Source organism: Spirillospora sp. NPDC048819 (assembly GCF_040650055.1).
Taxonomy (GTDB): domain Bacteria; phylum Actinomycetota; class Actinomycetes; order Streptosporangiales; family Streptosporangiaceae; genus Spirillospora.
In genome coordinates this window covers 1-113,331 of sequence record NZ_JBEZGN010000028.1, presented here as the reverse complement: position 1 = coordinate 113,331, position 113,331 = coordinate 1, and the positions used below count along the sequence as shown (strand labels likewise).

The following is a 113,331-nucleotide window of genomic DNA, read 5'->3' as shown; positions in this document are numbered from 1 at the left end:
TTGATCTGCGCCCTCGTGGACGGCCCGCAGCGTCCCGCCCGCCTGCGCCGCGCGTTCCCGGCACCACGCTGGGAGTGCTGACCGAGATGCCGCGGCAGGAGCAGGAGGTGCGCGCCTTCATCTGACGGCACCCTGTTCGTTGAGGAAGTCCCGCAGTGCGGCCTCGCGGCGGGCGGTGTCGGAGATGTGGTACTTGATCAGGCGTACGCCTACATTCCGCCTGGAGTAGGGCCTCGGGATGAGCGGCCGGAACACGCGGCATGACGACCACTTCGGTGCGGTGCGGAAACATCCGCCCGCGAGCCGGAAATCCCGGCGGCCGGTCCCGTCCAGACGCCACTCGACGATCTCGTGGACGTTGCCGCAGCAGTCCTGGACGCCGTGCGGCGACTTCCCGCCCTCCCGCCAGCCGACGGGCTCGACCTCATGCCTGCCCCGCAGTTCGTCGTAGCCGAGATTCGCCCGTTCGGGGGTGGGCGGGGACTGGCCCCAGGGATGGTCGGTGTCCTCGCAGCCGGCGAGGGCCAGCCATTCGGGGGCGGTGGGGATCGCCCACAGTTCCTCGGAGTCGGGATCGTCGCGCATGCAGGCCCCGATCAGCCGGCTCAGGCAGTTGACCAGGTCGGTGCCCGTGCCCTTCTCGGGAGGCTTGGGAAGATCGATGACGTAGGGGTGGTCGACGTTGTCCGGGACCTCGTCCGCCAGCAGGACGGCGACCTCGCCGATCGTCAGGGGGAAGAGCATCGCCTTGAACTCGTAGGGGCACAGGCGGCCGCTCGGAATGGGCGTGATGGCCGGGGCGAAGGAGGCCGGCCGCCGGGGGCCGATGCGGCGCGACGCCAGGCCCTGGGCCTTCTTGACTCGCAGGCGCAGCTCCCAGGGCGCCTCCTTCGGGAGGTCGGCCTCGTAGTTCCGGAGCGCCCTGTGGATGCCCGTCCACAGCTCCGGGTCGTCCGGGACGACCTCCAGCAGCCAGACCATGAACTGGTAGAACCAGTTGGCCCGGCCGCCCGCCCACGCCGTGATGTCGGCCACCATCTGCTCGATCGGCCATGCGGGGTCGTCGGCGCCGCCGGTCAGGAACCTCTCGAAGAGCACCTTCCAGGTCAGCCGCAGCTGCGCCACGTGTTCCGGCTTGTTCCTGCGCCTGAGGATCTCGCCGCTCTCCTTGACGAGCCACCGCCGGTGGCCGGCGGTCCCGCGGTGCAGCGTCATGTCCGCGGCCAGCACCGCCCAGAATTCGGAGGCCGACCCGACCGGCACATGGATGGCGCGGAAGCAGGTGACCACCTCGGCGGTCACGCCGCTGGAGCGCAGCGCCCCGAGTGCCGAGGGCAGGGCCGCCAGGTCGTTCGTGCTCACCGCCGGCCCTTCGCCGCGGAGGATCTCCTCGGGGGACGATGTGTGCGGCTGGTCGAACTCGGCCACCCATCGCGCCAGCTCGACGCACACGTCCGGCCGGGTGCCGGTGTCGGTCTGGGGCCGGATTTTTTCAGTGGTCGCGATGCGTTCCCATGCCTGCGTCCAGGGGGCCAGGCGGGAGGCGGGGGCCCCGCAGGCCTGGACGAAGGCCGACAGCAGCGCCTTGCGGGGGAAGCGGCTGCCCTTGAGCATGTCGCTCACCGAGGACTTCGTCAGCCGCACCGGATCCCCGCGCTTGACCGAGTCCGTGTCGAGCGTGCGCAGCGACGGGCTGTCCGCCCGCGTGTGCAACTCGCGCAGCAGCGCGGCCAGTTCCGCCCGGGTGGCGACCGCTGCGAGTTTCTCCTCCAGGTCGTGCGTGTGCGGAACGTCGTCCACGCCTCACCCTTCTCCGAGTGTCCAACGCTGTCCGAGACTGTACGACGCGAGGACGCCCGTGGCCGCCGACCGTCCCGGACGGCCGAGCGCCTGTCCGGTTCCGGCACCTGGGTGGACGGGCCGGGCATCGCATCGTCCGGACCCCTGCTGGACACCTGGCCTGCGGATGTTCCCTGGATTCACGCCGAGACGGATCGGCGCGGGACCCGGCCGCCCCCGGGCCGGGAAAGGAGAACGCAGATCATGGACGACGGCGGGAAGAAGGACGTCATCGAGGGCAGGCGGGCCGACGGCCGGCATGCCGCCCGCTACTGGCGGGTCCGCACCGCGCTGGAGGTCGCCAAGTTCATCGCCTGGGCGGTGTTCTTCATCTTGTGGCCGCCCGGCGGACCCGGCTTGGACATCGCCGCCTGGCTCATGTAACCCGATGCCGGCCCGGGGCCCCGGTTCAGGGGTCCCGGGCTTCGCCTCGGCCGCCCGGCCCCGCGGCGCTGCTCATGGTGGGTCGACAAGTCGGTTCTCCCACGCCCACGTGACGATTCCGACCCGGTTGCGCACCCCCAGTTTGGTCTGGATGCCCGACAGGTGGCCTTTGACTGTGCTGAGCGAGATGAACAGCTCTGCGGCGATCTCCTGGTTGGTGCGGCCACGCGCCAGGGCCTGGACGACCTGGAGTTCGCGGTCCGTCAGGGGCGGGGGCTGCGCGGCGCCGGGCGGTGCCGAGGCGGCCGTCAGATGCCGCAGCAGCCGGACGGTGACCGACGGCGAGACCAGTGCCTCGCCGTTGTGGGCGGCGCGGACCGCCTCGACGAGCAGGGCGGGTCCGGCGTCCTTGAGGACGAACCCCACCGCGCCGCCGCGCAGCGCCCCGTACACGTACTCGTCGAGGTCGAAGGTGGTGACGACGACGATCCGCATCGGGTCGGGTACCCGGGGGCCGGCGAGCGCGCGGGTCACCTCGATGCCGTCGAGCCGGGGCATCCTGATGTCCACCAGGCATACGTCCGGGCGCAGCCGGCGGGCCATGGCGACCGCCTCGGCCCCGTCGGCGGCCTCCCCGACGACGCTGATGTCCGGCTGGTCCTCCAGGATCAGCCGCAGTCCGCGGCGGATCATCGCCTGGTCGTCGGCGAGCAGGACCGAGATGGTCATCGGGGCTCCCTGGTGGGGACGGGCAGGGCCGCCCGCACGGACCAGCCGGCGCCGGGCCGCGGCCCGGCGCGCAGCGAGCCGCCGAGCGTCTCGACGCGTTCGCGCATGCCGATCAGACCGTATCCGCCGCGATGCGGGTGGCGGGACGGGGCCGCCGGGGCGTCGTCGGTCACCTCGACGGTGACGCCCTCCGCGGTCCGCTCGACGGTGACCATGACGGACCGGGCCCTGGGCGCGTGCCGCGACACGTTCGTCAGCGCCTCCTGGACGACGCGGTACACCGTGGTGGTCACCTCCGGCGGCCACCCGGAGTCCCCGTCCGGCATGCTGAGCCGCACCTCCGGGCCCTGCCGGCGGAATCGCTCCACGAGCGCGCCGAGCCGCTCGGGTCCGGGGGACGCCGGTGCCGCGTCGCCGGCGTCGCGGAGCAGCCCGACGACGCGCCGCATCGCCGCCAGGGCGTCGGTGCCGGCGGCCTCCATCTCGCTGAGGTATTCGCCGACGTGCTCCGGGTTCCGCCTCGCGACCACCTGCGCGCCCTGTGCCTGGACCACCATGCCCGTGATGTGGTGCGCCACGACGTCGTGCAGTTCCCGGGCGAGTGCCAGCCGCTCGTCCCGCCGCACCCGCTCGGCGGCCGCGGACGACCGGGCGTCCAGCAGCCGCAGCGACAGCCCGGCCCCGACCCCGGCCAGCCAGACCAGGGCGTCCAGCGCCGTCACCGCCGCGAGACCCGCGGACGGCGGCCCGGCGGCGAGCTGACCGGCGATGATCACGGCCGGCACGGCGCCCGCGATGGCGCCGGCGCGTACCGGGGTGAGGGCCCGGAGCGCGGAGCCGGTCAGCACCGCCAGGCCCAGGGTCATGGCCGGGCTGGGTTCGGCGGGAAGGCCGGGACCGGCCAGGCGGGTGACCACGATGGCCGACACCGCGAGGCCGAGGCCCGCGACCGCCGGCCGGAGCGGCCGGCGCAGCCCCAGCAGCGCCGGCAGGCACACCGCCGCCGCGCAGACGCTGCCCGGCACCCAGTACCAGGCGCCCCAGCTCCGCGCGATGGCGGTGGACTGCACGGCGATGGCCGTGAGGAACACGGCGCCGAGCCCGGCCGCGGAGACGCCCCGGACCCATCCCCCCGGAACGGTCATGCCGGACAGGTTATCGATGCGCCGTCCGGCGGCCGGGGGGCGGACGGACGCGGATGTCGGCCGGGACGGGAATCAGTGAGCACGGTTGCCTCAGGCTCGCCTGACGCGCCGTAGCGCGATGGCGGTGAGGAGTGCGCCGGCCACCAGGTAGAGGCCCGTCTCGGCGAGTTGGAACGGCCAGTAGCGGCTGCTGGGGTGGTATTCGATGTCGACGTGCAGGTCGAGTTCGGACAGGCAGACCGCGGCGTCCCCGAACGTGCGGCCCGCGCCGGTCGTCGGCGGGGTGTTGAGGCAGTCGTTGAACGTCCTCTCGCCGACCGTCCGCCCGTCCGCGGTGCGCAGCGGGCTGGTCTCGCTGACCCACGCGTCGGGTGCGCCGGGCACCCGCAGGCCGCCGATGACGGGGGTGCCGGTGATGCTGCCGAGGTTCCTGGCCTGGTTGATGGTCTGCACGGTCATCGGCAGCGTCGCCTTCTCCGGCGGCATGAGGTGCGGCCGCACCAGGTTCGGAACGGTGAACTGGACGACGAGGAAGACGACGCCCGTAATGGCCATCGCCGGAAGCGTCCGGCGCACGAACAGGCCGACGGCGGTGCCGAGCGTGAAGGCGAGGAAGCCGTGGCCGATCGGGACGATGTCGCGGGCACCGAACTCCAGCGTCCCGAACCGGTCGGAGGCGACCAGGTCGTAAGGGGAGGCCGCCCAGGTGAGCAGCAGGGCGGCCAGGCCCGGCAGGATCATCGCCGCCAGGCCGACGAACGCCATCCTCCCGATCAGCCAGCGGCCTCGGGTCACGCTCTGGTTCCACACCAGCCGGTGGGTGCCGAGTTCCAGTTCCCGCGCGATCAGCGGCGCCCCCCAGAACACGCCGATGATGACGGGGATCAGCCCGAGCCCGGCGGCCAGGAACAGCAGCGTGTTCTTGTAGGTGCTCTGGAACTGGCTCCCGGCCTGCGCGCAGCTTGCGGGGTCGGCGCACCGGGACCGGTAGGCGTCATAGGCGTCCCGGATGTCCATGCCCAGGTACAGCAGGTATCCGGCGATCAGGGCGAGCCCGATCGCGCCGGCCAGCGACTGGAGCCGGAACTGCCGCCAGTTCAACCAGATCATCGCCCTCCCTCCCCGGCCGCGGCGGCGGCTTGGGCGGCGGACGGGTTCGCCCGCGACATGTGACCGAGCACCAGCTCTTCGAGCGTGACGGGCCCGTCCCGGAACGGGATCTCCGACGGCGGGAGGTCGGCGCGCACCAGCGCGCTGCTGTGCCGGGTGCCGTGTTCCACGCGGACGACCTCGACGCCGGCGGGCAGCCGGCCGAGCTCGCCGCGGGGCGCGACCAGCCGGTGATGGCCGGCCAGCAGGTCGCGGACTTCGCCGGCGACCTGGACCCGCGAGCCGCACAGGACGATGAGGTGGTCGCAGACCTGCTCGATGTCCCCGAGCAGGTGCGATGACAGCACGGCTCCGGCTCCGAGCTCCGCGACGAACTCCATCAGGTTCACCAGGAAGGCCTGGCGCGCCAGCGGGTCCAGCGCGGCGGCGGGCTCGTCGAGGATCAGCAGTTCGGGGCGCTTGGCGGCGGCGACCGTCAGCGCCAGCTGCGCGCGCTGACCGCCCGACAGCCGTCCCGCCTTCTGGTCCGGGTTCAGCCCAAGCTGCGCGATGCGCCGCTCGGCCAGGCCCCGGTCCCAGGACGGGTTCAACCGCGCGCCCAGACGCAGATGGTCGGCCACGCTAAACGACGGGTACACCGGGGTGTTCTGCGCCACGAACCCGACCCTGGCCAGGTGCGCGGCGTCCGCCGCCGGCCGGGACCCCAGGACGCGCAGGGAGCCGGACGTGGGTTGCAGCAGCCCGCAGGCCAGATTCAGCAGCGTCGACTTGCCGGCCCCGTTCGGACCCACCAGCCCCACGACGCGACCGGCCGGAACGCGGAGATCGACTCCGCTCAACGCCTCCCGGCGGCCGTACCTTTTCGTCAATCCCTCGGCGTGCAGCACCGGGATCGGATTCTCATGCGACATGACGGCATCGTCGGTAACGGCGCCACCCCGGGTCACCGGCCCAAAGCACGGTTCGCGCCGGCGGCGACCGTACTTTCGGCTGGTTCGACGCCACAGCCTCCCCTCCGGGGACGTGGGGGAGAGGGCGGCCGTGCCGTCAGATGCCCAGGACGGCCTTCGCGGTCAGGAAGTAGATGATCAGGCCGGTGGCGTCCACGAAGGTGGTGACCATCGGGGCGGAGACGACCGCCGGGTCGATCCGCAGCCGTTTGGCCAGCAGCGGCATGGTGCCGCCGATGGTGGCCGCCCACCCGCAGATGAGCACCAGGGTGATGCCGACCACCGCCGCGACGTCCCCGCCGACGAACAGCGTCCCCACCACGAGGCCGAACAAGGCCAGCAGCGAGCCCAGGACGAGACCGACCCGGAGCTCGCGCCAGACCACCTTCAGCAGATCGGACCCGCGGACCTCGCCGACCGCCAGCGCGCGCACGCAGGCGGTGGCGGCCTGGGCGCCAGCGTTTCCGCCCGCCCCGATGAGCATGGGGATGAACAGCGCCAGCGTGGCGACCTGCTCCAGGGTGGCCTCGAACGCCCGGGTCACGCCGACCGTGAGCGTCGCCGCGATCAGCAGGAGGCTCAGCCAGAGCGCCCGGTACCGGGCCAGCTGCCAGACCGAGGCGGCCATGTAGTGACCCGTCCACGGGGCGGTGCCGGCCTGCCGGGCGAAGTCCTCGGTGTCGGCGGCCTCGATCACCTCGACCGCGTCGTCGAAGGTCAGCAGCCCGACCAGCCGGCCGTCGCCGTCGACGACCGGCAGGTTCATGTCGTTGGTCTCGGTCATCAGCCGGGCGGCGTCCTCGGCCGGGTCGGTCGCGTACGCGGTGGCCGGCTCGGTGACCACCAGGTCCGCGACCATCATGTCCGGCGGGTTGAGGACGAGTTCGCGCAGCTCCACGATGCCGGTCAGGCGCCGCCCGGCGTCGACCACCGGCAGCGTGTACACCGTCTCGGCGTTCGCGCCCTCCTCCCGCACGGTCCGCAGCGCCTGCTCGACGGTCAGCTCCTGCGGCAGCGCCACCACCTCGGGAGTCATGTAGCGGCCGGCCGAACCCTCCGGGTACTCCAGCAGCGCGGAGGTCACCCGCCGCTCGTGGGGGCTCAACCCCGCCAGGACCCGCTCGGCGACCCCGGCCGGCGTCTCCCGCAGCATCCGGACGCGGTCGTCCGGGTCCATGCCCTCGACCAGGTCCAGGAAGAAGCGGTCATGCAACCCCGCCAGGATCTGCTGCTGGTCGACCGGCTCCAGTTCCCCGAACACCGCCGGCGCCCGGTCCTCGTCCAGCAGCCGGAACGCGACCCCGGCGCCGACGTCGCCCATCCGTGCGAGCTCATCGGCGATCACATGCGGCTGCCTCGTCTCCAGCCACACCCGGGCATCGTCCAGCCGCTGATCCGCGACGATTTCCCGCAGCGACTCGGCGGGCCCGGCGGCGGGCTCGTGGCGCGGGTACGACTGGGGCATGACAGGTCCTCAACGGCGGTGAAGGTCGAACATCATCGGGCACCGGTACGCGCGCACGCCGGTGCACACCGAAGGATGCGATCGCCGCATTCCTTGGCGGCCGTCGTCAACCGTATCCGGAACCGGCAGAGTCATTTCAGCAGGGTGAAGCATGATCAAGGCTGCTGGGGCCGGGGGCTTAGGCGCACCCTTGCGCCCTTGACCCATCAAATGAACGGTCTTTTAATTCCATCATGGGACGCATCGCGGGCGTCACCGCGGCGGAGACCCGGGAGCGGCTGCTGCGCGCCGCCGCCGACGGGTTCGCGCAGCACGGGTACGACGGGACGCGCGTCGCCGACATCGCGCGGGCCGCCGGGGTGAGCAACGGCGCGCTCTACGCGCATTTCGACTCGAAGGCGGAGCTGCTGGTGGCGGCTCTGCGCGCGCACGGGCGGCGGCTTCTCGACGAACTGTTCGCCGCCGAGCCGGACCGTCCGGTCACCGAGCTGCTGCTCACCGCCGGACGGTGGCTTCCCCGGCGCCGCGACGTCCGCGAATACCTGATCGTGGAGGCGCTCGTCGCGGCCCGCCGCGACGAGGACGTCGCCCGGCCGATGCGCGACTATGTGGGCGAACGCGGCGACCGGCTCGCCGGGCTGGTGCGCATCGCGCAGGCCGGGAACGAGTTCGACGCCGCCGTTTCACCGAACGCGCTCGCCCATCTGTGCCTCCTGCTGGGGGTGGGCAGCGCGCTCGTCACGCCGGACCTGCACGCGGTCGGGGACGAGGAGTGGTCCGCGCTCCTGGCCCGCATCGCGGCCGCGCTTGCGCCGCCCGGCTCCACGGCACAGACGGGAGGAACCCAGTGAAAGTGCAGATAGACCCCGACCGCTGCCAGGGACACGGCCGTTGCTACGACCTTGCGCCCGGCCTGTTCGGCGACGACGAAGAGGGCTACGGGACGGTCCTCGGTGACGGGACCGTGACACCGGACCAGGAACCGGACGCCCGCCGCGCGGTCGCGAACTGCCCCGAGCGGGCGATTTACATCCTCGAGGAGAAATGACCTCAAGGAGACATGACCTCAAGGAGACATGACATGGCCCGCTCCTCCGGACATGCCGCCGACGACCGCTTCGACAAGGGCTTCGAAGAGATGCGCGAGAGCCGTCCCCTCGGCGTCCGCAACGAGATCATCACCGGCCCCGTCGCGGACTGGACGACCGACTTCTCCCACCTCGAACCTGAGTGGGCGGCCGACCCGTACCCGATCCAGGACGACCTGCGGCGGCGCTGCCCGTTCGCGCGCACCGAGCGGTTCGGCGGCGGCTGGCTGCCCACACGGCACGAGGACGTCGCGGCGATCGCCTACGACACCGAGCACTTCTCGTCGCGGTCGATCATCATGAGCAACTTCCGGCCGCCGCGGGAGATCGCGCCGGTGGGCGGCGTGCCGCCGATCTCGTCCGACCCGCCGTTCCACCGCGACGCCCGCGGGCTGCTGCTTCCGGCGTTCACCAAGACCGCCGTCGGGAGGCTGGAGCCGGCGACCAGGGCGTTCTGCCACGCGCTCATCGACTCCTTCGAAGGCCGCGACGTCGTCGACGCCGCGCACGACTACGCCCAGCACATCCCGGTCCGGGTCATCGCGGACATGCTCGGTTTCCCGCAGGAGGACGGGCCGCGGTTCCGCCGGTTCGTCGAGAACGCGCTCGAAGGCGTCAACCTGCCGCCCGAGGAGCGCATCGAGCGGATGGAGCAGCTGTTCGACTATCTGCACGCCCAGATCCGCGACCATGTCGCCAACCCGCGCGACGACCTCACCACGTACCTGATCGACGCCGAGATCTACGGCCGCAGGCTCGAACCCTCCCATGTCGCCGGGACGATGGCCCTGCTGCTCATCGCCGGCATCGACACGACGTGGAGCGCGATCGGCGCCTCGCTGTGGCACCTGGCGAAGACGCCGTCCGACCGCGAGCGCCTCGTCGCCGACCCCGGCCTGCTGCCGGCCGCGATGGAGGAGTTCCTCCGCGCCTATGCGCCGGTCACGATGGCGCGGCTGGTCAAACAGGACATGAACTGGCGCGGCGTGGACATGAAGGCCGACGACTGGGTGCTGCTGTCGTTCCCGGCGGCCAACCGCGACCCGGCGCAGTTCGACCGGGCGGACGAGGTGGTGATCGACCGCGACGTCAACCGGCACTCCGCGTTCGGCCTCGGCATCCACCGGTGCGTCGGCTCCCACCTGGCCCGGATGGAACTCCGCGTCGCCCTGGAAGTGTGGCTCGAACGGATCCCGGCCTTCACCCTGGACGACCCGTCCGCCGTGACGTGGTCCGCGGGGCAGGTCCGCGGCCCCCGCACCCTCCCCGTCCGCCGCACCTGACCGGGCTCCGTGATCGTCAGCTGAGCGGGACTACATGGGGGGCGATGCTGGAGAGCTTTTCGCAGGTCTCCTCGTACTCGCGGTCCGGGGTCGAGGCGCTGACTATGCCGGCGCCTGCGCGGAGCCACGCGCGGCCGTCCTCGCTGTAGAGGGCGCGCAGGACGAGGGCCGAGTCGAGGGCGCCGTCGTGGGAGACGGCGACGACGGCGCCCGAGTAGAGGCCGCGGCGTTCCTCCAGGCGGGTGATGGCCTCGATCGCCTCGGGCTTCGGGATGCCGGACGCGGTGACGCCGGGGAACAGGGCGTCCAGGGCGTCCCATGAGGTGCGCCCGGGGGCGAGGACGCCGCTGACGCTGGAGCCGAGGTGCTGGACGCTGCCCCGCTCCTTCACGGTCATGAAGCCGGTGACCTGGACGGTTCCAGGGTCGCAGACGCGGTACAGCTCGTCCTGTGAGGTGCGGACGGAGACGGCGTGCTCGTAGATCTCCTTGGGGTCGGTCTCCAGGTCGCGGCGGGTGAGCGCGTCGGTGTCGGCGCCGAGCCCGAAGGCGCGGGTGCCGGCGAGCGGCTGTGTCATGACGCGGCCGTCGGCGTCGACGCTCGCGAGGACTTCGGGGCTGAACCCGGTGGCCTGGAAGCCGCCCAGGTCGAGAAGGAACGAGCGCGCCGGGGTGTTCGCGCGTCGGCCCCGGACGTAGGTCGACACGACGTCGACGGGGTGAGAGATGTCCAGCCGCCGGGACACGATGACCTTCTGGTAGCGGCCCGCGTTGATCTCGGCCACGGCCTCGGCGACCTGTGCGCGGTAGCGGTCGCCGTCGACTCGGACGCCGACCGGGGACGGCGCGCCGGCGGACGGTGCGCCGGCGTCGGTGAGCAGCTTGGCGACCTGTTCCGTCTCACCCGTGTCGACGCCGGTGACGGTGGCGCGGCCGTCCTCGATCCGGACTTCGGTGCGGGGGACGATCAGGTGCGCGAGTCGCCCGGCGGGACGGGGCGCGGCGAACTCGAACGCGATCCAGCCGTACGCGGTCCAGGTGGGGAGCGGTGCTTCGGCGAACGTGCCGTGGAGCGCGTCGGCGGGACGTCCCGTCCAGGTGCGGGTGGCGGGGGGCCGGCCTGGCCAGTGGGCGCGGACGGTCTCGGCGTCCAGGACGACCTCGCCGAGTGTGCCGCCCGCGAACGTCCACGACCCGGGTCTCTCGTATACGACGTAGTCGTCGAACAGCCCGGATCCGGCCAGTCGGGACATGAGCGCGAGGGGGTCCGAGGTGTACTCGACCACCAGCTCGGTGAGTGTCGCATCAGTGCTCAGAGCAGACGACAAGGCAGCCAACTCCCTTTCGCGGGCCGGAACGTCCCAACTTAGGTAAGGCTAACCTTGTGTGATTTTCATAGGCAAGGCTAACCTAACCGGCGGTGGCGAAGCCGACAACGAAGTAGCCGACAACGAACGAAGAAGCCGACAACGAAAGAGTTGAGCGTGCAGGAGCAGACGACGACGGCACGGCGGCGCGAACTGATGCGGCGGATGATGGCCGAGGCGGGGCTCGGACCGGACACCGCCGGGCTCACCCCACGAGGATCCGGCGGACCGGCCCCCCTGTCGTACGCGCAGCAGAGCATGTGGCTGCATCACCGCACGTTCCCCGACAGCCCCGCCTACAACGTCTGCCTGCTCGTCCGCATGTCCGGGCAGCTCGACACGGGCGCGCTCCGCGACGCGCTGCGGGGGCTGATCAGGCGGCACGCCGTCCTCCGGACGACCTACGCGGACCGGGAGGACGGCGGTGCCGCGCAGGTCGTCGGCGACGACGATGCGCTGGACCTGCCGCCGGTCGAGTGCTCGGACGCCGGCGCGCGGGCGGCGGAACTGGCGGCGATGCCGTTCGACCTGCGGAACGAGCGGCCCATCCGGCTCGAACTGCTCCGCCTCGGCCGGGACGAAGACGAGGCCGGGGACGAGGCCGAGCACGCGCTCGTTCTCGTGGTGCATCACATCGCGTGGGACGGCATGACGTGGGGCTCGCTGTCGCGCGACCTGTCGGCGCTCTACCGCGCGGCCCTGACGGGGGAGCCGCACGGGCTGCCCGAACTGGACGTCCAGTACGCCGATTACGCCGAGTGGGAGCAGCGGCGGCCGCTCGCCGAGGACGACCTCGCGTACTGGTGTTCGCGTCTCGATCCGCCGCCCGCGCCCCTCGACCTGCCCGCCGACCGTCCGCGCGGCGCCGTGGTCTCCGAGCGGGGCGGACGCCGCGCCCGGCTCTTCGACGACGCCGTGACGGAGGGGATGAAGAAGCTCGCCGCCGAGGAGAACGTCACCCCGTTCACGGTGATGCTCGCCGCGTACGCCGTCCTCCTGCACCGCTACACCGGCGCCTGCGACGTGGCGATCGGGTCGGCGGTGATGAACCGGGAGCACGCCGAGATCGAGCGGCTCATCGGCAACTTCGGCAACACGATCGTGATGCGGACGGACCTGTCGGGCGCGCCGACGTTCCGGGAGGCCCTGCGCCGCACCGGCCGGACGTGCGCCGAGGGTTTCGCGCATCAGTCCCTGCCCTATGACCGCATCGTCCAGGAGTTGCGGCCGGCCCGGGGGAGGGGACGTTCCGCGTTCTTCGACACGATGCTGCTGTTCCTCGCCCAGGAGATCGGCGAGCTGGACCTGCCCGGTGTCGCGTCGAGCTGGACGCACGTCCACAACGGCACCACGCACTTCGACCTGTCGCTGGAGGCGTTCGTCAGGCCGCAGGGCATGACGGTCGAGGCGACGTTCCGCCGCGAGCTGTTCGACGACGAGCGCATCGACGCGCTGCTCGGCCACCTGGAAACGCTCCTGGAGGACGCGCTCGCCGACCCTGACCGCCCGATCGGCGCGCTGGAGGTCATGGACGCCGGCGAGCGTGCCCTGATCGAGGACGCGAACGCCACCGCCCATCCCGTTCCGGATGCGAACGTCGTCGCGCTGTTCGAGGGGCAGGCGGCGCGCACGCCGGACGCCCCCGCGATCGAGAGCGGGGAGGAGAGCCTCACCTACGGCGAACTGCACGCGCGGTCGTCGGCGCTCGCGGCGGAGCTCCGCGCGCGGGGCGCCGGGCCGGAGAGCGTCGTCGCGCTCGCCCTGCCGCGCACGCCCGACCTGGCGGTGGCCCTGCTCGGCGTCCTGAAGTCGGGCGCCGCGTACCTGCCGCTCGACCTGGACCATCCCGCCGACCGGCTCGCCTACATGCTGGACGATGCCGGGCCCCTCTGCGCGATCGTCACCAACGAGACCGCGAGCCTGCTGCCCGAGACGACAAGCCTCTTTGTTCTCGGTGGCGAGATTGTTCTCGGTGGCGAGGCCGAGGGCGCGCCAGCGGCGCCGTCCGCCGAACCGCGCCGGGACGACCTCGCCTACGTCATCTACACCTCCGGCTCGACCGGGCGTCCCAAGGGCGTGGCCGTCCCGCACGGCGCGCTGACGAACTTCCTGCTCACCACACGCTCCCAGCTGAACCTCGGGGCGGGCGACCGGCTCGTCGCGGTGACGACGATCGCGTTCGACATCGCCGCCCTGGAGCTGTTCGCCCCGCTGATCAGCGGCGCGACGGTCGTGCTCGCCGGCCGGCGGGCCGTGCGCGACCCGGCCGCGCTCGCCGTCCTGCTGGAGGACGCCACCGTCGTGCAGGGCACCCCGTCGCTGCTCGGGACGCTCGACCCGGCCGCGCTGAAGGGGCTGCGGGTGCTGGTCGGCGGTGAGGCCCTGCCCGCGGCGCTCGCCGAGACGCTGGAGGCGTCGGCGTCGCTCGCGACCAACATGTACGGGCCGACGGAGGCGACGATCTGGGCGACGTCCGCGGACCTGCCCGCGTCCGGGATCGGCGGCCCGTTCTGGAACACCCGGGCCCATGTCCTGGACGCGTCGCTGCGTCCCGTCCCGCCCGGTGTGCCCGGCGAGCTGTACCTGGCGGGCGCGCAGCTCGCCCGCGGCTACGTCGGCCGCCCCGACCTGACGGCGGAGCGGTTCGTCGCCGACCCGTACGGCCCGCCCGGCTCCCGCATGTACCGGACGGGCGACCTGGCCCGGCGCGGCCGGGACGGGACCATCGAGTACCTCGGCCGCACCGACGACCAGGTGAAGATCCGCGGGTTCCGGATCGAGCCCGCCGAGGCGCAGGCCGTCCTCGCCGCGCGGCCGGGCGTCGCGCAGGCCGCCGTCGTGGTGCGCGAGGACCGTCCCGGCGAGCCCCGCCTCGTCGGCTACTACGTACCCGAAGGCGACCTGGACGAGGCCGCTCTGCGGGACGCGCTCGCCGACGCGCTTCCCGAGTACATGGTGCCGTCCGCCCTCATCGCGCTGGACGCGCTGCCCCGGACGGTCAACGGCAAGCTCGACCGTGCCGCGCTCCCCGCCCCCGAGGCCCTGCGGTCGTCAAGGGGGCTCTCGGGGCGGGCGCCGCGCGACGCCCGGGAGGCGGCGCTCTGCGCGATCTTCTCGGAGCTGCTCGGGGTCGAGGGGATCGGCATCGACGACGACTTCTTCGCCCTCGGCGGCCACTCGCTGCTCGCCACCCGCGTCGCGGCCAAGGCCCGCGCCGTCCTCGGCGGGTCGCTGTCCATCGCGGACGTGTTCGAGGCGCCGACCGTCGCCGCGCTCGCGCCGAGGCTGGTCGCCGCCGGCGGGGTCCGCGTCCGCGACGTCGAACGGCCCGAGACGGTCCCCGCGTCGGCCGCGCAGCGGGGGCTGTGGCTGGAGGAGCGTCTGCGCGGCCCCTCCGCCTCGTACGCCCTGCCGCTCGGTCTGCGCCTCCGCGGCCCCGTGGACGAGACCGCGCTGGACGCCGCGTTCGCCGATGTCGTCGCCCGCCACGAGGCGCTGCGCACGCTGCTCGTCGAAGGACCGGACGGCCTGCCCGTCCAGCGGATCCTCGAACCGGACGTCCCCGTTCGCCTCGCGGTCGTCGACGCGCGGTCCGAGACGCCGCGGCGGCGCGCGGCCATCGAGCGGGACGCCGCCGCGCACGTCTTCGACATCGGCCGGGACCTGCCGGTCCGCGGCACCCTCGTCCGGACGGGCGACGCGGAATGGTCGCTGGTCCTGCTGCTGCACCACGCCGCCGCCGACGAATGGTCGTTCACGCCGCTGCTCGCCGATCTCGCACGCGCCTACGAGGCCCGGCGGGACGGCCGCGAACCCGGCTGGGAGCCGCTGCCCGTCCAGTACGCCGACTACGCGGCCTGGCAGCGGGAGGCGGCGCCCGACACGTCCGCCCAGCTCGACCACTGGGCGGAGACCCTCGCCGGGCTGCCGGAGGAGACCGTCCTCCCCTTCGACCGGCCGCGTCCGGCGGAGGCGGGCCACCGGGGCGGCCTCGTCCCGTTCCGGCTCCCGGCCGCCGGGGCGCGGCGGCTGGCGCGCGACACCGGCACCAGCGTGTTCATGGTCCTGCACGCCGCCGTCGCGGCGCTGCTCCAGCGGTCCGGCGCGGGCGACGACGTGGCGCTCGGGTCGCCGATCGCGGGACGCTCCGACGAGGACCTCGCCGACCTGGTCGGCGTCTTCGTCAATCCGCTCGTCCTGCGCACCGACCTGTCCGGCGACCCGGCGTTCGCCGAACTGCTCGACCGGGTGCGCGCGGCCGACCTCGCCGCGTTCTCCCACGCCGACGTCCCGTTCGAGCGGGTGGTGGACCGGCTGGCCCCCGAACGCTCCCTGGCCCGCAGCCCGCTGTTCCAGGTGATGATCGTCCACCAGCGGCTGGACGACGTGCGCCTCGCGCTGCCGGGCGTGCGCGCCGAGCCGTTCCTGCCGGAGACCGGCGGCGTGAAGTTCGACCTCGACCTGTACTTCGCCGAAGGGGACGAGGAGGTCGAGGGCTTCGCCGCGTTCGCCGCCGACCTGTTCGACGCCGAGACCGTGCGGCGGCTCCTGGACGGCCTGGACGAGCTGCTCGCGCAGGTCACCGCCGACCCGGAGCGGAGGCTGTCGACGCTCGGACCCGCCGTCGAGCATCCCGGCACCGCCCGCGACTTCCCCGTGCGGACGGTCGCCGCCCTCGTCGAGGAGCAGGTCGCGCGCACACCCGACAAGACGGCCGTGGTGTTCGGCGGCACCGAGCTGACCTACGCCGAACTCGACCGCCGCGCCGAGGCGCTCGCCGACCGGCTCGCCGCCGCCGGCGCCGGTCCCGAGCAGGTCGTCGCGATCGCGCTGCCGCGCTCGGACGAGTTCGCCGTGGCGCTGCTCGCCGTGCTGAAGACGGGCGCGGCCTACCTGCCGGTCGACCTGGCGTATCCGCCCGCCCGCGTCGAGATGATGCTGGACGCCGTCCGGCCGCTGCTGGTCCTCGGCCGGGACGAGCCGCCGCCGGCCGCGCCGCGCCGCGCACGGCCCGATATCCGGCCCGGCCATCCGTCCTACGTCATCTTCACGTCCGGCTCCACCGGGACGCCCAAGGCCGTCGCCGGCACGCAGCGGGCCCTCGCCAACCGGCTCGCCTGGGGCGCGGACCTCGCCGAGCCCGGCGTCCGCGTCGCCAAGAGCTCGCCCGCGTTCATCGACGGCACCACCGAGCTGCTCGGCGGCCTCGTCGCGGGCGACACCGTCGTCATCGCCGACGACGCGACCGCCGCCGACGCCGTCGCGCTGGCCGCCTTCATCGAACGGCACGGCGCCGGGCTCGTCACACTCGTCCCGAGCCTGCTGTCGGCGCTGGTGGACAACGGCCTGCCCGCGTCGGTCACGACCTGGGTCAGCAGCGGCGAGGCGCTTCCCGCCGCGCTGGCCGCGCGGGTCCCGGCCCGGCTGGTCAACCTGTACGGGTGCTCGGAGGCCGCCGGTGACAGCCTGATCGCCCTGCCCGGGGAGGAGGGGGCCGGGGGACTGGTCCCCATCGCGAACACCCGCGCGCACGTTCTGGACTCCGCGCTGCGCGAGGTCCCCGTCGGCGAGTTGTACCTCGCGGGCGACGGGCTGGCCCGCGGCTACCTCGGCGACCCCGCCCGCACCGCCGAGCGGTTCGTCGCGAACCCGTTCGGCCCGCCCGGCTCCCGCCTCTACCGCACCGGCGACCGGGTGCGGCGCCGCCCGGACGGCGGACTCGACTTCCTCGGCCGCGCCGACGCGCAGATCAAGATCCGCGGGTTCCGGATCGAGCCCGGCGAGGTCGAGGCGGTGCTCGCCGCCCAGCCCGGCGTCCGGTCCGCCGCCGTCGCCGCGCACGGGTCCCGGCTCGTCGGGTACGTCGTGGGCGACGTCGACGCGGAGGTGCTCGACGACCGGCTCCGCGGCCTGCTGCCCGGCTACCTCGTCCCGGCCGAGCTGGTCGTCCTCGACGAGCTTCCGCTCAACCCGAACGGCAAGGTCGACCGGCGCGCGCTGCCCGAGCCGGGGCGGCCCCCCGCCGGGCGGGCGCCCGCGACCGAACCGGAACGCGTCCTCGCGCGCCTCGCCGCGACCGTCCTCGGCCGCGGCGACGTCGGCGCCGACGACGACTTCTTCCGCACCGGCGGGGACAGCATCGGCGCGGCGCTCCTCGTCGCCCGCGCCCGCCGCGCCGGCCTGTCGTTCACCGTCCGGGACGTCTTCCGGCTGCGGACGGTCGAGGCCCTCGCCGCGGCGGCCGCTCCCGCCCCGGCCCCCGGGCGCGCCGCCCCGGAGACCGCCGCACCCGGCGAACTGCCGCTGTCGCCGCTCCAGGAGGGCCTGCTCTTCCACCTGATGCTGGCCGGTGAGGGCCGCGACATCTACGTCCAGCAGGCCGTGGTGACGCTGTCCGGGCCGGTCGCCCCGCGCCGGATGGCGGACGCGGCGCGCGCCGTCCTGGAGAAGTTCCCCAACCTCCGGGCCGGGTTCCGGACGGACGGCGACCGCGCGGTGCAGTTCGTCCCGGACCACTTCGAGGTCCCGTGGACGCACGCCGAGATCGCCCCGGAGGACCTGGACGCGTTCGTCGACGCCCAGCGCGCCGAGCCGTTCGCCCCGGCCGAGCCGCCGCTGATCCGGTTCGCCCTCGCGAGCCTCGGCGCGGACGACCACCGGCTGATCCTGACCTCCGAGCTGATCCTGCTGGACGGCTGGTCGGGCGGCCTCCTCGTCACCTCGCTGCTCGGCGCCTACACCGACGCCGCCGCCGAGGCCGCCCGTCCCGTCCCGCCGTTCCGCGCGTTCCTCGACTGGGTGACCGGACGCGACAAGGCCGCCGCCGTGGAGGCGTGGCGCCGCGCGCTCGACGGCTTCGACGAACCCGCCCTGGTCCGCCCGGGACTGGTCGGCCGGCCCGCCGACCTCACGGCGGCGGGGGAGGTGCACCGCGCGCTGCCGCCGGGACTCGCGGAACGGCTCGACGCCGCCGCCCGCGACTCGGGCGTCACGCCCGGCACGCTCTTCGAGACCGCGTGGGGACTGGTCCTGATGGGCCTGACCGGACGCGACGACGTCGTCTTCGGCGCCTCGGTGTCCGGCCGCCACCCGGACGTGGACGGCGTCGAATCCATGGTCGGCCTGCTGTTCAACACGATCCCCGTCCGGGTGCGGGCCCGCCCGGCGGACGCGCTCGCGGACGTCCTCGACCGCGTCCAGGCCGCCCGGTCGGAGCTGTTCGACCACGCGTTCGTCGCGCTCGCCGACGTCCAGCGCGCCACCGGCCTCGGCACGCTCTTCGACACGCTGTTCGTCTTCCAGAACTTCCCGGGCATGCCCACCGACCGCGGGTTCGGCCCGGACGGCGACCTCCGCGTCCTCGGACGGGAGGTCCGCGACGCCACCCACTACCCGATCACCATGGTGGTCGAGCCGGGCGCGGCGCTGCGCGTCATGTACCGGGGCGACGCGTTCGCCGAGGCGGACGCCGAACGCGTCGCCGACCGGTACGTGCAGGTGCTCCAGGCGCTCGCGGAGTCGCCCGGGACGCCGTGGCACCGCCTGGACCTGCTCGTCCCCGAGGAGCACGACCGGCTGCGCCGCGAATGGGACGAGGCGCGGCGTCCCGTCCCGGAACTGACGGTCGCCGAACTGCTCGCGGAACGCGCGGCGCGGCAGCCGGACGACCCGGCCCTCGTGTCCCTGCCCGGCGTCCGCCTCACCTACGGAGAGCTGAACGCCGAGGTCAACCGGCTCGCCCGGCTCCTGCTCGCACATGGCGCCGGCCCCGAACGCGTCGTCGCGCTCGCGCTGCCGCGGTCCGCGCAGACGGTCGTCGCGCTGTTCGCCGTCCTGCGCACGGGCGCCGCCTACCTGCCGCTCGAACTCGACTACCCGGCCGACCGGCTCGACTACATGCTCCGGGACGCCGCCCCGGCCTGCCTCGTCTCGCACCGCGACATCGCCGCCGGCCTCGCCCACTCCGGCACGACGCTCGCGCTGGACGACCCGGAGACCGCGCGGGCACTCGCCGCCCTGCCGGGCACCGACCCGGCCCCGGACGAGCTCCCCGGCTTCGCGCCCGGCACGCCCGGCCGCCTCGACCACCCCGCGTACGTCATCTACACGTCGGGCTCCACGGGACGTCCCAAGGGAGTGGTGACGCCCTACCGCGGCCTCACGAACATGCAGTTCAACCACCGCGCCAACATCTTCGACCCGGTGGTGGAGTCCGCGGGACGCCGGCTGCGGATCGCGCACACCGTGTCGTTCTCCTTCGACATGTCGTGGGAGGAACTGCTCTGGCTCGTCGAAGGCCACGAGGTGCACGTCTGCGACGAGGACCTGCGTCGCGACGCCGAGGCGCTCACCGCCTACCTCCGGCGGCACCGCATCGACGTCATCAACGTGACGCCGACGTACGCGCAGCAGCTCCTGGACGAGGGCCTCCTGGACGGCGAGCACCGGCCGCCGCTCGTCCTGCTCGGCGGCGAGGCCGTCCCGGCGTCGGTGTGGGAACGGCTCGCGCAGGCCGACGGCGTCCTCGGCTACAACCTGTACGGCCCGACCGAGTACACCATCAACACGCTCGGCGGCGGCACCGAGGACAGCGCCACCCCGACCGTCGGCAAGCCGATCTGGAACACCCGCGGGTACGTCCTCGACGGGCGGCTGCGTCCCGTGCCGCCCGGTGCGCCCGGCGAGCTATATATCGCGGGCGCCGGCCTGGCCCGCGGGTACCTCGGCCGCGCCGACCTGACCGCGGAGCGCTTCGTCGCCGACCCGTCCGGCCCGCCCGGGTCGCGCATGTACCGGACCGGCGACCTCGTGCGGGTCCGCGCCGACGGCAACATCGACTTCCTCGGCCGCACCGACGACCAGGTCAAGATCCGCGGCTACCGCGTCGAACTGGAGGAGATCGAGACCGCGCTCGCCGCCGAACCCGGCGTCGGGCAGGCCGCGGTCGTCGCCGCCGACACCGCGGTCGCCGGGGTGAAGCGCCTCATCGGCTACATCGTCCCGGACGGGACGCGGGAGGGCGCCGCCGACGAGCAGCTCGCCGAATGGCGGCAGATCTACGACGCCGAGTACACCGAGGTCGGCACCGTCGTCCACCGGGAGGAGTTCGCCGGGTGGGACAGCAGCTACGACGGCGCCCCGATCCCGCTGGACGACATGCGCGAATGGCGTGAGACGACCGTCGAGCGCATCCGCGCCCTGCGGCCCCGCCGCGTCCTGGAGATCGGCGTGGGCGCGGGCCTCATCCTCACCCGTCTCGCGCCCGAGAGCGAGGAGTACTGGGGCACCGACTTCTCCGAGCCCGTCATCGCGAAGCTCCACCGAGATCTCGGCGAAGCCGCCGGCGGTTCCGAGGGGGCGTCCGCCCGGGGATGGCTCGACCTCGGTCCGGACTCGCCGGTTCGGCTGAGCCACCGTCCCGCCCACGACACCGACGGCCTGCCCGAGGGGCACTTCGACACGATCGTCGTGAACTCCGTGGCGCAGTACTTCCCGGGCCCCGGCTACCTCCAGGACGTCATCGGCAAGGCGATGAGGCTGCTCGCACCGGGCGGGGCGCTGTTCCTCGGCGACGTCCGCGACCTGCGGACCGTCCGCTGCCTGCACACGGCGATCCAGCTCGGACGCGGCGGCGGCGACCTGGACGCGGTCGAGCGGGCCGTCCGGATGGAGAAGGAACTGCTGCTCGACCCCGCGTTCTTCACCGCCTTGGACGGTCCCGCACGCGTCGACGTGCTCACCAAGCGCGGCGTCCACCACAACGAGCTGACCCGGCACCGCTACGACGTCGTCCTCTGGAAGTCCGTGCCGCCGGCACCGGAGACACCGGTCGTCGACTGGACCACCCTCGACGACCTGGAGGCGAGGCCGGCGGGTCCGCTGCGGGTGCGCGGCGTCCCCGACCCGCGCCTGTCCGGCGAGGTCGCCGCGCTGCGAACCCTGCGGGACGGCGGCTCCCCGGACGAGGCCCGTGAGGCGCTGGCCGCGTCACCGGAGGGAATCGAGCCGGAGACGCTGTGCGCGCGGCATCCGGACGCGGTCCTCACGCCGTCCGACCGGATCGGGTGCTACGACGCCGTGTTCGGCGGGGGAGCGGCCGCCCCGCCGGCCGAGCCCGGACGTGCGCCCGCGTCCTACGCCAACGACCCGGTCGCCGCACGCGACCACGGCGTCCTCTCCGGGCGGGTCCGCGAGGCGCTGAAGGGGCGGCTGCCCGGCTACATGGTGCCGAGCGTGATCATGACCCTGGACGCGCTGCCGCTGACGGTGAACGGCAAGCTCGACCGCCGCGCCCTCCCCGACCCGGGGCGGGACGGGCCGCGCCGGGAGCGCCGCGGCCGCGCACCCCGCACCCCCGTCGAACGGCTGCTGTGCACGCTGTTCGCCGAGGTCCTGGACGCCCCCGGCGCCGGCGTCGACGACGACTTCTTCGACCTCGGCGGCCACTCGCTGCTGGCGACCCGGCTCATCGGCCGGGCCCGCAAGGTGCTCGGCGCCGAACTGGCGATCCGCGACCTGTTCGAGGCGCCGACCGTCGCGGAGCTGGCCGGACGCGTCCACCGCGACGCCGGCGCGGACGCCGCGGCACGGCCCGTCCTGGAACCGGGGGAGCGGCCCGGCCGCATCCCGCTGTCGTCGGCCCAGCGCCGCCTGTGGATGCTCGACCAGCTCCTCCGCGAGGACGACGGGCCGCGCCACGCCTACCACCTGCCGCTCGCCGTCCGGCTCCGCGGCGACCTCGACCTCGCGGCCCTCGAAGCCGCGATCGCCGACGTCACCGCCCGGCACGAGAGCCTGCGGACGATTTTCGCCGAGCACGACGGCGTCCCCTACCAGCGGATCCTCGGCCCGGAGGAGGCGCGTCCCGTCCTGGAGGTGGCGGCGTGCGCGCCCGAGGACGTCATCGCCAGGCCGTTCGACCTCGGCAAGGAGATCCCGCTGCGCGTCGCGGTGTTCCCCGAGGGGGAGCGCGAGCATCTGCTCCTCGCCGTGTTCCACCACATCGCGTTCGACGAGTGGTCGTTCGGGCCGTTCGCCCGCGACGTCGCCGAGGCGTACACGGCGCGGCTGGACGGGGCGCCGCCCGCGTGGGAGCCGCCTCCCGTCCAGTACGCCGACCACACGCTGTGGCAGCGGGAGCTGCTCGGCGACCCGCTCGACCCCGGCAGCGTCCACGCCCGGCAACTCGACCACTGGGTGCGCGCGCTGGCGGGCGTCCCGGAGGAGATCCCGCTGCCGGTGGACCGGCCGCGCCCCGGCACCGCCGGGCAGCGCGGCGGGACCCTGGCCGCCGGCCTGCCGCCCGGCCTGACGCGGCGGCTGCGCGGCGTCGCGCGGGACGCCGGCGCCAGCATGTTCATGGTCTGCCAGGCCGCCGTCGCCGCCCTCCTGCACCGCATGGGGGCCGGGGACGACATCCCCCTCGGCAGCCCCGTCGCCGGACGCACCGAGGAGGCCGCGCGGGACCTCGTCGGCTTCTTCGTCAACACGCTCGTCCTGCGCGCGGACGTGTCCGGCGACCCCGCGTTCACCGAGCTGCTCGCCCGCGTCCGGGAGGCCGACCTCGCCGGCCTCGCCAACCAGGACCTGCCGTTCGAGGCCGTCGTCGAGGCGCTGCGCCCCCGCCGCGTACCCGGCCGCAACCCGCTGTTCCAGGTGATGGTCGGGTACGAGAACCAGGGCGTCGGCGACGTCCGGTTCCCCGGGCTGGAGCAGCGGGAGGCGCTGTTCGGGCCGGGCGCGGCGAAGTTCGACCTCGACTTCATCTTCCGGGAGGGGACGGACGCCCGCGACGGGACGGACACGCTCGGGCTGATCGTCGACTACTCCGCCGACCTGTTCGACCGGGACACGATCGAGGCCATGGCGGACGGCCTGATCGCTCTGCTGGAGGCGGTCGCGGCCGATCCGGGCATCAGGGTCGGCGCGCTTCCCTCCGTCCTGACCGCCCGTGCGGTGACGGCCGAGACCGTGGCCGCTGACACGGCCGCGACCGACGCGGGGCTCGGCGGCGAACTGGAGGCGGTCCTGTGCCGGATCTTCGCCGAGGAGCTCGGCGTCCCCGAGGCCGGCCCGGACGACGACTTCTTCGATCTCGGCGGCCATTCGCTGCTGGCCATGAGACTCGTCCGGCGGATCAGGAGGGAGCCCGGATGCGCATCCCTGAAGATCGCGACCCTGATGGAGGCGCCTACCGTGGCGGGACTTCTCTCCCGGTTGCAGTGAGGCGGCTCATACCCGCGCACCCATTGCATGGTTAGGTGAGGCTAACCTAAGATCTCCGTCGAAAACCCCCTGCAATCCTGGCTCCCCCGAGAAATGTGGAAGGACACCGGTCCTCTATGCGCACCATGATGCGGCGCGTCGCCGTCACAGCGGCGCTCGTCCTGAGCCTGGGCATGGTCGCCGCCTGCGGCGACGACGAACCATCGGGCGGCACGTCCGGCGGCGGCGAGTCCGCCGGGGCGTTCCCCGTCACGATCACCCACAAGCTCGGCACCGCCACGATCGAGTCCCAGCCGAAGCGGATCGTCGCGCTCGGCGAGGTCGACCAGGACGCGCTGCTCGCGCTCGGCGTCACACCCGTCGGCATGGCCGAGCTGACCGGCGTCCAGGCCGACGGCCTCGCCCCGTGGACCGCGCCCAAGATCACCGGCGAGAAGCCCAAGCTGCTCAAGGCCGGCGAGGCCGGGTTCAACCTGGAGGAGATCGCCGCGCTGCGCCCCGACCTCATCCTCGCCGCCGGCGACTTCTACATCGACAAGGAGTACGAGAAGCTCTCCAAGCTCGCCCCGACCGTCGCGTACCAGACCGGCCCCGCAGAGGACGCCTGGCAGCAGATCACCGTGCAGGTCGCCGCCGCCATCGGCCGCCCCGAGGACGGAAAGGCCCTGGTCGGCAAGGTGGACACCCAGATCGCCCAGGTGAAGGAGAAGCACCCCGAGCTGAAGGGCAGGACGTTCGCGTTCACCAGCGTCTTCCCGAACGGGAACATCGGCGTGATGAAGTCCGGGGAGGACACCAGCGTCAAGCTGCTCAGCCAGTTCGGCATGGTGCTGCCCGAGTCGCTGAAGAAGCTCCCGGGTGAGGGCTTCGCCGCCGAGCTCAGCATGGAGAAGATCTCGGTGCTGGACGTGGACGTGCTGATGAGCCACTACAACGACGACCCGGCCACCCAGAAGAAGATCGAGGACAACAAGCTGTTCACCGGCCTCGCCGTCGTCGAGCGCGGCTCCTACGTGCCGCTCGACCTGAAGGCGTTCTGGCCGCTGCGCACCCCCACCCCGCTGGCGGTCCCCTACGTCATCGAGCAGGTCGTCCCGAAGATCGCCGAGGCCGCGGCCAAGGCCAAGTCCGCCTGATGCCGGAGGTGCGCGTGCAGACCCCCGTCCATGACGTGGTGGGCATCGGGTTCGGCCCGTCCAACCTCGCCCTCGCCGTCGCGCTCGACGAGCTCGCGCTCGACGAGGAGGACGGCGCGGGGCGCGGACCGGGCGTGGACGCGGTGTTCTTCGAGAAGCAGCCGGAGTTCGGCTGGCACCGGGGCATGCTGATCGACGGCGCCACCATGCAGGTCCACTTCCTCAAGGACCTGGTGACGCTGCGCAACCCCGCCAGCCCGTACTCGTTCCTGTCCTACCTGCACGCGAGGGGACGGCTGGTCGACTTCGTCAACCACAAGACGATGTTCCCCACCCGGATCGAGTTCCACGACTACCTCGAATGGACCGCCGCCGCGTTCGCCGACCGCGTCCGCTACCGGTCCGAGGTGGTCGCGCTGCGGCCGCACGACGACGAGACCCTCGAAGTCGTCGTGCGCCGCGACGACGAACTGGAGACCCACCTCACCCGCAACGTGGTCGTCGGCGCCGGGCTCGAACCCGTCCTGCCCGAGGGCGTCCGGCCGGGCGAGCGGATCTGGCACACCGAGGACCTGCTCACCCGGCTGGGCGAGCGGCCCGGCTGGACCCCGGAGCGGCTCGTGGTGGTGGGCGCCGGGCAGAGCGCCGCCGAGGCCGTCGAATACCTGCACCGCACCTTCACCGAGACCGAGATCTGCGCGGTCTTCGCCCGGTACGGGTACTCGCCCGCCGACGACAGCGCGTTCGCCAACCGCATCTTCGACCCGGAGGCCGTCGACCACTACTACGCGGCCCCCGGCGACGTGAAGCGGATGCTGTTCGAGTACTCGCGCAACACCAACTACTCGGTGGTGGACCTCGACCTCATCGACGAGCTGTACCGGCGCGCCTACGCCGAGAAGGTCACGGGCGCCGAACGGCTCCGCATCCTCAACGTCTCCCGCGTCCTGGACGTCCGGGAAGACGCGGGAGGGCTGCGGGTGCGGGTCGGGTTCCTCCCCTCCGGCGAGGCCGCGGACCTGGACGCCGACGCCCTCGTCTACGCGACCGGCTACCGCGAACGCGACCCGTTCGACCTGCTCGGCGAGGCGGGCGCGCACTGCCTCGCCGAGCCGGACGGGCACCCGGTGATGGAGCGCGACTACCGCATCGCCACCGAGCCCGGCCCGGAGTGGTCGGTGTACCTGCAGGGCGCCACCGAGCACAGCCACGGCATCGCGTCGTCGCTGCTGTCCATGACCGCCGTGCGCACCGGGGACATCGTCCGCTCCATCGCCCGCCGCTCCGCCCGCGTCGCACCCGGCGTCCTGCAGAAAGGGGCATGATGACCAACCCGTTCGACGACGCCGACGGGACGTTCCTGGTCCTCGTCAACGACGAGGGCCAGCACTCCCTGTGGCCCGCGTTCGCCGACGTCCCGCCGGGCTGGACCACGGCGTTCGGCCCGGCGCCCCGGCCCGACTGCCTCGGCCACATCACCGCGAACTGGACCGACCTGCGTCCCCGGAGCCTGACCGCCTGACGCCCGGCGGGCGGCGCGCCCCCGCGCCGCCCGTCACGTCTCCTTCGGCAGCGAAGGGCGCGCGGTGAAGAACTCCGCTATCAGGTCGCTGGCGTAGGCGGGCCATTCGTGCCCGCCCTGCTGCTCGGTGCAGAGCGCGACGAGGAGCGGTCCGGGGCCGGTGCCGACGCAGCCGTCCGGTCCGCCGGGCACCGGCCACGACAGCGCTGGCAGCTTGTTCACCCACCTCCAGTACTCCATGGTGACCTGGACGGAGAAGAACGGGAACTCCACGCCCGCGTCCATGTTCCCGCCCCCGTGGTAGGGGACGGACGGATCCCACGTGCCGTGGAACGCCAGGACCGACGTGGGGTGGTCGGGCGTGCAGCCGATGGCGAGGGCGCCCGACACCACGGCGATCCCGGCGACCCGCGCCGAACGCTCGCACGCGTACCGGTAGGCCATGCCGCCGCCGTTGGAGAAGCCGGTCATGAAGATCCGGCGCGGATCGGCGACGCCCTGCTCCACCAGGGTGTCGATCAGCTTGTCGAGGAACGCGACGTCGTCGACGCCCGCCCAGCGGGCGAACCAGCAGCACGCCCCCGCGTTCCACGTGCCGAGGAGGCCCTCGGGGTAGGCGACGACATAGCCGGCCTCGTCGGCGACCTCGTCGAGCCCGCTCTGCTGCCGGACGTACTCGGGGTCGTTCAGGCCGCCGTGCAGCGCCACGATGAGCGGCAGCGGCCGGCCGGGCTTGCGCCCGGGCGGGACGTGCAGGAGGTAGGGACGATCCCAGTCGCCCATGGTGATGGTGTGCTCGGACGTTCCTGGGGCGGCGTTTTCTGGGGCGGGGTCGGACGCCCCGGCGGGCAGGGGGTGGGCGATGAGCGTCGCGAGGAGGGTCACGACGACCATCGCCGCCCGCGCGGCGATCTTCATAGCGAAGATCCAACGCCGGGAGCCGCCTCTTGGCAATACGTCCGGGTGCGAAAAGATCGGCGCCTTTTGGTGTCCGGACGCACACTGGATCGACGCTCTGCGGACCTTGTCCGGGTCCGCCCGCACCCGTGCTCGTGCTCGCGTCGCTGTGCTCGTGTCGCCGGCTCGTGTCGCCGCGCTCCGGGGTGCGGCGGAGGCACTGGTCCCGGAAACCGGTGTCGGCGCATATGCCCTGGTGGACCATGTATACCCATTGGTAACTCTGAGGTGTGTGACACATCACGGCGCGTAGGCGCTGTGCATGGTGAGAGCCGGATCGCGGCGGCGCCGGCGGGCCGTGTGCAGGAGGGGGGCCCGCACGTCAGCCGGTCGCGCCGGCGACTGCCGGCGAGCTGGTCGGTCCCGCGGCGCCGGGGCGGACGCCGCGGGACCGTCCCGCTCGCCGGCCGGAACGACTCCCACCTCGAAACGGTTGATCACCGGCATTGCATACCAACTGGTCGGTATGTTGTCATCGTCCCGTTCACGGAACAGTCGTTGCACGGAACAGTCGTTGCACGGAACAGTCGTTGCACGGAACAGTCGTTGCACGGAACAGTCGTTGCACGGAGGTCATGACCGCATGCGGACGTTCAGCGGAGTCGACGAGTACGAGAAGGCCGTCGGAAGCCACCTCGGCCACAGCGAGTGGCACACGATCACGCAGGAGCAGGTCGACCTGTTCGCCGACGCGACCGGCGACCACCAGTGGATCCACGTCGACCCGGAGCGCGCGGCCCGCGGCCCGTTCGGCGGGACGATCGCGCACGGCTACCTGACCCTGTCGCTGCTGCCCATGCTCGCCGCGGAGATCTACCGCGTCGAGGGCCTGAAGATGGGCGTGAACTACGGCGCCAACAAGGTCCGTTTCCCGGCGCCGGTGCCGGTGGGCTCGCGGGTCCGCGCCGGGGCCGAACTGCTGTCGCTGGAACGCGGGCCCTCGGGCGCGCGGGCCACGGTGCGGGTGACGATCGAACGCGAGGGCGGCGACAAGCCGGTCTGCGTGGCCGAGACGCTTTCCGTCCTGGTCGGCTGACCGGCGGCCGGAGATACGGAGAATTGCCATGATCCCCAGCACGATGCAGGACTTCCCGCTCTCGGTCGCCGCGATCCTGCGGCACGGCGCACGCGTGTACGGCCGCAGCGAATGCGTCACCTGGACGGGCGGCGGGACGCCGAGGCGGGCCACGTTCGCCCAGGTCGCCGAGAACGCCGAGCGCCTCGCGTCCGCCCTGGCCAGGCTCGGCGTCCGCCGCGGCGACCGGGTGGCGACCTTCTGCTGGAACAACCAGGAGCACCTGGAGGCGTACTTCGCGGTGCCGGCCATGGGCGCGGTGCTGCACACGCTGAACATCCGGCTGTTCCCCGAGCAGCTCGCGCACATCATCAACCACGCCGACGACCAGGTCGTCATCGTCGACGACTCCCTCGTCCCGCTGCTGGCCAGGGTCGTGCACGAGCTGCCCGCCGTGGAGGCGTTCGTGGTCGTCGGCGACGGCGACGCGGCACCGCTGCGCGACAACGGCAACGGCGCCCCCGTGCTGCGCTACCACGAGCTGCTCGCCGCGGAGGAGCCCGGCTACGACTGGCCCGAGGTGGACGAGCGGTCCGCCGCGTCGATGTGCTACACCAGCGGCACCACGGGCGACCCCAAGGGCGTCGTGTACTCCCACCGCTCGACGTTCCTGCACGCGATGGCCGTGCAGTCGGCGTCGCTGATCGGCATCACCGAGGCGGACCGGGTGCTGACCATCGTCCCCATGTTCCACGTCAACGCCTGGGGCCTGCCGTACGGGGCGTTCCTGTCCGGCGCGACCCTGCACATGCCCGGCCCGTTCATGCAGCCCGAGCACCTCACGGCGTTCATCGCCGAAGAGCGCAGCACGCTGTCGTCCGCCGTCCCCACCATCTGGAACGCGATCCTCGCCTACGGGGAGCGGCACGAGCTCGACCTCTCCTCCCTCCGCGCGGGCACCTCGGGCGGCGCCGCCGCTCCGCGCGTCCTGCTGGAGCGGTTCGAGGAGCGCTACGGGCTGCGCATCGTCCAGGGATGGGGGATGACGGAGACCAGCCCGCTCGGCGGCATGGCGTTCCCGCCGCCGGGCGTCGAGCCCGGCACCGCCGAGGACCTGGACTGGCGGCTGAAGTCAGGCCGCGTCGCCGCCGGCGTCGAGATGCGCATCGTAGACGAGTCGGGCGCGGAACTCCCGTGGGACGGCCGGGCCGTCGGCGAGATCGAGGTCCGCGGCCCGTGGATCACCGGCGCCTACCACCGCGACGCCGCACCGGAGAAGTTCGACGGCGGCTGGCTGCGCACCGGCGACATCGGCACCATCGACGACCGCGGCTTCTTCCAGATCACCGACCGCGCGAAGGACGTCATCAAGTCGGGCGGCGAATGGATCTCCTCCGTCGAGCTGGAGAACCACCTCATGGCGCACCCGGCGGTGGCGGAGGCCGCCGTCATCGGCATCCCCGACGCCCGGTGGGACGAGCGCCCGCTGGCCTGCGTCGTCCTCCGCCCGGACGCCACCGCCACCGCGGCCGGCCTGGCGTCCTTCCTCGCCGGCAAGGTGGCGCGCTGGCAGGTCCCCGAGTACTGGACGTTCCTGGACGAGATCCCGAAGACCACCGTCGGCAAGTTCGACAAGAAGCCCCTGCGCGCCCGCCACCGGGACGCCGCCATGGAGATCGAGCACGTGGAGAGGGCGGCTTCGGCCGGCTAGTCCTTCAGGCCGTTCAGGAAGAGGTCGACGTAGTGCTCGCTGATGGCGGCCGGCTCGAGGCGGCCGCCGGGGCGGTACCAGGTGCCGATCTGGTGGACGGTGCCGAAGAAGAAGTGGACGGCGATGTCGGCGGGGGTGCGGTCGCGGAACGTGCCCTCGCGCTGCCCCTCCTCGACCAGGCCGCGGAAGCGCTCGTGGTAGCGGCGGCGTTCGGCGCGGACGGCCTCGCGGCGGTCGCGGGGGAGCAGGTGGGTGGAGCGGAAGAAGACGGTGAAGTCGTCCAGGTAGCGGAACGAGGTGTCGAGGACGTCGACGGCGGCGGCCCGGAGCCGTTCCTCCGCGGTGCCGGGGCCGTCGGCGATCTGCTCCAGGCGTGACATCTGCAGGCCGATGAGCCGGTGGTAGATCTCGTAGAGAAGATCGTCCTTGGAGCCGAAGTAGTGGTACATGGCGCCCTTGGTGACGCCGGCGGCGCCGACGATCTCCTGGACCGAGGTGTTCTCGAAGCCCTTGTCGGCGAACATGCGCGTCGCGACGGCCAGCAGGCGGTCGGGGAGGGAGAGGGTGCCGGCGGCCCTGCCCGCGGGCGCCTGCGTCATCGCTCCACCTCCGTCCGGTTTCGGCCGGAGTGTCCCGCCGCCCCGGCGCGGCGCCGTCAGCCTACCGGGCGGGGCGGCGGGCCGCCGAAGCCGCGCCCCCGGGGCGCGCCGCCGTCAGGCGCGGACGATCTCGGGGCCCTCGGCGGCGAGGTCTGCGGCGAGGTCGGTGTCCAGGCCGGTGTCGGTGATCAGCACGTCGATGTCGGACAGGCCGCCGAACCGCACCAGGTGATCGTGCCCGATCTTGGTGCGGTCGGTGAGCAGCACCCGCCGCCGCGAGGAGGCGATCATCGCCCGCTTCACCGCGGCCTCGGCCTGGTCGGAGGTGGTCAGCCCGCGCTCGACCGAGCAGCCGTTGGTCGCCATGAACGCCACGTCCACCCACAGGTCGGCCAGCGGGCGCAGTACCCAGTCGTCCACGGTGGCCAGCGTCCGGCCGCGCACCCGCCCGCCCAGGATGATCACGGTCAGGTTGGGGCGGGTGGCCAGCACCGAGGCGTGCGGCGGCGAGTTCACGATCACGGTCAGCTCGCGGTCGGTGGGCAGCAGCTGGACGAACCGGGCGGTCGTCGTCCCGGCGTCCACGATGATCGACCCGTCGGCGGGCAGCTCCTCCAGGGCCGCCTTGGCGATGCGCTGCTTCTCCTCGGTCATCACCGCGTCCCGCGCCGCCAGCTCGGGCTCGAAGCCGAGCCGCTCGACCGGCATGGCGCCGCCGTGGACGCGGCGGATCGTCCCGGCCCGTTCGAGGACGGTCAGGTCGCGGCGGATCGTCTCGGTGGTGACCGAGAACTCCTCGGCCAGCGCGACCACGTCCACCCGGCCCTTCGAGCGCGCCAGCGAGAGGATCGCCTGCTGTCGTTCTTCGGCGTACATGACCGTCGTCCCACCCGTCCCGCGTCCGTTGCCGTTCACCCGCCATTGTGATGCGTCCGGGCGAGGCCGCGCGCCTCCACCGGGCCGGCGCCGGGGCCGCGCGGTGCGGAGGCGCGCGGCTCAGACATGACCGGGTTCCTCGGCGTCCAGGTCGGCGGCGAGAAGTTCGGCCAGCTCGTCCAGCGCGGCGTCCGCCCCGTCGCCGTCGGCGGACAGGATCACCTCCGTCCCCTGGGCCGCGCCGAGCGACAGCACGCCGAGGATGCTGCTCGCCGGGACCGCCGCGCGGCCGCCGACCCGGATGGACACCGGGACGGGCTGCCGCGCGGCCATGTGCACGAAGATCTTCGCGGGGCGGGCGTGCAGCCCCTGCGCCGAGCCGATGACGACGGTGCGTTCGGGCACGGCTGCCTCCTTCGGGTCAGGGTTCGATCGTGACCTTGATCGCGGCGCCCCGGGTGACGAGGTCGAGGGCGGCGTGCAGGTCGTCCAGGGGAAGGCGGTGGGTGATGAGGTCCTCGACGGGCACCCGCCCGGAGCCGATCAGCTCCAGCGCGCGGGCGTTGTGGGCGGGGCTCGACCCGTTCGCGCCGACCAGGGACAGCTCCCGGTAGTGGACGCGGTTGGCGTCGACGGAGATGACGGGGTCGTCCTTGGGCAGCCCGCCGAACAGGCTGACCCGGCCGCCGGGCGCGACGAGCCGCTGCGCCTGCTCCTGCGCGGCGCCCGACGCGGCCGCGGTGATCGCGACGTCGGCGCCGCGGCCGCCGGTGCGTTCCAGGACCTCGCCGGCGACATCGGTGGCGCTCGCGTCGATCGCGGCGTCCGGCTTCACGATCGCCGCCGCCCGGCCGAGCCGCTCGGCGTTGACCTCCACGAGGAACACGCGGGCGGCGCCGCGTGCGCGGGCGACCCGCACGTGCAGGCAGCCGACCGGCCCGGAGCCGAACACCACGACGTCGTCGCCCTCGCCGACGCCCGCCAGCTCCTGGCCGTTCAGGACGCAGGCGAGCGGCTCGGCCACCGACGCCTCGGCGAACGAGACGCCGTCCGGGATCCGGTTCACCCCCTCCACGGCCAGCACCTTCGCCGGGACGATCATGTACTCGGCGAACGCGCCGTCGTAGTGGTATCCCATCGACTCCTGCGCGGTGCAGACCGTCATCCGGCCGCGGCGGCACTCCGGGCACGTCCCGTCCGGGATCGCGGCGATGACCTGGACGCGGTCGCCCGCCGCCCAGCCCCGGACGCCGGCGCCGGCCTCGGTGACCTCGCCGGCGATCTCGTGTCCCATCACCCGCGGCGGGACGATGTGGTGGTGCCCGAACCGGGAGATCTTGACGTCGGTGCCGCACGTCGAGCAGTTGCGGACGCGGATCTTCAGCTCGCCGGGGCCGGGCGCCGGCTCCGGCGCGTCCTCCAGGCGGATGTCGCCGGGTGCGTAGAAACGGGCGACCTTCATACGGAGTGTCCCTGTCCTGTCTGGAGCGGACCCGCCTGGAGCGGATCCGGCGGCTGCCGTTCTTCGGGCTGCGGGTCGAGGAGTGCGAGTATCCGGTCCGGGTCGGCGGCCTCGCGCAGCTCGCGGGCCTTGCCGGGGTCCATGAGCACCTGCGCCAATTCGGCGAGGATCTCCATGTGGCCGTCGCCGCGCGCCGCGATGGCGATGCAGACGGTGACGGGATTCCCGTTCCAGTCCGTCCCCTCGGGAAATCGGACGAAGGCGAGCGCGTCCCGGTGGATGAGGTCGCGGCCCTCGGACGTGCCGTGCGGGATGGCCACCCCTTCGCCCAGGTAGGTGGAGATCGACCGCTCCCGCTCCAGCATCGCGTCGATGTAGCCGGGTTCGACGGCGCCGACGTCCACCAGCACCTGCCCGCAGGCCCGGACGGCGTCGTCGCGGCCGCCGGCGCGGGCGTCCAGCCGGATCGCCTCGGGGGCGAGCAGGCCGGCGGCCCGGTCAGGCACCGACCTCACCGCCGTCCTTGATCGCCTTGACCAGCCGGTCGACGGCGGGGTCGCCGATGTAGACCTCGAAGGTGACGACGGGGGCGTCGCCGGCGCCGCGCCGGGCGCGGTCGGCGAGCCCGGTGTGGGTGACGACCACGTCGGCGTCGGCGGGGATGGAGTCGACGGGCGTGTGCTCGACCGTCACGTCGCTCTTCTTCAGCGCCCTGCGGAGCTGCCCGGCGAGCATGACGCTGCTGCCCATGCCGGCGTCGCAGGCGATGACGAGCTTGCGGATGTCCTTGCCGTTCATCGTGGATGTGCCTTTCGGACGGGGTTCGGCCAGGTGGTCTCGTGTGCGGTCAGTGGGCGCTGGTCTCCTTGGCGGTGCCGTCGGCGGTGTCCTCGCCGTCCGCGCCCGCCTTCTCTTCCGCGCCGGCCTTCTCTTCCGTGGCGTCGCCGTCCTCGGCGGCCGGCTCGGCGAGCCTGCCGAAGCCGAGCAGGGCGGCGCCGACCCCGAAGGAGACGGCGGCGGAGGCGAGCATGCCGGTGTAGACGCCGATCCAGTTGCCCACGCCGCGCGGCGTCTGGGCGAGGTAGGCGAAGATGCTGCCCGGCGACGGGGTGGCGACCAGGCCGGTGCCGGAGGCCATGAAGATCGCGACGCCGGTCATGCCGCCCGCGATCGCGGCGAGGATCATCCGCGGCTTCATCAGGATGTAGGGGAAGTAGATCTCGTGGATGCCGCCGAAGAAGTGGATGATCGCGGCGGCCGGAACGGTCGGGCGCAGCCGCCTCGGCCCGAAGAACCAGTAGGCGAGCAGGACGCCGAGCCCGGGCCCGGGGTTGGACTCCAGCATGAACAGCACGGACTTGCCGGTCTCGGCGGCCTGCTGCACGCCGAGGGGGCCGAGCACGCCGTGGTTGATGGCGTTGTTGAGGAAGAGCACCTTCGCGGGCTCGATGAGCAGGGACGTGAGCGGCAGGACGTCGTGGTCGACCAGCCGGCCGACGCCGTCCCCGGCCCATTCGGTGAAGGTGTTCATGACCGGGCCGATTCCGCGGTTGCCCGCGACCGCCATGGCGCCGCCGATGATCCCGGCGGAGAAGTTGTCCACGAGCATCTCGAACCCGGTCCGGACGCGCTCCTGGACGAGGTCGTCGAACAGCTTCAGCAGGTACGCGGTGAGCGGTCCGATGATCATCGCGCCGAGGAACATCGGCACGTCGGAGCCGACGATGATGCCGACGGTGGCGACCGCGCCGACGACCGCGCCGCGCTGGCCGTGCACCATCCGGCCGCCGGTGTAGCCGATCAGCAGCGGCAGCAGGAACTTGATCATCGGGTCGACCAGCTCGGCCAGGTCCTCGTTGGGCAGCCAGCCGGTGGGGATGAACAGCGCGGTGATCAGGCCCCAGGCGATGAACGCGCCGATGTTCGGCATGACCATCCCGGCCAGCTTGCCGCCGAACCGCTGGACCTGCGCTCGGAGCCCAGTGCCCGTGGGCTGTGGGGTGTAGTCGGTGGCCATCTCGGGCCTCCTGTCGATCGGGGGTGGGTGCTAACAGGGGGTGGTGGTGACCGCGGGCTTGGGTGAGTGGGGCCAGGTGAAGAAGGGCTAGGTGAAGAAGGGCTAGGTGACGAGGGGGCGGGTGAGGTCCGGCCGGGGATGGATGCGGACGATGTCGCGCCGGACGTCGGCGGCGCCCGGCATCCGGCTGGCGGGCAGCCGGACGGCCGCGGCGCCCCAGGCGAGCGCCTCGGTGAGGGCGCCGGGGCCGCGGGCGCCCGCGGCGAGGAACCCGGCGAGCAGGGCGTCGCCGGCGCCGACCGTGCTGCGGGGCCGGGCGACGGGCGCCTCGCCGGTGAGGACGCCGTCGTCGTCGACGAGCACCGCCCCCTCGGCGCCGAGGCTGACCAGGACCGTGCGGGCCCCGCGCGCCCGCAGCTCCCCGGCGGCCTCGACGACGTCGGCGATCGTGCCGACCGGGCCGCCGACGGCCTCGGCGAGCTCCTCCCGGTTCGGCTTGATCAGGTCGGGCCCGGCGGGGACCGCGGCGCGCAGCGCCGCGCCGCTGGAGTCGACCGCGACCCGGATGCCGTCCGGCCCGAACCTGCGGCACAGCTCGGCGTAGGTGCCGTCCGGGACGCCGGGCGGCAGGCTCCCGCAGCCGACCACCCAGCTCGCGGCGCCCGCCTCCGCCGCGACGACGGCGCCGATCTCGTCCAGCTCCCCGGGCGCCAGCGGGCCGCCGGGCTCGTTCAGCTTGGTGGTGACGCCGTCGGGCTCGACGACGGTCACGTTGGACCGGGTGCGGCCCGCGACGCGGACGGCGCGGACCCGCAAGCCCTCGGCCTTCAGCAGCCGCCGCAGCCGGTCGCCGTCGGCGCCGCCGACCGCGACCACGGCGGTGGACGCGACGTCGTTGGCCAGCAGCGCCCGCGAGACGTTGACGCCCTTGCCGCCCGGGTCCAGCCGCGCCGACCGCGCCCGGATGACCGCGCCGCGGGTCAGCGCGTCCACCTCGATCGTCCGGTCGAGGCTCGGATTGAGCGTCACCGTGACGATCATGCGGGCGCCGTTCCCCGATTCATGTGGTTTCCCTCCCGTTTATCTTTGTTTCCCTCGTATTTATGCCCGTTTGGCGCCGGGGGTCAAGGGGTTCGACGGAGTTTTCCCAGGAAAAACCGAGCCGGTGCCCGGGGTCCGGCACGGCGCATGTGGGAATGCAGGTCCCGAGGGCGTCCGCGGTGCCGCGATCGTGCCGCGAAGCCGGTTCCGGCCTTGCTGGAAACCGGCCGATCGTGGGAAGGATGATCAGGAGGGCGGCGCGTTGTGCGAGGACGCGGGAGGGCGTGGTGATCGGGTCCGAAGCGGTCGCGGCCGAGGCGCGGGAGGCCGGCGGGGCACCGGCCGCGCCGGCGGCGCGTGAGATCGCCGCCGGAACGTCCTGATGGCGTGGTCGGTCGCGTTCAGCCTGCTCGCGGCGTTCCTGTTCGCCGCGGCCGCCGCCCTGCAGTACCGCGCCGCCAGGCGCGCAGCGCACGGCGGCATGGACGCCACGGCCGCGCACGGCCTCATCCGCAAGCTGCTCCGCGACCCGGTGTGGCTCACCGGATGGGGCGTGAACATGGCCGGCTTCTTCACCCAGGCCGCCGCCCTGCACTTCGGCTCGACCGCCGTCGTCCAGCCGCTGCTGGTCACCCAGCTCGTCTTCACCATCCTGCTCGGCACCGTCGGCACGGGACGCCGCCCCGCCCGGATGGACGTGCTCGGGAGCATCGCCGTCTCGGCGGGCCTCGCCGTCCTGTTCACGGTTCCGGGCGCGATCCCGCCCGCGGGCGAGCCGTCCCGGCCGCGGCTGCTGATCGCCGGGCTGATCGCCGCGCCGCTCATCGTCGTGCTGTCCCGGGCGGCGTGGCTGCGCAGGGGACCGGTGCGGGCCGCGCTGCTCGGCGTCTGCGCCGGCCTGTGCTTCGCGGCGACCGCGGTGCTGATCAAGCTCACCACCGCGAGCCTGGTCGACCACGGCGTCGCCGCCACCGCCGCGGACTGGCCGGGCTACGCCCTGGCGGGCAGCACGCTCCTCGGGCTCGTGATCGAACAGCGGGCGTTCGCCGCCGGGTCGCTGCCCGCCGCGATGACCGCGATGACGATGACCAACCCCATCGCCTCCTACCTGGTGGCCGTCCTCGCCTTCCAGACGCTGCCGCCCAGGACGGCGGCGGCGTTCAGCGCGGTCTCGGTCAGCGCCCTGCTCCTCACCGCCGGGGTGGCCCTGCTGTCGCGCTCCGCGGCCGCCGCCCGAAGCGACGGGCCGTCCGATCCGGTCCCGTCGGAAAAGACCTCCACCTGACCACCGGGCACGTGTTCGGCGACCGCCCGCGGACCGCCGGCACGACCCGGAAATGTCGGTGGCACCAGGCAAAATGACCTCATGACCGAGACACCGGCCCGTACCGAGATCGGCGACCAGGCCGCCTACGCCGCCGCCGTCCAGACCGCCGTCACCGCCTCCGCCGCCTACTACGGCGAGGGCGACTCACCGCTCGACGACGACGCCTTCGACCGGCTGGTGCGGGGCATCGCCGCCTACGAGGACGAGCACCCGGAGCACGTGCTGCCCGACTCCCCGACGGGCAAGGTCGCCGGGGGAGCGGTCATCGGGGACGTCCCGCACACCGTCCCGATGCTGAGCCTCGACAACGTGTTCTCCGCCGAGGGCCTGGAGGCGTGGGCCGCGGGCCTGGTCCGCAGGCTCGGCCGCGAGGTCGCCGCCTGGAGCGTGGAGCCGAAGCTGGACGGCCTGGCGATCTCGGCGCGCTACCGGGACGGGCGCCTCGTCCAGCTCGTGACGCGCGGTGACGGAACCGCCGGGGAGGACGTCTCCCGCGGCATCGGCATGATCACCGGCCTGCCCGGGCGGCTCGCCGAGCCCGTCAGCGTCGAGCTGCGCGGCGAGGTGCTGATGACCCGCGCGCAGTTCGAGGCCGCCAACACCGCCCGCACGGCCGCCGGAGGAGCGGCCTTCGCCAACCCGCGCAGCGCCGCCGCCGGGTCGCTTCGCACCAAGGACCGCGCCTACCGGGTGGAGATGACGTTCTTCGCCTACGGCGCCCTCCCGCTCGACGGCACCGACGACGCGACGGCCGCGCGGCTGCGCGAGCTGCCGCACAGCGGGATCATGGAGTTCGCCGCCCGCCTCGGCGCGCACACCACCGCGGCGACGCCGGTGCCCGCGATCACCGCGACCGAGATGGAGCACGTCCACCGGCGGGTCGAGGAGATCGCGGCGCTGCGCGCCGAACTGGACTTCGGCATCGACGGCATCGTGATCAAGGCCGATGCGGCGGCCGACCAGGCCGACGCCGGGATCTCCTCCCGCGCGCCCCGCTGGGCCATCGCCTACAAGCTGCCCGCCGTCGAGAAGATCACCCGGCTGCTGGACGTCGAGTGGAACGTCGGCCGCACCGGGGTCATCGCGCCGCGCGCCGTGCTGGAGCCCGTCGAGGTGGACGGCTCCGTCGTCACCTACGCGACCCTGCACAACGCCGCCGACATCGAGCGGCGCGGGCTCCGGATCGGCGACCACGTCACCGTCTACAAGGCCGGTGACGTCATCCCCCGCGTGGAGGCCCCGGTCGTGCACCTGCGCACCGGTGAGGAGCGGCCGATCGGCGTGCCGTCCGCGTGCCCCCGCTGCGGCGACGAGATCGACGCGTCCCAGCAGCGCTGGCGGTGCGTGCGCGGCCGGTCCTGCCACGCCGTCGCGTCCGTCCGGTACGCCGTCGGCCGCGACCAGCTCGACATCGAGGGGCTCGGCGAGAACCGCATCGACCAGCTCATCGACGCCGGGCTGATCACCGACTTCGCCGACCTGTTCTTCCTCACCCACGAGCAGGTCATCGCCCTGGACCGGATGGGCGAGACCAGCACCGCGGCCCTGCTCGCCGCGATCGAGGCGGCGAAGGCCAAGCCGCTCAACAAGGTGTTCTGCGCGCTCGGCGTGCGCGGCACCGGCCGGTCCATGTCCCGCCGCATCGCCCGCCACTTCGGCGCGATGGACGCGATCCGCGCCGCCGACGCGGAGGCGTTCCAGGAGGTCGAGGGCGTCGGCCCGGAGCGGGCGACGGTGCTGGTCGCCGAGATCGCCGAGCTGGCCCCGCTGATCGACAAGCTCGCCGCCGCGGGCGTGACCCTGACCGAGCCGGGCGCGGCCGCCCCGGACGAGGCCGCCGGGCAGCCCGGGGAGCCGGGCGCGTCCGGCCTGCCCCTGAGCGGCCTGTCCGTCGTCGCGACCGGGGCGATGTCCGGGCCGCTCGGCGGGCTGTCCCGCAACGAGGTGAACGAGCTGATCGAACGCGCCGGCGGCAAGGCGTCCTCGTCGGTCTCGGCCCGCACCTCCCTCCTCGTCGCCGGGGGCAAGGCCGGTTCCAAGAAGGACAAGGCCGAAAAGCTCGGCGTCGAGATCGTCACGCCCGAGGAGTTCGCCGCCCGCGTCGCCGCGTTCCTGTGAGGGTGCCCGGTCAGGCCGTCTGCTCGGCGCGGGCGGTCCGCACCAGCCAGCTCAGCATCAGCATCATGTCGAGCCGGCCGTCCAGTTCGGTGAACCGCCCGTCGGTCAGCTCGGCGATGCGGCGCAGCCGGTACCGGACGGTCTGCTCGTGGATGTGGAGCCGCTCCGCCGCGATGACCGCGTTGTCGCCGCACTGCAGATAGGTCAGCAGGGTCTCGGCGAGCGGCCGGCGGCGCGCCGGGGCCAGCTCGAGCAGCGGCCCGAGGACGGCGGCGGCGGTCGCGTCGACGAGCTCGTCGGCCGCCAGCGTCGCCAGCGACGCGATGTGGTCCACGCACCGGACCGGGGCGCCGCCGGGCAGGAGCCCCCGGTCCACCAGTGTCAGGGCGTGCCGGGCCCACCGCAGCGAGACACCGCCCCGCCCGAGCGGGACGGTCGGCCCGATCGCGGCCGTCCCGAGCCTGCGCAGCGCCGGCCACAGCCGGTCCTGGCCGGGGCCCTCCGGGTCGGGCACCACGAGGAACGGGATCGGCGCGTCCCAGTCGGCCAGCACGCCGGGCGGCAGGATCCGCGCCCCCGCGGGCGCCCCGGCGGGCAGCGCGACCAGGCCGATGCTCTTCGGCAGGTCCCAGCGGGCCGCCACCGCCAGGTCGGAGATCGCCTCCTGCGCGGGCGGCGGCTCGGCGACCAGCAGGTCCCGCAGCCGGTCGCGGCGGCGCTCCCGCTCGGTCGCGAGCTGCCCCTGCTCGCGCGCGTACCCCTGCGCGGCCGCGTCGGCGACCCGCGCCAGCAGCATGAACAGCGAGTCGGTCAGGCGGCCCAGAATCTCGCGCGACCACCCGAGCCGGTAGGCGTCCTTGATGAAGCGGCGGCACGCGACCTGGCTGCTCACCCGCATCGCGTTCTGCAGCGCGTCCAGGCTCCGGCCCTGCCTGGCCTCCTGCTCGCCGAGCTGCATGTACAGCTCGGTGAGCGTGCGCGCGTCGGCGTTCGGATGATCGACGGAGTCGACGAAGAAGGCGACGGTGTCGCTGACCGTCCGCTCCACCCGCTTGGCGTATTCGCCGCCGTCGTCGCCCGCGTACTCGGGCACCTGGTCGCGGATCTCCCGCTCCATCTCTGCGACGGCGGACTGGAGGTGCTGGCGCAGCAGGTCGGGCAGCTCGGCGGGCATGGGCCCTTGTGTCATCCGCTATCCGTTCCGCCGGAAGGCTCGCTGGGGGTGAATCGGCCTCACCTTAAGCAAGAAGGGGAAACGCTGTCATCACCCCCCCGGCGCCCGGCGTCCGGCGGGAGATCAGGTCCGGGCGGGCTGCGGCGCGGTGCCGCGCGGCGACGCCCGCGGGCCGGTCAGGCGGCGCCCGAGGCGCTGAGCCGGTCGCTCGACATAGCGGTGCGCCAGCGCGGCGGAGCCGAGCACGGCCGTGACCAGCACGACCCCCCAGCCCAGCCGCACGACGGCGGGAAGGTCGCCCGGGTCGCGTCCGGCGGCGTACCAGACCCCCTGGATGACCAGCGGGTGCAGCAGGTAGACCGAGTAGCTGACCAGCCCGGACCACACCAGCGCACGGGGCATCCGCCGGTCGCGCAGCGCGAGGCCGCCGAGGAACGTCAGCCAGGCGGCGCCGACGGCGATGGACCAGTCCGGGCCCAGGGGGTCGGGGTTGGCGTTCAGAGCCCACGTGGTGGGGGCGCGCAGGCCGGCCGCCAGCGTGAAGACCGCGACGACCGCGATCATCGCGGCCCCGGGCCGGGTGCGCAGCCGCCCGTCCTGGACGCCCCGCACGGCCGTCCCGGCGAACATCGCGGAGATGATGCACAGGCTCTCGATCGCGCCGATGCGGCTGTTGAGGAGCAGCAGGGCGAGCGCCAGCGTCGCCACGACGGCGACCCCCGCCCGGCGCACCCCGCGCCGCCGGCCGATCATCGCCGCGAGCCCGCCGGCCAGCAGCAGCACGGTGACGAGGACGGTCCCGTCCGGCCAGCGGGACGCCAGCAGCCCGGACGGCAGCGCCACGCCCAGCATCGCCGCGCCCACGCCGAACCCCAGCGCCACCCGGGCGCTGGAGCGGTGGACGCCGGCGACGAACATCGCCGTCACCAGGAGGTAGAAGACCATCTCGTAGGACAGCGTCCAGAAGACGTTGAGGGCGTTCGGCACGCCCATGAGGTCCTGGAGCATGGTCATGTGCGCGATGGCGGCCGCCCAGGGGCGGTCGGCGAGCGCGGCGGGCAGCCCGTAGGACACGCCGGCCGCGCTGAGCGTCAGCGTGAGCGCCACCGCCACGAACCAGGCGGGGTACAGCCGGAAGAACCGCCCGGCCCAGAACTGCCGGACGCTTCCGCGCCGCTCCAGCGAGAACGGCACGACATAGCCGCTGACGAGGAAGAACACGAACACCCCGTAGCGTCCGAAGTCGAACCACGGGCTGGCCGTCCGGCGCACCTCGGGCAGCAGCACGTCCAGGGAATGCTCGAACACCACCACCAGGGCGGCGAGGCCGCGCAGGGCGTCGAGCCAGCCCATCCGTGGCGCCTTCTCCGCGCGGGAGCCGATCTGTGTTCGCGGGGGAGTCAGGGTGTTCGCCGCCATCCGCGCCACCATAGGGGCCGCGGCTTCGCGTTCTCCAACCGGCGAACGGGGTCCGGCTTAACGCGGTGCTCCGGCGGCTGACTCAGCGTGACGGCCGCGGAAGGCCTCACGACCGGCGGGAGCGGTGCTGCGGCGAGGCGGACGCCGGGTGCGCGGAAGCGGTCCGGCGCGCGACTCAGTGTGACCAACCCCACACCCGCCGGACGTCCCGGGCGGGCCCGCCGGGACGGTCAGCGGACGGCCACGGCGCCGTACATGATCGGCTCACGGCCCGCCCGGGACGTCCCCCGCGGATGCCCGGAGGGGAGCGGCACCAGGCCGGGGGGCAGCCGGCGGAACGGTCCGAGCAGGCGCGCGAACTCACCGGCGCCGCGCGGGAACATCGGGACGGTGCTCGCCTCCCGGTAGAGCCGCGCGGCCTCGGCGAGCGCGGCCGGGGCGAAGTCGGCCGTGGCGTGCGAGACGACCACGGCGCTGCCCGGCGGGGCCGTTCCGGCGAGCGCGGCGACGACGTCCGAGGCGCCCGGCAGGTGGTGCAGGACGGAGGAGAACACCAGCGCGACCGGCTCGGCCGGGTCGATGAGGCGGCGGACCTCCGGGCTGTCCAGGATCGAGGCCGGGTCGCGGATGTCGGCGTTCAGCGCCGCGATGTTGCCGCCGTCGATCAGCAGCGCGCGGGCGTGGGCGATGACGAGCGGGTCGTCGTCGACGTAGACGACGCGGGTGCCGCCGATGTGCCGGGCGGCCATCTGGTGCAGGTTGTCGGCCCTGGGCAGCCCGCAGCCGAGATCGAGGTACTGCCGCACGCCGCGGCCGGCGAGCAGCCGGACGGCGCGGGCGAGGAAGTCGCGGGAGGCGCGGGCCGCGTCCGCCGCCTGCGGCAGGACCTCCAGGATCCGGTCGGCGAGGTCGCGGTCGGTGGCGTAGTTGTCCTTGCCGCCGAGGAGGTAGTCCTGGACCCGGGCGGGCCCGGGCCTGTCCAGGACGAGCCGCGCCTCCGGTGCGCGCGTCGCGGCCGTCGTCATGTCGCTTCACCTGTCGCCTTCACCAGAGGGAGCGGTGTGGTGACTCACCTTCGACGGTAGGCGGGTGCGGGCGGTCAGCGGGAAGCGTGTTCGGTGGTCCGTCCGAAAGCCGCCGGCCGCGTGGCCGCATCGGGCCAATCGCGTTTGGTCGTGTTTCGCCGGTTCCGGAGTCGCCGGTGGCGGGCAGCAGGAGCGCGGCGGAGGCGCGGCCGGCCGCCGTACGGGCACCGGCCTCTTGACATCCACACGCCCGTGGCCGGATCCGGCCATGACACGGACTTAACCGCATGACCGGAACTCCTGTCGGAGACCGTCAGGGGCGTCGTCCGGGCGCCCGCCACATGAGCCAGACCGGCGGGCAGCCCGTGCCCGGCAGGGTGAGCTCCCGCGTCACCTTGAACCCGAACCGCTCGTAGTAGGGGACGTTCCGCTCCTTCGAGGACTCCAGGTAGGCGGGGATCCCCTCGGCGTCGCAGCGGTCGAGGCGGGACCGCAGCAGGGCGCCGCCCAGCCCGTTGCCCTGCGCCGCGGGATCGGTGCCGAGCACCGCCAGGTACCAGTGCGGCTCCCGGGGGTGGTGCTTCTCGATCGCGCCGAGCGTGCGCAGTGTGGCGGGCACCCGCGTGCCGAGGACCCGCAGCAGCGGCCCCGCCTGGGCCGCCTGCGTCCGGACGGGCACACGCCACCGCCCGGGCGGATCCCACAGGGCCGAGGCCTCGGCGGTCGCGTCCCGTCCCGTGGCCTCCGTGGCGCCGTGCGGAAGGTGCACGCGGCGCAGCATGATCCCGAACAGCCCGGTCAGCCTCCGCACGCGGGACGCGTCGTCGGGCAGCAGCCACCGCCAGACCGGGTCGTCGTCGAAGGCGCGGCCGAGAAGGGCGGCGATCGCCGCGGTGTCGGAGGCCGCCGCCGGACGCACGTTCAACGGCCCGGGCGGGGACGGCTGGGGCGGGGACGGCTGGGGCGGGGACGTCATGGCGCGGCCTCCTCGGGGACGCGCCGATCCTCACCGGCCGGGCCGCGCCGCGTCAAGCGGCAGGCTCAGCGGCGGCGGGCGCAGCGCTCGGCGCGGGCCCGGCCGATCTCCTCCAGGACGAGGGAGGTACCGATGCCGACGAGCCACGAGTCCTTGGCGAGCCCGATGCCCTGCTGGGTGGGACGCAGGTCGCCGGGCTCCCGCATGCCGGGAATCCGCAGGTACAGCCCGACCAGCCCGCTCGAGAAGGCGGTGAGCGCGGCGCCCGCGACCACCGAGGGGACCAGTGGCAGCAGGAGCGCGGTGCCGAGCGCGACCTCGGTCGTGCCGAGCATGCGGGTGAACTCCCGCGGATTTCGCGACTCCAGGAACGGATATGCGGTCTTGGCGGTGGCATGGGTCTGCTCGGCCGCCTCGTCGCCGCCCTTGAGCTTCGACATACCGGAGTTCAGGATGAACGCCCCGACGATCATCCGCACGGGCATCTGGTGAGCGCGGGCAAGAAAACGCATCGTTCCCCACAAGGATCGGGTGAGATCGGCCGCACCGATCATTCCCGTCGCGCGTCCGGTGCACCTGATGGCGGGGTCAAGTCTCGGCATCGCCGGGGACCGCTACGGGGCGGCCCTCACTTGCGCATGTAGACGCGGATCGCGGTGCCGTCCGGGCCCGTGTGGACGCGGACGAGGTCGGCCAGATGGTTGACCATGAGGATGCCGCGGCCGCCGTTGGGGCTCATGTCGGCGGGGCGGCGCCCGGCGAGCGGGTCGGTGATCGTCCCGGCGTCGCGGACCTCGCAGAGGACGTGGCCGTCCTCCGACCACAGCCGCGCGGTGCCCGACCCGCCGCCGTGCAGGCAGGAGTTCGCGGCCAGTTCGCTCACGGCGAGTTCCAGGTCGCCCACCGCGTCGGGGCCGAGGCCGAGGCGCGCCGCCCACCGGCACGCGAACTCGCGGACGAGGGGCAGCGAGTCGAGGTCGAAGCTCATCGAGACCGCGCCGCGCGGCTCCGGCAGCGGCCGGTTGTAGGCGCGGATGACGCGGTGGGGCGCGTAGTCGCCGCTCCTGCGCTCGCCCTGGCGGTCGATCACCACCGGGTGGGTGGCGCGGGCGTCGGCGATCGCGACGGGGTCCAGGCGGGCCACGTCGTAGGGGCACAGGATCGAGACCCCGCGTCCCTCGAACGCCAGGTTGATCAGCGCCTCGTGCTGCGCGCAGGCCGGGTACTCGGCGGCCGACCGGCCGGGCCACACCGGCTCGCCGATGATCCGCACGCGCCCGCCGGTGTGCGTGTCGGCGAACCCGCGCAGCACCCCCGGGATGATGCGGCCAGGGTTGCGTCCCGCCTCGGACATGTCGAGCCACGTCACCTCGGCCGCGGCCGGGCCCAGCGCCGCGCGCAGCGGGGCGAGCCGCGGGTGCGGCACCGCGACGGCGACGGGTTCGCCGGACTCCCGGCCCTCGCGGATGAACGGCACGGTGCCGGCGAGGTACTCCTCGTCGTCACGGTAGAAGAGCGCGGGGTGGACGAACGTGCCGCGCGGCAGCACCGTGCCCGGCCCCCCGGGCATGAGGCTCATCGCGCGGTCACTCCGTTCGGGGCGATATTCGCGTGCACGTGCATCGGGTCGAGCGTACGCGGCGGGAGGCGGTCGCGCGAGACGGACCCATGCTCATGTCCCCCGAGGTCAGATGATCACTTCGGCCGGAGACCGGCCAATGTCACGACTACCCGCTGATGACCATCGAAAAACGGGCGAAGACCGTAAATTCGCATTCTGAGATCGTCGAATCGCTTCCGCGGACCGTCGAATCGCTTCGGCCGCGATCACCGGTCCCGCAGGATCGCGGCGTCGACCACATCGGTCAGCCGGCCGCGCCGGCGGTAGGCGTCGCGCTGCCGCTCGGCGCCGGTCCCGCCCGTCAGGAGGCGGCGGACGCCGCGGACGACGGCGCCGAGGTCCCCGCTGTCGCGCAGCGCGGGCAGCACATGCGCCAGCAGGTCCCCGGCCAGCTCCCGGAACCCGGCGGGACGGCCCGTGCACACGTCCACCCCCGTTCCGGCCAGGCCGTCGCGGGCGGCCAGCCAGTACGCCGCGCGCAGCATCTCCTGCGACGGGTCGGGCGCCCGCTCGCCCGCGTCCACCGCGGCGGCCGAGACCTGCACCAGCGCCCGGATCAGCGCGGCGAACACGGCGGCGTCCCCGGCGGTCGGGGCGACGTCGGCGAGCCGGATCTCCACGGTGGGCAGCCGCGCCGACGGCCTGACGTCCCAGAAGATCGTGCCGGTGTCCATCAGGGCGCCGCAGCCCAGCAGCGTCCCGACGAGATCGTCGTAGTGCGCCGACGACTCGAAGAACGGCGGCGGCCCCGCCACCGGCCACCGCGCCCAGGCCATCACCCGCCAGCAGGCGTGGCCGGTGTCGCGGCCCGCCCAGTACGGCGAGTTCGCAGCCAGGGCCACCAGCGTCGGCAGCCAGGGACGCAGGTGGTTGCCCACCTGGATCGCGCGCTCGCGGTCGGGCATCTCGACGTGGACGTGACAGGAGCAGATGCTCTGCTCGTCGTCCAGGCCCCGGTACACCGCGAGGCTCTCGGCGTAGCGGGCGCCCGCGCCGATGGGGGCGGGGATCACCTCGCCCAGCACGGGCGTCCCGGTCGCGGCGAGCCGGACGCCCTCGGCCGCGGCGGCGGCCGCCATCGCCGACCGCATCGAGCGGATCTGCTCGCCGAGCTTGTCGAGGTCGTCGCACGGCGGCGTCTTGGCCTCGGCGAGGAAGTCGACCAGCTCGGTGGAGGTGCGCTCGCCCAGCGCCGCGGTGGCCCGCCGCACCACGGCCGCGGCGCGGGGAACGACCTCCCGGGAGACGGGATCGACGACGAAGTACTCTTCCTCGATTCCGAATCGCAGGGCCATCCCACCACCTCTGGCTCGGGGGCGACGCAGGCGGCCACATCACTTCGACCGTACGTTGCCGCCGCCCCGTTCGCACCCGCCGGACGGGCTTGGAGCGGTCCCAAGGGATCTTCTTGACGCCCTTTTGACCCGCCTTTCAGCGGGCAGTTGTCGGGAGAGACACCGCACAGGAAAGACCGCACAAGAAAAGAAGGTGGTTCCCGTGTCCGGGTCGGCTCTCATGGGCGTGCTCGCCATCCTGGCCGCCGTCGGGATCTTCGTCCTCGTGGGGCTGTTCTACCTGGGCGACAAACGCCAGGACCCGCCGGACCGCGAGGACCGGGGCCGCTAGGCGGACCCCGGCACGCGCCCCGGGGCAGGCGGCCTAATCGAAGAAGTACAGCGACAGCGCGACGAGGTGGGTGACCACGACCACGCCGAGGCTGAAGAAGAACAGCATCTTGGCGGGGCCGTGCGGGAACACGGTGCCCGGCTTGAGCGGCCCGCGTTCTCGCTGCCGCGCGGCGATCCGCTCCTCGATGGGAGGGCGGCCGAACATCCCGCTACTGCCGGGGCTCGTCGACGACGACGTCGGTCATGATGTCGACGGCCAGCGCGAAGATGCCGCCGATCACGGCCAGCGCCGCCCCGACCCCGAACACGATCCAGTCGGGGCCCATGACGAGGCCCACGCCGCCGACGACGAAACCGACGAAGATGATGGCCACGGCGACCCAGGACTTCGGGCGCCCGGCGTGGCTGCCTGTCGACATGCGTTCGTCTTCCTCACAGGTTCCGTTGGGGGCTACGACGCCGAACTCTAGCAACGCCCCCCGCCGGGTGCCCTTCCGGGGTATGCCGTGGACGCCGCCGTGGGGGCCGTCAGACGAACGCCCCGAGCCCCGTCGCCGCGCGCCCGACGATCAGCGTGTTGATCTCCCGGGTGCCCTCGTAGGAGTACAGCGCCTCCGCGTCGGCGACGAACCGGCCGATGTCGTAGTCGAGCACGATCCCGTTGCCGGCCATCAGCTCGCGCGCCCAGCCGACCACCTCCCGCATGCGGCTGGTGCAGTACGCCTTGGCGAGCGCCGAGTGCTCGTCGCGGTAGAGGCCGTCGTCCTGGAGCTGGGCCAGCCGCACCACCATGCCGAGCGAGGCGGTGGCGTTCCCGAGCATCTTGACCAGCAGGTCCTGGACGAGCTGGAAGCGGGCGATCGGCCGGCCGAACTGCTCGCGCTCCACCGCGTAGGCGCGGGCGATCTCGTAGGCGGCGAGCATCACCCCGACGGCCTGCCAGGCGACGCCGCTGCGGGTCCGGCGCAGGATCGCCGCCGTGTCCCTGAAGCCGTTCGCGCCCGCGAGCCGGTCCGCCTCCGGGACGCGGCAGTCGGCCAGCACGATGTCGGCGTTCTCCACGGTCCGCAGCGCGATCTTGTTCTCGATCCGGGTGGCGGTGAAGCCGGGCGTGTCCTTGCCGACGACGAAACCCTTGACCTGGTCGTCCGCCTCGTCCCTGGCCCAGACGACGGTGTGGTCGGCGAACGTCGCGTTGCCGATCCACCGCTTCGCGCCGTTCAGCACCCAGGTGTCGCCGTCGCGGCGCGCGGTGGTGCGCAGGCCGAGCGCCACGTCCGACCCGCCCTCCGGCTCGGTGAGCGCGAACGCGCCGATCTTCTCCATCCGCCCCATCGCCGGCAGCCACCTCGCGCGCTGCTCGGGCGAGCCGCACCGGCCGATGCTGCCCATGGCGAGGCCCGCGTGGACGCCGAAGAACGTGGCCATGGACGGGTCGACCCGGGCCATGTCCATCGCCAGGAACCCGGTGAGCAGGCTGCTCGGCTTCTCGCCCGGGCACTCGTCGTGGGGGAGCCCGGCGATGCCGAGCTCCCCGTACTGGGGGATCAGGTCGAACGGGAACCTCGCCCGCGCCCAGCAGTCGTTCGCGATCGGCGCGACCTTCGACTCCAGGAAGGCCCGCACCCGCCCGACGATCTCCTTCTCGCGCTCGTCGAGCAGTTCCTGCATGAGGTAGAGGTCGCCGGGGAGGGAATCCAAGGTCATGCGCTCACCCTTCCCGCGCGCCGCACCGTTAACCGGCGCACGGCTCCGGCGCACCGGCCTCCGCGCGCCGGTTTCTGGTCAGCGGGACCCGCTTTAGAGCCGGATTCGGTCGCTCGCCTACGATCCAGGGCATGACGGTGCCGCCTGAGGAACTCGAACTGGCCGCCGCCTTCCCCCCGGCCGAACGCGGCCGGTGGCGGGAGATGGTGAAGGGGGTGCTGCGCAAGTCCGGCGCGGCGACGGAGGACACCCCCCTCGACGACATCGAGGGTCTGCTGACCCGCGAGTCGTACGACGGAGTGCCGATCGCCGCGCTCTACGCGCGGGGCGACGCCCCGCCGGGACGCCCCGGCCTCGCCCCCTACGTCCGCGAGGTGCGGCCGGACGGCGAGGGCCTCGCCGGATGGGACGTCCGGCAGCGGCACGCGCACCCCGATCCGGCGGTCACCCGGGAGGCGGTCCTCGCCGACCTGGAGAACGGCGCCACCTCCGTCTGGCTGCGGCTCGGCGACGGCGGGCTGCCGGTCGCCGGGCTCCCCGAGGCGCTGCGCGGCGTCCTGCTGGACCTCGCGCCGGTCGTCCTGGAGGCGGGGGAGCACACGGCCGAGGCCGCGGAGGCGTTCCTTTCCCTGGCCGCCGAGCGCGGGAACGCGGCGGACGCGTCCGGCAACCTCGGCGCCGACCCGCTCGGGCTGGCCGCCCGCACCGGTACGCCCGGCTCCCCGGCCGAGGCCGCCGCGCTCGCCGTCCGCTGCGTCCGCGAGTTCCCGGGACTGCGCGCCGTGGTCGCCGACGGCACCCCGTACCACGACGCGGGCGGCGGCGACGCCGAGGAGCTCGGGGCGGCCGTCGCGGCGGGCGTCGCCTACCTGCGCGCGCTGACCGGCGCGGGCCTGAGCGTGGACGAGGCGTTCGGGCAGATCGAGTTCCGCCTCGCCGTGACCGCCGACCAGTTCTCCTCGATCGCCAAGCTCCGCGCCGTCCGCCGCCTGTGGGCGCGGGTCGCGGAGGTCAGCGGGGCCGCCGAGGGCACGTCCGCGCGCGTCCACGCCGTGACGTCGTCGGCGATGATGACGCGGCGCGACCCGTGGGTGAACATGCTCCGGACCACGATCGCGACGTTCGCCGCCGGGACCGGCGGCGCCGACGCGGTCACCGTCCAGCCGTTCGACGCCCGGTTCGGGCTCCCGGACGACTTCGCCCGCCGCATCGCCCGCAACACCCAGACGCTGCTGCTGGAGGAGTCGAGCCTCGCCCGCGTCGTCGACCCGGCCGGCGGCTCCTGGTACGCCGAGAGCCTCACCGAGGGGCTCGCCCAGGCCGCCTGGACCTGGTTCACCGAGATCGAGAAGGCGGGGGGCCTCGGCGCCGCCCTCGAATCGGGGCTCGTCGCCCGCCGGCTCGCCGCGACATGGGCGCGCCGCCGCGAGGACATCGCCCGGCGCAAGGCCCCGCTCACCGGTGTCAGCGAGTTCCCCAACCTCGCCGAGACCCTGCCCGAGAGGGCGCCGGCGCCCCGGGAGCCGCGCGGCGGGCTCCCCGTCGTCACGTACGCGCAGGACTTCGAGGCCCTCCGCGACCGCTCCGACGCCCACGCCGAGGCGACGGGCGCCCGCCCCAAGGTGTTCCTGGCCACGCTCGGGCCCATCGCCGTCCACACGGCGCGCGCGTCGTTCGCCGCGAACCTCTTCCAGGCGGGCGGGATCGAGACGGTCACCGGCGCGCCCGAGGAGTTCGGGACGTCCGGGACGACCGTCGCCTGCCTCTGCTCCAGCGACAGGCTGTACGAGGAACAGGCCGCCGAGGCTGCCCGGGTTCTGCGCGAAGCGGGTGCAGTGAAGGTCTGGCTCGCGGGTAAGGGAACCTACGAGGGGGTCCCTGAAGGCGTCACCGCCGGCGTGTACGCGGGATGCGACGCGATCGAGGCGCTGGAGACCACCCTCCACGATCTGGGAGTGAACGAATGATCCCCGACTTCACCGAGATCGAGCTCGGGACGGCGCCCCCGGCCGAGGAGGCCGCCAAGCGCTGGCGCGCCGCGGCCGCCGAGACGACCGGCGCGGACCCCGAGGCCCAGACCTGGGACACCCCTGAGGGCATCGGCGTCCGCCCCCTCTACACCGGCGACGACCTGGCCGGGCTCGACTTCCTCGACACCTACCCGGGCATCGCGCCGTACCTGCGCGGCCCCTACCCGGCGATGTACGCGACGCAGCCGTGGACGATCCGGCAGTACGCCGGTTTCTCCACCGCCGAGGAGTCCAACGCCTTCTACCGGCGCAACCTCGCTGCGGGGCAGAAGGGCCTGTCGGTCGCGTTCGACCTCGCCACCCACCGCGGCTACGACTCCGACCACCAGCGCGTCTCCGGCGACGTCGGCATGGCGGGCGTGGCGATCGACTCCATCTACGACATGCGGCAGCTCTTCGACGGCATCCCGCTGGACAAGATGAGCGTGTCGATGACCATGAACGGCGCCGTCCTGCCCGTCCTCGCGCTCTACATCGCCGCCGCGCGGGAGCAGGGGGTGGAGCCGGAGGCGCTCGCCGGGACCATCCAGAACGACATCCTCAAGGAGTTCATGGTCCGCAACACCTATATCTACCCGCCGCAGCCGTCGATGCGGATCATCTCCGACATCTTCGCGTTCACCTCGCAGCGGATGCCGAAGTACAACTCCATCTCGATCTCCGGCTACCACATCCAGGAGGCCGGGGCCACGGCCGACCTGGAGCTCGCCTACACCCTCGCCGACGGCGTCGAGTACATCCGCGCCGGACGCGACGCGGGCCTGGACATCGACGCGTTCGCGCCCCGCCTGTCGTTCTTCTGGGCGATCGGGATGAACTTCTTCATGGAGGTCGCCAAGCTCCGCGCCGCCCGCCTGCTGTGGGCGCGGCTGGTGAAGGCGTTCGGCCCGCAGAACCCCAAGTCGCTGTCGCTGCGGACGCATTCCCAGACGTCCGGCTGGTCCCTCACCGCGCAGGACGTCTACAACAACGTCGCCCGCACCTGCATCGAGGCCATGGCCGCCACGCAGGGCCACACCCAGTCGCTGCACACCAACGCGCTGGACGAGGCCCTCGCCCTGCCGACCGACTTCTCGGCCCGGATCGCCCGCAACACCCAGCTGCTCCTCCAGCAGGAGTCCGGGACGACCCGCACCATCGACCCGTGGGGCGGCAGCGCCTACGTCGAGCGGCTCACCTACGACCTCGCCCGACGCGCGTGGGGCCACATCACCGAGGTCGAGGAGGCCGGCGGCATGGCCAAGGCGATCGACGAGGGGCTGCCCAAGCTCCGCATCGAGGAGGCCGCCGCCCGCACCCAGGCCCGTATCGACTCCGGGCGGCAGCCCGTCATCGGCGTCAACAAGTACCGCGCCGACACCGAGCAGGAGATCGAGGTCCTCAAGGTCGACAACGCGTCCGTCCGCGCGCAGCAGATCGACAAGCTGCGCCGCCTGCGCGAGGAGCGCGACGAGCCCGCGACGCTGGCCGCGCTGGACGCGCTGACCCGCGCCGCCGGCGCCGCCGAGAAGGGGACCCGGGAGCGGGGCCTGGAGCACAACCTCCTCGCCCTCGCCATCGACGCCGCCCGCGCCAAGGCGACCGTGGGGGAGATCTCGGACGCGCTGGAGAAGGCGTACGGGCGCCACTCCGCGCAGATCCGTACGATCTCCGGTGTGTACAGGGAGGAAGCAGGCAGGGTGACGGCGATCGAGAAGGCCCGGGCGGCGACCGCGGCGTTCGAGGACGCCGAGGGGCGCCGCCCCCGCATCCTCGTCGCCAAGATGGGCCAGGACGGCCACGACCGCGGCCAGAAGGTGATCGCGACCGGGTTCGCCGACCTCGGCTTCGATGTCGACGTGGGCCCGCTGTTCCAGACCCCGGCCGAGGTCGCCCGGCAGGCCGTCGAGGCCGACGTCCACATCGTGGGCGTCAACTCCCTCGCCGCCGGCCACCTCACGCTCGTGCCCGCGCTGCGCGAGGAGCTGTCCGCGCTCGGCCGCGGCGACATCATGATCGTCGTCGGCGGGGTCATCCCGCCGGGCGACTTCGACGAGCTGCGCGCCGCCGGCGCCGCGGCGATCTTCCCGCCCGGCACCGTCCTGGCGGACGCGGCGATCGGCCTGCTTGACGAGCTGACCGCCGCGCTGGGCCACGCGAACAAGTGAAGCCGGGCCTCGACGACTACGCGGCCGGGGTCCTGGACGGGTCGCGGGCGTGGATCGCGCGGGCGATCACGCTCGTGGAGTCGAGCCGTCCCGACCACCGGGAACTCGCGCAGAAGCTCCTGGTCGAGCTGACCCCGCACGCGGGGAACGCCCGCCGCGTCGGGATCACCGGGGTGCCGGGCGTCGGCAAGTCCACGTTCATCGACGCGCTCGGCACCCGCCTGACGGGCGAGGGGCACAAGGTCGCGGTCCTGGCCGTGGACCCGTCCTCGACCCGGACGGGCGGCAGCATCCTCGGCGACAAGACCCGCATGCAGCGCCTCGCCGTCGACCCGGACGCGTTCATCCGGCCCTCGCCCACCGCCGGGACCCTGGGCGGCGTCGCCAAGGCCACCCGCGAGGCGATGGTCGTCATGGAGGCCGCCGGGTACGACGTCGTCCTCGTCGAGACGGTCGGCGTCGGCCAGTCCGAGACCACCGTCGCCGACATGGTCGACTCGTTCCTGTTCCTCACCCTCGCCCGCACCGGCGACCAGCTGCAGGGCATCAAGAAGGGCGTCCTGGAGCTGGCCGACGTCATCGCCGTCAACAAGGCCGACGGGGAGCACAAGATGGAGGCCGTGCGCGCCGCCCGCGAGCTGTCGGGCGCGCTGCGGCTGCTGCGCAGCGACGAGCGGATCCGCGACACCGCCGTCCTGACCTGCAGCGCCAAGGAGGGCACCGGCCTGGACGAGGTGTGGGGCAAGCTCGTCGAGCACCAGGAGCGGCTGCGCGAGTCCGGCGAGCTGGAGAGCAGGCGGCGGCGGCAGCAGGTCGGCTGGACGTGGGCGATGGTCCGCGAGCGGCTCCTCACCGAGCTGGACGCGCACCCCGAGGTGCGGAGACTGGCGCCGCGGCTGGAACGCGAGGTCGCCGACGGCGCCCTCACCCCCGCCCTCGCCGCCGAGCGCATCCTGGAGGCGTTCTCGCGCGGCCGCTGACCGCCGTTCTTCGCCGGCCGAAACCCCCGGTTGCCGAGGGTCGCGGTCACGCCGCGCGACGATCAGGTAGAACAGTCGGATGGACGTCATCGCGCTCGATGATCCGACGGACGCGCAGATCCGGGAGTGGCACGGCGTGCTCGCGGCCGTCCACGCCGCCGACCCCGCGGCGGAGCCCGCCCCCGACCCGGAGCGCACGGCCCGGCTGCTGCTCGGCGCGGAACCCGGGTCGCGGCGGAGGCTGTGGGCCGTGACCGGCGGCGGGCACATGGCCGCGGTGGCGGCGCTCCGGCTGCCCGGCGAGCCCGGCACCGGCCGTCCCGCCGAGATCGACATCCAGGTCCGCCCCGCGCACCGCCGCCGCGGGCTCGGCCGCCGGCTGCTCGCCGTCGCCGCCGGGGGGTTGCGCGCCGACGGACGCACCAGCGTGATCGCGCAGGTGCTCGCGGGCACCCCGGCCGTCCCGTTCCTGGAGTCGCACGGCTTCGAATGCGTCCTGACCCTGCGCGGCATGCTGCTGCGCCTGGACGACGTCCCGGCAGGTCACGTCGCCCGGCTCCTGGCCGAGGAGCACGCCGGCTACGACCTCGTCCGGTGGCGGGGCACGGTGCCGGACGAGCACGCCGCCGCGCTCGCCCGCGCCAAACATTCCATGGCCGACCTCGCCGAGTACGAGGGGACCCCCTGGGACGCGCACCGCGTCCGCGAGATGGCCGAGGTCGTCGCCAAGCGCGGCGACGACCTGTACACCGTCGCGGCCCTCTCCGGCGGCGTCATCGCGGGGTTCACCGAGGTCGTCGTCCCGTACGGCTGCACCGGCCGCGCCGCCCAGTACGACACCGCCGTCGTCCCCGAGCACCGCGGCAGGCGCCTCGGCATCTGGGTGAAGGCGGCCATGCTCGACTGGCTGGCCGGGGCGTGCCCCGGCGTCCGCGAGATCGAGACCGACAACGCCGGCGACAACGTCCACATGCTCGCCGTCAACGAGGAACTCGGCTTCCGGATGGAACGCGAGTCCATGGAATACCAGGCCGCCGTCACCGCCCTGCCCGCCGCGCCCTGACCACCGCACCCGGCCGCCCTCCGGGCGTCGCGGCCGCCGAAGAGTCCGAAAACACGTTGCCTCCGCCACCGCCGCATCGGCATTCTTATGGAGGCTTCCGGGAATGCCCGGGAGCCTCCAGAATTGCCGGAGTATTCCCTTGTGGTTCAACGGAAGAACGCCGCACCGTTAATGCGGATATTCAGGTTCGAATCCTGGCGGGGGAGCGGCACAGGTGTGGGGAGGTGACCCGGTGAACGTGCTCGTCCTGAACGCGTCGTACGAGCCCTTACAAAGGGTGGACCTGCGGCACGCCATCCGCATGCTGGTGCGCGAGGTGGCGGTCGTCGAGGAGGCCGAGGAGGGCCGGACCTTCGGCCGGTTCCCGGTGCCGCGGGTCCTGCGGCTCGTCCGGTACGTGGCGATGCGCTGGCGGCACGGCAGGCGCCCGCCGTGGAGCAAGCGCGGCGTGTACCTGCGCGACCGGGGCCTGTGCTGCTACTGCGGCAAGCGCGGCAACACCATCGACCACGTCCACCCGCAGTCGCGCGGCGGCGGGGACACCTGGGAGAACACGGTCCTGGCCTGCGGCAGGTGCAACAACCGCAAGGGGGACCGGACGGTCGCCGAGGCGGGTCTGCGGCTGCTGTCCCGGCCGCGGATCCCGCGCTGGGAGGAGCTCGTCGGGCCGTGACCGGGAGCGCTCCGCCGGCCGGGCGGCGCGCCTCCCGGCGACGCCGGGGCAGGGGCCGGGCCCGCCGCGAGGCGGACCCGGCCCCTCGGTCGTGTACGGGCCGGCCCTCCGGTAGCCCGTGGGTGACTCTATGTGTTTTGTGAAGCGTATGAGGCTAAATGGGCGATTGTGGTAGCGTGCCGCCAATCCTGAGCTTTGTTATCTAGGAGTGATCTGTGGCGGCCCTCGATCCCCCCGGCAGGACGGCTCGCGCGACGGGCGGGCGGAGAACGTCGCGGCGCCTGGCGGCGCTGGCCCTCGCGGCGGGCGTCGCGATGGCGCTGCCCCCGGCCTCCGGGAGCGCCGCGAGCGCCGCGAGCCTCCCGCAGGCGCCGGACGACGACCTGAAGAAGAAGTACGCCAAGCTCAAGGCGGAGTCCGAGAAGCTGTCCAAGGAGTACCGCGGCGAGCTCGTCACGCTGGAGGCGGCGAAGAAGGCCGCCGAGCGCGCCGGAGCGGACGCCGCCCGCGTCGACCGGGAGTACGACGCCGCGCGGGCCGACGTCGCCCGCCTCGCCTCCACCTCCTACATGACCGGCCGGCTCGACGTGATCCCGATCATCTCCTCCGCGGAGCCGGGCGCCGCCGTCCACGACGCCGCCGTGATCGAGCACATCAGCCGCAACAACGGCCGCCGCCTGGAGAACCTGAAGACCCTCACCGCCAAGGCGGAGCAGTCGAACGAGACGGCCCGCAAGAAGCTCGACGCGGTCGAGAAGGAGATCAAGGACCTGAAGAGCCAGCGCACCCGCGTCACGAAGCTGCTGGCCAAGTACAAGCCCCAGGTGACGCAGACGCAGGCGCCCACGGGCGGCGGCGGCAGCGGCCGCCCCGACGGGGCGAGCGGCACCAAGTCCCCGATCGTCGGCAACTCCATGACCTCGCGCATGCGGAACGTCCTCGTGGAGATCGACGGCAAGTTCGGCCCGTTCCCCACGATCGGCTGCGCGCGTCCCGGCGACCCGCAGGACCACGGCTCCGGCACCGCCTGCGACTTCATGGAGAGCACCGGCGGCGGCATGCCGAGCGCCTCCGCCCAGGCGCACGGCGACAACGTCGCCCAGTACCTGATCGGCAACGCCTCCAGGCTGGGCCTCAAGTACATCATCTGGAAGCAGCGCATCTACGACTTCCGCAGCAGCGGCGGCTGGCGCCAGATGGAGGACCGCGGCAGCATCACCGCGAACCACTACGACCACATCCACGTCTCCGTCCTCTGATTCACGGCCGGGATCCTGGCGGCCCGCCGCGCGCACTGAGACGCTCGCGTCATGCCTTATGACATCGAGCAGCCGTACGGCCCGCAGATCGAGACCACGGTCCGCGTCGCGACCTGGAACGTCTGGGACCGCCACGGCCCCTGGCGCGAACGGGAGCCGGCGATCATCGCGACCCTCCGGGACGCCGCGCCCGACATCGTCGTCCTGGCCGAGGCGTGGGAGGACGACGACGACGCGCAGGCCGACCGGCTCGCGGAGGCGCTCGGCCTGCCGCACACCGTGTTCCGCGGCGCCCCGGCCGCCGGCGGGGGCAGGTCGGGGATCGCGCTGCTGTCCCGCTGGCCCCTCGGCCAGGTGGGGCGCCAGCAGCTCGGCTTCCAGCAGGAGCAGTTCGACTCCGGCCACGCGGTGCACGCCAGGGCGGACGGGCCGCGCGGCCCCGTCCACGTCTTCGGCACCGTCCTCGGCTGGAAGCTCGGCCACAGCGCGCAGCGCCAGGAGCAGGTCCGCGCCCTCGGCGGCTTCGTCCGCCAGGCCGGGCGGAACGACGCGCCGGTCGTGGTGTGCGGGGACTTCAACGCGGCGCCCGACTCCGACGAGATCCGCATGCTGACCGGGCGCGCCGCCGCCGCGGCGCCCGGCGTGGTCTTCTACGACGCCTGGGAGATGGCGGGGGACGGCACCCCCGGGCACACCTGGAGCCGGGCCAACCACTGGACGCGGCCGGTGCTGTGGCCCGACCGCCGGATCGACTACATCTTCTCGGCGTGGCCGCGCGCGGGCGGCGCCGGCCATCCCGTCCACTGCGAGCTGATCGGCGAGCGGCCGGTGGACGGCGTCGTCCCGTCCGACCACTACGGGGTGCTGGCCGACCTGCGCTACTGATCGTCGAGTGCGACGACGGCGTTCTCGCCGGCGGAGCGGACCGCGGCCTCGATGACCTCCAGCCCGGTGATCGCGTCGGCGAGGCTCACCGGAGGGGGCGCGCCGTCGCGGAGGGCGCGGACGACGCTCGCGTAGAAGTCGTGGTAGGCGCCGGGCTCGGTGGGCTCGGCCGCCTCCTTGCCGGGGACGCCGAGCAGGCCGTGCGCATCCGGTGACGCGATGCCGTAGCCGGGGTCTTTGGGAGTGAGGCCCTCGCGGAGCTGTTCCTCCTGCGCGTCCATGCCGGACACCGTGTAGGACCCCCGGCTTCCGAGCACCCGGAACCGCGGGCCGAACTGCGCCGCCGTCGCGCTCATCCACAGGTGGGAGCGGGTGCCGCCCGGGTGGGCCAGCGCCACGAACACGTCGTCGGGGGTTCCCGCGCCGCCGCGGCGCGTGTCGATCTCGGCGAACACCCGTTCCGGGCGGCCGAACAGCGCGACCGCCTGGTCGACGAGGTGGGAGCCGAGGTCGAACAGGATGCCGCCCGCGTCGCGGGGGTCGGTGCTCTCCTTCCAGCCCGCCTTCACCTCCGGACGCCAGCGTTCGAACCGCGACTCCAGCCGCCGGATGTCGCCGAGGACGCCGGAGGCGATCAGCCGCCGGACGGTCCGGTAGTCGCCGTCCCAGCGCCGGTTGTGGAACGGGAACACCGGCAGCCCCCGCACGGCGCTCAGCGCCGCCAGCGACCGGGCGTCCGCCGCCGAGGCCGCGACCGGCTTGTCCACCACGACCGGGACGCCCGAGGTCAGCGCCGTCCGGGCCAGCGGAACGTGCTGCCGGTTCGGCGCCGTGACCACGACCAGGTCGTAGCCCTCCGGCGCGCTCCAGAGGCGGTCGGCGCTGCCGAACACCTCCGCCTCCGGGTACCGCTCGCGGACGGCCTCCTGCCGGCCGGGGTTCCCCGTCACGACCGCGGCCAGCCGCATTCCCGGCACCGACGAGATCAGCGGGGCGTGGAACACCGAGCCGCCGGTGCCGTATCCGATCAGGGCAACACGCAGGTCCATGCCATCGATGATGACCGATCCCGCGGCACCGCCCCGCGCCCGGGGCCGCCGAAGCGACGTAGGCTTTCCTCCGGGGATGTGCGGGAAAAGAGGGAGTCGCGTTGTCCAAGCCGGTGCTTCTGACCGTCGACGACGACCCGGGCGTGTCCCGGGCCGTGGCGCGTGACCTGCGCCGCAGGTACGCCGAGTCGTACCGGATCGTGCGCGCCGAGTCCGGCCCGCAGGCCCTGGACGCGCTGGGCGAGCTGCGGCTGCGCGGCGACGACACGGCCGTGCTGCTCGCCGACCACCGGATGCCCGAGATGAACGGCGTGGAGTTCCTCGAACGCGCCATGGACCTGTTCCCGTACGCCCGGCGGGTCCTGCTCACCGCCTACGCCGACACCGACGCCGCGATCCGCGCGATCAACGTCGTCGACCTCGACCACTATCTGCTGAAGCCGTGGAACCCGCCGGAGGAGAAGCTCTACCCGGTGATCGACGCGCAGCTCGACGCGTGGGCGCGCGCCGACCGGCGCCCGCCGGGCGAGCTGCGCGTCGTCGGGCACCGCTGGTCGGCCCGCTGCTACGAGGTCCGCGACTTCCTCGCCCGCCACCAGGTGCCCTACACGTGGCTGATGGACGGCGACCCGGAGGGCGCCCAGCTCGTCGCCGCGGCCGGCGCCCCGGAACTGCCGCTGATCGTGACCCCGGACGGGTCGGCGCTGTCCGCGCCGTCCGACGCGGAGCTGGCGTCCGCGATCGGGCTGGCCGGCGCGCCGTCCAACGGGTTCTACGACCTGATCGTCGTCGGCGGCGGGCCGTCCGGGCTCGGCGCGGCCGTGTACGGCGCGTCCGAGGGGCTCCGGACGGTCGTCGTGGAGCGGCGCGCCCTCGGCGGCCAGGCCGGGCAGAGCTCCCGCATCGAGAACTACCTGGGCTTCCCCGACGGGGTGAGCGGGGCGCAGCTCGCCGACCGGGCCCGCCGGCAGGCCGACAGATTCGGCGCCGAGCTGCTGCGGACCGGCGAGGTCACCGCACTGGAGTCGCACGGCACGGCCCGGGTGGCGCGGCTGGCGGACGGCACGGAGATCGCCGCGCACGCCGTCATCCTGTCCACCGGCGTGTCCTACCGGCGGCTCAACGCCGAGGGCGTGGACGACTTCGTCGGCCGCGGCGTGTTCTACGGCGCCGCGCTCACCGAGGCCCCGGCGTGCGCGGGCGAGGAGGTCGCGGTCGTCGGCGGCGCCAACTCCGCCGGCCAGGCCGCCGTGCACCTCGCCAGATACGCGGGCAAGGTGCACCTCGTCGTCCGGGCGGACGGCCTGGACAAGTCGATGTCGCACTACCTGATCCAGCAGATCGCCGAGACGCCCAACATCGAGGTCCACACCGGCAAGACCGTCTGCGCCGCGGAGGGCGCGGGCCGGCTGGAGCGGCTCACGTTCGCGTGGCCGGGCGGCAAGAAGACGATCGACGCGCACTGGCTGTTCGTGTTCATCGGCGCCGAGCCCGGCACGGGATGGCTCGGCGGGTTCGTCGAGCGCGACGCGCGCGGCTACGTGCTGACGGGCCCCGACCTCGTCGCCGGGGGCCGCCGCCCCGCCGGCTGGCCGCTCGCCCGCCAGCCCTACCACCTGGAGACCAGCGTCCCCGGCGTGTTCGCCGCCGGCGACGTCCGCGCGGAGTCGATGAAGCGGGTCGCCTCCGCGGTCGGCGACGGCGCCATGGCCGTCGCCCTCGTCCACCGTTACCTGGAGCAGGCATGAGCGGCACGGTGTCACCGGAGGTTCTGCGCGGGCTGTTCCTCTTCGAGGACCTCGACGACGAGAAGCTCGGCTGGCTGTCGGCGTGCGGGCACGTCGCGGAGTACCCCGCCGACGGCGTGATCTGCGCGCAGGGCGAGCCCGCCGAGTTCCTGTACGTGCTCCTGGACGGCGAGATGGTGATGACCCAGAACGTCCGGGACCATCTCGTGGAGGTGACCCGGACGGACCGTGCCGGCACCTACGGCGGCGCCGTGCAGGCGTACCTGGGCGACAAGATCGAGCAGCGGTACCAGCACACGCTGCGGGCGACGCGTCCCGCGCGGGTGTTCGCGCTCCCGGCCCGCAAGTTCGCCACGGCGGTCCGCAAGTGGTTCCCGATGGCCACCCACCTGCTGGAGGGCGTGTTCTTCGGGATGACCAACAGCCGGCGGGTCGTCGACCAGGTCGAGCGCCTCGCCGCCCTCGGCACGATCACCGCCGGGCTGACCCACGAGCTGAACAACCCCGCCGCGGCGGCCGCGCGGGCCAGCGCCGAGCTCGGCGACCGGCTGCTCGGCGCGCAGGCGAGGCTGGCCGACCTCGCGGCCGAAGGCGTCGACTGCACCCGGCTGGGCGCGCTCGCGTCGCTGCGCCCGGCGCCCGCGCGGCCGGGAGCCCGTCGGAGCCCCCTGGAGGTCAGCGACGCCGAGGACGAGCTGGCCGACTGGCTGGAGGAGCACGGCGTCGCGGACGCCTGGGACCTCGCGCCGGGCCTGGTCGCGGCAGGGATCGGGACCGGGCAGGCCGAGGAGGTCGCGCTGGCGGCGGGCGGGCACCTGCCGGCGGCGGTGCGCTGGCTCGCCGAGGTGCTGGAGGTCGCCCAGCTCCAGGCGGAGATCGCCGACGCGATGGGCCGCATCACCGCGCTGCTGGACTCGGCGCGCCAGTACTCCCAGCTCGACCGCGCCGCCTACCTGCGGGCCGACCTGCGCGAGCTGCTCGACAGCACGCTCACCATGCTGAAACGCAAGATCGGCCCGGACGTGACGGTGAAGACCGACTACGACCCCGGCCTGCCGCCCGTCCCCGTCTACGCGGCCGAGCTGAACCAGGTCTGGACGAACCTGATCGTCAACGCGCTGTACGCGATGCAGGGGTCGGGGACCCTCACGATCCGCACCGCGCGCGAGAACGACCACGCGCTCGTGGAGATCGGCGACACCGGGACGGGCATCGCCGAGGACGACCTGGACCGGATCTTCACCCCGTTCTTCACCACGAAGCCGGTCGGGCAGGGCACCGGCCTCGGGCTCGACATCTCCTGGCGCATCGTCGCCGGCCGGCACGGCGGCGACATCCGCGTCGAGTCGCTGCCGGGCGACACCCGCTTCCGGGTGCTGCTGCCGCTCACCGAGCGCTGACCGGCCCGCGGGTCACTCGAACAGGTCGGGCTGCTCCCTGGTGATCTGGTCGTAGAGCGGCTGGTAGTTGATCCAGCCGACGAGGTCGTTGCCGATCTGCCCGTGGGTGAGGACGGCGTTGTCGTGCTCGATGGGGACGACCTGCCCGGCGGCCTTGGCGAGGAGCTGCACCTGGCACGAGCGCTCCATCGTGATGAACCACCAGGCGGCGGCGTCCACGGTGTCGCCGACGGTGAGCAGGCCGTGGTTGCGGAGGATGACGGCCTTGGTGCCGCCGAGGGCCGCGGCGATGCGCTTGCCCTCCTCCAGGTCGGTGACGACGCCGGTGTAGTCGTCGAACAGGCCGTGGTCCTGGTAGAACGCGCAGACGTCCTGCGTGATCGGCTCCAGCTTCCGGCCGAGCGCGGAGATCGCCCGCCCGTACGTGGAGTGGCTGTGCGCGGCGGCCACGACGTCCGGCCGGGCCTGGTGCACCTGCGAGTGGATCGCGAACGCGGCCTCGTTGACGGGGTAGCGGCCCTCGACGACCTGGCCCTGGTGGTTCACCAGGATGAGGTCGCTGACCTTGATGTGCTTGAACGACATGCCGAACGGGTTGACCCAGAAGTGGTCGGTGCGCTCGGGGTCGCGGGCGGTGATGTGGCCGGCCACGCCCTCCTCGAACCCGAACTTGCCGAAGATGCGCAGCGCGGCGGTCAGGCGCTCCTTGCGGTGCCGGCGCTCGTCCTCGACGTCGTCGAACGACGGGGGCAGCCGGAAGATCAGGTCGGTCGGCAGCTTCTCCAGGAACTCGTCCTCGTCGGACATCGGCGCACTCCTCGGGTAGTTTGCACCACCGAACACCACCGCCCGGCGGTCCGGCTAGACCGAGGTCGTCCAAATGCCGCGAGGCCGGTTGTCCGGCCGGGACAACGAGGGCGCAGAATGGGGGGATGGAGGCCAGTGCGGGCGACCGGTTCCTGCGGTTGCTGACCGACCGCACCGACGATCCGGCGGTGATCGAGGCGACCGTGCGCGCCGCGCGGAGCAAGTCGGAGATGGTGGCGGCGCTGCCCGAGGAGGAGACGAGGCGGCACACCCGCGCGCTCGTGCGGGGGGTGCTCGCGGCCGTGCGGACCGGCAGGCCGGGGGAGGACGTCCTGGCCGCGGCGGAGCGGCTCGGCTCGGACCGGGCGCGGCAGGGCGTGCCCGTCGCGGCGTTCCTGGACGGATTCCAGGCGGGCCGCGCCCATCTCGTCCGGACGCTCGTTGCCGACGGCCGCCGGACCGGCGTCCCGGACGCCGTGCTGCTCGACGGCGTCACCCGCATCGACGAGATCACCACGGCGCTCGTCCACCGGATGGTCCACGCGCACCGGGTCGCGGAGCTGGAGATGGCCCGTACCGAGCGGGAGGGCCGCGTGCAGATGCTCCGGCAGCTCCTGCACGGCGAGGCCGTCCCGGTGCTCGCCCCGCTCGACCCGGCCTGCGCCTACCACTGCGTGGTCTCCGACGTCAGCGACCCGGCGGTCGCGGCGCGGCTGGAGACCGAGCTCCTCGCGGCGGGGCCGGGGCTGTGCGGGCTGGTCGACGGGCGGCTCGCGGCGCTCGTCGCGCGGCTCCCCGATCCGCACGGCGCGCCCGGCAGGCCGGCCGGTCCGCTGCTGGTTGCCGCGCCGCCCGCCCGTCCCGCCGAGATCGCGCCGATGTACGCGCTGGGACGGCGGGCGCTGCGGGCGGGCGCCGCCGCCGGGCTGGCCGGGACGCGGGAGCTCACCGATCTCGCGCTGCTCACCGCCACCGACGCGGAGCCGGAGCTCGGCGGGCTGCTCGCCGCCGCGCTGCCGGGCGGTCTCGACCCCGACGACCCGTTCCACGTCGAACTGGCCGAGACCGCGCTCGCCTACCTCGACCACGGCGGGCGGATCGAGCCGACGGCCGCGGCGCTGCACGTCCACGGCAACACGGTCAAGTACCGCATCCGCCGCCTGCAGGAGCTGACCGGGCGCCCGCTGCTGGACCCGTCGTCGGGGGCGGCGGTGTCCCGCGCCGCGAACTGGTGGTGGGCGCTGCACCGCTGGCTCGCGCGGGCCCGGTCGTGATCTATTTGGGTGACGGAATCCGCCCGGGGGACGTCCCGGGGCGTACGGGAGAGCGGAGGTACCGGTGACCAGCACACCGAGGATCGGCACCGTGATGTGGCCGATGCAGTCCTGGCCGGAGGCCGGGCGGCTGTGGCGGCGCGCCGAGGACCTCGGGTTCCGGCACGCCTGGGTGTACGACCATCTCGCGTGGCGCGGCGCGACGCCCTGGTACGACGCCTACACGACGCTGGCCGCGGCCGCCGCGGTCACCTCCCGGGTGCGGCTCGGCACGCTGGTCACCTCGCCGAACTTCCGCCATCCCGTCCCCACCGCGCACGCGATCAAGACGATCGACCATGTGAGCGGCGGGCGGCTGTCGGTGGCCATCGGGTCGGGCGGCACCAGACGCGCCTCCGACGCCGGCGTCCTCGGCGGGGAGGACTGGACGCCCGGCGAGCGCGCCTCCCGGTTCGCCGAGTGGGTCGAGCTGCTCGACCTGCTCCTGCGCGGACCGGAGACGACCTTCGAGGGGACGTACTACACGGCCCGGGACGTCGTCTCGGAGCCGGGCTGCGTGCAGCGTCCGCGCGTGCCGTTCGTGATCGCCGGGGACGGGCCGCGGGGCATGCGGCTCGCCGCGAGGCACGGCACCGGGTGGGTGACCGGCGGACATGCCGAGGGCAGGGAGCCGCAGGACGTCGTGCGCTCCCGGCTGGCGGCGCTCGACGCGGCCTGCGAGGCCGAGGGCCGCAGGATCGACGACCGCATCCTGATGACGGGGTTCAGCGGGGAGCCGTGGCTGGACTCGCCCGGCTCGTTCGCCGACCTCGCGGGCCGCTACGCCGAGCTCGGCATCACCGAGATCGCGCTGCACTGGCCGCGTCCCGGCACGCAGTTCGAGGCGGACATGAAGGTCTTCGAGGCGGTCGCCGCCGAGCACGGTGAGGGCCGGTGATGCCGTTCGTCCTGCTCGCCCTCGCGATCGCCTTCGAGGTCACGGCGACGCTGGCGATGCGCGCCTCGGAGGGGTTCACCAAGCTCGTGCCGTCCGTCGTGGTGGTGGTCGGATACCTGATCTCCTTCGTGTTCATGGCCAGGGCGCTGGTGTCGCTGAACGTCGGGCCCGTGTACGCGATCTGGTCCGCGCTCGGCACCGTCGGGGCGTTCGCCGGCGGCGTGGTGCTGTTCAAGGAGCCGGTCAAGCCGCTGACGATCGCCGGCGCGCTGATCATCGTGGCGGGCGTGATCGTGATGAACCTCGGCGGGGGAGTGCGCCAGGAGTAGGAGCCGGGCCCCCGCGGGTGCGGGGTCACATCGGGTTCGGGGTCATGTCGGGTTCGGGGTCATGTCGGGTGCGGGGTCATGTCGGGTGCGGGGTCATATCCGGTAGACGGCGCCCTCTACGCCCCATTCGGCGAACGGCGGCGGCTCGCCGTGTCCCGCGGGCGGCGGCCGGACGAGGACGAGCCGGGACACGCCGAGCCGCCGCACCGCCCGTGCCGTCGCCTCCAGCGCGGGTCCGCCCGGCGGGCCTCCCGCGAACATGAGGTCGGCTCCCCGCGCCCAGCCCGGCGGCTCGGAGAACTCCGGCGCCCACACGCACACGCGGTGCCCGGCGGCGATCCGGTAGCCGTGCATGACGCCGCCGGGATGCGGTACCGGCAGCGGCTCGATGTGCAGCGTGCCGTGCCGGAACGGCGCGCGGACCGGCTCGGGCATGCCGCATTCGCGGGCGATCCGGCCGAGGGCGGGCTGGAGCGGGCCGTGCTCGTCGCGGACGAGCCACGCCTGCGAGATCTCCGGCGGCTCGGAGCCGGGGCCCCCGTCCAGCCCGACGTGCGCGTGGCCGTACTCGACCAGCAGCCCGGCCGGGGCATGGCGCGACGAGCGGGCCATTCCGATACCGAGCAGGATCAGGCGCGGCATGTTTCGATCGTCACCCCGCCGGGGGGCCGCGTCCACCCCCGGCGCCGGTCAGGCCGGTTCGGCGAGGGTGCTGACGCGCTGCTGTTCCAGCTGCCCGCCGATGAGCTCGGTGGGGGTGCACCCCGAGAGCGCGCGGAATTCGCGGTTGAGGTGGGCCTGGTCGTAGTAGCCGCAGGCGAACGCGGCCTCCGCGAACCCGGCTCCGCCGGTCAGCTGCTCGACGGCGCGCTGGAAGCGCAGCACCCGCGCCATCACCTTGGGCGGCAGGCCGGCCTGTTCGCGGAACCGGTGCGTCAGATGCTTGCGGCTCCAGCCGACGTCGGCGGCGATGTCGGCGACGGTCACCGTGAGGTCGCCGTTCAGGAGCCGCCACGCCCGGGTGACCTCCGGGTCGGGGACGGGGCCGCCCTCCAGGCGGCGCAGCAGGAAGCCGTCGAGGACGTCGAACCGCTCGCTCCAGGACGCGGCGGCGGCGAGCCGCTCGACGAGGGCGTGCGCGCCGCGGCCGAGCAGGTCGGGCAGGTCGACGGCGGCGTTGGTGAGGCGGGCCATCGGGACGCCGAACAGGGTGTACGCGCCGAGCGGCGTCACGTCGAGCTGGATGCCGCGCTGCCCGCCGGGGCTGACGTACATGCCGTGCCCGTCGTGCATCCCGGCGACGAACGACCCGTACTCGCGGTTGCGGACGCCGGAGTCGGGGACCTCCAGATAGAGCGGCGGCCCCAGGTTGATGATCACGACGGTGGTCCGGGTGGGCAGGGTCCGCATCCGGGTCGGGACGGCCACGGTCTCCCAGTAGCCGTCGTAGGAGCGCAGGAACGGGCGCAGCGCCGGATGCGGCCGCGCCTGCGCCAGCCACCAGCCGCCCCGGTCGCTGAACTGGACCGGCCTGTCGCTCATAATCCCAGTCCTACCAGACGGGACCGACGAATCCGGCTACTCGTACATCTGGCCGCACACCGCGATGCGGGCCAGGTCGTCCCACGTCATGGTGGTGATCGTGCGGACGTAGGAGCGGGCCGGCGGCTCCCCGGGCCCGGTGGGCCGCGGGACGCGGGCGCCGTCGGCGGCGTCCCAGCCGCCGAGGCTGCCCGCGACGGCGCACTCCAGGTAGGTCGCGGGGTCGAAGTTGTACCAGCGGGCCGGGGTGGCGCGGGCGCCGGAGCCCGGCGGGCGGGGCGCGTCCACGCCGAACCTGGCCCGCGGGCCAGGGGGAGTGGTCAGGAAGTCCTCCAGGTCGGCGATCTGGGACAGCAGCACCCGCTCCCAGTCGGCGTACCCGTCCGGCTCGTCGCCGGGCAGGGACAGGTCCTTGCCGCTCCACGCCGGGTCGAAGTCGGCGGGCGGGGTGGTGGACGCCGCGGCGAACATCGCCGCCACGTCGTCGGGCTCCAGCCGCGGCCGGTCGCTCAGCGGGGCGCCGACCTTCCACAGCGCCCGCAGGAACGCCGACAGCGACCAGGACGCCGCCCTGGCCTCCTGCCCGAGTTGCAGGAACACCAGGTACAGGTCGCGGTTGGTGCGGACGGCCGGCCCCGGCGGGCCCTCGACCCAGTACGTCTGCCTGTGCCGGACGCCGCTCTCGAAGACCAGGACCTGGGCGAGCGCCGAGATCCGCGAGTCGTGCGCGGCCACGTGGAACGTGTTGCCAAGGTCGTCCTGGCGCATGACGTCCCAGGTCTGCATCCGGGCCTCCACGGGTCGGCGGTGCGGTCACACGACCCCCGCCCCAGAAAGTGTGCCATTCCGGCGGCCGACCGCCAGTAGTGGCCATGTCACTTTCCGGCCTCGAAGTCGTGACCTCTCGCGGATGCGATACGCGGCGGAAAGGGGTAAGGGCCCGGCGCCGCGCGCCGGGCCCCGTCCGGGCGGGCCGATCAGTGCTTGGAGCGGTGGACGACCTGCATCTCGGTGAACCCGTACAGGCCCCACGGGCCGTTCTCGACGCCGATGCCGCTCCACTTGAACCCGCCGAACGGCTGGTTCGGGGCGAGCGCCAGGTGCGTGTTGACCCAGGCGGTGCCGCACTCCAGCCGCCCGGCGATCTCGGCGGCCCGGTCGGCGTCGGCGCCCCACACCGAGCCGGACAGCCCGAAGTGGGTGCCGTTGGCGCGGGCGAGGGCCTCCTCGACATCGGTGTACTTGACGATCGGCAGCGCGGGGCCGAACTGCTCCTCGTCCACGATCCGGGCGCCGTCCTCGACGTCGGCGAGGATCGTGGGCTCGAAGAAGTAGCCGGGCCCGTCGATGGGCCCGCCGCCCGCCGCCGCACGGGCGCCGCCCGCGAGCGCGTCGGCGACGAGCTCGCTCACCCGCTCGAACTGCGGCCTGTTGTTGATCGGCCCGTACTGGACGCCCTCCTCCATGCCGTTGCCGACCTTGGCGGCCTTCGCCCGCTCGGCGAGGGCGTCCACCACGTCGCCGTAGAGGGCCTCCGGCACGTACACGCGCTTGATCGCCGAGCAGACCTGGCCGTTGTTCTGGAACGCGCCGCCGAAGACCTTGTCGGCGATGGCGGCCGGGTCGGCGTCGTCCAGCACGATCGCCGGGTCGTTGCCGCCGAGTTCCAGCGTGACGCGCTTGAGGTCGGGCGCCGCGGCCGCGGCGACCCGCTTGCCGGTGGCGACGCTGCCGGTGAAGCTGATCTTGCGGGGGACGTCGTGCGAGGTCATCCAGGCGCCGAGTTCGTCGCCGCCGGTGACGACGTTCAGCACCCCGGGCGGCAGGACGTCGCGGAGCACCTCACCGAGCTTGAGGCTGGACAGCGGGGTGTACGGGGACGGCTTGAGCACCATCGTGTTGCCCGCGAGCAGCGCCGGGGCGAGCTTCCAGATCGCCAGGAGCAGCGGGTAGTTCCACGGGGTGATCGCCGCGACGACGCCCATCGGGCGCCGGACGACCTCGACGAGCGCGTTGGCGTCGTCCTGGATGACCTCGCGGGGCAGGTCCAGGTCGGCGAAGTACTTCAGCCACACGCCGGCTCCGACGACCTCCATGGTCGCGTCGGTCAGCGGCTTGCCCTGCTCCAGGGTCAGGATGCGGCCGATCTCCTCCGACTTGGCGAACATGAGGTCGGCCGCCGCCAGCAGCGCCTTGCGCCGCACGGACTCGTCGCCGCGCCATCCGGCGTAGGCGGCCTGCGCCGAGGCCATCGCCGCGTCCAGCTGCTCCCGGGAGGCGTCGGGCGCCTGCTCGGCCACCTCCCCGGTCGCCGGATCGATCACGCCGAAGGTCGCGGGCGCGTCCACCGCCTGGCCGTCGATGGTCATGGAGAACTTCTCGGACACCGTTGATCCTCCGCTCACGGGGTTACCGAACGACATTCAGTATTCACCCTCGCCGCCCGTTTTGACGAGACGGACCGCGCGATGAGACGCCCGGTCCCGGGCCGGTCCGGGGGGCGTCCGGTGGCCGGATCCGGCGAGAGGACCGCCCGCGGCGCCTTCGGACGTCATGATCGAAACATGCGATCACGTCTCACAGCGGTGTTCGCCCTCACCTTCGCCCTCGCCGCATCGGGCGGGGCGACGGCGGCCGCAGCACCCTCGTCGACCCACAGGGCGCCCCCGCCCGGATCCTCGGCCCCGGTACTGTCCGACCCGCATCCCTGCGCCGGGCAGCCCGGATTCACCTGCTCGTTCCTGACCGTCCCCCTCGACCACCGCGAACCCGGCGGGAAGGACACGCTGAGGCTTCAGGTGGCCACGGCGGACAACGCCGGCGCGCCCAAGGGCGTCCTGCTGTTCCTGACCGGCGGCCCGGGGCAGCCCGGCGTGCCGTACATCGCCGGGATCTCCGAGCGGATGCGGGAGCTGACCGACGACTACCGGTTCGTCATGATCGACCAGCGCGGCACCGGCGAGTTCGGCGCGATCGAGTGCCCGATGCTGCAGGCCCAGGTCGGCAGCGGCGACATCGAGCCGCCGACGCCCGAAGCGGTGCGGGAGTGCGCCGGCGTCCTCGGGGACCGGCGCCACTACTACACGACCGAGCAGACGGTGGGCGACCTCGACCTGCTGCGCCGGGCGCTGGGCGTCCGCAAGATGACGGTGGACGGCGTGTCCTACGGCTCCATCACCGGAGCCGCCTACACCGCGCGCCACCCGCAGCACGTGAAGAAACTCGTCCTCGACTCGGTCGTGCCGCACCGCGACCCGCAGCACGACAACATGCTCTACCTCACCAGCCTGCGGGCCACCGCGCGGGTCCTGCGGGACGCGTGCGAGGTCGCGCCCGCCTGCGGCTTCGACCCGGCCGAGGACCTCGCCTGGCTCGCCCGGAACCGCGACGACGCCGTCCTGATCTGGGACATGCTGGTGACCTACGAGTTCGTGGACCCGACCTACCGCGACCCGGACTCGCTGCCCAACGGCTGGGGCGACGCCGTCTCGGCGATCCACGAGGCCCGCCACGGGGACCCGGCGCGGCTCGACCGGCTGCTCCAGATCCTGAACTCCGGCGGCGATCCCGTCGCCAGTTACAGCTCGGGCCTGCACATCGCCACGATCTGCGGCGACGGCCACTTCCCCTGGGGCACCTCCGAGACCCCCGTCGCCTTGCGCGAGGCCGCGCTGGAGAGGACGCGCCGGCACCTGCCCGCCCGCGCCACCTGGCCGTTCACCGCCGACACCGCCGTGGGCAACGGGTTCATCCAGGAATGCCTCCACTGGCCGTGGTCGCGGCACACCGCCGAGACGCGGCGCGCGAAGCTCCCCGTCCCGGTCCTGCTGGTGAACGGCGACCGTGACCTGTCCACGCCGCTCGAATGGGCGCGGGAGGCGCTCCGCTACGCCCCGCGCGGCAAGCTCGTCGTGGTGAAGGGCGCCGCGCACTCCATCCAGAACCGCGAACGCGGCACGCAGGGCCGCGAGGCCGTGTACCGGTTCCTGGACGGCTGACCGGACGACGGGCCCGGCCCGGACGGGGATGGGCGCCCCCGCCTCTCGTGGGGGCGCCCATCGATGTCGGCGCTCGGGCTCGGCGTCGCTCAGGCGGCGAAGATGCGGTCCAGGAGGTCCCGGTAGCCGCGCAGCGCCAGCCGGAGCCGTTCGGTGTCGGCGTGCTCCCGGTCCTTCAGCCCGTCCGAGAGCGCCCGCCGGTGCTCGGCGATCGCGCGCCCGAGCGCGTCGACGGCCTCGGACGCGAGGTCGTCCGCCTTGCGCACGGACAGGCCGGGGTCGTCGACGAACGCGGACTGCACCTCGCGCCAGCGTTCCCTGAACCGCTCGGACTCGGCCGGGTCGAGCAGCCGCGCCGGCGTCGTGGTCGCGGCCGGGATCGGGTCGGGTGCGGTGTCGGGCTCGGGCGCGTCCATGACCGGGGGTGCCGGCGCGGGCCCGGCGACGTGGGTGTCACCGGCCACGCCGGGGTCGGCCGTCCCCGCGGCCCGGGCGCGCTCGCCGGCGGTGAGCCCGCCGCCGGCGCCCGGCTCCATGCCGTCGGGTCGCCTGTGCTCCATCGGGGTCAGCTCCTCGGGGGCCGGTCGTCGCGGTGTCCGGCCGGGCCGCCCGCCGCCGTGGGGGCGGGACGCGTCCCGCCGGCGGGCGCCTCCTCGGCGGGGGCGGACAGCAGCTCCTCGAACAGGGCGCGGTAGTGCACCATAGCCTGCCGCAGGTCCTCGGTGGAGGCCTCCTTGTCCGCCGCCCGGCCGCTGATCGCGTGGGCGCTCCGGTAGTGCTCCATCGTGCGGCCGTGCTCCACCGACAGGTGGGCGACCTTGTCCTCGAAGCCGTGCGTCGGGTAGCCGCGCTCGCCCATCACCACGGTGACGAGGCCGTCGGCCTGCTCGACCGCCGCCTCCGGGGTGTCGACGAAGCGCTCCTGGACGCGGACCCACTGCTCGCGGTACTGCTCGCGCCGGCGAGGGTCGAGATCGTGCAGTTCGAGTTCGTCATGCCGCTGCTCGCGGGAGCGCAGCTCCCGCTCGGCGGCCGTGCGGCCGCCCTCGTTCTCCAGCGTCCGGTCGTATTCGGGGCCGAACCGCCGCCTGAGCCGCTGCGTCCGCGCCCGGGTCCGGGCCAGGTACAGGGCCGCGATCAGCGCGGCGACGACGACAACGGCGATGACGACCCATATCGCGGTCGACATTGTTTCCTCCAACGTGCGTCGGATCGAATGGAACGCCGATGCCCGCAGCAGAGCATTCAAAACGAATCCCCACGAACCGGCCATGTGATGGTCAGCGGGTCCGGACCAGGTCGCGACCGGAAGATCACCACTCTCGGTCATCAGTACGGATTTACTGCGCCATGCCCGATGTGCATGTTCTGATTGAGGCGCTATGGAACCTCCCGCGCCCCGGCGGGCGCGTGCGAATGGATGTGATGCGCGGTGCGCCATGCGTTCGGTTTCGTCCTCGGCGTCCTGCTGACACCCGCGCTGGTGTACGGCGCCGCCTGGGGCTACGTGCAGGCGGGCCAGTCCTTCGACGGCACCGGGCAGGAGATCACCGATCGCACCCGCATCTACGGGGCGTTCGCCCTCCTGGCCGCCGTGGGCCTGGTGATGGGAGTGATCATCGTCGCGCGGTGGGCGTCGCCGCTGGTCTCGCTCATCCCGGCGCTCGCGCTGCTCGGCTTCTCGGCCTACTTCCTGATCGACCCGGACCTCGTCCTCGACCTGCCGGGCAAGGTGCCCCCGGCCGGCGACATGGACTTCGGGCTGCGCATGCTGCTCGGCTCGGGCGTGTTCGGCATGATGGGATTCGCGCTCCTGATGCCCACCTGGGCGCCGCGCCGCTGGAGGTCCCATCGCGACGAGGACGCCGCGGACATGGACTTCTACTCCGCCATGGAACGCCGGCCCTCGAGAAGCGGGCCCTGACCCGCCGGACGGCTAGGGCGCGACCGGGCGGCCCGGACGCCGGTACGCGTGCTCGCCCCGGTAGAGGCCGGCGAGGACCTCCTCGATGCCCGCCTCCCGCAGCGAGATGTCGCGGATCTCGTGGCCCCGCGCGAGTTCGGCCACGACCGCCGCGGCGTTCACCGCGTTCGGCAGCCGCAGCCATTGCCGGGGCCCCTCCACCCGCTCCGCCTCGATCCCCCCGTCCAGTCTGATCGGCGGGCCGGGCCGCGCCAGCTCGACGACCAGCAGCCGGTCGGCGTCCACGGTCCGGCGCAGCTCGTCCAGCCCGCCGTCGTAGGCCAGCCGCCCATGGTCGATGATCATGACGCGGCGGCAGAGCCGCTCGATGTCGCCGAGGTCGTGCGTGGTCAGCAGGATCGTGGTGCCGCGCTCGGCGTTGACGCGCTCCAGGAAGTCGCGGACGGTCGACTTGCTGACCACGTCCAGGCCGATCGTCGGCTCGTCCAGCACGAGCAGCTCGGGATCGTGCAGGAGGGCGGCGGCCAGGTCGCCGCGCATCCGCTGGCCGAGGCTGAGCTGGCGGACCGGGATGTCCAGGAACGGCTCCAGCTCCAGCAGCGCGGTCAGCTCGGCGAGCCGCACCCGGTGCGCGGCCGCCTCGACCCGGTAGAGCCGCCGGACGAGGGTCAGGCTGTCGCGCAGCGGCAGATCCCACCACAGCGTCGTCCGCTGCCCGAACACCACCCCGATCCGGCGCGCGAGCGACGTGCGCCGCCGCGACGGATCCACGCCGCACACCCTCAGCTCGCCCGACGACGCGGTGAGGATGCCGGTCAGCATCTTGATCGTCGTGGACTTCCCGGCGCCGTTCGGGCCGAGGTAGCCGACGAACTCGCCCGGCTCGACGGTGAACGACACCCCGTCCACAGCGCGCAGGGCCGTGCGCGACCGCCGCAGGACGCCCGCCCGTTTCCGGACGGTGAAGGACTTGACGACGTTCTCGACCTCGATCATCGGCACCCGGCATCAGCTCCCCGTCGATCGGTAGTGCCGCATCCCCGCCCGCCACGCCAGCGCCGCGACCGCGCACAGCACGGCCGCCACCGCCGGGGACGCGAACCGCGCCGCGCCCGGCAGCCCGAGCGGATCGGGGCGGCCGAGGACGTACAGCGCGGGCTGCCAGTTGACGAACGCCAGCGGCACGACGAACGTCACTCCGCGGACGAAGTCCCGCCCGAACATGGTCATCGGGTACTGCGTGAGGTACGCGCCTCCGTAGGTGACGGACTTGCTCGCGCCGTGGCTGTCGACCAGCACGAACTGCACGGCGCCCGCCAGCACCCACAGCGCCCCGAAGATCACCGTCCCGGACAGCACCATGACCGGGATCATCGCCGCCCGGCCCGGCGTCCAGGCCACCTCCAGCCGGCTCAGCGCGAACGCGAGCACCGCCGCCGCAGGGACGAGCTTGCCGAAGCGCCGGGGCGAGAAGTCCTCCGTCGCGACCTGGACGAGCGGGCTGACCGGCCGCACCAGCATCGCGTCCAGCGTCCCCTGCCGCACGTGCTGGCCGAGCCGCTCGGTGGTGCCGAGCACGATGTCGGAGACGCCGAACGACAGCGCCGACGTCCCGTACAGGAACAGGACCTCCGAGGCGCCGAACCCGGCGATGCGCGGGGCGCGGGAGAACAGCAGCCCGATCGCGGCGACGTCCAGCCCGGTGACGACCGCCGTGGCGAGCGCCAGCAGCACCATCGACACCGGGTACTGCGCCGCCGCCCGCGTCCACGTCCAGGCGAGCAGCCCGTACATGCGGACGGCCGGCCGGGGTGTCACCCACCGTGCACCACCAGCTTCCGCCGGGCCGACCGCGTGAGCAGCGCGCCGGCCCCGAGCAGCACCGCGGCCCACGCCGCCTGGAATGTCAGTGCCCCGATCAGCCCGGTGCCGGTGTGGCGGCCGAGGAAGACGTCCGCGGGCACCTGGATCTGCGCCGACCACGGCAGCGCCCGCGCGACCGTGCCGAGCGCCCCGGGGAACACGACCAGCGGCAGGATCATCCCGGAGAAGAACAGGGACATCACGAGCGTGACGGCGTGCAGGCCGCGGTCGTCGTGCAGCCAGAACATCCCCAGCGCGACCAGGTAGCGCAGCCCGAAGCCCACCAGCGCGGCCAGGGGCAGCGCCATCGCGAACGCGGCGAGGCCCCCCGGCCCCGGCCAGCGGAACGGGAAGACCAGCGCGCCGGCCAGCAGCGGAGGGCCGCCGCGCAGCAGCAGCGAGGCGGCCGCGCGGCCGAGGTCGTCGGCCAGCCACCAGCCCTGCAGCCCGACGGGCCGGTGCAGGTCGATCGCCACGTCGCCGTTGCGGATGCGCTCGGTGAGGTCCATCCCGCCGAAGATCTGGACGGGGCCGATCAGGGCCTGGGTGATGAAGCAGAAGGTGACGGCGTCGGCCTCGTCGTACCCGCCGAGGGAGGGGCGCGCCTCCCAGAGCGCCAGCAGGACGTACGCGCGCATGAAGCCGAAGGCGGTGTTGGTCAGCGATTCGGTGAGGGAGCCGAGCGGATACGCCGTGTGGCGGCGGAAGCCGTACCACCACACCCAAGGAAGAACGCCCACTTGCCGAGAGCCTAAACATGCGGGCGGTGTCCCACCACGTAATTTCGCACAGAACCCGGGCCCGGCGGACGACGCCGCGGCCCGGGTCCATATGCGGCCTTACGGGAGGTCGGGCTTGATGGGGGAGTACAGCCAGTCTTTGAAGAAGGGGGTGAGGTCCTGCCCGGACATCCGCTCCGCCAGGGCGGTGAACTGCGTCGTCTCGGCGTTGCCGTGCTTGTGCCGTGCGTACCAGGTCCGCAACAGGCCGAGGAACGTGTCGTCGCCGACCTTCTCGCGGAGGAGCTGGAGCATCATGGCGCCGCCGCTGTAGACGCGGGCGTTGAACATCGTGTCGCGCTTCGGATCGGCGAGCACGACCGACCAGAACGGGCGGTCCTCAGGGTCGGGGAAGGGCCGCGACGCGTAGGTCATGCGAGCCTGGTCGTGGGCGGTCCTGTTGCCCTGCAGCTCGTTGTAGTACCACGTGGCCCAGGTGGCGAAGCTCTCGTTCAGCCAGATGTCGTCCCACTGCTTCGGTGACACGGCGTCGCCGAACCACTGGTGCGCCAGCTCGTGGGCGATCGTGCCCGTGCTGCGGACGGCCGAGTAGACGGGCTTGCTCTGGGTCTCCAGCGAGAAGCCGAGCGGCTGCCCGTTGAAGCGGGCGTCGTCGGCGATGGCGCCGGTGCTGCTGAACGGGTACGGGCCGAAGATCTCCGACCACAGGTCCGTGATCTCGCTGGTGGTGCCGTAGAAGAAGTCCACCGCGTCCGGCTGGCCGGCGAGCAGCACGGGGTCGACGGCGGTGTAGTTGGGCACGCCGCCGGGCGTGCGGCCCCGCTCGACCACCCACTTGCCGATGTCGATCGTGGTGAGGTAGCTCGCCATCGGGCTGTCCTCGCGCCACGTGAAGACCTCGGCGCGGGTGGGCGCGCGGCGGCGGCTGAACGAGGCGCGCACGTCGCGGTGCCCGGTCAGGCGCCCGTTGGCGACGGCCGTCAGCCCCTCGGGCACGGTGAGGGTGTAGTCGTAGGTCGCCTTGTCGCTCGGGTGGTCGTTGACCGGGAACCAGGTGCGGGGGCCGTTCGGCTCGCCGCCGACGAACGCGCCGTCGGGCGTGTGCAGGAACCCGTACGGGGATCCGAACACGATCGGGGACCCGACGATGGTCTGCGGTACGCCGCCGTACCTGATGACGGTCTTGAAGACCGACCCCTCCCGCAGGCCTCGGCGCGGCGTGATCGTCAGCTCCTGGCCGCGCCGGTCGTAGCGGGCGCGGCGGTGGTCGACCCAGATCCGCTCCACGTCCATGCCGGACAGGTCCAGGTTGAACCTCGACAGGTTCTGGGTGGCCCGCGCCGTGATGGTCACGGTCCCGTCGAGCTGGTCGTAGTCGGGGTCGTAGCGCAGGTCCAGCGAGTAGTGGCGGACGTCGTAGCCGCCGTTTCCCTCCAGCGGGAAGTAGGGGTCGCCGACACCGGGGGCACCGGGGGTGTAGTGCCGGTGATGGTGCCCGTGGCCTTGGCCGGGGTCGGCGGCGGACGCGGCGGGCGCGAGCGCGACCACGCTCACGGCGGCGACGGCGAGCGGCAGCATTCGCCCGGGGGTCTCCCGGGACGCGATGAACCGGGGGTGACGCGCCATCACGGATCCTCTCCTTCGAGTGATCATCAGCGCGCTCACGATGCGCCGATTCCCGGGAGATGTCGAGATCTTTTGCCGCATGTGGCCGGACGCCGGGGAACGCGGGAAAGCGGCATGCGGGAGGCGGCGTGCGCGCGGAATGCCAGAAGGCCCCCGCGGGTGTAGGGACGCGGGGGCCTCCGGGGTCCGGGGGATCAGACCGGAAGGTGGAGCCGGCTCAGTGGAACTGGCCCTCCTCCGTGGAACCCTTCAGCGCCGTGGTCGACGAGTCCGGGCTGATCGCGGTGCTGACCATGTCGAAGTAGCCGGTGCCGGCCTCGCGCTGGTGCTTGACCGCGGTGAAGCCCTTCTCGGCCGCCGCGAACTCGCGCTCCTGCAGGTCGACGTAGGCCGTCATGCCGTCGCGGGCGTAGCCGTGGGCCAGGTCGAACATGCCGTAGTTGAGCGCGTGGAAACCGGCCAGGGTGATGAACTGGAACTTGAAGCCCATGTGGCCGAGCTCGCGCTGGAACTTGGCGATGGTCGCGTCGTCCAGGTGCGCCTTCCAGTTGAAGGACGGCGAGCAGTTGTAGGCGAGCATCTGGTCCGGGTACTCGGACTTGACGGCCTCGGCGAACTTGCGGGCCAGCTCCAGGTCCGGGGTGCCGGTCTCCATCCAGATCAGGTCGGAGTGCGGCGCGTAGGCCTTGGCTCGGGCGATGCAGGGCTCGATGCCGTTGCGGACCCGGTAGAAGCCCTCGGCGGTGCGCTCGCCGGTGATGAACTCGCGGTCGCGCTCGTCCACGTCGGTCGTGATCAGGGTCGCGGCCTCGGCGTCGGTCCGCGCGATGATCAGTGAGGGCACATTGGAGATGTCGGCCGCGAGGCGGGCGGTGTTCAGCGTCTTGACGTGCTGCGAGGTCGGGATCAGCACCTTGCCGCCGAGGTGGCCGCACTTCTTCTCGGAGGCCAGCTGGTCCTCCCAGTGCACGCCCGCGGCGCCGGCGGCGATCATGCCCTTCATCAGCTCGAAGGCGTTCAGCACGCCGCCGAAGCCGGCCTCGGCGTCGGCCACGATCGGGGCGAGGAAATGCGTGTCGCCCTGACCCTCGGCCCACTGGACCTGGTCGGCGCGCAGGAGCGCGTTGTTGATGCGGCGCACGACGGCCGGGACCGAGTTCGCCGGGTAGATGCTCTGGTCGGGGTAGGTCTGGCCCGCCAGGTTGGCGTCGGCCGCGACCTGCCAGCCCGACAGGTAGATGGCCTTGAGGCCGGCCTTCACCTGTTGGACGGCCTGCAGCCCGGTCAGCGCGCCGAGGGAGTGGACGTAGTCCTCCTCGTGCAGGAGGCTCCACAGGCGCTCGGCGCCGAGGCGCGCGAGGGTGTGCTCCTCCTGGACCGAACCGCGGATCCGCACGACGTCCTCGGCCGTGTAGGTCCGCTCGACGCCCTTCCAACGGGGGTCGGTCTCCCACTGTCGCCGCAGCTCGTCGGCTGCGCCCTTGAGGCGACTATCACTCATCGTCTCGCCCTTCCGTGTCGTCCCCTGGGTGCTTGGCTCGACTATGCCCCGGTCGCAACCCCTAAATGAACTCGTGAGTAACAGAAGAACTGCGAAATTTCCGGTACCATGAAGCCGTGACGACCTTGCGGCCAGAAGAACCCCTCAACTTGACGAGTGACGTAGATCTCGTCACCTTCGGACAGCGGCTCCGCCATCTGCGGCGCGGCCGCGGCATGACGCTGTCGGATCTCGGCGAGCGCGTCGGCCGCGCCCCGTCCCAGCTGTCGCTGCTGGAGAACGGCCGGCGCGAGCCCAAGCTGACGCTGCTGCAGGCCCTCGCCGCCGCGCTGGAGTGCCCGGTGGAGGAGCTGCTGCGGCGCCAGCCGCCCAGCCGCCGCGCCCAGCTGGAGATCCAGCTGGAGGAGGCGCAGCGCGACCCGCTCTACCGGACGCTCGGGCTGTCGCACCTCAAGGTCGGCAAGCGGATGCCGAACGAGGTGATCGAGCACATCCTCGCGCTGTACGGGGAGCTGAAGCGCAGCCGGACCAAGCCGACCGCGAGCCCGGAGGAGGCGCGCAAGGCCAACGCCGAGCTGCGCCGCCAGATGCACGAGCGCGGCAACCACTTCGCCGACATCGAGGCGATCGCCTCGCAGACCCTCGACTCCGTCGGCTACCGGCGCGGCGCCGTGTCGCAGGGGCTGCTGATGACGCTGGTCGGCCACTTCGGCTTCAGCCTGCAGTACGTCCAGGACCTGCCGCGCTCCGTCCGGTCCGTCACCGACCTGCGCAACCGGCGGATCTACCTGGAGCGCGAGCAGCTCGGCATGCACACGCCGCGGACGATCCTGCTGCAGACCCTCGGGCACATCGCGCTCGACCACGACCAGCCGCGCGACTTCGCCGACTTCCTGCGCCAGCGCGTCGAGGCCAACTACTTCGGCGCCGCGATCCTGATGCCCGAGCGCAGCGTCGTCCCGTTCCTGCAGGAGGCGAAGGCGGCGCGGGAGCTGTCCGTGGAGGACCTCGCGGACGTCTTCTCCGTCTCCTACGAGATGGCCGCGCACCGCTTCACCAACGTCGCGACCCACCATCTGGACCTGCAGCTCCACTTCACCAAGAACGACGAGAACGGCACCATCTACAAGGCGTACGCCAACGACGGCCTCGCGTTCCCGCAGGACGAGGACGGCGCGATCGAAGGCCAGCGGATGTGCCGCGAATGGGCCGGGCGGCACGTGTTCGGCGCCGAGGACCGCTTCTCGGTCTACTACCAGTACACCGACACCCCCAAGGGCACGTACTGGTGCCTGTCGCACATAGACCCCAGCCACGAGCGCGACTTCGCGATCACGCTGGGCGTCCGGTTCGAGGACTCGCGCTGGTTCCGCGGCCGGGAGACGACCCGGCGCCGCAAGTCGTCCTGCCCGGACGGCGACTGCTGCCAGCGGCCCCCGAAGGCGCTCTCGGACCGGTGGGAGGGGATGGCCTGGCCGTCGGCCCGCGCGCACTCGCACGTCCTGTCCGTCCTCCCGCCCGGGGCCTTCCCCGGCGTGGACGACGCCGACGTTTACGAGTTCCTGGACCGGCACGCCGCCGAATGACCGGCGTGTTGCGCTCGCGTCAACTCTTCGGGCCGGTCCGCGCCGTCCAGGGTCGACGGTGAATGATCTGGGAGGATCTGGCGTTCCCCATAGGAGAGGGGGACGCCCGGTCCGGGACGTCCCGTCCGGACGTCCGCCGGGGACGGTCCGCAGGGAGGGAGAGCGCGTGCTGCCTGAGGTCGCTTCGTGGTTGCGCCGCCGCACCAGCGCGGCGGCGGACTGGCCGCCGGGCCCGCTGCTCGCCGCCAAGGGCGACGCCAGGATCAGCGTCGTGCTTCCCGCGCGCGACGAGGAGGCGACGGTCGGCGCCATCGTGGCGGCCATCCGCACCGATCTGGTCGAGCGGACCCCGCTGGTGGACGAGATCGTGGTGGTCGACTCCCGCTCCGGCGACCGCACCGCGGCCGTGGCCGCCGCGGCGGGCGCCGAGGTCGTCTCCCAGGACGCCGTCCTCCCCGGGCAGGGCCGCATGTCCGGCAAGGGCGAGGCGCTGTGGAAGTCCCTGGCCGCGACGTCCGGGGACCTGATCGTGTTCGTCGACGCCGACCTGCGCGAGTTCACCTCGTCCTATGTGACCGGGCTGCTCGGGCCGCTGCTGACCGACCCGTCCGTCGGCTACGTCAAGGGCTGCTACGACCGCCCGCTGGTCGACGGGGAGCGGCGCGTCGAGGGCGGCGGGGGCCGGGTGACCGAACTCGTCGCGCGCCCGCTGATCAACCTGCACTGGCCGATGCTCGCCGGCGTCATGCAGCCGCTCGGCGGCGAGTACGCGGGACGCCGCGCGCTGCTGGAGCGGCTGCCGTTCGTCACCGGCTACGGCGTGGAACTCGGCCTCCTGCTGGACGTCTACCAGGACTCCGGACTGGACGCCATCGCGCAGGTCGACCTCGGCCGGCGGGTGCACGCGCACCAGTCGACCGAGGCGCTCGGCGCGATGTCGGGCCAGATCATGCTGACCGCCTGGTCGCGGCTGGAGCGGCACGGCCGGATGGTGCCGCTGGAGGCCCCCGCGACCGCGCTGACCCGGTTCCGCCGCGGCCCGGACGGGCACGACGCCCGGACCACCGACGTCGCGGTGGGGGAGCGGCCGCCGATGATCGAGGTCCCCGGCTACGCCGCCGCGCGGTCGTTCTCGCCGGGCCGCAGGTAGCCCCGGCCTCCCTCGCTGTGACTCCCGCCACGGTGTTACCCGCGGTAACGCCAGATGGTGCTACCGTTGGTAACAGCGATATTGGAGAGAGGGTCTATTAATCATGACGAGCGCGGAGCCGACACCGTTCTCGCTGGAGCCCAGTGAGGACGTTCGCCAGGTCAGGGACTGGGTGCACGAGTTCGCCAGGGACGTCATCCGTCCCGCGGCCGAGGAGTGGGACGAACGCGAAGAGACGCCCTGGCCGCTGATCCAGGAGGCGTCCAAGGTCGGTCTCTACTCGCTCGACTTCTTCGCCACCCAGTGGCTGGAGCCGACCGGGCTCGGCATCCCGGTGGCCTTCGAGGAGATCTTCTGGGGCGACGCCGGCATCGGCCTGTCCATCGTCGGCACCGGCCTCGCCGCCGCGTCCGTCGCCGCCGTCGGCACCCAGGACCAGGTCGCCGAGTGGGTGCCGCAGATGTTCGGCACCCCCGACGACGTCAAGCTCGGCGCGTTCTGCTCCTCCGAGCCCGACGCCGGCAGCGACGTCGGCGCCATCCGCGCCCGCGCCGTCTACGACGAGGCGAAGAACGAGTGGGTGCTCAACGGCACCAAGACCTGGGCCACCAACGGCGGCATCGCCGACGTCCACATCATCGTGGCGTCCGTGCACCCCGACCTCGGCAGCCGCGGCCAGGCCAGCTTCATCGTCCCGCCGAACACCCGGGGGCTCCGGCAGGGCCAGAAGTTCAAGAAGCACGGCATCCGCGCCTCGCACACCGCCGAGGTGATCCTCGAGGACGTGCGCATCCCGGGCCACCTGATCATCGGCGGCAAGGACAAGTTCGACGAGCGCATCGCGCGGACCCGCGCCGGCAAGAGCTCCAAGGGCCAGGCCGCGCTGAAGACGTTCGAGACCACCCGCCCGTCGGTGGGCGCGATGGCGCTCGGCGTCGGCCGCGCCGCCTACGACTACGCCCTGCAGTACGCGCGCGAGCGCGAGCAGTTCGGCAAGAAGATCGGCGACTTCCAGGCCATCGCGTTCAAGCTCGCCGACATGAAGTGCCGGCTCGACGCCGCCCGCCTGATGGTGTGGCGGGCCGCGTGGATGGCGCGCACCGGCAAGGACTTCGACAACGCCGAGGGCTCGATGGCCAAGCTGATGGCGAGCGAGATGGCCGTGAACGTCACCGAGGAGGCCATCCAGATCCTCGGCGGCAACGGCTACACCCGCGAGTACCCGGTCGAGCGCATGCACCGCGACGCCAAGATCTTCACGATCTTCGAGGGCACCAGCGAGATCCAGCGCCTCGTCATCGGCCGCACCGTGACCGGCCTGCCGGTCCGCTGACGTCCCCGCAGGCCGGCGGCACCGCCATCACCCTCCCGGGTCACCGACGGCGGCCGGCCGCGGCCTGCGGCCGCCACCCCCTTCCAGCTCATTCCCCCTTGCGCTGCACGGCGAGTTCACCGACACGGTGATGATGCGCGACCGCTTCGCGCCGCTGTGTGCGTGGAGCGTAGATTCGAAACCGGGCGCACACTGAGGAGGACATCGTGGCGGACAGTCGGTTCGGCATGGTTGAGCCGGGCGAGTTGCCCGAGGACCTGCGCGAGCGGATCGGAAGGATCGCGGAGAAGTCCGGTTTCGTGCCGAACATCTTCCGGGCCCTGGGCCACCGGCCTGCGGAGCTTCGGGCCTTCCTCGACTACCACGACGCGCTGATGGACCGCGCCGACGGCCTGAGCAAGGCGGAGCGCGAGCTGGTCGTGGTGGCCACCTCCGGCGCCAACCACTGCGTCTACTGCGTAGTGGCGCACGGCGCCATCCTGCGGATCCGATCCAAGGACGCGCAGTTGGCCGACCGGGTGGCGACCAACCCGTGGCAGGTCGAGCTCGACGAACGGGCGAGGGCGATCATCGACCTCGCGCTGGCGCTGACCCGAAGGCCGGAGTTGTTCGGCGAGGACGACATCGCCGCGGCGCGGGCGGCGGGACTCTCCGATGACGAGATCTGGGATGTCGGCGCGATCACCGCGCTGTTCGCGATGTCGAATCGGCTGGCCCATCTGACGGCCCTGCAGCCCAACCCGGAGTTCTACACGATGGCCCGAATTCAGCGGCAGTAAGCCGGCCTGGCGCACCACGCAACCAGGGCCAGGCCGGCACGCGGCCTGCCGCGGCGCCTGCGCGCGCCGCGCAGGCAGGTCAAGGAGCCGGCCGGGCTGCGACGACGATGATCAAGAGGCCGGCGGCAATGCGGAATGGGAGCCGGGGGGCGCCCGCCCAGGGCGTCGGCTGCCTGCGGGTCTGCTAGATGATCGCGACGTCGTAGAGGATGCGTTTCATCGACGCCTCGGGGAGGCGGGGGTTGCGGGCCGCGCTCCCGGCCGCCTCCGGGTCGTCGAGCAGTTCCAGCAGCCGGGCGACCGGGAGCCGGGCGTCCCGGGCCGCCGCCGCGCGCACGCCGGGGTCGCCGTCCCGGCTGAGCCGCTCGACGTCCCGGGTCCCGAGCCCGGGATCGCGCAGCGCCAGGGTGCGGGCGACAGGGTCGCCGGCCCCGGCGAACCAGGCGAGGCCCGCGCAGGGGAAGTTGGGATGCCCGACGCGGTCCAGCCGGGTGATGTACGGCGACTCCAGCGCCACCGCGAGCAGCAGGTCCCCCGGCGGGTCGGGATGGAACTCCGACAGCAGCATCCGGACGACGAAGTCGTCGTCGTCGGCCAGCAGGGCGACGAGGTCGGCGGGCAGGTGCGGGCTGTAGGCGGCGAAGCGGCGCAGCCCCACGTGCGCGGACGTGGCGTACCGGCGCATCAGGCCGAGGTCGTCCAGCCGCGTCCAGAACCACTCCGGCGGGTGGAGCCGGTCGTGCGGCCCGACGTGGTAGTCGATGGCCGCGCGCTGCTCCTCGGTCAGCTCCGGGCGCAGCGACACCGCGAGCCGCACCTCGTGCTCGGGGTCGGCGGCGAGGATCTCGACGAGGCCGGGCGGAAGATGCGGGTTGGCGGCGACCGCGGCGCGCGTCGCGGGGCGCTCGTGCCGGCACAGCTTTCGCGCCTGCCGGTCGTCCAGCGGGAGGGTGGACACCGCCGACGCCTGGCCGGTGGCCAGCAGGGGCGCGGCGAACTCGGGACGGCGGTGGCACGCGAGCCGCATCGCCAGCCGCCGGACGGCCGGGTCGGCGTCTTCCAGCGCCGCGTCGACGACGTCGTCGGGCGGCTCCGGCCAGGTCAGCAGCGCCCCCATCCGGACCTTCGCGTCCGGGTCGGCGGCGAGCGCGGCGCGGACGCCGTCGGGCAGGGCCGCGTTGTCGCACAGCGCGTCCCGCACCCGCGAGTCGGGGTCGGCCGCGAGCCGCGCGAGGACGTCCCGGGGCAGCGGCATCGCCGGCTCCCAGTGCTCCGGGGCCGAGGCCACCGCCCGCCGGACGACGGGGTCGGGGTCGTCGGCGAGGCGGGCGCGGAGCGCGACCGGCGCGTGGCCCGTCGTGGCGACCAGCCGCCGGGTGCGCGGGTCGGGGTGCCGGGCGGCCGCCTCGTACACGGCGTCCGGCACCCCGGCGCGGCGCAGCAGCGCGTTCCGCATCCGGGGCTCGGCGCGCTCCAGGATCAGCAGCAGGAGATCGGCCGGGGCGGCGGGGTTGGCCGCCAGGCCCTCCAGCCGCACCGAATAGAGCGTCCGCACCCTGGTCACGGTAGCCGCTCGGGCCGCGAGGCGGGAGGTTCGCCGGTGTGCGAGTTCCGCGCAGGCCAGGCGGTGTTGTCACCGGGTAACACCCGCGGATACCTTTGCGTGCATGACAAGTTCGCAGGGCAGACCGGGGGCGGGATCACGGCGCGATCCCGGGCGCCGCCGTGCCCTGCTCGAGGCCGCCGACCGCGTCATCCAGCGGGAGGGCCCGGAGGCGTCGATGGCCGCGATCGCCGCCGAGGCGGAGATCAGCAAGCCGATCCTCTACCGCCATTTCGGCGACAAGAGCGGCCTCTACCAGGCGCTGGCCGAGCGGCACACGCGCAAGCTGATCGAGGGCATCCGGGAGGAGTTCTCCCGCGACGACCCGATCCGCGACCGCGCCCGCTCCACCATCGACACCTACCTGTCGACGATCTCCAAGAACCTCAACCTCTACCGCTTCCTGATGCACCGGGCGAGCGCCGAGGACACCGCCACGCACAGCGCGATGAGCACGATGATCCGCGACGTGAGCCGGGAGCTGGCCGAGGTCATGATCGCCGAGGGCGAGATGGTGGACCGGACCCGCGCCTACGTGTGGGGCCACGCGATCGTCGGCATGGTGCAGACCGCCGGCGACTGGTGGCTCGACCACGACGAGGAGGTGCCGAGGGAGGCCGTCGTGGACGGCCTCGTCGACCTCGTCCTGTGCGGGCTGCCGGCGGCGGTGTCCGGCGCCCGCGCCCCGCAGATGTCCGACGAACCACGATCCCCGAGGTGACTGTGCAGACCGACGCGCGCGTGCAGACCGACGTGCGGCCCGAGCCGGCCGTGGAGACCGAGCGGCGGCCGTGGGGGAGCTTCGAGCGCTTCACGCTCAACGAGCCGTCCACCGTGAAGATCATCCATGTGGAGCCGGGGCGGCGGCTCAGCCTGCAGCGGCACCGCGACCGGGACGAGCTGTGGGTGGCGCTCGACCCGGGAGCGGTGTTCGAGGTCGCGGGGCGCCGCATCCTGCCCGAGGTGGGGGAGCGGGTGCTGATCCGGGCCGGTGAGACGCACCGGCTGAGCGCGGAGGGCACGGCCGTGCGCGTCATGGAGATCGCCTTCGGGAACTTCGACGAGGACGACATCGAGCGCCTTGAGGACGAGTACGGGCGCGCCTGACCACCGAGAACGGCCCGGCCGTCCCATCGAGCGGACGACCGGGCCGTTCCCTGAGACCACCGTTCCCAAGCGCTACTGGAGGAGTGTCCAGTGGCCGCGGGTGACGCCGGGCTCCTGGCCGCGGCCCGGCCGGGCCGCCCGGAACAGCTCACCCCGGTGGCTCACCAGCGCGCCGCGCTCGTAGGACGCGCCGTCCCGCCAGGCGGGCACGCCGGCAGGGGAGATACGGCTGGTGCGGCCGTCCGCGCTGCGGGTGCGGGTCAGCGCGTACGCGCCGACCTCCACCGGCCCGCCGTACGGCCGCCAGTGCCGCCCGTCCGTCGAGTACTCGATGGCCATGCCCGGGTTGCGGACGTTCGCCGACAGCGTCCCGCCGGAGATCTTCGCGCCGGGCGGCGGGACGCGGTAGTTCACGCCCTGCCCGCGCAGGCCCACCGGCTCGTAGAACGACAGGAGCGGGAACGTCTTCTGGCCGAGCGTGTTGGCGAAGACGTTCCATGCCGCGTCCATCTCGCCGGGCGCCGGGGTGTCGCGGTTCCAGGCCCGCTCGGCGGCGCCGAGGAGCTTGGGGAACGCCTGGTACTCGCGGATCTCGGGCGTCTTGCCGTTCTCGCCCCACAGCTGGGCCTCCAGGCCGAGGATGTTCTTCCTGCCCTCGGCGGTGAGCTTCGTCCAGGACGGGTTCGGCGCGACGGGGTTGCCCCAGCGGTCCTCGGTCGCGTTGGCGTACACGTTGAACGGCTGGTAGGTGAACGTGCTCTTCTCGTCCACGTAGGCGGCCCAGTAGTAGCCGGGTTCGTCCGGGTCCTTGTTGTAGGCGAGGTCCATGTACAGGTTGGTCGCGTGGGCGAGGATGACCGGCGTGCCCTCGTTGGCGAACCGGTACGCCCAGTCCTCGCGCCCCCAGCCCCACACGTTCTGCCAGGGCAGCGGGGTGAAGCCCTCAAGGCGGAACGGGCGCGTCGGGTCGGTGATGTCCTCCCACCCGGCGGTCTTGGCGGCGACCTCGTGCGCGATGGCGTTCCATCGGGTGAAGAACATCTCCTTCAGTTCCTCACCGGACTTGCCGGCGGTCTCGGGGTCGTCCCGGCACGCCGGCGATCCGGACCACCAGCCCTCCGGCGGGCCGGGCGGCTCGTCGCCGCCGAGGTTGATCCGGTTGAGCGGGACGCCCGCCCGGTCGTACATCTTCGCCACCTCGGACACGACCTTGCCGAGGAACGCGTAGGTGCTGTCCAGGCATGGGTTCACGAGGTTGTCGTCGTAGTACTGGACGCTGACGTGCTCGCTGGTGTCGGCGGGGTCGAGCAGCCGGTACGTGTCGTCGTGCGTCGTCTCGTACCGGTGCTCCATCGACTGGACGGCGGCGCGGGCGTGCGCGGGGAAGTTCAGTTCGGGGACCACCTCGATGTGCCGCTCGGCCGCGTACCGCAGGATCTCCTCGAACTCCCGGACGCCGTAGAAGCCGCCGCCCTTGCCGACGAAGTTCAGGGTGCCCTGCTCGAAGCCCTGGTAGGCGGGCGTGCGCCCGAGGTTGGCCTCGGTCTCGTCGCTGGCCTTCCCGGAGATGCCGTCGCCGCGGCCGAGGTCGTTCGCCGACCCCATGCCCTGGTGCAGCGCGTCCGTCTCCCTCAGGTCGAACTCCCGCTTGGAGCCGTAGCCGGTCAGCTCGGGCAGCCCCGGGATCTGCAGCCGCCACCCCTCGTCGTTGGTCAGCCCGAGGTGGAGCCTGTTGAGCTTGGTGAAACTCATCAGGTCGAGGAACTTCTTGATGGTCCGCCCGGTGACGAAGTGGCGGCCCGCGTCGATCTGCAGGCCCCGGTACCCGAACAGCGGCGCGTCGGCGATCTCGGCTTGCGGGACGTCCACCGTGGACGGGTGGCGCCCCCGCGCCGCCGCCTCGTGGCCGCCGGTGGGGACGAGCTGCCGCAGCGTCTGGATGCCGTAGAGCACCCCGGCGCGGTCGGCGCCGACGATCCGGACGCCCTGGCGGGTCGCGCTGAGGGTGTATCCCTCGGCGTCGGCCTTCCCGTCGTGGTCGACGTCGAGCTCCGGGTCCACGCGCAGGGAGATCGGCGCTCCCCGTCCGCGGGCGACGTCGCCGAGCGCCGAGCGCAGGTAGCCCTCCTCCCCGCGCAGCGAGCGCGGGGCCGAGATGCGCGACCCGCCGCCGATCCCGACCGTGCCGCCGGTCGCGGTCGCCGACAGCGGCTGCGGGACGATGCTCTGCCGCAGCGTGAGGTCCATCTTCGGCGAGGTGTTCTCGGCGTACCGGGTCGCCGCCGTCTCCACCGGGCGGTTGTCCCCGGAGAACGCGGTCGTCTGCTTGGGGTCGGACGGGTCGAGGAGCGTCTTGGCCGGCACCCACTGCGGACTGCCGCCGCCGAAGGCGATCGTCCACCCGGCGGGAGCGTCGGACTTGTGAATCGCCCACAGCTCGACGTTGATGTCGATCGTGCGCCGCTCGCCCGGTTCTATGGGCTTGAAGCCGTCGAGCGGTCGAAGCGTGTAGAAGTCGCCGCTCTGCGCGGCGTCCGCCCGGGCGACCGCCAGGCCCTGGTCGGCGAGCTGCTTGCGCGCGATGTCGCCCGCCGCGCCGTCGAGGACGGCGGCGGGCCGGCGGACGGCGTTGAAGTACATGGCCCACCCGCCGCCGCCCAGCGCGCAGCGGCGGTCGTGGTTGCCGATGGTCAGCCGCGCGAGGTGGTACTGCGCGTCGGCGACGGTGTGGTCGACGGGCTGGTAGGTCAGCAGGAGGTCGCGGGCGTCGGGATGGCAGGCCGCCGACGCCGCACCGGGCGTGACGACCGCCGCGAGCGCGGCGGTGAGCGCGGCGGCCGACAGCACGGCCGTGTGTCTGTTCGGCATAAATAGGAAAGTAACCTAATAATTAGGCACGATCCCGCGCCTGATCCGGCCACCGGCGAAGCCGCAGGCGGCGCCGCCCGTCCGGCTCCGGACACGCCGGGGAGCTTGACGTGCGGCGCCGCCCGGAGGACGCTGCCAGGCCGTCCGGCCGACCCCGTCCTGCCGGCGTCAGACCGTCCGGTCGGCGGCGGTCCTCGGCTCGTGCCGCACGTCGGTGGGCAGGTTCAGCTCCCTCGTCCACGCGGCGAACTCCACCAGGAGCCCGTCGGGGTCCTTGAAGTAGATCGAGCGCACGAACACGCCCTCGTGGTTCTCCGGTGCGACGCCGAACTCGCTGTCGTCGTGGTTGAGCAGGACGCCGACGTCGACGCCCTTGGCGATGAGCTTGTCCCGGTACTCCTCGATGCGCTCGGGCGGGACGTCGATGGCGATGTGGTTCATCGACCCCACCGCCGACAGCAGCTCGCCCCGGTCGGGCAGGTTCTTCGGCGCGGACACGCCGGGGACCGGCCCGGGCGCGTCGGGGAACCAGAAGAAGGCGAGGGCGTTGCCGCCGCCGCAGTCGAAGAAGAAGTGCTGCCCCCAGCCCATCGGCAGCTCGATGGTCTTGATCAGCGGCATGCCGAGCACGCCCTCGTAGAAGTCCACCGTCTGCCTCATGTCGCTGCAGACGAGCGCGAGATGGTTCACCCCGCGCAGTTCGAACTCGGTGTTCTTCCTGGTCATGGGGGCCGCTCCCGGTCAGCGTAAGTGAACCCTTGCTCCCGGCCCATGGTAACCTCGCGGCATGCGAATCGCAGCCTCCCAGTGGTGGTGGCGCCGCTAAGGCGGCGCCGGTTCGTGCACGTTCACACCCAGGCGACCGCCCTCACCCGGCGGTCGTTTTCGCGTCCCTCCGCCTGGGTGCAGGGCCCGGACAATGAGGGGCCACCGCGGTGGAGACCGTCTCACAGCAGCCGCTGACCAGCGAGTTCGTCACGGCCGGAGGCGTACGGGTGACCCGTACCGCCACCCCGGTCGACCCCGAGCGCAAGTCCGACGTGCTGAACGCCCTCGTCGCCGCCGTGGGGGAGCGGCGCGGCGGCGTGCTCAGCTCCGGCATGGAGTATCCGGGCCGCTACAGCCGCTGGCACATGGCCTACCTCGACCCCTGCCTGGAGATCGTCGCCCGCGGCCGGACGGCCGCCGTGCGGGCCCTCAACGAGCGCGGGCGGGTCGTCCTGCCCGCCGTCGCCGCCGTGCTCCGCGGCACCGGCGAGGTACGGGCGGACGAGCCCGGCCTGTTCGAGGTCTTCGTCCCGCCGTCCGGCGCGTTCTTCACCGAGGAGGAGCGCAGCCGGCAGCCGACCGTCTTCACCGCCCTGCGCGCCGTGGTCGGCCTGTTCCGCTGCGACGACCCCCACCTCGGCCTGTACGGGGCGTTCGGATACGACCTGTCGCTGCAGTTCGAGCCGCTGCGGACGAGGGCCGAGCGGCTGGCGGACCAGCGCGACCTCGTCCTGCACCTGGCCGACGAGATGGTCGTCGTGGACCGCAAGCGCGAGACCTCGCACCGGATGTCGTACGAGTTCGAGATCGGCGGCGTGAGCACCGCGGGGCTTCCGCGCGTCACCGAGCCGACGCCCGTCCCGCCGCGGGCGGCGGAGCTTCCGGCGCAGCCCGTCCCCGGCGTGTACGCCCAGATGGTCCGGGACGCCAAGGAGAAGTTCGTCCGCGGCGACCTGTTCGAGGTGACGCCGGGGCACGCCATGTACGCGCGCTGCGACGCGCCCGCCGCGTTCTTCGAGCGCCTGCGCGAGACCAACCCCGCGCCGTACGAGTTCCTGTTCAACCTCGGCGACGGCGAGCACCTGGTCGGCGCGTCCCCGGAGATGTTCGTCCGGGTCTCCGGCGACCGGGTCGAGACGTGCCCGATCGCCGGGACGATCAAGCGCGGCGCGGACGCGCTGGAGGACGCCGATCAGATCCGCACGATCCTCTCCTCGGCCAAGGACGAGTCCGAGCTGACCATGTGCACCGACGTGGACCGCAACGACAAGTCGCGCATCTGCGTGCCGGGCAGCGTGCGCGTCCTCGGCCGCCGGCAGATCGAGGTCTACTCGCGGCTGATCCACACCGTCGACCACATCGAGGGGCGGCTGCGCCCCGGCTTCGACGCGCTCGACGCGTTCCTCACCCACATGTGGGCGGTCACCGTCACCGGCGCGCCCAAGACGTGGGCGATGCAGTTCATCGAGGACCACGAGGAGTCGCCCCGCCGCTGGTACGGCGGCGCCGTCGGCTGCGTCGGCTTCGACGGGTCGATGAACACCGGGCTGACGCTGCGGACCGCCCAGATCCGCGACGGCGTCGCGACCGTCCGGGCCGGGGCGACGCTGCTGTACGACTCCGACCCCGACGAGGAGGAGCGCGAGACGCACCTCAAGGCGAGCGCGCTGCTCGGGGCGCTGACCGCCGCGCAGGAGGAGGGCGGGTCCGCCGAGGCGGAGGGGGCGCCGCGGGCCGCACGGCCGGGCGACGGCCTGAAGGTGCTGCTCGTCGACCACGAGGACTCGTTCGTCAACACCCTCGCCGACTATTTCCGCCAGCAGGGCGCCGATGTGGTCACCCTCCGGCACGGGTTCCCGATGCGGATGCTGGACGAGCACGCGCCCGGCCTCGTCGTCCTCTCGCCCGGGCCCGGCCGCCCCGGCGACTTCGCCACCCGCGCCCTCCTGGACGCGCTCGGCGAGCGGAACCTCCCCGTCTTCGGCGTCTGCCTCGGCCTGCAGGCGATGGTCGAGCACGCGGGCGGCGAGCTGACGCTGCTGCCCGAGCCGTCCCACGGCAAGCCCGGCCAGGTGAAGGTGACGGGCGGAGAACTGTTCGAGGGTCTCCCGGACGAGTTCACCGCGGCCCGCTACCACTCGCTGCACGCCACGCCCGACCGGGTGAAGGGGTACCAGGTGACGGCCCTGACCGGGGACGTCGTGATGGCGATCGAGGATCCGGAGCGGCGGCGCTGGGCCGTCCAGTTCCACCCGGAGTCCATCCTCACGGCGGCGGGCGGGGCCGGGCACCGGATCGTCGCCAACGTCCTCCGGTTGAGCCGTGCGCAGAGTTGAACCGTTCGCAGAGCTGAGCCGGTCCTAGTCCCGAAGCACGAGAGACACGGGACCGAAATGGTCCTGAGGTCGCTGTCGCCGGCCCGTGCGCACCCGGCAGACTGGGGAACCGGCCGCCGCGCCGCCCTTCCGCGACGCGGTGATCGCCGTTATCCCGGCGGAGGGGGAGGATCCCTCCCCCTCCGTCCATAACGCCATATTCGGCCATCCAAATCGCGATGCCGGTTTTGCCGGGAATCTACCGGGGATCCCGGAGGCCATGATGACAATTCTGTGGCTCATCGCCGTGATCCTGGTGATCGCCGGTATCTATGTGATCGTCGCCCGCCGCGACCTGCTGTGGGGCATCGTCCTCATCGTCGTCGGGCTGCTCGTCGGCCCCGGCGGGGTGAGCATCTTCACCTGACCGAAAACCGTCCGGCCGGGGACGTGAAACCCTGACGCGACCTGTCAGGTTTCGGTGCCAGCATCGTCCCATGAGCCGTGCACTGAAAGGAAAGATCGCCCTGGTCGCGGGCGGGACACGCGGCGCGGGCCGCGGCATCGCCACCGAACTCGGTGCCGCGGGCGCGACCGTGTACGTCACGGGACGGTCCACCCGGTCGCGACGATCGGAGATGGACCGTCCCGAGACCATCGAGGAGACCGCGGAGCGGGTGACGGCCGCGGGCGGCGAGGGCATCGCCGTCCCGGTCGACCATCTCGACCCCGGGCAGGTCACCGCGCTCGTGGACCGCATCGGCGAGGAGCAGGGGAGGCTGGACGTCCTCGTCAACGACATCTGGGGCGCCGACCACCTCTTCCAGTTCGGCAAGCCGCTGTGGGAGCAGTCCCTCGACGACGGGCTGCGGCTGCTGCGGCTGGCCATCGAGACCCACGCCATCACCAGCCACCGCGCGCTGCCGCTGCTGATCCGCGAGCCCGGCGGGCTCGTGATCGAGATGACCGACGGCACCGCCGAGTTCAACGCGACGTACCGCAAGGACGTCGGCTACTTCTACGACCTCGCCAAATGGGCCGTGATCCGGATGGCGCACGCCCAGTCCGAGGAGATCGCCGAGCACGGGGCCACCGCCCTGTCGCTGACGCCCGGATGGCTGCGCTCGGAGGCGATGCTCGACCACTTCGGCGTCACCGAGGAGAACTGGCTCGACGCCGCCGAGGCGAACCCGCACTTCGCGATCTCCGAGTCGCCGGCGTTCGTGGGGCGCGCCGTCGCCGCCCTCGCCGCCGACCCGGACCGGGCGCGCTGGAACGGGGCGTCGCTGTCCAGCGGCGGGCTGGCCCGGATCTACGGCTTCACCGACGCCGACGGCAGCCGGCCCGACGCCTGGCGCTACATCGTCGAGGTCGAGCAGGCGGGGCGCCCCGCCGACGTCACCGGCTACCGCTAGAGGCCCGTCACCGGCGGGGCCCCGGCCGATCCCGGCATCGGCGGGGGCCTCGCCCATCGTGCCGGTTTGAGGTGAGTCTGTCCGGTTATGGCGTTCGCACAGGGAAGGAGGAGCCATGCCGAAGACGACCAAGAGCGGCAAGCCGCGGAAGGAGGAGCTTCCCGGGACGCTGCAGCGCTCCCCGAAGGAGGCGCAGGAGACGTTCGCCAAGGCCCACGACTCCGCGGTCGAGACCTACGGCGAGGGCCAGCGGGCGCACCGCACCGCCTACTCGGCGCTCAAGCACAAGTTCGAGAAGCGCGGCGACAAGTGGGTTCCCAAGGACGGCAAGGGCCCGTCCGACCAGCGGGCGAAGGACCCCGAGGCCCGCCGCGGCCGCGGGCGGACCGCGGGCGGCGTGGACGTCGAGGGAAGCAGCAAGAAGGACCTCTACGACCGGGCCGCGGGCCTCGACGTCCAGGGCCGCTCCAAGATGAACAAGCAGGAACTGGCCGAGGCGATCGCGCGCAAGCAGGACTAGCGCGGCCCCTGACCGGCCGCCGGGGCCGGAACGCGCTCAGTCCGGGGACCGGGAGGCGTAGAGCCCGGCCAGGCGGGCGGCGGCCTCCGCCATCCGCCGCCGCAGCTGCGGCGGGGCCAGGACCTCGGCCTCCGGCCCGAGCCGCAACAGCTCCGACGCCGCGACGACCTCCGACTCGACCGGAAGGGTGGTCACCACCCAGCCCCGCGTGTCGGGCTCCCCGGCGTCCTCGGCCGCCCGCCGCGCGGCATGCGGTTCGACGGCGTACCGCAGGAGCCGCATCCCGGCGGGCGACAGCCGGACCGTGACCTCCTCGCGCAGCATCGACCGCACGAACACCTCCGCCTGCTCGCGCCAGTGCCCGGCGAGATCGAAGTCCTCGTCGCGCTCGAAGGAGGCACCGGTCGGGCGGACCTCCGTGACCCGGTCCACCCGGTAGGTGCGCGGCCTGCCCCCGACCCGCGCGATCAGGTACCAGGTGCCGTTCTTCAGGACGAGCCCGTACGGCTCGGCCGCCCGCGCGACCTCGGTGTCCCCGCGGCGGTAGCGCAGCTCGACGCACTCGTCCTCCCACACGGCCCGCGCGAGGTCCCGCAGGAGCGGCGGCGGCCCGGACTCGCCGAACCAGCCCGGCGCGTCCAGGTGGAACCGCTGGCCCGCCCGCGACGGCGCGTCCCGCAGCGACGCGGGCAGCGCCGCCAGGACCTTCAGCTCGGCCGCCGCCACCGCGTCGCCGCGCCCCATGTCGCCGGCCGGGCCCGGCAGCCCGGACAGGAACAGCGCCTCGGCCTCCTCGCGGGTGAGGCCCGTCAGCCGCGTCCGGTACCCGCCGACCAGCCGGTATCCGCCGGCGCGGCCCTGGTCGGCGTACACCGGGACCCCGGCCGCCGACAGTGCCTCCATGTCCCGGTACACGGTGCGCTCGGAGACCTCCAGCTCCCGCGCCAGCTCGCCCGCCGTCATCGTCTCCCGCGACTGCAGGAGCAGCACTATCGAGATCAACCGGGCGGCCCGCACGCGTCCCATCCTGCCGCACCCCGCGCACCGCTCCGCCGTTCCTGACAATCTTCTGGCAGATTCGGGTGGTTTGTCTGTCGTGGCCGGTCCGGTGCCTGTTAGCTTCGCGGCGTGCTGACCGAAACCACACCCGTCGAGGCGTTCATCGACGCCCTGCCGAAGGTCGAGCTCCACGTCCACCTCGTGGGCTCCGCCTCGGTCCCCACCGTCCTCGAACTCGCCCGCCGCCACCCCGATGGACCCGTCCCGGTGGACGAGCGGGAACTGCGCGCCTTCTACGAGTTCCGCGACTTCCCGCACTTCGCCGAGGTGTACGAGTCGGTCTCCAGCCTCGTCCGGACCCCGGAGGACGTCGGGACCCTCGTCCTCGGCACCGCCCGCGACCTCGCCGCGCAGAACGTCCGCTACGTCGAGCTGACCGTCACCCCCTACACCCACCAGCGGGCCGGGATGCCGATGCCCGCCATCACCGAGGTCCTCGACCACGCCGTCCGCGAGGCCCGGGACCGGCACGGCATCCGCGTCGCCTACATCTTCGACATCCCCGGCGAGTTCGGCGCCGAAGGGACCCGCGGCACCATCGGCCACGCCCTCGCCCACCCGCCGGAGGCGCTCGTCGGGTTCGGCATCGGCGGCATCGAGCAGGTCCGCCCGCCGTTCCGCGACACCTTCCGGGACGCGTTCGCCGCCGCCCGCGCCGCGGGGCTCCGCAGCCTCCCGCACGCCGGGGAGATGACCGGACCGGAGACCATCTGGGAGGCGATCGAGGGCCTCGGCGCCGAACGCATCGGCCACGGCATCAGCTGCATGGACGACCCGCGCCTCATCGCGCACCTCCGCGAGACGCAACTGCCGCTGGAGGTGTGCCCCACGTCCAACGTCTGCACCGGACAGGTCGCCCGCCTCGCCGACCACCCCCTGCCGAGGATGCTGGAGGAGGGACTCTTCGTCACCCTCAACAGCGACGACCCGCCGATGTTCGACACCACCCTCACCGGCGAGTACCGCATCGCCGCCGAGGTCTTCGGCCTGGACCGCGCCGGCCTGGCGTCCTTGGCCCGCAACGCCGTCATCGCCTCGTCCCTGGACGAGGAGGCCCGCCAGGCCATCCTCACCGACATCGACGCCCTGCTCTGACCTACCCCCAGGCCATGCGCCGCCATGGGCTGCCGGGATCCTCGGCGAGGACGCGGTGACCGGTGAGGGAGCGCTCGTACCACTCGCCGAACTCGCCCTCGTCGAACCGCAGCATCCTCCCGAGGATGTAGCCGGCGGAGAACGCGCCCCACGACGAGTACACCTGGTGGGCGCGTCCACCGGCCGTGAGGACGCACTTCTCGGCCTCTTCGGCGTCGCAGTACCCGGCGTTCAGCCCCCAGCGGGCCATGTTCACCGCCCGGCCGAAGTCGTAGCCGTACACGCTCTCGACCACGCCGTCCGGCTTGAGGAGACCGTCCGCCCGGAACCGCACCTCGTACCGCTCGATCAGGTCCGGCAGCCCGGCGACCTCGCCGACGGTCTCGTCGGAGACGTCGTGCTCGCGGCACCAGGCGACGACGGCCGCGCGCCACTCCCGCGGGCCGGTACCGCGGCCGCGCTGGTCAAGGACCATCTGGACGGCGGGATCGCTGTTGCGCGCGTCGAGCAGCGCGTCCATCTGCTCGCGCCAGCTCTCGTGGCCGGTGATGTTCCAGTCACGCTCCAGCAGGACCTTGTCGTCGCGTGAACTCCCGTCCCGGCCGCTCAGGGCGTTCCAGGCGACGCCGTTGCCGACGGCCAGATGCGCGCCCACGGCGAGCGCCGCGGCCAGCCGTCCCCACGCCGCACTGTCCGGATCGGTGACGAGGACGTCGTGGTCGCGGTCGGGACGCCGCTCGGCCTCGGCGAGCAGTTTCGCCACCTGCCGGTACCCCTCGCCGCCCGGCGGCATCTGCGCCAGCAGTTCCCGCAGCGGCCGCAGCGCCTCGCGGGCACCCGCGTCCTTGACGATGAGCCGCGCGGCGTGGACACCGGCCCCGTCGGCGCGCTTGCGATCGTGCAGCGACCAGAACGCGCTCATCGCCGACCAGGCGCGCCTGGCCGCCTCGCCGGTCCGCCCCGCCGCCGCCAGGACGTGCGCCGCCTGCGCGTCCAGCCCGGCGCGCACCTCGGCCGGCATGGAGGCCGCGGCACGGTCGAGCTCGTCCAGGATGCGATGCGCCTCCCCGGTGCCGCCCGCGGCGGCGAGCGCCCGCGCGCCGCGGGCGCGCACCGCCACGGCGGACGTCCAGTCGCCGTGCGCCTCCATGGCCTCGGCGGCGCCCGCGTAGGCGGCCGCGGCCTCCCCGTGCCTGCCCTGCCGCTCGAACTTCCTGGCCCGCTCGAGCATCCCCTGATACGTCATGGTCCCTCCGCGTCCAACCGTACCGACCCGATGATCTCCACGGCCGGGCTTCCCCGTCCCAGGTCGCGGCTGTCCCACCGTGGTGGTTTCCTAGGGACGACGGAAACGACCCTGGGGGGATACGAGAGTGAAGAGCGTCGAGCCTGAGGTGTTCCTCGTTGCGCGACCCGAGCTGGACTACGACGAGGTCGCCCGGTACCTGCGGGACGTGGGCGGGGAGAGCTGGCTGGAGCGGCTCGACCGGGGCGGCCTCGACGACGAGCTGAACGATCCGCAGAACCTCGCCGAGTTCGCGGGCCGGCTCTGCTACCGCTCGTGGGAGCCGGGCCTCAACCCCAACGTGGTCAAGGTCCGCACGGACTCGGGCCAGTACCTGCAGAACATCCTTCGCAGCCTGCACGGCTCGGTGCTGGAGCACGTCAGCTTCAGCTTCGTCCTGCACAACGTGAGCCGCGTGCTGACCCACGAACTCGTGCGCCATCGCCCGGGCGTGGCCATCTCGCAGGAGTCGCTGCGCTTCGTCCGGCTTCAGGACATCCCGTTCTGGTTCCCCGAGTGGGCCCGCGAAGACCCCGAGCTGATGAAGCGCGCCACCGCCGTGCTGGAGCAGATGGAGGAGTTCCAGGGCTGGATGGCCGAGCACTTCGGCCTGGACGACGAGGGCGTGCCGTTCAAGGAGAAGAAGCACAAGACCTCGTTCATGCGCCGGTTCGCCCCCGAGGGCGTCGGCACCGGCCTGGTCTGGACGGCCAACGTCCGCACGCTGCGCCACACCCTGGAGAACCGCACCGCCCCCGGCGCCGAGGAGGAGATCCGCCTCCTCTTCGGCAAGATCGGCGAGGTGATGCGCAAGGAGGCCCCGGACCTGTTCGGCGACTACGTCGTCGAGGACGGCGCCTGGATCCCCGAGTGGCGCAAGGTCTGACGTCCGGTCCGGGCGCGTTTGGGTCTAGGCGCGCGGCGTGCCCGTGGGGAATTGTTGGACGGTATGTCTGACATCACGATTCCCGTGGGTGTGCGGGAGCTGCCGGGTTACCTCGCCGTCCCCGAGGGTGAGGGGCCCTGGCCCGGGGTGGTCATCGTGTTCGAGGCGCTGGGCGCCACCGGCGACATGCGCGCCCAGGCCGACCGGTTCGCCGCCGGCGGGTACCTCGCCGTCCTGCCGGACCTCTACGACGGTGCGCCGTGGGTGAGGTGCGTCACCAAGGCGATGCGGGACATGCGGTCCGGGCGCGGACCCGCCTACGACCACATCGAGGCGGCCCGGGCGTGGCTCGCGGGACGGGACGACTGCACCGGCGACGTGGGCGTGTGCGGGTTCTGCATGGGCGGCGGGTTCGCGCTCGTCGCGGCGGCGAAGTACGACTTCGAGGCCGCCGCGGTCAACTACGGCATGCTGCCGCGCCGGCCGGAGGAGGCGCTGCGGGGCGCGTGCCCGATCGTCGGGAACTACGGCGGCGCCGATCCGACGCTGCGCGGGGCGGCGGGCAGGCTGGAGAGTGCGCTCACCGGCGCGGGTGTGACGCACGACGTGAAGGAGTACCCGGCGACCGGGCACGGCTTCCTGACCGAGACCTCGCTCCCGGGCCCGCTGGGCCCGGTGGCGAAGATCGTGTTCGGGATGGGCCGGGGACGGGCGAACGCGGCGGACGGCTGGAGCCGGATCTTCGCCTTCTTCGACGAGCACCTCGCCAAAAAATCTACAACGTAAAGGGCCTGGCCTGTGGTGTCCGCGAGCCCGTGGGGTCCGTGATCAGCCGTACTCGGGACTGCGGCAATCGTGGAAGTCGATGTAGAGATCGTCCATCAGGTCGGCGAGCGACTCGAACCCCTCGTCGGGGTGGCCGACGCGGAACACGTAGGCGGTCCATTCGCCGTCGGTGGTCCACAGGAACCCGCGCAGGGACGGCGGGAGCGCCAGGCCGAGCCGTTCCTCCAGCGCGGCGATGGCGGCGGGCGCGGCCGGAGCGAAACCCATCCAGCCCTCGCGGGCGGCATCCGGGCCGGGGGGCGGCTCTCGGCCGGGGTCGTGCCAGGCGATGTACTGCTCGCTCCACTGCTTCAGGAACGGCCGCCACTCCTCGCTGTCCATGGTCCTCCCATCCGATCGCCGTGACGGCATCGTGGTGCCGGCGCCGGACCGCGGGCAACGGATTATGCGCGCAGGACGGCCTGGGTCTGGGTGACCTGGGCCACGCGGCGGCCGGCGGCGTCGAACAGGTCGGTCTGGACGACGATCGAGGTGCGGCCGGTGTGCAGCGGGTGCGAGGCGCCCCGGACGTGGCCGTCCTTCACGCCGCGGAAGAAGTTGGTCTTGGACTCCAGCGTCGAGGTGGACGTGCCCGGCGGCAGGTTGAGGAACGCGCAGGCCGCGCCGAGGGTGTCGGCCAGGGCCATGAGGGCGCCGCCGTGCATGACGCCGCCGGCGGTGCAGCGGTCCGGGGCCCAGTCCAGCCGGCCGGTGACCTCCTCGGGCCCGGCGGTGTCGAGCTGCACGCCGAGCGCGCGGGCGAAGGGCATGGCGTCGGTGAGCTGGTCGGGGGTGAGCCCGGCGGTCATGGAGCCTCCTCTTGTCGTTGCGGCCCACTCTGCCGATCGGCCGCGGCGGCGTCCATTACCCCGGACGTCATCGCGGCCATGATGCGGGCGCGGGTAGCGTCGGGGCGGTGACGACGATGACGGCGTTGAGCGACGTGAGACCGATCGGGGAGCAGCTCCGCGCCTGGAGGCAGCGGCGCAGGCTGAGCCAGCTGGAGCTGGCGTCGGAGGCGGACGTGTCGACGCGGCACCTGAGCTTCGTCGAGACGGGGCGGTCGGCGCCGAGCCGGGAGATGGTGCTGCGGCTGGCCGAGCACCTGGACGTGCCGCTGCGCGAGCGGAACCTGCTGCTGGTGGCGGCGGGGTACGCGCCGGTGTTCGGCGAGACGCCGATCGAGGAGCCGAGGATGGATTCGGTCCGGGCGGCGCTGAGGCAGGTGCTGAACGGGCACGAGCCGTACCCGGCGGTGGTCGTCGACCGGTTCTGGAACCTGATCGACGCCAACGCCGCGGCGGCGTTCTTCATGGAGGGCGCGCCGCCGGAGCTGCTGGAGCCGCCGCTGAACGTGCTGCGGCTGAGCATGCATCCCGACGGGATGGCCAGGAACATCCTGAACCTGGCGGAGTGGCGCGCCCACATGATCGACCGGGTGCGGCGGCATGTGGCGCTGACCGCGGACGCGTCGCTGGCCCAGCTCTACCAGGAGCTGCGGAGTTTCCCGGGGGACGTGGGGGAGGCGATCGCGCCGCCCGAGGGCAACGAGGTCTTCGTCCCGCTGCGGATCCGGCTGGAGGGGCGCGACCTGTCGTTCTTCAGCACGATCGCGACGTTCGGGACGCCGGTCGACATCACGGTGGCCGAGCTGGCGATCGAGTCGTTCTATCCGGCGGACGAGGCGACGACGGCCTTCCTGAAGGAGCGCGCCGGCTGGTGACCGCTCAGTCCTCGGCGGTGAGCAGGTCGTGGTGGATGCGGGTGAGGGACATCCCGTGCCGCTGCAGCGCGGTGACGGTCCGCCGGACGAGCGGGGCGGGGCCGGCCACGTAGGCGTCGTGGTCCCGCCAGCCGCGGACGCCGTCCAGGTAGCCGGGCAGGACGTCGGGCACCCGGCCGTGCAGTCCGCCGGGCCGGCCCCGTGACCGCGACAGGACCGGGACCACGCGCAGCCGGGCGCAGGCGGACTCCAGCCGCCGCAGTTCGGGCAGGTCGTACAGGCCGCCCTCGGCGCGGGCCCCGACGAGGAGGTGGACGTCGCGGTCGCGGCCGGACGCGGCGGCCTGCTCGGCGAGCGCCTTCATCGGGGCGAGCCCGGTGCCGCCGCCGATCAGGAGCAGCCCGCGGCCGTGGCCCGGGTCGAGCGTCATGGTCCCTGCGGCCGGGCCGAGCAGGACGGTGTCGCCGGGGGCGCAGTGCCGTACCAGCGCGCCGCTGACCCAGCCGGCGGGGCGGGCGCGGACGTGCAGGCGGATCGTCCCGTCGGGGCGGGGCGCGTTGGCGATCGAGTAGGGCCGCCAGACGCGGGGCCAGCGGGCGGTCTGCACGCTCACGTGCTGGCCCGGCAGGAACGGCAGCGGCCGTTCGGGCCGCAGTTCGAGGACGGCGAGGTCGTGGTCGCGGCGGTCGTGGCCGGTGACCTCGGCGATCCACCACGGCGGGTGGTCGGACGCGTCCCGCCCGGCGGCGGCGATCATGGTCGCGGCGGCGGACCGGTAGGCGCCGGTCCAGGCCCGCTCGGCCTCGGCGGTCCACACGTCGGCGGCGAAGAGCCGCAGGGTGGCGATCAGCGCGGTCTCGACGGCGGGATAGTGCTCGCGCAGCACGCCGTACTTGCGGTGGTCGCGGCCGAGCCGGCCGAGGTGGCCGGTGAGCTCCTCGGGGTTGTCCTGGCTCCAGACGATGCGGGTGAGCGCGTGGAAGAACCGGTCGTGCTGGATGCTCATCGCGGGCGGGAACAGGGCGCGCAGCCGCGGTTCCCGGGCGAACAGGCGGCCGTAGAAATAGCTCGTCGCGCCCGCCGGGTCCGCTTCGAGGCGGGCGAAGGTCTCTTTGACGATGCGGGGTTCCGGTGACATTCTCCAGCTCGCCCCCTTTGGGCTTTTGGAGGACGGACCCGGGGTTTCCGCGGCGGTCGCGCCACGTCCGATGCCCGGCTTTGTGAGATTCTCGCATTCAAATGCGCAGGTCCTCAAGCGGGGCGCGGAATGCGTCCCCCGAATGTTCCGCTGTGTAGTCGCACATGAATTCTCCGTGAGCGGCCGACATGGAGAAAGGGCACGCATACTGATCAGTATTTGCATGGTGCGGCAGCCGTTCAGGGCATGCGCCGGTCATGGGACACAAATCCCCTCCCGAGTGGAAGATTCAAGAATTCTTCGGCGATTTTTCCGGGGGACCGTCCCGGCCGCGCCCGCCCGGGGGTCCGGCCCCGGCGGACCGATCTCGCCACTTCCGACTGCGAAGATCGGCCCCGTGCGGCAAACTGGCAGGTAAAAGGCCGGGGGACGGGACGGCCCGAGGGGGGGGTGGGTGAGGCACCATGAGGTGCAGCCGAACGCGACGAATCACCCATATCGGTAGCCGTCCCGTGGCCGATGCTCAGCAGAGGGGAATCACGCATGTCGAAGGCCATCCGCGGGGCGCCGGCCCCGAACGCCGCCGGTGACGGCGCGCCGCCGCTCATCGGCATCACCACCTACCAGGAGCCGGCCCGCTGGGGGGTGTGGGTGCGCGAGGCCGCGCTCCTGCCGGTTCCGTACGTCCGCTCGGTCGAGCGGGCCGGCGGCGTCCCGGTCATGCTGCCCCCGACCGCGGCCCTGCGCGGCATGGACGCGCTGATCGCCCGGCTGGACGGCGTCGTCCTCGCGGGCGGCGGCGACATCGACCCCGAGCTGTACGGTGCCGTCCGGGATCCCGAGACCGGCCCGCCCCAGCCGCAGCGCGACCGGTTCGACCTGGCGCTCGCCCGCGCGGTCGTGGACGCCGACCTGCCGTTCCTGGCGATCTGCCGGGGCATGCAGGTGCTGAACGTGGCGCGCGGCGGCGCCCTGATCCAGCATCTGCCGGAGGCGGTGGGCCACCAGGGCCACGCACCGCAGACCGGGCTCGTCGGCTCCCATCCGGTGCAGATCAGCGCCACCAGCCTGGTCGGCAAGATCCTGGGCGACTCCGCCGACGTCCCCACCTACCACCACCAGGCGGTGAGCCGGCTCGGCAAGGGCCTGTCCGCGGTGGCCTGGGCCGAGGACCAGGTGGTCGAGGCCGTCGAGCTGCAGGGCCACCGCTTCGGGCTCGCCGTCCAGTGGCACCCGGAGGAGGGGGACGACGGGCGCCTGTTCGAGGCCCTGGTCGCCGAGGCCGCCGGCCGCTGACCGGCTGCTGACCAGCCGGTGCCCGGGACCCGCCGGGGATTGACCTGCCGGTACCGGGGAAGGCGATTCGGTAGATTTTGCCGCATATCGCCTGCCGGAGGCCGCCGCATGCCCCTGCACCCGCAGACCGCCGACTTCCTGAGGACGCTCGCCGCCTGGACGGCCCCTCCGCCGGGCACGGGCGTCCGGGCGGAGCCGACGATCGAGGAGATGCGCGCCCGGCTCGGCGAGGCGTTCCCGGCCGTCCGGCGCGAGCTGCCGCAGGTCCGCGACCTCGCCGTGCGCCGCCCGGGAGGTTCGGTCCCCGTGCGCCTGTACCGCCCGGCGCCGCCCGGGCGCGGCCCGCTGCCCGCGATCGTCTACCTGCACGGGGGAGGCTGGGTCCTCGGCGGCGTGGAGGATGTCGACGCCGCGTGCCGCGACCTCGCGGCGGCCACCGGATGCGTCGTCCTGAACGTCGGGTACCGGCTGGCCCCGGAGCATCCGTTCCCCGCGGCCGTGGACGACTCCTGGGCCGTCGTCGCGTCCGTGGCGCGGGAACCGGAACGCTACGGCGTCCTGCCCGGTGCCGTCGCGGTCGCCGGCGACAGCGCCGGCGGCAACCTCGCCGCGGCCGCCGCGCTGCTGGCCCGCGACCACGGGGTTCCGCTCGTCCACCAGCTGCTCGTCTACCCGGTGACCGACACGGCGATGGACACCCCGAGCTGGCGGAGGTACGCGTCCGGGTACGGGCTGGACGCCGGGACGCTCGCCCGGTTCATGCGGCTGTACCGGGGCGGCGCCGACCCGTCGGACTTCCGGCTCGCCCCGCTGCGCGCCCGCGACCTCGCCGGCGCCGCCCCCGCCACCGTGATCACCGCGGAGTACGACATCCTGCGCGACGAGGGCGAGGCGTACGCGCGCCGCCTCGCCGCCGCCGGGGTGCCGGTGGAGCTGCGCCGCTACGACGGGGTGGTGCACGCGTTCTTCCTGCTGCCGGAGATCTTCGACGCCGGTGTCCGGGCGATGGACTTCGCTGTGCGACGATTGCGCGCGGCATTCGGCGCGCGGACGCGGGAGGGGACCTGGCATGGGCAGCGGGCGGTATGACGGCTATGGGCGGCTGAAGATCGACTGGGCGGCGGACGGCGTGCTGCGGGTCACGATCAGCACGCCCGGCAAGCTCAACGCGGTCGACCGGGCAGGGCACCGGGAGCTGGCGGAGATCTGGCGGGACGCCGACGACGACGACGAGGTGCGCGCCGTCGTCGTGCGCGGAGAGGGGACGGCGTTCTCCGCCGGCGGCGACCTGGCGATGATCGAGGAGATGATGGCCGACCACGCCGCCCGCCGCCGCATCATGCGCGAGGCCCGCGACATCGTGATGAACGTGCTGAACTGCTCGAAGCCGGTGGTCAGCGCCGTGCAGGGCCCGGCGGTCGGCGCCGGGCTCGCGGTCGCGCTGCTGGCCGACATCTCCGTCGCCGGGCGCACCGCCAAGATCATCGATGGGCACACGCGGCTGGGCGTGGCGGCCGGCGACCACGCCGCCATCGTGTGGCCGCTGCTGTGCGGGCTGGCGAAGGCCAAGTACTACCTGCTGCTCAACGACGTCCTGACCGGCGAGGAGGCCGAGCGGATCGGCCTGGTCTCGCTGTGCGTGGACGACGCGGAGGTGCATGAGCGCGCCCTGGAGATCGCCGGGCGGCTCGCCGCCGGCCCGGCGGAGGCGCTGTCGTTCACCAAGCACGCGCTGAACAACTGGCTGCGGATGGCGGGCCCGACGTTCGACGCGTCCCTGGCGATGGAGTTCTTCGGGTTCACCGGCCCGGACGTGCGGGAGGGCGTCGCGGCGATCCGCGAGAAGCGCCCGCCCCGCTTCGGCTGAGCGGCACCGCCGGCGCCGGTCCTGTCCGGATGTCAGTACGACTTGGGCAGGCCGAGCTCGTGCTGGGCGATGTGGGCGAGGACGAGTTCCTCGGCGACCGGGATGTTCTTGGCGATGCGGGCGTCGCGGAACATCCGGGCGATCGGGTACTCCAGCGAGTACGCCATGCCGCCGTAGGTCTGGAAGGCGCGGTCGGCCGCCTGCCAGGCCGCGTCCGCCGCGGTGAGCTTGGCGATGTTGGCCTCCGAACCGCAGGGGCGGCCCCGGTCCCACAGCCAGGCGGCCTTGTAGGTCATGAGCCGCGCCAGCTCCAGCTGCGCCTTGACCCTGGCGAGGGGGAACGCGATGCCCTGGTTCGACCCGATCGGCTTGCCGAAGGGCGCCCGTTCACTGGCGTACTCGCAGGCGAGCTTGAGCACCAGCCCACCGGACCCGACGCCGCCGGCCGCGGCCAGGATCCGCTCGGGGTTGAGGATGTCCCACAGGACGGCGAACCCTAGGTCCACCTCGCCGAGGACCCGCTCCGCCGGCACGCGGACGCCGTCCAGGAAGACCATGCTGGACGCGACGGTGTTGGTGCCGAGCTTGGGGATCGGCTGGTAGCTCAGCGTCCCCTCCGTGACGGCCTCCTTGACGTCCACCAGCAGGACGGTGAAGCCCGAGGTGCGCGGCCTGGCCTCGGCGGCCGGGACCGTCCGGGTGACCAGGACCAGGTAGTCGGCGCGCTCGACCCCGGAGATCCAGATCTTCTGGCCGCTGACCGTGAAGGAGTCGCCGTCGCGGCTGGCCCGGGTGGTGATGTTGATGGAGTTGCTGCCCGCGTCCGGCTCGGTGATGGCGAAGCAGGTCTCGATCTCCCCGGAGGCGATCCTCGGCAGGAACTCGTGCCGCTGCTCGGGCGTCCCGTGCCGGGCGATGGTCAGCCCGCCGAACGCGGGCGTGAGCAGGTACATGAAGGACGCGGCGCCGCCCGCCCCGCCCTCGGCCAGCGCCTCCAGGGCGACGGCCAGCTCCAGCAGGCCCTGCCCGGCACCCCCGTGCTCCTCCGGGATCGCCAGGCTGTGCCAGCCGCCGTCGACCAGCTCCCGCCAGACCTCCTCCGGCCAGCGCTTGTCCGCGTCGCAGCGGCTCCAGTACTCCTGGTCGTACTTCCCGGCGATCGCCAGCACGCCCTCGCGCACCGCGGCCGCGCTCTCCGGCAGGTCGAAGTCCACCGCGTCTCCCTCGCTCGCTGTCGGGTCCCACGGTAGCCGATTCCAGTAAGTGGTCACTGACACGGCCCCGTCATTGAAGGCCGTCTCCCGGGGTAGGCGACCCGACGGGAACCGAAACGAGGGGGAGGACCATGCGGCCGCGCGACATGTGGATGCTGGCCGGCGGACGGTGGAGCCAGGGCGCCGGGGGCCGGATGTTCACGGTGACCGACCCGGCGAACGGCGAACCGCTGGGGGTGGTGCCCGTCTGCTCCGGCGGCGACGTCGACACGGCGGTCGCGGCGGCCGGCGACGCCGCGCCCGGCTGGGCGGCCGCCCCGCCCGCCGAGCGCGGCGCCGCCCTGCGCGCCGCCGCGCAGGCCGTCGAAGACCGGGGGGCCGAACTGGCCGCGCTGGTGACCGCCGAGATGGGCAAGCCGTCCGGCGACGCGCTCGGCGGGGTCGAGGCCGGGATCGCGACCCTGCGCCAGTACGCCGAGCTGGGCCCCCTGCACGGCGGGCGCAGCCTGCAGGGCGGGTGGGACGCCGCCGACTTCATGATCCGCGAGCCCCGCGGGACCGTCGCGGTGATCACCCCGTGGAACGACCCGGTGGCCATCGCGTGCGGGCTGATCGGCGCCGCCGTCGTCACCGGCAACACCGTCGTGCACAAGCCGTCCGAGCGGACCCCGCACACCGGCGCCATGCTCGTCGAACTGCTCGACGGGTGCCTGCCGGACGGCGTCCTGAACCTGGTCACGGGCGATGGCGGAACGGGCGAGATCCTCGCCGGCCACCGCGGCGTCGACGTCGTCGCGCACGTCGGCTCCACCCGCGCGGGCCGCCGCGTCGCCGAGCTGACCACCTGGACCGGGGCCAAGGCGCTGCTGGAGAACGGCGGCGCCGACCCCCTGGTCGTGGACGCGGACGTCGACCCGTCCTGGGCCGCCGGGCAGGCCGCCACCGGCTGCTTCGCCAACGCCGGACAGATCTGCACCTCCGTCGAGCGCGTCTACGTGCACGAGGCGGTGGCCGCCCGCTTCCTGGACGCGCTCGCCGAACGCGCCCGCACCATGCGGGTCGGCGCGGGCGCGGACCCGTCCACCGAACTCGGCCCGCTGGTCGACGAGCGCCACCGCGCCCGGGTGCACGAGCAGGTCGAGAAGGCCGTCGCGGACGGCGCCCGCGCCCTCACCGGCGGGTACATCCTGGACGGCCCCGGCTATTTCTACCCGGCGACCGTGCTCACCGGCTGCACCGACGCCATGGACGTCATGGCGGCGGAGACCTTCGGCCCCGTCGCCCCGGTCCGCACCGTCGCCTCGTTCGACGAGGGCCTGGACGCGGCGCGGCGCTCCCGCTACGGGCTCGCCGCGACCGTCCTCACCCGCGACACCGCCCACGCCCAGGCGGCCTGGCGCACCCTGAAGACCGGCACCGTGAAGATCAACGCGGTGTTCGGCGGCGCCCCCGGCGGCGCCGCCACACCCCGCCTCGCCAGCGGGCGGGGCTTCGGCTACGGCCCCGAACTGCTGGACGAGATGACGGCCGTCAAGGTCGTCCACCTGCAGACCGCTATCCCTTGACGGTCAGCAGCGGCCGCAGCTCCGCGACCGGAGTCGCCACGCCGCCGCCCTTCAGGCCCGCCACGACCGGGCCGATGTCCTTGTAGGCCCACGGCGCCTCCTGCTTGAGGTCGCGCCGCCAGGCGGCCATGACGTCGGACCGCCGCGCCACCACCGGGTCCCGGTGGTCCAGCGGCGTCACGACCCGGAAATCGCGCAGGAACGCGTCCAGCCCGGCGTCGTCGCCGCGCGCCGACGCCCCGCGCGGGACGCGGCGCCCGGCGCCGTGGCAGGCGCTGGCGAGCGTCCGCGGATCCCCGTGCCCGCGCAGCACGAAGCTCGCGGCGCCCATCGATCCGGGCACGATGACCGGCTCGCCCCACATTGCGTAGGGGCCGCCGGCCATCGCGGCGTGCCCGCCCGCCGGTGTCGCGCCCTTGCGGTGCACGACCCGGTCGCCGTCCCGCCAGAACAGGTTGTGCGGCGCGTCGTACAGGAGCCGCGACGCCATGTCCCCGCACTCGGCGGCCAGCCCCGCCCGCATCGTCAGCGACAGGAAGAACCGGTTGCCGACCGCGAAGTTGGCGGCGTTGCCGAACGCGTCGAGATACCGGCGGCGGTCCGGCTCGGACCGCTCGTCCAGCAGGAACGGCAGGATCCCATTGCGGGGCCGGGGCAGACCGGCCGGCCAGGTCGCGCGGAGCCGGTCCAGCGCGGTCGCGTTGGCCTGGTGGCCGAGCGACAGCGACCCGCTGTGCACCATCGTCACGACCGTGCCGGGCGTCAGCCCCCAGGCGTGCGCGGCGGGCGGGTCGTGGACGGCGGCCACGTACTGCAGTTCGGCGAAGTGGTTGCCGCCGCCGATCCCGCCGATGACGCTGTCGTGGCTCGACCCGTGGTGGCCGGAACCGCCCGCGCTGCCGATCCACCCGGCGAACGCGTCGGCCGTCCCGGCGGGGTGGCCGGAGGCGTGGACGCGGTCCAGGCCGTCTTCGGCGTCCTCGGGGGAGATGCCCTGCCAGGGCGTCTCGCCGGTGAGCAGCAGGCCGGGCAGGCCGTCCATCAGGAGTCCTTCGCGCTGGGCGGGGGTGAGCGCGATGCGGCGGCCGCCCTCGAAGAACAGGTGCCGCAGCCGCCGTTCCAGCGCGTCCAGCCTCGGCCGGATGCGATCGGCCCGCAGCGTGGTCACCTCCAGCCGCATGCCGCAGTTGACGTCGTTGCCGACCGCCTGCGGGAGCAGCGCGTGCTCGGTCTCCAGGACCGTGCCGATCGGGATCCCGGCGCCCTTGTGGAAGTCGGGGGTGAGGGCCGCGCGGGTGATCCGCGGCGCGGGCCCGTCGTAGCCGGGGGTGGCCTCGGCGAGACGTTCCAGGGTGGCGGCGGTGTCCAGGAACCGGAGCGCCTCGTCCACGGCGGCGGGCTCCAGCGGGACGTCGCCGCCGGCGCAGATCTCGACGGGGATGGAGTGCGGGTTGGGGAGGGTGAGCCAGTTCTCGTCCGTGCGGACGAGCCGGTGGTCTTGACGTGCGGGCATCGCGGAGTCCTTCGGGGCTGCCTGAAGGCGCGCTCGGCGGCGCGCGGGTAGGGGAGCCGCCCGTGCGGAGGGCACGGCGGCGGGGGAGCGGGAAGCGGCCCGCTCCGTCCTCGGGTTCAGCAGCCGCGAGGTGGTCAGACGGTAGCGCGGGGGCCGGTGCCCGTGCCAGCCGATTTCGTGCCGGCCGATTTCGGGGGGACGGCCATGTAGCGGGTCACCATGCGGGCCACGAAGCGGGCGAACCGCTCCGGCGGGCCGGAGGGCAGCATGATGTGGCTCATCGTCAGCCGCACCGCCGCGTCGGCGATCTCGGTGAGGGCCTCGCGGTCCAGGTCCGGCCAGTGGCGCAGCCCGTGCTCGGCGATGCGGGCGCTGGCGGTGAACAGCACCGGCTCGGCCTGCGTGGTGAGCAGCGGCAGCATCTCGTCGCCGCCCGCGCCGGTCAGCACCGCCTTCTTCAGCTGGTCGTCCGCCGACATCTCCAGCGTGAACATGACCGCGGCCGTCACCGCCGAGTACAGGTCGTCGTGCTCGGACAGCACCGCGTCGATGCCGTCGAGGTAGCGCTCGTTGTCGCGGATCACGACCGCCTGGGCCAGGCCCCACTTGTCGCCGAACTCGTTGTAGACGGTCTGCCGGCTCACCCCGGCGGCGGCCGCGACGTCCTGCATGCGGACGCCGCGGTAGCCGCGTTCCACGAGAAGGTCGGCGGCGGCGTCCAGGAGGGACTCGCGCACGGAGCGGCCGGCGGTGCCCATGAGTCGTCGTTCCTCCGAGGGTGATCGTGAGGCGGCGGCCTCACCGCACCATTATCACTCGGGGAGCGCCGCCGGTCATCGGGCGCCCGCCGGGTCGCCGCCGGTGTTGAGGAGGTGGGCGAGGGGGAGCGTGGCGGCGCCGACCGCGACGGCCTCCGGGCCGAGCCGGCACAGTTCGATCCGGGTCTGCGCGAACGGCTGCCGCAGCGCGTACGCGGCGGTGGCCGCCACGATCCGGTCGAGCATCCGGCCGCCGATCAGCAGGCCCGCCCAGCCGCCGATGATGATCCGCTCGGGGCTGAACAGGTTGACCAGGTCGGCGATGCCCGCGCCGAGGTACTCGGCGACGTCGGCGCGCAGGTCCGCCGCGGCGGGGGACTGGTCGGCGAGCAGCCCGGCGAGGGCGTCCTCCTCGTCGGCCCCGCCCGGCCCGCCCGCCGCCCGGTAGCGCTCCAGCAGCGCGGTGGCGCCGACGTAGGCTTCCAGGCAGCCGCGGGACCCGCACCGGCAGAGCGCGCCGCCGACCCGCGCGGTGGTGTGGCCCCATTCGCCGGCGCTGCCGGCCGCGCCCCGGTACGGCGAGCCGTCGATCATCACGGCGGCGCCGACGCCGGAGCCGATGAGGGCGACGACGGCGTTGCGGTGCCCGCGCCCCGCGCCGAACCACATCTCGGCCTGGCCGAGCGAGGTCGCGCCGTTGTCGATGAACAGCGGCAGCCCGGTGCCCTCGCGCAGCATCCGCTCCAGCGGGACGCCCTCCCACCCGATCGTCTGGCAGTGCACGACGGCCTCGGGTCCGTGCTCGATCACGCCCGGCACGCCGACGCCGACGCCGATGATGGACGCGGGGTCGACCGAGGCGCCCTCGATCACCGCCGGGAGCCCGTCGAGGATGTGCCGGACGACGGCGCGCTCGTCATGGCCGCCGTCGCCGAGCGGCAGGTCGGCCTTGGCGAGCTGGGTCAGCTCCAGGTCGAACAGCTCGACCATCACGCGGGTCTCGCCGACGTCCACGCCGACGAGATGGCCGTAACCGGCCGCCGTCTTCAGCAGCACCCGCGGCCGGCCCCCGTCGGACTCGACGCTGCCCGCCTCAACGACGAGCCCGGCCTCGATCAGCTCGGTGACGACGTTGCTCACCGAGGCGGGGCTGAGGCCGGTCGCGCGGGCCAGGTCCTGGCGGCTGAGCGGCCCGTCGAAGTAGAGCCGCCTCAGCAGTACCGACCGATTGGTGCGGCGCAGATCGCGCACGGTCCTCCTCCGGTGCCGCTCCGGCATCGGGCCCCCTTTCGCCGCGGCCCGCCCGGCCGCACCCCCGCAGGTTCTCAGGTCTTGACCCGACCATTATGTCACTGCTTAGATCACGTCGTGAAATAAGGTGTGATCTAACTCTCCGAGTGACTCGTCTCACTCCGCAGCGGAAGGCCGAGCGGATGCGCCATCCCCTCTCACGCGCGCCCAGCCCCGACGCCGTCCCCATCGGCGGCACCCGAACCCGCGCCCGGCGGCGCTCCGCCACCCGGATCGGCAAGGCCCGGAACGGCGGGGCCCGGACGGGCGGCACCGCCCGGACCGCGAGCCGGGCCGTCGCCGCGCTCGCCACCGGGCTGCTCCTCACCACCGTCGCGGCGTGCGGCGGGGGGACCGACCCCGGCGGCGGGAACGGCGACCCGGCGACCCTCACCTACTGGGCCAGCAACCAGGGCACCGACCTCGAGGCCGACAAGAAGGTGCTCGGCCCCGAACTGGCCAAGTTCGAGAAGCAGACCGGCATCAAGGTCGAACTGGAGGTCGTCCCCTGGACCGACCTGCTCAACCGCATCCTCGCCGCCACCACCTCCGGCCAGGGCCCGGACGTGCTCAACATCGGCAACACCTGGTCGGCCTCGCTCCAGGCGACCGGCGGCCTGCTGCCGTTCGACGACCAGGCGATGGCCGAGGTCGGCGGCGCCGAGCGGTTCGTGCCCGCCGCGCTCGCCTCCGCCGGCGCCAAGGGCAAGCCCCCGGCCGCCGTGCCGCTCTACAGCCTCGCCTACGGGCTCTACTACAACAAGCAGATGTTCGCGGACGCGGACCTGGAGCCTCCCCAGACCTGGCAGGAACTCATCGGCGCGGGCCGCAAGCTCACCAAGGACGGCAAGTACGGCATCGCGATCGAGGGCGCCAGCATCCCCGAGAACGTCCATCAGGCGTTCAACATCGGCCAGATGTACGGGGCCGACTTCTTCACCCCCGACGGCAAGCCCCAGTTCGCCACACCGCAGGCCGTGAAGGCCGTCAAGTCGTACATCGACCTGCTCGCCAAGGAGAAGATCGCCGCACCCGGCAACGCCGAGTACTCCGCCAACCAGTCGATCAACGACTTCGCCACCGGCAAGGCCGCGATGCTGCTCTGGCAGGCCACGACCAGCGGCCTCACCAACCTCGGCATGAAGCCCGGCGAGTGGGGCGTCGTGCCGATCCCGAAGCCGTCGCCGACGCCGCCCGGCGGGCGGGACATCACCTCCATGGTCGCCGGCATCAACATCGCGGTCTTCAAGAACACCGACAACCGCGACGGCGCGCTGAAGTTCGTGAAGTTCATGACGAGCGACGAGGAGCAGAAGATCCTCAACAAGGCGTACGGCTCGCTGCCCGCGGTGACCGCAGCGCAGAACGACCCGGCGTTCGACACCCCCGACCTGCGGGTGTTCAAGGAGATCCTCGCCACCAGCGCGGCGCCGCTGCCGCAGGTGCCGCAGGAGAGCCAGTTCGAGACGGCCGTCGGGACCGCGATGAAGGAGCTGTTCGCCGACGCCGCCGCGGGCAAGCCGGTCACGGAGGAGACGGTCCGGGCGAAGCTGGCCGCCGCGCAAGAGCAGATGGGCACGTGACGCCCGTATGACCTCCGCTGACGTCTCGGCCGCCGGGGTCTCCCGCCCCGGCGGCGCGGCGCCGGACCGCGACGGGGGTTCCGGCGGGCCGCGGCCCGCC

The 113,331-nt window shown here is 73.2% G+C and carries 98 protein-coding genes and 1 tRNA gene (1 of these 99 only partly in view); 48 read left to right on the top strand and 51 right to left on the bottom strand.

Annotated features, from left to right (window positions below):
• Positions 1–81, top strand: partial view of a hypothetical protein gene (locus tag AB0C35_RS31150; protein ID WP_358463599.1) — the final stretch only. It extends 87 nt beyond the left edge of the window; the window shows 81 of its 168 coding nt (coding positions 88–168); the start codon falls outside the window, past its left edge; its stop codon occupies positions 79–81.
• 36 nt (positions 82–117) lie between these two features.
• Here the strand turns inward: AB0C35_RS31150 and AB0C35_RS31145 are convergent, their stop codons facing one another.
• On the bottom strand, positions 118–1,800 hold the full coding sequence (locus AB0C35_RS31145) for a hypothetical protein (protein WP_358463596.1): 1,683 nt from the start codon (positions 1,798–1,800) through the stop codon (positions 118–120).
• A 243-nt stretch (positions 1,801–2,043) separates the two neighbouring features.
• Here AB0C35_RS31145 and AB0C35_RS31140 point away from each other — a divergent pair, with 243 nt between their 5' ends.
• The gene (locus AB0C35_RS31140) at positions 2,044–2,223 is read left to right on the top strand and encodes a hypothetical protein (RefSeq protein WP_358463593.1); all 180 of its coding nucleotides are present in this window, start codon (positions 2,044–2,046) and stop codon (positions 2,221–2,223) included.
• A 72-nt stretch (positions 2,224–2,295) separates the two neighbouring features.
• Here the strand turns inward: AB0C35_RS31140 and AB0C35_RS31135 are convergent, their stop codons facing one another.
• From AB0C35_RS31135 to mgtE, 5 genes are all read right to left on the bottom strand, one after another.
• Positions 2,296–2,952 carry a response regulator transcription factor gene (locus AB0C35_RS31135; RefSeq protein WP_358463590.1) on the bottom strand — a complete coding sequence of 219 codons (657 nt, stop codon included), beginning with the start codon at positions 2,950–2,952 and terminating at the stop codon, positions 2,296–2,298.
• Positions 2,949–4,097 carry a sensor histidine kinase gene (locus AB0C35_RS31130; protein WP_358463587.1) on the bottom strand — a complete coding sequence of 383 codons (1,149 nt, stop codon included), beginning with the start codon at positions 4,095–4,097 and terminating at the stop codon, positions 2,949–2,951. The genes AB0C35_RS31135 and AB0C35_RS31130 overlap by 4 nt, the downstream gene beginning before the upstream one ends.
• Before the next feature lie 90 nt (positions 4,098–4,187).
• The gene (locus AB0C35_RS31125) at positions 4,188–5,207 is read right to left on the bottom strand and encodes an ABC transporter permease subunit (protein ID WP_358463584.1); all 1,020 of its coding nucleotides are present in this window, start codon (positions 5,205–5,207) and stop codon (positions 4,188–4,190) included.
• Positions 5,204–6,118 carry an ABC transporter ATP-binding protein gene (locus tag AB0C35_RS31120; protein ID WP_358463581.1) on the bottom strand — a complete coding sequence of 305 codons (915 nt, stop codon included), beginning with the start codon at positions 6,116–6,118 and terminating at the stop codon, positions 5,204–5,206. The genes AB0C35_RS31125 and AB0C35_RS31120 overlap by 4 nt, the downstream gene beginning before the upstream one ends.
• Positions 6,119–6,254: 136 nt before the next feature.
• Positions 6,255–7,622, bottom strand: coding sequence for a magnesium transporter (mgtE, locus tag AB0C35_RS31115; RefSeq protein ID WP_358463578.1), 1,368 nt, complete (start codon positions 7,620–7,622; stop codon positions 6,255–6,257).
• Positions 7,623–7,855: 233 nt separating this feature from the next.
• On the opposite strand from mgtE, the gene AB0C35_RS31110 reads away from it, so the two are divergent.
• The 3 genes from AB0C35_RS31110 to AB0C35_RS31100 are packed head-to-tail and all read left to right on the top strand — an operon-like array spanning position 7,856 to position 9,993.
• Entirely contained in the window at positions 7,856–8,473 is a 618-nt protein-coding gene (locus tag AB0C35_RS31110; protein ID WP_358463575.1) for a TetR/AcrR family transcriptional regulator, read from the top strand.
• Positions 8,470–8,670 carry a ferredoxin gene (locus tag AB0C35_RS31105; RefSeq protein WP_358463572.1) on the top strand — a complete coding sequence of 67 codons (201 nt, stop codon included), beginning with the start codon at positions 8,470–8,472 and terminating at the stop codon, positions 8,668–8,670. Before AB0C35_RS31110 ends, AB0C35_RS31105 begins: the two co-directional genes overlap by 4 nt.
• 33 nt (positions 8,671–8,703) lie before the next feature.
• Positions 8,704–9,993, top strand: coding sequence for a cytochrome P450 (locus tag AB0C35_RS31100; RefSeq protein WP_358463569.1), 1,290 nt, complete (start codon positions 8,704–8,706; stop codon positions 9,991–9,993).
• Between the two features lie 16 nt (positions 9,994–10,009).
• On the opposite strand, the gene AB0C35_RS31095 is transcribed toward AB0C35_RS31100, so the two are convergent.
• Entirely contained in the window at positions 10,010–11,320 is a 1,311-nt protein-coding gene (locus AB0C35_RS31095) for a salicylate synthase (RefSeq protein ID WP_358463566.1), read from the bottom strand.
• A 156-nt stretch (positions 11,321–11,476) separates the two neighbouring features.
• On the opposite strand from AB0C35_RS31095, the gene AB0C35_RS31090 reads away from it, so the two are divergent.
• From AB0C35_RS31090 to AB0C35_RS31075, 4 genes are all read left to right on the top strand, one after another.
• Positions 11,477–23,584: an amino acid adenylation domain-containing protein gene (locus tag AB0C35_RS31090; protein ID WP_358463563.1), complete on the top strand. Its 12,108-nt coding sequence runs from the start codon at positions 11,477–11,479 to the stop codon at positions 23,582–23,584.
• A 116-nt stretch (positions 23,585–23,700) separates the two neighbouring features.
• Positions 23,701–24,720, top strand: coding sequence for an iron-siderophore ABC transporter substrate-binding protein (locus tag AB0C35_RS31085; RefSeq protein WP_358463560.1), 1,020 nt, complete (start codon positions 23,701–23,703; stop codon positions 24,718–24,720).
• Positions 24,721–24,734: 14 nt separating this feature from the next.
• A complete protein-coding gene (locus AB0C35_RS31080; RefSeq protein ID WP_358463557.1) occupies positions 24,735–26,045 on the top strand; it encodes a lysine N(6)-hydroxylase/L-ornithine N(5)-oxygenase family protein in 1,311 nt (436 codons plus the stop codon).
• On the top strand, positions 26,045–26,242 hold the full coding sequence (locus tag AB0C35_RS31075; protein ID WP_358463669.1) for an MbtH family protein: 198 nt from the start codon (positions 26,045–26,047) through the stop codon (positions 26,240–26,242). The genes AB0C35_RS31080 and AB0C35_RS31075 overlap by 1 nt, the downstream gene beginning before the upstream one ends.
• 33 nt (positions 26,243–26,275) lie before the next feature.
• On the opposite strand, the gene AB0C35_RS31070 is transcribed toward AB0C35_RS31075, so the two are convergent.
• Positions 26,276–27,160: a PHB depolymerase family esterase gene (locus AB0C35_RS31070; RefSeq protein WP_358463554.1), complete on the bottom strand. Its 885-nt coding sequence runs from the start codon at positions 27,158–27,160 to the stop codon at positions 26,276–26,278.
• A gap of 622 nt (positions 27,161–27,782) precedes the next feature.
• On the opposite strand from AB0C35_RS31070, the gene AB0C35_RS31065 reads away from it, so the two are divergent.
• Together AB0C35_RS31065 and AB0C35_RS31060 are read left to right on the top strand one after the other, a co-directional pair.
• A complete protein-coding gene (locus AB0C35_RS31065) occupies positions 27,783–28,235 on the top strand; it encodes a MaoC family dehydratase (RefSeq protein WP_358463551.1) in 453 nt (150 codons plus the stop codon).
• A 28-nt stretch (positions 28,236–28,263) separates the two neighbouring features.
• Positions 28,264–29,925 (top strand): long-chain fatty acid--CoA ligase, encoded by a 1,662-nt coding sequence (locus AB0C35_RS31060; protein ID WP_358463548.1) that lies wholly within the window; start codon positions 28,264–28,266, stop codon positions 29,923–29,925.
• On the opposite strand, the gene AB0C35_RS31055 is transcribed toward AB0C35_RS31060, so the two are convergent.
• The 8 genes from AB0C35_RS31055 to pfkB form a co-directional block, all read right to left on the bottom strand.
• The gene (locus AB0C35_RS31055; RefSeq protein ID WP_358463545.1) at positions 29,922–30,524 is read right to left on the bottom strand and encodes a TetR/AcrR family transcriptional regulator; all 603 of its coding nucleotides are present in this window, start codon (positions 30,522–30,524) and stop codon (positions 29,922–29,924) included. The two genes, AB0C35_RS31060 and AB0C35_RS31055, sit on opposite strands and share 4 nt — an antisense overlap.
• A gap of 114 nt (positions 30,525–30,638) precedes the next feature.
• Positions 30,639–31,400 carry a DeoR/GlpR family DNA-binding transcription regulator gene (locus tag AB0C35_RS31050; protein WP_358463666.1) on the bottom strand — a complete coding sequence of 254 codons (762 nt, stop codon included), beginning with the start codon at positions 31,398–31,400 and terminating at the stop codon, positions 30,639–30,641.
• Positions 31,401–31,520: 120 nt separating this feature from the next.
• Entirely contained in the window at positions 31,521–31,805 is a 285-nt protein-coding gene (locus AB0C35_RS31045; protein WP_358463542.1) for an HPr family phosphocarrier protein, read from the bottom strand.
• Between the two features lie 16 nt (positions 31,806–31,821).
• Positions 31,822–32,862 carry a zinc-dependent dehydrogenase gene (locus tag AB0C35_RS31040; RefSeq protein ID WP_358463539.1) on the bottom strand — a complete coding sequence of 347 codons (1,041 nt, stop codon included), beginning with the start codon at positions 32,860–32,862 and terminating at the stop codon, positions 31,822–31,824.
• A complete protein-coding gene (locus tag AB0C35_RS31035) occupies positions 32,859–33,368 on the bottom strand; it encodes a PTS sugar transporter subunit IIA (RefSeq protein WP_358463536.1) in 510 nt (169 codons plus the stop codon). Before AB0C35_RS31035 ends, AB0C35_RS31040 begins: the two co-directional genes overlap by 4 nt.
• On the bottom strand, positions 33,361–33,660 hold the full coding sequence (locus AB0C35_RS31030; RefSeq protein WP_358463533.1) for a PTS lactose transporter subunit IIB: 300 nt from the start codon (positions 33,658–33,660) through the stop codon (positions 33,361–33,363). The genes AB0C35_RS31035 and AB0C35_RS31030 overlap by 8 nt, the downstream gene beginning before the upstream one ends.
• Before the next feature lie 49 nt (positions 33,661–33,709).
• Complete coding sequence (locus tag AB0C35_RS31025) at positions 33,710–34,879, bottom strand: PTS mannitol transporter subunit IICB (protein WP_358463530.1); 1,170 nt, start codon at positions 34,877–34,879, stop codon at positions 33,710–33,712.
• A 102-nt stretch (positions 34,880–34,981) separates the two neighbouring features.
• Entirely contained in the window at positions 34,982–35,908 is a 927-nt protein-coding gene (gene pfkB, locus AB0C35_RS31020) for a 1-phosphofructokinase (RefSeq protein WP_358463527.1), read from the bottom strand.
• A gap of 394 nt (positions 35,909–36,302) precedes the next feature.
• Between pfkB and AB0C35_RS31015 the strand changes: the two genes are divergently transcribed.
• Together AB0C35_RS31015 and ligA are read left to right on the top strand one after the other, a co-directional pair.
• The gene (locus tag AB0C35_RS31015) at positions 36,303–37,205 is read left to right on the top strand and encodes a DMT family transporter (protein WP_358463524.1); all 903 of its coding nucleotides are present in this window, start codon (positions 36,303–36,305) and stop codon (positions 37,203–37,205) included.
• An 81-nt stretch (positions 37,206–37,286) separates the two neighbouring features.
• On the top strand, positions 37,287–39,365 hold the full coding sequence (ligA, locus tag AB0C35_RS31010) for an NAD-dependent DNA ligase LigA (protein WP_358463521.1): 2,079 nt from the start codon (positions 37,287–37,289) through the stop codon (positions 39,363–39,365).
• A 10-nt stretch (positions 39,366–39,375) separates the two neighbouring features.
• Here ligA and AB0C35_RS31005 read toward each other — a convergent pair whose 3' ends face one another.
• The 7 genes from AB0C35_RS31005 to AB0C35_RS30975 form a co-directional block, all read right to left on the bottom strand.
• On the bottom strand, positions 39,376–40,554 hold the full coding sequence (locus tag AB0C35_RS31005; RefSeq protein ID WP_358463518.1) for a helix-turn-helix domain-containing protein: 1,179 nt from the start codon (positions 40,552–40,554) through the stop codon (positions 39,376–39,378).
• A gap of 108 nt (positions 40,555–40,662) precedes the next feature.
• Positions 40,663–41,958 (bottom strand): acyltransferase, encoded by a 1,296-nt coding sequence (locus AB0C35_RS31000; RefSeq protein WP_358463515.1) that lies wholly within the window; start codon positions 41,956–41,958, stop codon positions 40,663–40,665.
• 230 nt (positions 41,959–42,188) lie between these two features.
• Positions 42,189–42,983 carry an SAM-dependent methyltransferase gene (locus tag AB0C35_RS30995; protein WP_358463512.1) on the bottom strand — a complete coding sequence of 265 codons (795 nt, stop codon included), beginning with the start codon at positions 42,981–42,983 and terminating at the stop codon, positions 42,189–42,191.
• Positions 42,984–43,296: 313 nt separating this feature from the next.
• A complete protein-coding gene (locus AB0C35_RS30990; protein ID WP_358463509.1) occupies positions 43,297–43,959 on the bottom strand; it encodes a GNAT family N-acetyltransferase in 663 nt (220 codons plus the stop codon).
• Positions 43,960–44,024: 65 nt separating this feature from the next.
• Entirely contained in the window at positions 44,025–44,444 is a 420-nt protein-coding gene (locus AB0C35_RS30985) for a hypothetical protein (protein WP_358463506.1), read from the bottom strand.
• 143 nt (positions 44,445–44,587) lie between these two features.
• Complete coding sequence (locus AB0C35_RS30980; RefSeq protein ID WP_358463501.1) at positions 44,588–45,538, bottom strand: sensor histidine kinase; 951 nt, start codon at positions 45,536–45,538, stop codon at positions 44,588–44,590.
• Positions 45,539–45,786: 248 nt separating this feature from the next.
• Positions 45,787–46,875 (bottom strand): glutamate--cysteine ligase, encoded by a 1,089-nt coding sequence (locus AB0C35_RS30975; protein ID WP_358463498.1) that lies wholly within the window; start codon positions 46,873–46,875, stop codon positions 45,787–45,789.
• Between the two features lie 202 nt (positions 46,876–47,077).
• On the opposite strand from AB0C35_RS30975, the gene AB0C35_RS30970 reads away from it, so the two are divergent.
• Positions 47,078–47,206 carry a hypothetical protein gene (locus AB0C35_RS30970; RefSeq protein ID WP_358463495.1) on the top strand — a complete coding sequence of 43 codons (129 nt, stop codon included), beginning with the start codon at positions 47,078–47,080 and terminating at the stop codon, positions 47,204–47,206.
• A gap of 33 nt (positions 47,207–47,239) precedes the next feature.
• Here AB0C35_RS30970 and AB0C35_RS30965 read toward each other — a convergent pair whose 3' ends face one another.
• The 3 genes from AB0C35_RS30965 to AB0C35_RS30955 form a co-directional block, all read right to left on the bottom strand.
• Positions 47,240–47,413 (bottom strand): hypothetical protein, encoded by a 174-nt coding sequence (locus AB0C35_RS30965; RefSeq protein WP_358463493.1) that lies wholly within the window; start codon positions 47,411–47,413, stop codon positions 47,240–47,242.
• 4 nt (positions 47,414–47,417) lie between these two features.
• Positions 47,418–47,627 carry an HGxxPAAW family protein gene (locus tag AB0C35_RS30960; protein WP_358463490.1) on the bottom strand — a complete coding sequence of 70 codons (210 nt, stop codon included), beginning with the start codon at positions 47,625–47,627 and terminating at the stop codon, positions 47,418–47,420.
• 109 nt (positions 47,628–47,736) lie between these two features.
• Positions 47,737–48,915, bottom strand: coding sequence for an acyl-CoA dehydrogenase family protein (locus AB0C35_RS30955; RefSeq protein WP_358463487.1), 1,179 nt, complete (start codon positions 48,913–48,915; stop codon positions 47,737–47,739).
• Between the two features lie 131 nt (positions 48,916–49,046).
• On the opposite strand from AB0C35_RS30955, the gene AB0C35_RS30950 reads away from it, so the two are divergent.
• From AB0C35_RS30950 to AB0C35_RS30915, 8 genes are all read left to right on the top strand, one after another.
• Entirely contained in the window at positions 49,047–50,882 is a 1,836-nt protein-coding gene (locus AB0C35_RS30950; protein ID WP_358463484.1) for a methylmalonyl-CoA mutase family protein, read from the top strand.
• A complete protein-coding gene (gene scpA, locus AB0C35_RS30945) occupies positions 50,879–53,092 on the top strand; it encodes a methylmalonyl-CoA mutase (RefSeq protein ID WP_358463482.1) in 2,214 nt (737 codons plus the stop codon). Before AB0C35_RS30950 ends, scpA begins: the two co-directional genes overlap by 4 nt.
• Positions 53,089–54,072 carry a methylmalonyl Co-A mutase-associated GTPase MeaB gene (meaB, locus tag AB0C35_RS30940; protein WP_358463479.1) on the top strand — a complete coding sequence of 328 codons (984 nt, stop codon included), beginning with the start codon at positions 53,089–53,091 and terminating at the stop codon, positions 54,070–54,072. Before scpA ends, meaB begins: the two co-directional genes overlap by 4 nt.
• A gap of 79 nt (positions 54,073–54,151) precedes the next feature.
• Positions 54,152–55,135, top strand: coding sequence for a GNAT family N-acetyltransferase (locus AB0C35_RS30935; RefSeq protein ID WP_358463476.1), 984 nt, complete (start codon positions 54,152–54,154; stop codon positions 55,133–55,135).
• Positions 55,136–55,270: 135 nt separating this feature from the next.
• Positions 55,271–55,341 (top strand) — tRNA-Asn (locus tag AB0C35_RS30930).
• Positions 55,342–55,367: 26 nt separating this feature from the next.
• Positions 55,368–55,808, top strand: coding sequence for an HNH endonuclease (locus AB0C35_RS30925; RefSeq protein WP_358463473.1), 441 nt, complete (start codon positions 55,368–55,370; stop codon positions 55,806–55,808).
• A gap of 215 nt (positions 55,809–56,023) precedes the next feature.
• On the top strand, positions 56,024–57,067 hold the full coding sequence (locus tag AB0C35_RS30920; protein ID WP_358463470.1) for a hypothetical protein: 1,044 nt from the start codon (positions 56,024–56,026) through the stop codon (positions 57,065–57,067).
• Positions 57,068–57,118: 51 nt separating this feature from the next.
• Positions 57,119–57,952, top strand: coding sequence for an endonuclease/exonuclease/phosphatase family protein (locus AB0C35_RS30915; protein WP_358463467.1), 834 nt, complete (start codon positions 57,119–57,121; stop codon positions 57,950–57,952).
• Here AB0C35_RS30915 and AB0C35_RS30910 read toward each other — a convergent pair.
• Positions 57,946–59,001 (bottom strand): Gfo/Idh/MocA family oxidoreductase, encoded by a 1,056-nt coding sequence (locus tag AB0C35_RS30910; RefSeq protein ID WP_358463464.1) that lies wholly within the window; start codon positions 58,999–59,001, stop codon positions 57,946–57,948. The genes AB0C35_RS30915 and AB0C35_RS30910 overlap by 7 nt on opposite strands.
• A gap of 101 nt (positions 59,002–59,102) precedes the next feature.
• On the opposite strand from AB0C35_RS30910, the gene AB0C35_RS30905 reads away from it, so the two are divergent.
• Both AB0C35_RS30905 and AB0C35_RS30900 read left to right on the top strand, forming a co-directional pair.
• The gene (locus tag AB0C35_RS30905; protein ID WP_358463461.1) at positions 59,103–60,749 is read left to right on the top strand and encodes an FAD-dependent oxidoreductase; all 1,647 of its coding nucleotides are present in this window, start codon (positions 59,103–59,105) and stop codon (positions 60,747–60,749) included.
• Positions 60,746–62,149, top strand: a complete 1,404-nt coding sequence (locus AB0C35_RS30900) for an ATP-binding protein (RefSeq protein WP_358463458.1) — start codon at positions 60,746–60,748, stop codon at positions 62,147–62,149. The genes AB0C35_RS30905 and AB0C35_RS30900 overlap by 4 nt, the downstream gene beginning before the upstream one ends.
• Before the next feature lie 12 nt (positions 62,150–62,161).
• On the opposite strand, the gene AB0C35_RS30895 is transcribed toward AB0C35_RS30900, so the two are convergent.
• Positions 62,162–62,956, bottom strand: coding sequence for a class II aldolase/adducin family protein (locus tag AB0C35_RS30895; RefSeq protein WP_358463455.1), 795 nt, complete (start codon positions 62,954–62,956; stop codon positions 62,162–62,164).
• Positions 62,957–63,081: 125 nt separating this feature from the next.
• Here AB0C35_RS30895 and AB0C35_RS30890 point away from each other — a divergent pair, with 125 nt between their 5' ends.
• The 3 genes from AB0C35_RS30890 (at position 63,082) to AB0C35_RS30880 (ending at position 65,496) form a co-directional block, all read left to right on the top strand.
• Positions 63,082–64,230: a helix-turn-helix domain-containing protein gene (locus AB0C35_RS30890; protein WP_358463452.1), complete on the top strand. Its 1,149-nt coding sequence runs from the start codon at positions 63,082–63,084 to the stop codon at positions 64,228–64,230.
• 64 nt (positions 64,231–64,294) lie between these two features.
• Positions 64,295–65,167 (top strand): LLM class flavin-dependent oxidoreductase, encoded by an 873-nt coding sequence (locus AB0C35_RS30885; RefSeq protein ID WP_358463449.1) that lies wholly within the window; start codon positions 64,295–64,297, stop codon positions 65,165–65,167.
• Positions 65,167–65,496 (top strand): multidrug efflux SMR transporter, encoded by a 330-nt coding sequence (locus tag AB0C35_RS30880; RefSeq protein WP_358463446.1) that lies wholly within the window; start codon positions 65,167–65,169, stop codon positions 65,494–65,496. Before AB0C35_RS30885 ends, AB0C35_RS30880 begins: the two co-directional genes overlap by 1 nt.
• A 93-nt stretch (positions 65,497–65,589) precedes the next feature.
• On the opposite strand, the gene AB0C35_RS30875 is transcribed toward AB0C35_RS30880, so the two are convergent.
• From AB0C35_RS30875 to AB0C35_RS30860, 4 genes are all read right to left on the bottom strand, one after another.
• A complete protein-coding gene (locus AB0C35_RS30875) occupies positions 65,590–66,138 on the bottom strand; it encodes a hypothetical protein (protein ID WP_358463443.1) in 549 nt (182 codons plus the stop codon).
• 48 nt (positions 66,139–66,186) lie between these two features.
• Positions 66,187–67,038 carry an AraC family transcriptional regulator gene (locus AB0C35_RS30870; RefSeq protein WP_358463440.1) on the bottom strand — a complete coding sequence of 284 codons (852 nt, stop codon included), beginning with the start codon at positions 67,036–67,038 and terminating at the stop codon, positions 66,187–66,189.
• 36 nt (positions 67,039–67,074) lie between these two features.
• Positions 67,075–67,824 (bottom strand): hypothetical protein, encoded by a 750-nt coding sequence (locus AB0C35_RS30865; RefSeq protein WP_358463437.1) that lies wholly within the window; start codon positions 67,822–67,824, stop codon positions 67,075–67,077.
• 191 nt (positions 67,825–68,015) lie between these two features.
• Positions 68,016–69,425 carry an aldehyde dehydrogenase family protein gene (locus tag AB0C35_RS30860; RefSeq protein ID WP_358463434.1) on the bottom strand — a complete coding sequence of 470 codons (1,410 nt, stop codon included), beginning with the start codon at positions 69,423–69,425 and terminating at the stop codon, positions 68,016–68,018.
• A gap of 177 nt (positions 69,426–69,602) precedes the next feature.
• Between AB0C35_RS30860 and AB0C35_RS30855 the strand changes: the two genes are divergently transcribed.
• A complete protein-coding gene (locus AB0C35_RS30855; protein ID WP_358463431.1) occupies positions 69,603–71,036 on the top strand; it encodes an alpha/beta fold hydrolase in 1,434 nt (477 codons plus the stop codon).
• An 89-nt stretch (positions 71,037–71,125) separates the two neighbouring features.
• On the opposite strand, the gene AB0C35_RS30850 is transcribed toward AB0C35_RS30855, so the two are convergent.
• Together AB0C35_RS30850 and AB0C35_RS30845 are read right to left on the bottom strand one after the other, a co-directional pair.
• Positions 71,126–71,596, bottom strand: a complete 471-nt coding sequence (locus tag AB0C35_RS30850) for a hypothetical protein (protein WP_358463428.1) — start codon at positions 71,594–71,596, stop codon at positions 71,126–71,128.
• Positions 71,597–71,601: 5 nt separating this feature from the next.
• Positions 71,602–72,225, bottom strand: a complete 624-nt coding sequence (locus tag AB0C35_RS30845) for a hypothetical protein (protein ID WP_358463425.1) — start codon at positions 72,223–72,225, stop codon at positions 71,602–71,604.
• 243 nt (positions 72,226–72,468) lie between these two features.
• On the opposite strand from AB0C35_RS30845, the gene AB0C35_RS30840 reads away from it, so the two are divergent.
• The gene (locus AB0C35_RS30840) at positions 72,469–72,960 is read left to right on the top strand and encodes a hypothetical protein (protein ID WP_358463422.1); all 492 of its coding nucleotides are present in this window, start codon (positions 72,469–72,471) and stop codon (positions 72,958–72,960) included.
• Positions 72,961–72,972: 12 nt separating this feature from the next.
• On the opposite strand, the gene AB0C35_RS30835 is transcribed toward AB0C35_RS30840, so the two are convergent.
• The 5 genes from AB0C35_RS30835 to aceA form a co-directional block, all read right to left on the bottom strand.
• The gene (locus tag AB0C35_RS30835; protein ID WP_358463663.1) at positions 72,973–73,956 is read right to left on the bottom strand and encodes an ATP-binding cassette domain-containing protein; all 984 of its coding nucleotides are present in this window, start codon (positions 73,954–73,956) and stop codon (positions 72,973–72,975) included.
• A 12-nt stretch (positions 73,957–73,968) separates the two neighbouring features.
• A complete protein-coding gene (locus AB0C35_RS30830) occupies positions 73,969–74,754 on the bottom strand; it encodes an ABC-2 family transporter protein (RefSeq protein ID WP_358463660.1) in 786 nt (261 codons plus the stop codon).
• A 20-nt stretch (positions 74,755–74,774) separates the two neighbouring features.
• Positions 74,775–75,563 carry an ABC-2 family transporter protein gene (locus AB0C35_RS30825; protein WP_358463419.1) on the bottom strand — a complete coding sequence of 263 codons (789 nt, stop codon included), beginning with the start codon at positions 75,561–75,563 and terminating at the stop codon, positions 74,775–74,777.
• A gap of 99 nt (positions 75,564–75,662) precedes the next feature.
• Positions 75,663–77,189: a M1 family metallopeptidase gene (locus AB0C35_RS30820; RefSeq protein ID WP_358463416.1), complete on the bottom strand. Its 1,527-nt coding sequence runs from the start codon at positions 77,187–77,189 to the stop codon at positions 75,663–75,665.
• Positions 77,190–77,406: 217 nt separating this feature from the next.
• Positions 77,407–78,690, bottom strand: a complete 1,284-nt coding sequence (gene aceA / locus AB0C35_RS30815; RefSeq protein WP_358463413.1) for an isocitrate lyase — start codon at positions 78,688–78,690, stop codon at positions 77,407–77,409.
• Between the two features lie 149 nt (positions 78,691–78,839).
• On the opposite strand from aceA, the gene AB0C35_RS30810 reads away from it, so the two are divergent.
• From AB0C35_RS30810 to AB0C35_RS30795, 4 genes are all read left to right on the top strand, one after another.
• Positions 78,840–80,276 carry a helix-turn-helix domain-containing protein gene (locus tag AB0C35_RS30810; protein WP_358463411.1) on the top strand — a complete coding sequence of 479 codons (1,437 nt, stop codon included), beginning with the start codon at positions 78,840–78,842 and terminating at the stop codon, positions 80,274–80,276.
• 166 nt (positions 80,277–80,442) lie between these two features.
• A complete protein-coding gene (locus AB0C35_RS30805; RefSeq protein WP_358463408.1) occupies positions 80,443–81,426 on the top strand; it encodes a glucosyl-3-phosphoglycerate synthase in 984 nt (327 codons plus the stop codon).
• 103 nt (positions 81,427–81,529) lie between these two features.
• The gene (locus AB0C35_RS30800; protein WP_358463405.1) at positions 81,530–82,759 is read left to right on the top strand and encodes an acyl-CoA dehydrogenase family protein; all 1,230 of its coding nucleotides are present in this window, start codon (positions 81,530–81,532) and stop codon (positions 82,757–82,759) included.
• A 206-nt stretch (positions 82,760–82,965) separates the two neighbouring features.
• Positions 82,966–83,538, top strand: coding sequence for a peroxidase-related enzyme (locus AB0C35_RS30795; protein WP_358463402.1), 573 nt, complete (start codon positions 82,966–82,968; stop codon positions 83,536–83,538).
• A 184-nt stretch (positions 83,539–83,722) separates the two neighbouring features.
• Here AB0C35_RS30795 and AB0C35_RS30790 read toward each other — a convergent pair whose 3' ends face one another.
• The gene (locus AB0C35_RS30790; RefSeq protein WP_358463399.1) at positions 83,723–85,093 is read right to left on the bottom strand and encodes a hypothetical protein; all 1,371 of its coding nucleotides are present in this window, start codon (positions 85,091–85,093) and stop codon (positions 83,723–83,725) included.
• Between the two features lie 112 nt (positions 85,094–85,205).
• Between AB0C35_RS30790 and AB0C35_RS30785 the strand changes: the two genes are divergently transcribed.
• Entirely contained in the window at positions 85,206–85,862 is a 657-nt protein-coding gene (locus AB0C35_RS30785) for a TetR family transcriptional regulator (RefSeq protein WP_358463396.1), read from the top strand.
• The gene (locus AB0C35_RS30780) at positions 85,859–86,248 is read left to right on the top strand and encodes a phosphomannose isomerase type II C-terminal cupin domain (protein ID WP_358463393.1); all 390 of its coding nucleotides are present in this window, start codon (positions 85,859–85,861) and stop codon (positions 86,246–86,248) included. Before AB0C35_RS30785 ends, AB0C35_RS30780 begins: the two co-directional genes overlap by 4 nt.
• Before the next feature lie 72 nt (positions 86,249–86,320).
• Here AB0C35_RS30780 and AB0C35_RS30775 read toward each other — a convergent pair whose 3' ends face one another.
• Positions 86,321–89,116, bottom strand: a complete 2,796-nt coding sequence (locus AB0C35_RS30775; RefSeq protein ID WP_358463390.1) for a family 20 glycosylhydrolase — start codon at positions 89,114–89,116, stop codon at positions 86,321–86,323.
• 168 nt (positions 89,117–89,284) lie between these two features.
• A complete protein-coding gene (locus AB0C35_RS30770) occupies positions 89,285–89,842 on the bottom strand; it encodes a VOC family protein (RefSeq protein WP_358463387.1) in 558 nt (185 codons plus the stop codon).
• A 209-nt stretch (positions 89,843–90,051) separates the two neighbouring features.
• Here AB0C35_RS30770 and AB0C35_RS30765 point away from each other — a divergent pair, with 209 nt between their 5' ends.
• The 4 genes from AB0C35_RS30765 (at position 90,052) to AB0C35_RS30750 (ending at position 94,134) form a co-directional block, all read left to right on the top strand.
• Positions 90,052–92,220, top strand: a complete 2,169-nt coding sequence (locus tag AB0C35_RS30765) for an anthranilate synthase component I (protein ID WP_358463384.1) — start codon at positions 90,052–90,054, stop codon at positions 92,218–92,220.
• Positions 92,221–92,479: 259 nt separating this feature from the next.
• The gene (locus tag AB0C35_RS30760) at positions 92,480–92,626 is read left to right on the top strand and encodes a GPGG-motif small membrane protein (protein WP_165975373.1); all 147 of its coding nucleotides are present in this window, start codon (positions 92,480–92,482) and stop codon (positions 92,624–92,626) included.
• A gap of 70 nt (positions 92,627–92,696) precedes the next feature.
• On the top strand, positions 92,697–93,614 hold the full coding sequence (locus AB0C35_RS30755; protein ID WP_358463381.1) for an SDR family oxidoreductase: 918 nt from the start codon (positions 92,697–92,699) through the stop codon (positions 93,612–93,614).
• A 115-nt stretch (positions 93,615–93,729) separates the two neighbouring features.
• On the top strand, positions 93,730–94,134 hold the full coding sequence (locus tag AB0C35_RS30750) for a ChaB family protein (protein WP_358463378.1): 405 nt from the start codon (positions 93,730–93,732) through the stop codon (positions 94,132–94,134).
• Between the two features lie 36 nt (positions 94,135–94,170).
• On the opposite strand, the gene AB0C35_RS30745 is transcribed toward AB0C35_RS30750, so the two are convergent.
• Positions 94,171–95,151, bottom strand: a complete 981-nt coding sequence (locus tag AB0C35_RS30745; protein ID WP_358463657.1) for a YafY family protein — start codon at positions 95,149–95,151, stop codon at positions 94,171–94,173.
• A gap of 111 nt (positions 95,152–95,262) precedes the next feature.
• On the opposite strand from AB0C35_RS30745, the gene add reads away from it, so the two are divergent.
• A complete protein-coding gene (add, locus tag AB0C35_RS30740) occupies positions 95,263–96,288 on the top strand; it encodes an adenosine deaminase (protein ID WP_358463375.1) in 1,026 nt (341 codons plus the stop codon).
• A 1-nt stretch (position 96,289) separates the two neighbouring features.
• Here the strand turns inward: add and AB0C35_RS30735 are convergent, their stop codons facing one another.
• Positions 96,290–97,534 (bottom strand): DUF1266 domain-containing protein, encoded by a 1,245-nt coding sequence (locus AB0C35_RS30735; RefSeq protein WP_358463372.1) that lies wholly within the window; start codon positions 97,532–97,534, stop codon positions 96,290–96,292.
• Between the two features lie 127 nt (positions 97,535–97,661).
• Between AB0C35_RS30735 and thyX the strand changes: the two genes are divergently transcribed.
• Both thyX and AB0C35_RS30725 read left to right on the top strand, forming a co-directional pair.
• The gene (gene thyX, locus AB0C35_RS30730) at positions 97,662–98,459 is read left to right on the top strand and encodes an FAD-dependent thymidylate synthase (protein ID WP_358463369.1); all 798 of its coding nucleotides are present in this window, start codon (positions 97,662–97,664) and stop codon (positions 98,457–98,459) included.
• A 63-nt stretch (positions 98,460–98,522) separates the two neighbouring features.
• The gene (locus AB0C35_RS30725; protein WP_358463367.1) at positions 98,523–99,245 is read left to right on the top strand and encodes a dienelactone hydrolase family protein; all 723 of its coding nucleotides are present in this window, start codon (positions 98,523–98,525) and stop codon (positions 99,243–99,245) included.
• 42 nt (positions 99,246–99,287) lie between these two features.
• On the opposite strand, the gene AB0C35_RS30720 is transcribed toward AB0C35_RS30725, so the two are convergent.
• Together AB0C35_RS30720 and AB0C35_RS30715 are read right to left on the bottom strand one after the other, a co-directional pair.
• On the bottom strand, positions 99,288–99,626 hold the full coding sequence (locus AB0C35_RS30720; protein WP_358463364.1) for an SMI1/KNR4 family protein: 339 nt from the start codon (positions 99,624–99,626) through the stop codon (positions 99,288–99,290).
• A gap of 62 nt (positions 99,627–99,688) precedes the next feature.
• A complete protein-coding gene (locus tag AB0C35_RS30715) occupies positions 99,689–100,093 on the bottom strand; it encodes a PaaI family thioesterase (protein WP_358463361.1) in 405 nt (134 codons plus the stop codon).
• A 116-nt stretch (positions 100,094–100,209) separates the two neighbouring features.
• Here AB0C35_RS30715 and AB0C35_RS30710 point away from each other — a divergent pair, with 116 nt between their 5' ends.
• Positions 100,210–101,007 carry a helix-turn-helix transcriptional regulator gene (locus tag AB0C35_RS30710; RefSeq protein ID WP_358463654.1) on the top strand — a complete coding sequence of 266 codons (798 nt, stop codon included), beginning with the start codon at positions 100,210–100,212 and terminating at the stop codon, positions 101,005–101,007.
• A 4-nt stretch (positions 101,008–101,011) separates the two neighbouring features.
• Here the strand turns inward: AB0C35_RS30710 and AB0C35_RS30705 are convergent, their stop codons facing one another.
• A complete protein-coding gene (locus AB0C35_RS30705; protein ID WP_358463359.1) occupies positions 101,012–102,145 on the bottom strand; it encodes a globin domain-containing protein in 1,134 nt (377 codons plus the stop codon).
• Between the two features lie 543 nt (positions 102,146–102,688).
• Here AB0C35_RS30705 and AB0C35_RS30700 point away from each other — a divergent pair.
• The 3 genes from AB0C35_RS30700 to AB0C35_RS30690 all read left to right on the top strand — a co-directional run bounded on the left by AB0C35_RS30700 (position 102,689) and on the right by AB0C35_RS30690 (position 105,308).
• Positions 102,689–103,441 (top strand): gamma-glutamyl-gamma-aminobutyrate hydrolase family protein, encoded by a 753-nt coding sequence (locus AB0C35_RS30700; protein WP_358463356.1) that lies wholly within the window; start codon positions 102,689–102,691, stop codon positions 103,439–103,441.
• A 108-nt stretch (positions 103,442–103,549) separates the two neighbouring features.
• Positions 103,550–104,530: an alpha/beta hydrolase gene (locus AB0C35_RS30695; RefSeq protein ID WP_358463353.1), complete on the top strand. Its 981-nt coding sequence runs from the start codon at positions 103,550–103,552 to the stop codon at positions 104,528–104,530.
• The gene (locus AB0C35_RS30690) at positions 104,511–105,308 is read left to right on the top strand and encodes an enoyl-CoA hydratase/isomerase family protein (protein WP_358463350.1); all 798 of its coding nucleotides are present in this window, start codon (positions 104,511–104,513) and stop codon (positions 105,306–105,308) included. Before AB0C35_RS30695 ends, AB0C35_RS30690 begins: the two co-directional genes overlap by 20 nt.
• 32 nt (positions 105,309–105,340) lie before the next feature.
• On the opposite strand, the gene AB0C35_RS30685 is transcribed toward AB0C35_RS30690, so the two are convergent.
• On the bottom strand, positions 105,341–106,522 hold the full coding sequence (locus AB0C35_RS30685) for an acyl-CoA dehydrogenase family protein (protein ID WP_358463347.1): 1,182 nt from the start codon (positions 106,520–106,522) through the stop codon (positions 105,341–105,343).
• Positions 106,523–106,653: 131 nt separating this feature from the next.
• Here AB0C35_RS30685 and AB0C35_RS30680 point away from each other — a divergent pair, with 131 nt between their 5' ends.
• Complete coding sequence (locus tag AB0C35_RS30680; protein WP_358463344.1) at positions 106,654–108,087, top strand: aldehyde dehydrogenase family protein; 1,434 nt, start codon at positions 106,654–106,656, stop codon at positions 108,085–108,087.
• Here the strand turns inward: AB0C35_RS30680 and AB0C35_RS30675 are convergent.
• From AB0C35_RS30675 to AB0C35_RS30665, 3 genes are all read right to left on the bottom strand, one after another.
• A complete protein-coding gene (locus tag AB0C35_RS30675) occupies positions 108,077–109,600 on the bottom strand; it encodes an RtcB family protein (protein ID WP_358463341.1) in 1,524 nt (507 codons plus the stop codon). The two genes, AB0C35_RS30680 and AB0C35_RS30675, sit on opposite strands and share 11 nt — an antisense overlap.
• 134 nt (positions 109,601–109,734) lie before the next feature.
• Positions 109,735–110,358 (bottom strand): TetR family transcriptional regulator, encoded by a 624-nt coding sequence (locus AB0C35_RS30670; RefSeq protein ID WP_358463338.1) that lies wholly within the window; start codon positions 110,356–110,358, stop codon positions 109,735–109,737.
• A gap of 75 nt (positions 110,359–110,433) precedes the next feature.
• A complete protein-coding gene (locus AB0C35_RS30665; protein WP_358463336.1) occupies positions 110,434–111,609 on the bottom strand; it encodes an ROK family transcriptional regulator in 1,176 nt (391 codons plus the stop codon).
• Between the two features lie 182 nt (positions 111,610–111,791).
• Here AB0C35_RS30665 and AB0C35_RS30660 point away from each other — a divergent pair, with 182 nt between their 5' ends.
• A complete protein-coding gene (locus tag AB0C35_RS30660; protein WP_358463333.1) occupies positions 111,792–113,231 on the top strand; it encodes a sugar ABC transporter substrate-binding protein in 1,440 nt (479 codons plus the stop codon).
• Positions 113,232–113,331 lie beyond the last annotated feature (100 nt).

What these genes read in the sequence shown, in the direction of transcription:
- AB0C35_RS30760 (WP_165975373.1), top strand. Translation starts at nt 92,480, where the DNA reads ATGATGACAATTCTGTGGCTCATCGCCGTGATCCTGGTGATCGCCGGT.
- AB0C35_RS31130 (WP_358463587.1), bottom strand. Translation starts at nt 4,097, where the DNA reads ATGACCGTTCCGGGGGGATGGGTCCGGGGCGTCTCCGCGGCCGGGCTC.
- AB0C35_RS30785 (WP_358463396.1), top strand. Translation starts at nt 85,206, where the DNA reads ATGACAAGTTCGCAGGGCAGACCGGGGGCGGGATCACGGCGCGATCCC.
- AB0C35_RS30770 (WP_358463387.1), bottom strand. Translation starts at nt 89,842, where the DNA reads ATGACCAGGAAGAACACCGAGTTCGAACTGCGCGGGGTGAACCATCTC.
- scpA (WP_358463482.1), top strand. Translation starts at nt 50,879, where the DNA reads ATGATCCCCGACTTCACCGAGATCGAGCTCGGGACGGCGCCCCCGGCC.
- AB0C35_RS31055 (WP_358463545.1), bottom strand. Translation starts at nt 30,524, where the DNA reads ATGACGCAGGCGCCCGCGGGCAGGGCCGCCGGCACCCTCTCCCTCCCC.
- AB0C35_RS31120 (WP_358463581.1), bottom strand. Translation starts at nt 6,118, where the DNA reads ATGTCGCATGAGAATCCGATCCCGGTGCTGCACGCCGAGGGATTGACG.
- AB0C35_RS30775 (WP_358463390.1), bottom strand. Translation starts at nt 89,116, where the DNA reads ATGCCGAACAGACACACGGCCGTGCTGTCGGCCGCCGCGCTCACCGCC.
- AB0C35_RS31110 (WP_358463575.1), top strand. Translation starts at nt 7,856, where the DNA reads ATGGGACGCATCGCGGGCGTCACCGCGGCGGAGACCCGGGAGCGGCTG.
- AB0C35_RS31005 (WP_358463518.1), bottom strand. Translation starts at nt 40,554, where the DNA reads ATGACACAAGGGCCCATGCCCGCCGAGCTGCCCGACCTGCTGCGCCAG.
- AB0C35_RS31030 (WP_358463533.1), bottom strand. Translation starts at nt 33,660, where the DNA reads ATGAACGGCAAGGACATCCGCAAGCTCGTCATCGCCTGCGACGCCGGC.
- AB0C35_RS30910 (WP_358463464.1), bottom strand. Translation starts at nt 59,001, where the DNA reads ATGGACCTGCGTGTTGCCCTGATCGGATACGGCACCGGCGGCTCGGTG.
- AB0C35_RS30895 (WP_358463455.1), bottom strand. Translation starts at nt 62,956, where the DNA reads ATGTCCGACGAGGACGAGTTCCTGGAGAAGCTGCCGACCGACCTGATC.
- AB0C35_RS30935 (WP_358463476.1), top strand. Translation starts at nt 54,152, where the DNA reads ATGGACGTCATCGCGCTCGATGATCCGACGGACGCGCAGATCCGGGAG.
- AB0C35_RS30870 (WP_358463440.1), bottom strand. Translation starts at nt 67,038, where the DNA reads ATGAGCGACAGGCCGGTCCAGTTCAGCGACCGGGGCGGCTGGTGGCTG.
- aceA (WP_358463413.1), bottom strand. Translation starts at nt 78,690, where the DNA reads ATGAGTGATAGTCGCCTCAAGGGCGCAGCCGACGAGCTGCGGCGACAG.
- AB0C35_RS30660 (WP_358463333.1), top strand. Translation starts at nt 111,792, where the DNA reads ATGCGCCATCCCCTCTCACGCGCGCCCAGCCCCGACGCCGTCCCCATC.
- AB0C35_RS30710 (WP_358463654.1), top strand. Translation starts at nt 100,210, where the DNA reads ATGACGGCGTTGAGCGACGTGAGACCGATCGGGGAGCAGCTCCGCGCC.
- AB0C35_RS30720 (WP_358463364.1), bottom strand. Translation starts at nt 99,626, where the DNA reads ATGGACAGCGAGGAGTGGCGGCCGTTCCTGAAGCAGTGGAGCGAGCAG.
- AB0C35_RS30800 (WP_358463405.1), top strand. Translation starts at nt 81,530, where the DNA reads ATGACGAGCGCGGAGCCGACACCGTTCTCGCTGGAGCCCAGTGAGGAC.
- AB0C35_RS30865 (WP_358463437.1), bottom strand. Translation starts at nt 67,824, where the DNA reads ATGCAGACCTGGGACGTCATGCGCCAGGACGACCTTGGCAACACGTTC.
- AB0C35_RS31100 (WP_358463569.1), top strand. Translation starts at nt 8,704, where the DNA reads ATGGCCCGCTCCTCCGGACATGCCGCCGACGACCGCTTCGACAAGGGC.
- AB0C35_RS30955 (WP_358463487.1), bottom strand. Translation starts at nt 48,915, where the DNA reads ATGACCTTGGATTCCCTCCCCGGCGACCTCTACCTCATGCAGGAACTG.
- AB0C35_RS30880 (WP_358463446.1), top strand. Translation starts at nt 65,167, where the DNA reads ATGCCGTTCGTCCTGCTCGCCCTCGCGATCGCCTTCGAGGTCACGGCG.
- AB0C35_RS30995 (WP_358463512.1), bottom strand. Translation starts at nt 42,983, where the DNA reads ATGACGACGGCCGCGACGCGCGCACCGGAGGCGCGGCTCGTCCTGGAC.
- AB0C35_RS30725 (WP_358463367.1), top strand. Translation starts at nt 98,523, where the DNA reads ATGTCTGACATCACGATTCCCGTGGGTGTGCGGGAGCTGCCGGGTTAC.
- AB0C35_RS30915 (WP_358463467.1), top strand. Translation starts at nt 57,119, where the DNA reads ATGCCTTATGACATCGAGCAGCCGTACGGCCCGCAGATCGAGACCACG.
- AB0C35_RS30830 (WP_358463660.1), bottom strand. Translation starts at nt 74,754, where the DNA reads ATGTACGGGCTGCTCGCCTGGACGTGGACGCGGGCGGCGGCGCAGTAC.
- AB0C35_RS31075 (WP_358463669.1), top strand. Translation starts at nt 26,045, where the DNA reads ATGACCAACCCGTTCGACGACGCCGACGGGACGTTCCTGGTCCTCGTC.
- AB0C35_RS31025 (WP_358463530.1), bottom strand. Translation starts at nt 34,879, where the DNA reads ATGGCCACCGACTACACCCCACAGCCCACGGGCACTGGGCTCCGAGCG.
- AB0C35_RS30695 (WP_358463353.1), top strand. Translation starts at nt 103,550, where the DNA reads ATGCCCCTGCACCCGCAGACCGCCGACTTCCTGAGGACGCTCGCCGCC.
- AB0C35_RS30690 (WP_358463350.1), top strand. Translation starts at nt 104,511, where the DNA reads ATGGGCAGCGGGCGGTATGACGGCTATGGGCGGCTGAAGATCGACTGG.
- AB0C35_RS31040 (WP_358463539.1), bottom strand. Translation starts at nt 32,862, where the DNA reads ATGAAGGTCGCCCGTTTCTACGCACCCGGCGACATCCGCCTGGAGGAC.
- AB0C35_RS30985 (WP_358463506.1), bottom strand. Translation starts at nt 44,444, where the DNA reads ATGCCCGTGCGGATGATCGTCGGGGCGTTCATCCTGAACTCCGGTATG.
- AB0C35_RS31050 (WP_358463666.1), bottom strand. Translation starts at nt 31,400, where the DNA reads ATGTACGCCGAAGAACGACAGCAGGCGATCCTCTCGCTGGCGCGCTCG.
- AB0C35_RS30990 (WP_358463509.1), bottom strand. Translation starts at nt 43,959, where the DNA reads ATGACGTCCCCGCCCCAGCCGTCCCCGCCCCAGCCGTCCCCGCCCGGG.
- AB0C35_RS30715 (WP_358463361.1), bottom strand. Translation starts at nt 100,093, where the DNA reads ATGACCGCCGGGCTCACCCCCGACCAGCTCACCGACGCCATGCCCTTC.
- AB0C35_RS30670 (WP_358463338.1), bottom strand. Translation starts at nt 110,358, where the DNA reads ATGGGCACCGCCGGCCGCTCCGTGCGCGAGTCCCTCCTGGACGCCGCC.
- AB0C35_RS30820 (WP_358463416.1), bottom strand. Translation starts at nt 77,189, where the DNA reads ATGGCGCGTCACCCCCGGTTCATCGCGTCCCGGGAGACCCCCGGGCGA.
- AB0C35_RS30975 (WP_358463498.1), bottom strand. Translation starts at nt 46,875, where the DNA reads ATGGCCCTGCGATTCGGAATCGAGGAAGAGTACTTCGTCGTCGATCCC.
- AB0C35_RS30735 (WP_358463372.1), bottom strand. Translation starts at nt 97,534, where the DNA reads ATGACGTATCAGGGGATGCTCGAGCGGGCCAGGAAGTTCGAGCGGCAG.
- AB0C35_RS30965 (WP_358463493.1), bottom strand. Translation starts at nt 47,413, where the DNA reads ATGTTCGGCCGCCCTCCCATCGAGGAGCGGATCGCCGCGCGGCAGCGA.
- AB0C35_RS30755 (WP_358463381.1), top strand. Translation starts at nt 92,697, where the DNA reads ATGAGCCGTGCACTGAAAGGAAAGATCGCCCTGGTCGCGGGCGGGACA.
- AB0C35_RS30855 (WP_358463431.1), top strand. Translation starts at nt 69,603, where the DNA reads ATGCGATCACGTCTCACAGCGGTGTTCGCCCTCACCTTCGCCCTCGCC.
- AB0C35_RS31125 (WP_358463584.1), bottom strand. Translation starts at nt 5,207, where the DNA reads ATGATCTGGTTGAACTGGCGGCAGTTCCGGCTCCAGTCGCTGGCCGGC.
- AB0C35_RS31085 (WP_358463560.1), top strand. Translation starts at nt 23,701, where the DNA reads ATGCGCACCATGATGCGGCGCGTCGCCGTCACAGCGGCGCTCGTCCTG.
- AB0C35_RS30890 (WP_358463452.1), top strand. Translation starts at nt 63,082, where the DNA reads ATGGAGGCCAGTGCGGGCGACCGGTTCCTGCGGTTGCTGACCGACCGC.
- AB0C35_RS30700 (WP_358463356.1), top strand. Translation starts at nt 102,689, where the DNA reads ATGTCGAAGGCCATCCGCGGGGCGCCGGCCCCGAACGCCGCCGGTGAC.
- AB0C35_RS30980 (WP_358463501.1), bottom strand. Translation starts at nt 45,538, where the DNA reads ATGAGCCTCATGCCCGGGGGGCCGGGCACGGTGCTGCCGCGCGGCACG.
- AB0C35_RS30705 (WP_358463359.1), bottom strand. Translation starts at nt 102,145, where the DNA reads ATGTCACCGGAACCCCGCATCGTCAAAGAGACCTTCGCCCGCCTCGAA.
- ligA (WP_358463521.1), top strand. Translation starts at nt 37,287, where the DNA reads ATGACCGAGACACCGGCCCGTACCGAGATCGGCGACCAGGCCGCCTAC.
- AB0C35_RS30850 (WP_358463428.1), bottom strand. Translation starts at nt 71,596, where the DNA reads ATGGAGCACAGGCGACCCGACGGCATGGAGCCGGGCGCCGGCGGCGGG.
- AB0C35_RS31015 (WP_358463524.1), top strand. Translation starts at nt 36,303, where the DNA reads ATGGCGTGGTCGGTCGCGTTCAGCCTGCTCGCGGCGTTCCTGTTCGCC.
- AB0C35_RS31060 (WP_358463548.1), top strand. Translation starts at nt 28,264, where the DNA reads ATGATCCCCAGCACGATGCAGGACTTCCCGCTCTCGGTCGCCGCGATC.
- AB0C35_RS31140 (WP_358463593.1), top strand. Translation starts at nt 2,044, where the DNA reads ATGGACGACGGCGGGAAGAAGGACGTCATCGAGGGCAGGCGGGCCGAC.
- AB0C35_RS30750 (WP_358463378.1), top strand. Translation starts at nt 93,730, where the DNA reads ATGCCGAAGACGACCAAGAGCGGCAAGCCGCGGAAGGAGGAGCTTCCC.
- AB0C35_RS31070 (WP_358463554.1), bottom strand. Translation starts at nt 27,160, where the DNA reads ATGAAGATCGCCGCGCGGGCGGCGATGGTCGTCGTGACCCTCCTCGCG.
- AB0C35_RS30960 (WP_358463490.1), bottom strand. Translation starts at nt 47,627, where the DNA reads ATGTCGACAGGCAGCCACGCCGGGCGCCCGAAGTCCTGGGTCGCCGTG.
- AB0C35_RS31065 (WP_358463551.1), top strand. Translation starts at nt 27,783, where the DNA reads ATGCGGACGTTCAGCGGAGTCGACGAGTACGAGAAGGCCGTCGGAAGC.
- AB0C35_RS30845 (WP_358463425.1), bottom strand. Translation starts at nt 72,225, where the DNA reads ATGTCGACCGCGATATGGGTCGTCATCGCCGTTGTCGTCGTCGCCGCG.
- AB0C35_RS30680 (WP_358463344.1), top strand. Translation starts at nt 106,654, where the DNA reads ATGCGGCCGCGCGACATGTGGATGCTGGCCGGCGGACGGTGGAGCCAG.
- AB0C35_RS31000 (WP_358463515.1), bottom strand. Translation starts at nt 41,958, where the DNA reads ATGGCGGCGAACACCCTGACTCCCCCGCGAACACAGATCGGCTCCCGC.
- AB0C35_RS30950 (WP_358463484.1), top strand. Translation starts at nt 49,047, where the DNA reads ATGACGGTGCCGCCTGAGGAACTCGAACTGGCCGCCGCCTTCCCCCCG.
- AB0C35_RS31135 (WP_358463590.1), bottom strand. Translation starts at nt 2,952, where the DNA reads ATGACCATCTCGGTCCTGCTCGCCGACGACCAGGCGATGATCCGCCGC.
- AB0C35_RS30835 (WP_358463663.1), bottom strand. Translation starts at nt 73,956, where the DNA reads ATGATCGAGGTCGAGAACGTCGTCAAGTCCTTCACCGTCCGGAAACGG.
- AB0C35_RS30675 (WP_358463341.1), bottom strand. Translation starts at nt 109,600, where the DNA reads ATGCCCGCACGTCAAGACCACCGGCTCGTCCGCACGGACGAGAACTGG.
- AB0C35_RS30900 (WP_358463458.1), top strand. Translation starts at nt 60,746, where the DNA reads ATGAGCGGCACGGTGTCACCGGAGGTTCTGCGCGGGCTGTTCCTCTTC.
- mgtE (WP_358463578.1), bottom strand. Translation starts at nt 7,622, where the DNA reads ATGCCCCAGTCGTACCCGCGCCACGAGCCCGCCGCCGGGCCCGCCGAG.
- AB0C35_RS30875 (WP_358463443.1), bottom strand. Translation starts at nt 66,138, where the DNA reads ATGCCGCGCCTGATCCTGCTCGGTATCGGAATGGCCCGCTCGTCGCGC.